The organism is Atopobium fossor DSM 15642, assembly GCF_000483125.1.
GTDB lineage: Bacteria > Actinomycetota > Coriobacteriia > Coriobacteriales > Atopobiaceae > Atopobium > Atopobium fossor.
The window spans coordinates 991,583-1,081,411 of sequence record NZ_KI519553.1; the positions used below are offsets into that span (position 1 = coordinate 991,583).

The 89,829-nt window shown below is 44.9% G+C and carries 73 protein-coding genes and 1 tRNA gene (2 of these 74 only partly in view); 23 read left to right on the forward strand and 51 right to left on the reverse strand.

Annotated elements, in window-relative coordinates:
- Positions 1-92 carry the 3' end of a glycosyltransferase family 4 protein gene (locus G469_RS0107380; protein ID WP_028264509.1) on the forward strand. The gene continues 1,129 nt to the left of window position 1, outside the view, so only the last 92 of its 1,221 coding nucleotides appear in the window; the start codon falls outside the window, past its left edge; its stop codon occupies positions 90-92.
- 124 nt (positions 93-216) lie between these two features.
- Here G469_RS0107380 and rplT read toward each other — a convergent pair whose 3' ends face one another.
- Genes rplT through infC form a run of 3 tightly spaced genes read right to left on the reverse strand, consistent with a single transcriptional unit; the run spans position 217 to position 1,401 of the window.
- Entirely contained in the window at positions 217-582 is a 366-nt protein-coding gene (rplT, locus tag G469_RS0107385; protein WP_028264510.1) for a 50S ribosomal protein L20, read from the reverse strand.
- Positions 583-632: 50 nt separating this feature from the next.
- Positions 633-827: a 50S ribosomal protein L35 gene (gene rpmI / locus G469_RS0107390; RefSeq protein WP_002563965.1), complete on the reverse strand. Its 195-nt coding sequence runs from the start codon at positions 825-827 to the stop codon at positions 633-635.
- Position 828: 1 nt separating this feature from the next.
- Positions 829-1,401: a translation initiation factor IF-3 gene (gene infC, locus G469_RS0107395; RefSeq protein ID WP_051353854.1), complete on the reverse strand. Its 573-nt coding sequence runs from the start codon at positions 1,399-1,401 to the stop codon at positions 829-831.
- Positions 1,402-1,749: 348 nt separating this feature from the next.
- On the opposite strand from infC, the gene G469_RS0107400 reads away from it, so the two are divergent.
- Positions 1,750-2,634 carry a DegV family protein gene (locus tag G469_RS0107400; RefSeq protein ID WP_028264512.1) on the forward strand — a complete coding sequence of 295 codons (885 nt, stop codon included), beginning with the start codon at positions 1,750-1,752 and terminating at the stop codon, positions 2,632-2,634.
- 82 nt (positions 2,635-2,716) lie between these two features.
- Positions 2,717-2,803: transfer RNA gene (locus G469_RS0107405), tRNA-Leu, on the forward strand.
- A gap of 115 nt (positions 2,804-2,918) precedes the next feature.
- Here G469_RS0107405 and G469_RS0107410 read toward each other — a convergent pair.
- The 7 genes from G469_RS0107410 to G469_RS0107440 all read right to left on the reverse strand — a co-directional run bounded on the left by G469_RS0107410 (position 2,919) and on the right by G469_RS0107440 (position 13,735).
- The gene (locus G469_RS0107410) at positions 2,919-3,569 is read right to left on the reverse strand and encodes an MBL fold metallo-hydrolase (RefSeq protein ID WP_028264513.1); all 651 of its coding nucleotides are present in this window, start codon (positions 3,567-3,569) and stop codon (positions 2,919-2,921) included.
- A gap of 35 nt (positions 3,570-3,604) precedes the next feature.
- Positions 3,605-5,971 carry a RelA/SpoT family protein gene (locus tag G469_RS0107415; RefSeq protein ID WP_035425450.1) on the reverse strand — a complete coding sequence of 789 codons (2,367 nt, stop codon included), beginning with the start codon at positions 5,969-5,971 and terminating at the stop codon, positions 3,605-3,607.
- Between the two features lie 15 nt (positions 5,972-5,986).
- On the reverse strand, positions 5,987-9,670 hold the full coding sequence (recJ, locus tag G469_RS0107420; RefSeq protein WP_028264515.1) for a single-stranded-DNA-specific exonuclease RecJ: 3,684 nt from the start codon (positions 9,668-9,670) through the stop codon (positions 5,987-5,989).
- Positions 9,671-10,624 carry a protein translocase subunit SecF gene (secF, locus tag G469_RS0107425; RefSeq protein ID WP_028264516.1) on the reverse strand — a complete coding sequence of 318 codons (954 nt, stop codon included), beginning with the start codon at positions 10,622-10,624 and terminating at the stop codon, positions 9,671-9,673. It abuts the gene before it with no gap.
- Positions 10,617-12,098, reverse strand: a complete 1,482-nt coding sequence (gene secD, locus G469_RS0107430) for a protein translocase subunit SecD (protein WP_028264517.1) — start codon at positions 12,096-12,098, stop codon at positions 10,617-10,619. The genes secF and secD overlap by 8 nt, the downstream gene beginning before the upstream one ends.
- A 117-nt stretch (positions 12,099-12,215) precedes the next feature.
- Positions 12,216-13,352: a tRNA guanosine(34) transglycosylase Tgt gene (gene tgt, locus G469_RS0107435; RefSeq protein WP_028264518.1), complete on the reverse strand. Its 1,137-nt coding sequence runs from the start codon at positions 13,350-13,352 to the stop codon at positions 12,216-12,218.
- 110 nt (positions 13,353-13,462) lie between these two features.
- The gene (locus G469_RS0107440) at positions 13,463-13,735 is read right to left on the reverse strand and encodes an HPr family phosphocarrier protein (RefSeq protein ID WP_028264519.1); all 273 of its coding nucleotides are present in this window, start codon (positions 13,733-13,735) and stop codon (positions 13,463-13,465) included.
- Positions 13,736-13,991: 256 nt separating this feature from the next.
- On the opposite strand from G469_RS0107440, the gene G469_RS0107445 reads away from it, so the two are divergent.
- A complete protein-coding gene (locus G469_RS0107445) occupies positions 13,992-15,440 on the forward strand; it encodes a coiled-coil domain-containing protein (RefSeq protein ID WP_028264520.1) in 1,449 nt (482 codons plus the stop codon).
- Positions 15,441-15,543: 103 nt separating this feature from the next.
- On the opposite strand, the gene G469_RS0107450 is transcribed toward G469_RS0107445, so the two are convergent.
- The 8 genes from G469_RS0107450 to pyrE all read right to left on the reverse strand — a co-directional run bounded on the left by G469_RS0107450 (position 15,544) and on the right by pyrE (position 23,960).
- Complete coding sequence (locus G469_RS0107450; protein ID WP_028264521.1) at positions 15,544-15,993, reverse strand: hypothetical protein; 450 nt, start codon at positions 15,991-15,993, stop codon at positions 15,544-15,546.
- Positions 15,994-16,018: 25 nt separating this feature from the next.
- Complete coding sequence (locus G469_RS0107455) at positions 16,019-16,519, reverse strand: hypothetical protein (RefSeq protein ID WP_028264522.1); 501 nt, start codon at positions 16,517-16,519, stop codon at positions 16,019-16,021.
- Between the two features lie 136 nt (positions 16,520-16,655).
- Positions 16,656-17,117 carry a hypothetical protein gene (locus tag G469_RS0107460; RefSeq protein ID WP_028264523.1) on the reverse strand — a complete coding sequence of 154 codons (462 nt, stop codon included), beginning with the start codon at positions 17,115-17,117 and terminating at the stop codon, positions 16,656-16,658.
- 119 nt (positions 17,118-17,236) lie between these two features.
- Positions 17,237-17,677: a hypothetical protein gene (locus G469_RS0107465; protein ID WP_028264524.1), complete on the reverse strand. Its 441-nt coding sequence runs from the start codon at positions 17,675-17,677 to the stop codon at positions 17,237-17,239.
- 5 nt (positions 17,678-17,682) lie between these two features.
- The gene (locus G469_RS0107470; RefSeq protein WP_028264525.1) at positions 17,683-21,300 is read right to left on the reverse strand and encodes a VWA domain-containing protein; all 3,618 of its coding nucleotides are present in this window, start codon (positions 21,298-21,300) and stop codon (positions 17,683-17,685) included.
- A 139-nt stretch (positions 21,301-21,439) separates the two neighbouring features.
- Positions 21,440-22,603, reverse strand: a complete 1,164-nt coding sequence (queA, locus tag G469_RS0107475; protein WP_028264526.1) for a tRNA preQ1(34) S-adenosylmethionine ribosyltransferase-isomerase QueA — start codon at positions 22,601-22,603, stop codon at positions 21,440-21,442.
- A 30-nt stretch (positions 22,604-22,633) separates the two neighbouring features.
- Entirely contained in the window at positions 22,634-23,275 is a 642-nt protein-coding gene (locus tag G469_RS0107480) for an epoxyqueuosine reductase QueH (protein WP_028264527.1), read from the reverse strand.
- A 46-nt stretch (positions 23,276-23,321) separates the two neighbouring features.
- The gene (pyrE, locus tag G469_RS0107485; protein ID WP_028264528.1) at positions 23,322-23,960 is read right to left on the reverse strand and encodes an orotate phosphoribosyltransferase; all 639 of its coding nucleotides are present in this window, start codon (positions 23,958-23,960) and stop codon (positions 23,322-23,324) included.
- Between the two features lie 206 nt (positions 23,961-24,166).
- Here pyrE and G469_RS0107490 point away from each other — a divergent pair, with 206 nt between their 5' ends.
- From G469_RS0107490 to G469_RS0107500, 3 genes are all read left to right on the forward strand, one after another.
- On the forward strand, positions 24,167-24,658 hold the full coding sequence (locus tag G469_RS0107490; RefSeq protein WP_028264529.1) for a hypothetical protein: 492 nt from the start codon (positions 24,167-24,169) through the stop codon (positions 24,656-24,658).
- A 10-nt stretch (positions 24,659-24,668) separates the two neighbouring features.
- Positions 24,669-25,403, forward strand: a complete 735-nt coding sequence (locus G469_RS0107495; protein WP_028264530.1) for an HAD family hydrolase — start codon at positions 24,669-24,671, stop codon at positions 25,401-25,403.
- An 84-nt stretch (positions 25,404-25,487) separates the two neighbouring features.
- Entirely contained in the window at positions 25,488-27,512 is a 2,025-nt protein-coding gene (locus G469_RS0107500) for a class I tRNA ligase family protein (RefSeq protein WP_028264531.1), read from the forward strand.
- 130 nt (positions 27,513-27,642) lie between these two features.
- Here the strand turns inward: G469_RS0107500 and G469_RS0107505 are convergent, their stop codons facing one another.
- Positions 27,643-28,488 (reverse strand): AraC family transcriptional regulator, encoded by an 846-nt coding sequence (locus tag G469_RS0107505; protein ID WP_028264532.1) that lies wholly within the window; start codon positions 28,486-28,488, stop codon positions 27,643-27,645.
- A gap of 169 nt (positions 28,489-28,657) precedes the next feature.
- Here G469_RS0107505 and G469_RS0107510 point away from each other — a divergent pair, with 169 nt between their 5' ends.
- The 4 genes from G469_RS0107510 (at position 28,658) to G469_RS0107525 (ending at position 34,149) form a co-directional block, all read left to right on the forward strand.
- On the forward strand, positions 28,658-29,113 hold the full coding sequence (locus G469_RS0107510; RefSeq protein ID WP_028264533.1) for a MarR family winged helix-turn-helix transcriptional regulator: 456 nt from the start codon (positions 28,658-28,660) through the stop codon (positions 29,111-29,113).
- Positions 29,113-30,951 (forward strand): ABC transporter ATP-binding protein, encoded by a 1,839-nt coding sequence (locus G469_RS0107515; RefSeq protein ID WP_211225411.1) that lies wholly within the window; start codon positions 29,113-29,115, stop codon positions 30,949-30,951. The genes G469_RS0107510 and G469_RS0107515 overlap by 1 nt, the downstream gene beginning before the upstream one ends.
- A 4-nt stretch (positions 30,952-30,955) precedes the next feature.
- Positions 30,956-32,878 (forward strand): ABC transporter ATP-binding protein, encoded by a 1,923-nt coding sequence (locus G469_RS0107520; protein WP_028264535.1) that lies wholly within the window; start codon positions 30,956-30,958, stop codon positions 32,876-32,878.
- A 251-nt stretch (positions 32,879-33,129) separates the two neighbouring features.
- On the forward strand, positions 33,130-34,149 hold the full coding sequence (locus G469_RS0107525) for an RlpA-like double-psi beta-barrel domain-containing protein (RefSeq protein WP_028264536.1): 1,020 nt from the start codon (positions 33,130-33,132) through the stop codon (positions 34,147-34,149).
- Here G469_RS0107525 and G469_RS08740 read toward each other — a convergent pair.
- Entirely contained in the window at positions 34,146-34,826 is a 681-nt protein-coding gene (locus G469_RS08740; protein ID WP_051353827.1) for an HAD family hydrolase, read from the reverse strand. The genes G469_RS0107525 and G469_RS08740 overlap by 4 nt on opposite strands.
- A gap of 87 nt (positions 34,827-34,913) precedes the next feature.
- Here G469_RS08740 and G469_RS0107535 point away from each other — a divergent pair, with 87 nt between their 5' ends.
- Positions 34,914-36,155 carry a DUF1015 domain-containing protein gene (locus G469_RS0107535; protein ID WP_028264537.1) on the forward strand — a complete coding sequence of 414 codons (1,242 nt, stop codon included), beginning with the start codon at positions 34,914-34,916 and terminating at the stop codon, positions 36,153-36,155.
- Here G469_RS0107535 and G469_RS08745 read toward each other — a convergent pair.
- The gene (locus G469_RS08745; RefSeq protein WP_035425452.1) at positions 36,139-36,510 is read right to left on the reverse strand and encodes an ArsR/SmtB family transcription factor; all 372 of its coding nucleotides are present in this window, start codon (positions 36,508-36,510) and stop codon (positions 36,139-36,141) included. The genes G469_RS0107535 and G469_RS08745 overlap by 17 nt on opposite strands.
- Before the next feature lie 123 nt (positions 36,511-36,633).
- Here G469_RS08745 and G469_RS0107545 point away from each other — a divergent pair, with 123 nt between their 5' ends.
- Positions 36,634-38,904 carry a tetratricopeptide repeat protein gene (locus G469_RS0107545; RefSeq protein WP_028264538.1) on the forward strand — a complete coding sequence of 757 codons (2,271 nt, stop codon included), beginning with the start codon at positions 36,634-36,636 and terminating at the stop codon, positions 38,902-38,904.
- 133 nt (positions 38,905-39,037) lie between these two features.
- On the opposite strand, the gene G469_RS0107550 is transcribed toward G469_RS0107545, so the two are convergent.
- From G469_RS0107550 to G469_RS0107560, 3 genes are all read right to left on the reverse strand, one after another.
- Positions 39,038-40,447 (reverse strand): Sapep family Mn(2+)-dependent dipeptidase, encoded by a 1,410-nt coding sequence (locus tag G469_RS0107550; RefSeq protein WP_028264539.1) that lies wholly within the window; start codon positions 40,445-40,447, stop codon positions 39,038-39,040.
- Positions 40,448-40,585: 138 nt separating this feature from the next.
- Positions 40,586-42,016: a Sapep family Mn(2+)-dependent dipeptidase gene (locus G469_RS0107555; protein WP_028264540.1), complete on the reverse strand. Its 1,431-nt coding sequence runs from the start codon at positions 42,014-42,016 to the stop codon at positions 40,586-40,588.
- Positions 42,017-42,050: 34 nt separating this feature from the next.
- Positions 42,051-42,485 carry an MmcQ/YjbR family DNA-binding protein gene (locus tag G469_RS0107560; protein ID WP_028264541.1) on the reverse strand — a complete coding sequence of 145 codons (435 nt, stop codon included), beginning with the start codon at positions 42,483-42,485 and terminating at the stop codon, positions 42,051-42,053.
- Between the two features lie 234 nt (positions 42,486-42,719).
- On the opposite strand from G469_RS0107560, the gene G469_RS08750 reads away from it, so the two are divergent.
- Positions 42,720-43,391: an HAD family hydrolase gene (locus tag G469_RS08750; RefSeq protein ID WP_051353828.1), complete on the forward strand. Its 672-nt coding sequence runs from the start codon at positions 42,720-42,722 to the stop codon at positions 43,389-43,391.
- A 135-nt stretch (positions 43,392-43,526) separates the two neighbouring features.
- On the opposite strand, the gene G469_RS0107570 is transcribed toward G469_RS08750, so the two are convergent.
- On the reverse strand, positions 43,527-44,042 hold the full coding sequence (locus G469_RS0107570) for a ferritin (protein WP_028264542.1): 516 nt from the start codon (positions 44,040-44,042) through the stop codon (positions 43,527-43,529).
- Between the two features lie 205 nt (positions 44,043-44,247).
- On the opposite strand from G469_RS0107570, the gene G469_RS0107575 reads away from it, so the two are divergent.
- Complete coding sequence (locus tag G469_RS0107575; protein WP_051353829.1) at positions 44,248-45,252, forward strand: glycerophosphodiester phosphodiesterase family protein; 1,005 nt, start codon at positions 44,248-44,250, stop codon at positions 45,250-45,252.
- Position 45,253: 1 nt separating this feature from the next.
- On the opposite strand, the gene G469_RS0107580 is transcribed toward G469_RS0107575, so the two are convergent.
- The 24 genes from G469_RS0107580 to gatC all read right to left on the reverse strand — a co-directional run bounded on the left by G469_RS0107580 (position 45,254) and on the right by gatC (position 78,202).
- The gene (locus G469_RS0107580) at positions 45,254-45,958 is read right to left on the reverse strand and encodes a hypothetical protein (protein WP_028264544.1); all 705 of its coding nucleotides are present in this window, start codon (positions 45,956-45,958) and stop codon (positions 45,254-45,256) included.
- 97 nt (positions 45,959-46,055) lie between these two features.
- Entirely contained in the window at positions 46,056-46,259 is a 204-nt protein-coding gene (locus tag G469_RS0107585) for a cold-shock protein (protein ID WP_002563995.1), read from the reverse strand.
- Positions 46,260-46,442: 183 nt separating this feature from the next.
- Complete coding sequence (locus G469_RS0107590; RefSeq protein ID WP_028264545.1) at positions 46,443-46,838, reverse strand: hypothetical protein; 396 nt, start codon at positions 46,836-46,838, stop codon at positions 46,443-46,445.
- Position 46,839: 1 nt separating this feature from the next.
- Entirely contained in the window at positions 46,840-47,901 is a 1,062-nt protein-coding gene (gene ruvB, locus G469_RS0107595; RefSeq protein WP_028264546.1) for a Holliday junction branch migration DNA helicase RuvB, read from the reverse strand.
- Entirely contained in the window at positions 47,902-48,534 is a 633-nt protein-coding gene (gene ruvA / locus G469_RS0107600; protein WP_028264547.1) for a Holliday junction branch migration protein RuvA, read from the reverse strand.
- Complete coding sequence (ruvC, locus tag G469_RS0107605; protein WP_028264548.1) at positions 48,531-49,043, reverse strand: crossover junction endodeoxyribonuclease RuvC; 513 nt, start codon at positions 49,041-49,043, stop codon at positions 48,531-48,533. The genes ruvA and ruvC overlap by 4 nt, the downstream gene beginning before the upstream one ends.
- Before the next feature lie 41 nt (positions 49,044-49,084).
- Complete coding sequence (locus tag G469_RS0107610) at positions 49,085-50,899, reverse strand: nitrilase-related carbon-nitrogen hydrolase (protein ID WP_028264549.1); 1,815 nt, start codon at positions 50,897-50,899, stop codon at positions 49,085-49,087.
- A 128-nt stretch (positions 50,900-51,027) separates the two neighbouring features.
- Positions 51,028-51,453 carry a desulfoferrodoxin family protein gene (locus G469_RS0107615; RefSeq protein ID WP_245579136.1) on the reverse strand — a complete coding sequence of 142 codons (426 nt, stop codon included), beginning with the start codon at positions 51,451-51,453 and terminating at the stop codon, positions 51,028-51,030.
- Positions 51,454-51,572: 119 nt separating this feature from the next.
- Positions 51,573-53,684, reverse strand: coding sequence for a sulfatase-like hydrolase/transferase (locus G469_RS0107620; protein ID WP_028264551.1), 2,112 nt, complete (start codon positions 53,682-53,684; stop codon positions 51,573-51,575).
- Between the two features lie 28 nt (positions 53,685-53,712).
- Positions 53,713-55,860 carry an alkaline phosphatase family protein gene (locus G469_RS0107625; protein WP_028264552.1) on the reverse strand — a complete coding sequence of 716 codons (2,148 nt, stop codon included), beginning with the start codon at positions 55,858-55,860 and terminating at the stop codon, positions 53,713-53,715.
- Positions 55,850-57,766, reverse strand: coding sequence for a YidC/Oxa1 family membrane protein insertase (locus G469_RS0107630; protein WP_028264553.1), 1,917 nt, complete (start codon positions 57,764-57,766; stop codon positions 55,850-55,852). Before G469_RS0107630 ends, G469_RS0107625 begins: the two co-directional genes overlap by 11 nt.
- Before the next feature lie 85 nt (positions 57,767-57,851).
- Positions 57,852-58,787 (reverse strand): DMT family transporter, encoded by a 936-nt coding sequence (locus tag G469_RS0107635; RefSeq protein WP_028264554.1) that lies wholly within the window; start codon positions 58,785-58,787, stop codon positions 57,852-57,854.
- A 17-nt stretch (positions 58,788-58,804) separates the two neighbouring features.
- On the reverse strand, positions 58,805-60,595 hold the full coding sequence (locus G469_RS0107640; RefSeq protein WP_028264555.1) for a phosphotransferase: 1,791 nt from the start codon (positions 60,593-60,595) through the stop codon (positions 58,805-58,807).
- A gap of 209 nt (positions 60,596-60,804) precedes the next feature.
- Positions 60,805-61,233, reverse strand: a complete 429-nt coding sequence (locus G469_RS0107645) for an FKBP-type peptidyl-prolyl cis-trans isomerase (RefSeq protein ID WP_028264556.1) — start codon at positions 61,231-61,233, stop codon at positions 60,805-60,807.
- 56 nt (positions 61,234-61,289) lie between these two features.
- Positions 61,290-65,183: a DNA polymerase III subunit alpha gene (gene dnaE, locus G469_RS0107650; protein ID WP_028264557.1), complete on the reverse strand. Its 3,894-nt coding sequence runs from the start codon at positions 65,181-65,183 to the stop codon at positions 61,290-61,292.
- 78 nt (positions 65,184-65,261) lie between these two features.
- Positions 65,262-68,861 (reverse strand): UvrD-helicase domain-containing protein, encoded by a 3,600-nt coding sequence (locus G469_RS0107655; protein ID WP_028264558.1) that lies wholly within the window; start codon positions 68,859-68,861, stop codon positions 65,262-65,264.
- Positions 68,861-71,926, reverse strand: a complete 3,066-nt coding sequence (locus G469_RS0107660; protein WP_028264559.1) for a PD-(D/E)XK nuclease family protein — start codon at positions 71,924-71,926, stop codon at positions 68,861-68,863. The genes G469_RS0107655 and G469_RS0107660 overlap by 1 nt, the downstream gene beginning before the upstream one ends.
- Positions 71,927-71,980: 54 nt before the next feature.
- Entirely contained in the window at positions 71,981-72,169 is a 189-nt protein-coding gene (locus G469_RS0107665; RefSeq protein WP_028264560.1) for a type II toxin-antitoxin system RelB/DinJ family antitoxin, read from the reverse strand.
- Between the two features lie 155 nt (positions 72,170-72,324).
- A complete protein-coding gene (gene asnS / locus G469_RS0107670) occupies positions 72,325-73,728 on the reverse strand; it encodes an asparagine--tRNA ligase (RefSeq protein ID WP_028264561.1) in 1,404 nt (467 codons plus the stop codon).
- Between the two features lie 70 nt (positions 73,729-73,798).
- Entirely contained in the window at positions 73,799-74,446 is a 648-nt protein-coding gene (locus G469_RS08755; RefSeq protein WP_084522344.1) for a histidine phosphatase family protein, read from the reverse strand.
- Positions 74,400-74,798, reverse strand: coding sequence for a GIY-YIG nuclease family protein (locus G469_RS0107680; protein ID WP_028264562.1), 399 nt, complete (start codon positions 74,796-74,798; stop codon positions 74,400-74,402). Before G469_RS0107680 ends, G469_RS08755 begins: the two co-directional genes overlap by 47 nt.
- A gap of 64 nt (positions 74,799-74,862) precedes the next feature.
- Positions 74,863-76,392 (reverse strand): Asp-tRNA(Asn)/Glu-tRNA(Gln) amidotransferase subunit GatB, encoded by a 1,530-nt coding sequence (gene gatB, locus G469_RS0107685; protein WP_028264563.1) that lies wholly within the window; start codon positions 76,390-76,392, stop codon positions 74,863-74,865.
- Positions 76,389-77,885, reverse strand: a complete 1,497-nt coding sequence (gene gatA, locus G469_RS0107690; protein ID WP_028264564.1) for an Asp-tRNA(Asn)/Glu-tRNA(Gln) amidotransferase subunit GatA — start codon at positions 77,883-77,885, stop codon at positions 76,389-76,391. The genes gatB and gatA overlap by 4 nt, the downstream gene beginning before the upstream one ends.
- A complete protein-coding gene (gene gatC, locus G469_RS0107695) occupies positions 77,885-78,202 on the reverse strand; it encodes an Asp-tRNA(Asn)/Glu-tRNA(Gln) amidotransferase subunit GatC (RefSeq protein ID WP_028264565.1) in 318 nt (105 codons plus the stop codon). Before gatC ends, gatA begins: the two co-directional genes overlap by 1 nt.
- Positions 78,203-78,517: 315 nt before the next feature.
- Between gatC and sufC the strand changes: the two genes are divergently transcribed.
- From sufC to G469_RS0107730, 7 genes are all read left to right on the forward strand, one after another.
- On the forward strand, positions 78,518-79,285 hold the full coding sequence (gene sufC / locus G469_RS0107700; RefSeq protein ID WP_028264566.1) for a Fe-S cluster assembly ATPase SufC: 768 nt from the start codon (positions 78,518-78,520) through the stop codon (positions 79,283-79,285).
- Complete coding sequence (gene sufB / locus G469_RS0107705) at positions 79,285-80,688, forward strand: Fe-S cluster assembly protein SufB (RefSeq protein WP_028264567.1); 1,404 nt, start codon at positions 79,285-79,287, stop codon at positions 80,686-80,688. The genes sufC and sufB overlap by 1 nt, the downstream gene beginning before the upstream one ends.
- Entirely contained in the window at positions 80,688-81,782 is a 1,095-nt protein-coding gene (locus G469_RS08760) for a SufB/SufD family protein (RefSeq protein ID WP_051353831.1), read from the forward strand. Before sufB ends, G469_RS08760 begins: the two co-directional genes overlap by 1 nt.
- 6 nt (positions 81,783-81,788) lie before the next feature.
- Positions 81,789-83,069, forward strand: a complete 1,281-nt coding sequence (locus G469_RS0107715; protein WP_245579138.1) for an aminotransferase class V-fold PLP-dependent enzyme — start codon at positions 81,789-81,791, stop codon at positions 83,067-83,069.
- A complete protein-coding gene (gene sufU, locus G469_RS0107720; protein WP_028264569.1) occupies positions 83,059-83,517 on the forward strand; it encodes a Fe-S cluster assembly sulfur transfer protein SufU in 459 nt (152 codons plus the stop codon). Before G469_RS0107715 ends, sufU begins: the two co-directional genes overlap by 11 nt.
- Positions 83,517-83,966 carry an RrF2 family transcriptional regulator gene (locus G469_RS08765; RefSeq protein ID WP_035425453.1) on the forward strand — a complete coding sequence of 150 codons (450 nt, stop codon included), beginning with the start codon at positions 83,517-83,519 and terminating at the stop codon, positions 83,964-83,966. Before sufU ends, G469_RS08765 begins: the two co-directional genes overlap by 1 nt.
- Before the next feature lie 83 nt (positions 83,967-84,049).
- Complete coding sequence (locus G469_RS0107730; protein WP_028264570.1) at positions 84,050-85,111, forward strand: hypothetical protein; 1,062 nt, start codon at positions 84,050-84,052, stop codon at positions 85,109-85,111.
- A 99-nt stretch (positions 85,112-85,210) separates the two neighbouring features.
- Here the strand turns inward: G469_RS0107730 and G469_RS09000 are convergent, their stop codons facing one another.
- Together G469_RS09000 and fba are read right to left on the reverse strand one after the other, a co-directional pair.
- Positions 85,211-86,308 carry a C40 family peptidase gene (locus G469_RS09000; RefSeq protein ID WP_028264571.1) on the reverse strand — a complete coding sequence of 366 codons (1,098 nt, stop codon included), beginning with the start codon at positions 86,306-86,308 and terminating at the stop codon, positions 85,211-85,213.
- Between the two features lie 330 nt (positions 86,309-86,638).
- On the reverse strand, positions 86,639-87,511 hold the full coding sequence (gene fba / locus G469_RS0107740) for a class II fructose-1,6-bisphosphate aldolase (protein ID WP_028264572.1): 873 nt from the start codon (positions 87,509-87,511) through the stop codon (positions 86,639-86,641).
- A 232-nt stretch (positions 87,512-87,743) separates the two neighbouring features.
- Between fba and G469_RS0107745 the strand changes: the two genes are divergently transcribed.
- Positions 87,744-89,829, forward strand: the 5' portion of a protein-coding gene (locus G469_RS0107745; protein ID WP_028264573.1) for a phosphoribosylformylglycinamidine synthase. 1,634 nt of this gene lie beyond the right edge of the window; only the first 2,086 of its 3,720 coding nucleotides appear in the window; its start codon is at positions 87,744-87,746; its stop codon lies beyond the right edge, outside the window.

Here is an 89,829-nt window from a genome sequence, read left to right on the forward strand (position 1 = left end):
CTTTCGAGCAAGAAGCAAAGGCTCAAAAACTTGAAAGTGGATCCTTACAAAAGCACTTTAAGAAACGTAAACACAAACAACCTAAACACTAGAGATTCCACGTTGGGTGCCAAGAAAAACAAAATTAACAACACCTTTAAGAGCAACAAAAAGCCTAGAAGCTCATTTGAACTTCTAGGCTTTATTTGCGTACGTTATGTTACCAACGAACAAAGACTACTGAGCAGCCTCTACTGCCTTCTTGGCAATAACAGCAAGATCTGCAAATGCAGCAGAATCCTCGTAAGCAATCTGAGCAAGAACCTTACGATCAAGCTCTACACCAACAAGTTTAAGACCATGCATGAACACAGAGTAGCTCATGTCGTTGATACGTGCTGCTGCATTAATGCGCTGAATCCAAAGACGACGAATATCACGCTTCTTGTTGCGACGATCACGGTACTGATACTGAAGGGAGTGCTGCATCTGCTCCTTCATACCACGAAGGGTACGAGAGGAGGTGCCGTAATAACCCTTAGTACGCTCTTGGAGGGTGTGACGCTTCTTCTTAGCGTTAACTGCGCGCTTTACACGTGCCATATCTAATCAACTCCTTGTGAGTGAAAATACTCTTAATGACGCTTAAGCGCCTACTTACCCATACGTACCGATACGTTCTTTGCATCGGCTGCGGAAACGACAGCTTCCTGGCGGAAACCACGAATACGCTTCTGAGACTTCTTGGTAAGGATGTGGCTCTTAAATGCCTTAGCGCGCATAATCTTGCCGGTACCAGTCTTACGGAAACGCTTAGCGGTTCCCTTGTGAGTCTTCATCTTTGGCATACTAGTTCTCCTTTGTGTTTGCAGAATCGTCGTCCACCATGGGCTTCTCATCAAAAGCACCCTTAATTGGAGCGACGAGCATGTGCATGTTGCGACCCTCCATCTTGGGTTGAGCTTCTACATTTGCAAAAGGTTTTAGGTCTTCTGCAAGACGCTCAAGAACATTGAGACCCTGTTCAGGATGTGCCATCTCGCGTCCGCGGAACATAATCGTGATTTTGACGCGTGCACCCTTCTTGAGAAAGCGAAGAACGTGACTCTTCTTGGTCTCATAGTCACCCACATCAATCTTGGGGCGGAACTTCATTTCCTTGACCTCAACCTTAGCCTGATTCTTACGTGCGGCCTTGGCCTTACGGTCCTGCTCATACTTGAACTTGCGATAGTCCATCACCTTGCATACAGGTGGCTCTGCATTGGGTGCAATCTCGACCAAGTCAAGACCACGCTCGTCGGCAAGACGCAATGCGTCAGAAACGCCGAACAAACCCAGCTGAGAACCATCTTCGCCAATAAGGCGGCAGGTACGAGCGGTGATTTCCTCGTTTACACGAGGACCCTGGGGTTTGGCTATCTTCCTACACCTTCCTCTCTGTGCGGCAAAGCCGCATAAAAATACCCAGACGACGCAAAAGCATCCATCTGGGACTACGGCTCGTACACATGGTAGCGAGAAGAATATCCGTTTGCCTACCAGACAGCTGCCAAGAGGGCGCCATTCAGGTGGGAATCCAAGTGCATGATTCCGCTTCTCCAACGCGCATACGCGCGAACTTGTTACATATTAGAGATGAGCGCACATAAATGCAAGAAAAACTATCTTTCGCATACTACAAGCGTGGCAAATACATATTCGGTGCATATTTTTAACCCTATTTGCGTTAGAGTAAAAAACATAATTGAATGATATTAAAGGAGCGTCATGTCAAACTTTATAATAAGTTGTTGTTCAACCGCGGACGTCTCTGAGGAGTTTTTGGCTTCTCACTCCATCCCCTACATTAATTTTAATTACATGCTAGATGGTACCTGGTATAAGGATGATTTTGGTAAATCACATACACCCCGCAGCATGTATGCAAAAATGCTTGCAGGAGCCGAAGCAACAACCTCTCAAATTAGTGTTGGTGATTACGTAGACTTTTTACGCCCCTTCCTTGCAGGTGGTAATGATGTTTTGCATATTACCTTGTCCTCTGGCATCTCTGGAACCTATCAATCCGCACTTAATGCAGCCAGCATGTTAAAAGAAGAGTTTCCCAATCAAAAGCTATATATCGTGGATTCTATCTGTGCAAGCGCTGGCTATGGCTTGTTGGTAAGCAAGCTTGCAAACTTACGTGATGAAGGCGTTTCTATTGATGAAGCGCGTACTTGGGCAGAAGCACATAAACGTGAGGTTCAAAGTTGGTTTTTCTCGACAGACTTGCGTTTCTTTGTTAAGGGAGGTCGCATTTCTAAAACCGCAGGTATGGTAGGAGGCATGCTACATATTTGTCCCATAATGCACATTGCTCCTGATGGTTCGCTTGCCGTTAAAGAGAAAGTCCGCACCAAAAAGCGTGCTATTAATCGCGTGGCATCCCTCATGGAAGAAACGTGTCAGAATGGCTTGAACTATGATGGAGAATTGTTTATTAGCCACGCTGATTGCCTAGAGGATGCTCGGGCTGTTGCAAAGCTGCTTGCGCAAACTTTTCCCAAGGCTCAACCAGCTCAAATCTTCAACATTGGTGCCACTATTGGAGTACATACAGGACCTGGTACCGTAGCAACATTTTGGTGGGGCATGCCCCGCGAGGACTAAAGCCGCTTCAAAAATTTTTTGTAACGTTTTGTACCGCTTGATAGCTTTTTCTGCTATAGTTTGTAACGCGCAATGCACTCATGCCTGAGTGGTGGAATTGGCAGACGCGACGGATTCAAAATCCGTTGTCCGCAAGGACGTGTGAGTTCGAGTCTCACCTCAGGCACCATACAAAAGCAAGAGCCCCGCTTGGGGCTCTTTTTATTGCCATCTATCTAACTATCTTTTGTAGGCTATCCTCTACAAACCATATTCTCTATTTTGCAAACCTTACAACTGTTTGATTATTGATAAAAGCGATTAGTTGCAAGTTCTTCGCGCATTGATGTTGCGCCGCCATGACCAGGAAGCACAACGCAATCCAAAGTAAGCTCCTTACGCAATCGAGCAAGCGATTGTATGAGCTGATCAAAATTTCCACCTGGCAAATCAGTACGACCAGCACTGCCTGCAAATAAGGTATCTCCTGTAAAACAGAGACCCTCGGCAGAACCTTGCCCCACCAAACACACGCCACCGGGTGTATGACCAGGGGTTTCTATAATACGAAAGCGCGCAGTACCAACACTTACGATGTTACCTTCAGACAAAAACCCTGTAGGGGTAGGTGGCAAAGATTCTCCAGGCCTATGACCAGCAGCATTGGGAGATTGTGCAAGCTCTAGGTCTTTCTCGTTGATAAGAAAAGCAGTAGAGGGACGCATGAGCTCGGCTACACCACCTACATGATCACCATGTCCATGCGTAGCAACAATTGTTGTAAGGTTTTGATGCTCCAGTTGTGAAGCTAGAGCTTTACCATCAAAACCAGGGTCGATAACCAAGCACGCTTCACCGGATACATACGCATAACAATTGGTAGAAATGGGACCAACTGCAAAACAATGAATAGTATCGTGACCATATGGCACAGTATTACTAAAGCTAATAGACATGGCTTGACCTTACTCTTGCATGGTAGACTTGTGCACTAAAAACGACGCTTAAGCTGCTTGTTTCCTTCTCCTGGCAAAATACGGCGAGCATCATATACTCCCGAAACACGACCTACTGCCGCCAACAATGAGTTAAGAATACTTGCGTCAGAAATTGCAATAAGAAAACGCAAGCGCGCCGCACCACTGCTGCTTGTTTGCGTAGCAGCAGATACAATGTTGGCACCTGCATCACCCAAGGCAATGGTGACATCCTTAAGCAAGCCCATACGATCGGTTGCAGCTACCACAATTTCTACCTGAAACTCAGTTGCCCCCGAAGTATCCCATTCGACATCAATCATACGCTCAGGATGACGCATAAGATCACTTACATTTGGACAGTTGGCACGATGTACCGAAACACCACGTCCACGTGTGATAAAACCAATAATCTGATCGCCTGCTACAGGGTTACAGCATTTTGATAGATGGACAAGAAGATCTGCATCGCCTTTAACTACAACGCCACAATTAGCACGCTTCTTGCGCTGAGCACGCGTCTGAGCCTTGGGAAGCTTAAGGGGCTTATCGCCATCCATAGCCTCTTTCTTGCGTGCCTCTTCCTCTGCTGCCTTAGCGGCTTCAGCCAACTGCTCGGGGCTTCCTTCCATAAGAATGGTTTCCACACGATTGGCTACCGATTTTGCCGTAAGTTTGTTGTTACCAACCGCAGCAAAAAGATCATCTGCTGTATGGAAATCGTACTGAGCAAATACGCGATTAATTGCCTTGGTAGTACGCGTATTAGAAATACCAAATCCACGTTTACGCAGTTCACGTGCTAATTCAGCACGACCTGCCTCCGCATCGTCAGACTTACTGGCAGTGGTAAAGTACTTGCGGATTTTAGCACGAGCAGAAGGTGTACGAACCAGTGAAATCCAGTCACGCGAAGGCTTGGAACTCTTGTTGGTAAGGATTTCTACACGATCACCAATTTCCAGAGAATAGGTAAGCGGTACTACAGAGCCGTTGACTTTAGCACCAACGCAGTGGTTACCAACCTCGGTATGGACCGCATAGGCAAAGTCCAACGGTGTAGCACCAGCGCGCAGACTCATGACCTCTCCCTTAGGAGTAAAGACAAAAATCTCATCCTCATAGAGGTCTACGCGCAAGCTATCCAGATACTCGTGAGCATCATCAATATCTGCCTCGGCAGCCCAGTCAAGACTACGACGGATCCAAGAGATTTGCGAGTCTACGCTCTTGTCGTCACGCGAGAACTCACCCAATGAGTTACCAGATCGCTTGTATAACCAGTGAGCAGCAATACCATATTCTGCCTGTTCATGCATCTCATACGTGCGAATTTGAATCTCAATGGGACGTGCATCGGGACCCACAACCGTAGTATGCAACGAGCTGTAACCATTGGGCTTAGGGGTTGCAATATAGTCCTTAAAACGACCAGGTAAAGGATGCCATAAAGAATGCACGGTACCTAAAATGGAATAACAATTGCTTACAGATTTAGCAATGACACGTAAGGCAATGAGGTCATAAATGTCCGAGAACTGCTTGTCCTTGCGCTTCATCTTTTGATAAATAGACCAAAGATGCTTGGGACGACCGGTAATTTGCAAACCCGTAATGCCGGTCTTAGTAATCTCATCCGAAAGCACTTTGATGGTAGCATTGGTCTCTCGCTCACGCGCTTCATGAGAATTCTGCACCATGCGCGCAATACGACTATATTCATCCGTATACAGATAGAAAAATGCCAAGTCCTCAAGCTCCCACTTAAAAGAGCTAATGCCTAAGCGATCCGCTAAAGGTGCATACACATCCATAGTTTCGCGTGCTTTGAATAAGCGACGGTTTGGAGGCAATGAAGCTAAAGTACGCATGTTATGCAAGCGGTCAGCCAGCTTAATAATCACCACGCGAATATCCTTAGACATAGCCAAAAACATCTTGCGTAAATTGAGTGCTTGCTTCTCATCCATGGAGTCTACCTCGATAGAAGTGAGCTTAGTAACTCCATCTACAAGCTCCGCGACCGTCTCGCCAAACAAAGAAACAAGCTCATTGAGGGTGGCGGTGGTATCTTCCACGGTATCGTGCAGCAACGCAGCACAAAGAACATCCTTATCCATATGAAGGTTATTTGCCAGAATAAAAGCAACTTCAACAGGATGATTAATATAGGGCTCACCACTACGACGACGCTGATTGCCATGGAAACGAGCAGCAAAGTCATACGCATTTTTGACGGTTTGGAGGTCCGCTTCATTTAAGTATTGTCCACAGGTGCGCAGTAGCAAATGGTAATTGTCTGCTTCTGGGACTTCGTCCGTTGCAGGGACAAACAAACCTTCTTCTGTTGTACCTCTACCAGCACTGGTTTCGAGCGTCATCTGCTTGGCCTCCTTTTAGACCTCATACCCAAAATCTGGAGTGATGGGTCTGTTGATACGAGCCAGAAGCTCGTTGGTCGAAGCAGTCAGAACCCAATTCTTAAACTGCTCAAATTCCTCACGCGCGTGCTGCCCCTCTAAATAGCGAGTAGACTTTTCCAACTCTACACGAACAGGTGATAAGTCCATAACGATCTTGCGTGTTGTTCCGTAGCCAGTTGTACTCAAAAGTCCCAATTCCCTAAAAATGGCAATACCACATGAAACCATGCGTTCGTCAAGCTCGGTGTGTGTATCACGCTCACGCGCTGCTTCTGCTAACTCCGAGTTAGATAGCGAGAAACCCTGTGTTTGCGCACCATGAACCTGCGATTTTGCTTGAGCAATAAGCGTGCGATACAACACCACCAAGGCATTGCGGTCCGGAGCTCCTGCTGCAAGTAAACGTTCATTGATACGTGCATCCTTATCTCCAAAGAGAAGGTAAATGTGGGCAGATTTTCCATCGCGTCCAGCGCGACCAGACATTTGATTAAACTCTACCGACCCAAAAGGCATATGGTACAGCACCACATCACGAACGTCTGGCAAGTTGACGCCTTCGCCAAACGCACTGGTGGAAACAATACAGCACAGCTCACCATTTCTAAAGGCGTCTTCTACCCTCTTACGTTCCTTGCGAGTAAGGCCAGCATTGTAGAAAGAAATCTTATGGCCAAGATCAGGTACTGCCTTGCGCAACATTCGTGCCAACATTACGGACTGTTCGCGAGAATTTACATACACAACTATTTTCTCGCCAGAAGCAACGAGGTGAATAAGCGTAGCATCACGATCACGAGAATCACGTTCATCTCGCACCACAAGATTGTCACGCATGGCGCGATCAACCACCACATTTTGTGCATCGATACCGGTAAGCGAGCAAATTTCCTGTGCAATATCATTTTGTGCCGTAGCACTTACTGCTAAGCATGTTGGATTGTTAAGCTCGCCTAGCACGCGTGGAAGCTCTGTATATGCGCTACGGTTACCACTCTTTGCTACACCCGCATGATGTGCTTCGTCCACTACCACAAAGCCCACTCGACCAATAGCTGCAAAACGTTGTGAGTGAATAGCTAGAAACTCTGGTGTAGTAAGAAGTACATCAATAGCTCCAGCATGTGCACCAAGATAGATGTCTTCGCGCTCACCTAGAGGTGTCTCACCCGTAAGAACACGAATACTTAAACCAATTTTTTCAAATGATTCGGTTAAATGATATGCCTGATCTGCTACAAGTGCCCGCAAGGGAAATACAAAGATGCTCACACGCTTATGTACAATGGCTTCACGAGCTGCATGGATATGGAAGATAAGAGATTTTCCTCGTCCGGTTGCCATAACACATAATGTAGATGCACCAGCAGCCAATTGCTGTAACGCCGCTGCTTGAGCAGGCAAAAAATCATGATCGCCAATGGTACGCTGGCGTAATGCTTGTGTAAGTTGCTCATATGTGAGCTGCTCAAGTGAGTTGCGCAGTTGTGCTATGCGCAATTTGGAATCATCCTCTGCTTGTGAGGTAGCTTCATCGTTGGTGGAATGATAGCGCACTACCATGATATTAAGGCCATATCCTTTGTGCTCACTGTGCGTTACTGCAACAACGGTAGCGCCATAACTTGCACCAGCAGCAACCAACGGCACAAGCGCAGCGTTGATTGCCGGACGTAGCTCACCTAATATCTCGCCTTGCTCGGTAGCTAAAACTAGAGTTTTTTGCTCGTTAGGAGCTGTAGGATCAAAAATGATATCGAGGGTTTGGCCAGCAAAAAGTTGCGCAATGGCAGATTGTCTTGCTGGCGTATGCACTTGCATGGCAATCGTTGGGAAGCTTACAGCCTCTGCAATGCCCTCATATTCTCCACGCGCCAAAATTGCATGCGAACGCGAAAAGAGCGTATTGGCAATAGAGGGCTGCTCAAAAACCTCTACTGGAGCTTCACGATATACGATATCACGCACCATGAGTTTGGGCTTTGTTCGACCCTGCCAAGTCTCATTTACTGCCTCAAAAACAAGATCTACCGCACCCTCACAATCAATAGCCTGTTCCACATTGGGTGCTCTAAACATAATTGCAGGCACGCAATGAATGCCATCTGTTGCATTAAAGCGCAAATGCTCGCCCGTACCTCCCACACGACAGCGACCGCGCATACACACGGCTGTACTAGCCAATAGAGGCTTTTTATTACCCTGACCAAAGGGTTGCAAAATTTCAAGCGAGTCTATGGACTGAACATCCAACTCGTTTAAACCAACAAGAGCAGTAACCTCACCCGTAGAAACAAAATCATCCTCAGGAAGCTTGGAGAGTTCTTCTTCCATACGCAGCCTAAAGACATCAATGTTAGCTGCATCCAGCGTAACACCCACGGCACCCGAGTGACCACCAAAGCGCACCAATAAATCGGAACACTTACTTACCGCACTAAACAAATCTACCGAACCAACACTACGGCCACTGCCACGCGCAATACCATCAGATACGGTAAAGAGTAGTGATGGTACGTGATAGCGGTTAACTATACGGCTTGCCACAATACCCTTAACGCCCTCATGCCAGCCTTCACCAGCAATAACAATCACACGGTTGCCGGGTTCATAGGTAGCCTCAACCATAGCCATAGCTTCTTGCGCCAAGCTAGACTCAATCTCACGACGTGTTTGATTAATGTTCTCAAGCTCACCAGCTAATAAAGCCGCCTGCTCAGGATCTTGCGTAAGCAACAATTCAAGCGCTACGTCTGTTTTGCCCATACGACCAGCTGCATTTAAGCGTGGAATAAGCGAGAAGGGCAACGAGTCCGAAGTAACATCATTCAAATCAACGCGACTGACCGCACTGAGCGCCACAATACCAGGACGACTCGTCTTACGTAAACGGCGAATACCATCTTGCACAAGTGAGCGGTTTTCTCCCACTAAAAGCATCATGTCAGAAATAGTGCCTAAGCATGCAATTTCTGTATATTCACGCCAGAGATGTGGCATACCCAACTTGTGGCCAAGTGCGCACACCATCTTGAGCGCAACACCCGCACCTGCCAGCTCACGCGAACAGTTGGAAGACTGCAGTTTAGGATCTACTACAGGCACGCCCTGAGGTACTAAATCTGCAGGCTCATGATGGTCTGTAATAACAACATCAATACCTTGCTCAAGTAGCCAGGCAACTTCTTTAGCAGCAGAAATACCATTATCTACCGTAATGATAAGATCAGGCTTGCCATCCTCCATCACGCGATCTAAGGCTGCAACCGAAAGACCATAACCCTCATCAAAACGATGTGGAATATACGCACGGACATGATTGGCACCCATGCGACGCAAAGCTAAGGTCAGCAGACATGTGGATGTCATGCCATCTACGTCAAAATCACCAAATACGGCAATGGTTTTATCGGCAGCAATAGCTTCTACAACTTTAGCGACACCCTGCTCCATATTGGGAATGATAAAAGGATCAATCCAATCCCGATCTAAATCGGGCTGCAAAAATCGCTGAGCTTGTTCGTTGGCATCAAAACCGCGTGCAGCCATTACTCGCGCAACTAAAGGAGAGACTTTTAGCTGCGATTGAAGACGCTGCTCGGCATCCGCATGAGGGGTAAGAACTTCCCAGCGCTTGCTTTTGTCGAGCCCAGCCATCTACTTTACCTCGGGAGTAGTTACAGCCTGAGCGACACCATATTTTGTTTCCAGCTTTTTCCACTTGGGCTCTTGGCTCTTCCACATACAGAGCAAAGGAGAAGCCACACCAAAGGAGGAATAAGCGCCTAGTACAAGGCCAATAGCCATGGCAAAGGCAAAGTCCTTGAGCGTTGCACCACCAAATGCGAGCATGGCACATACAGGTACCAAAGAAGTAATTGTGGTGTTAATAGTACGAACTAAAACTTCATTAATAGAGAAGTTGGCAATCTGGTTATAGGTGCGGTGAGTACCATCGCCTGCCAGCTTTGCGTTCTCATTTATGCGATGGAACTCAACAACAGTGTCATACAGCGAGTAACCCATAATAGTTAGTAATGCCGCTACAACATTAGGAGTAATGGCTGTTTGTGTCCACGCATAAATACCCACTGTAATAATCAAATCGTGTAGCAAAGAAGCCACAGCACACAGAGCCATCTTGTATTCATAGCGAACGGCAATGTAAGCAATAATGGCTAGGATGGCAATGCCAAAAGCTACTGCAGAAGAATGTGTTACATTAGCACCCCAGTCAGGTCCAATGGTAGTTACCTGATACGAGGTGTCAGGAAGCGATAATAACTGTGCAGCTTGCTGGGCATGCTCAGTTGCGGTATTTGGATTGGTGGTATCAGAACGCACCAGAAAACCAGCAGAACCATCCGTCAACGTAGTTTGAACGGTAGCACTGTCCTCCTGAGCATTACTTAAGGCTTCACGCATGTGCTCAATAGAAATGTTTCCCGTGTTATAAAAATCAATCTCGGTACCACCACTAAACTCAATTCCAAAAACCAAGCCGCGTGCCAATAGGCCAACCAAAGACAACGCAATCAACACAGCGGACAAGCCCAAAAAAATACGACGATGAGTAATGATGGGCAACTCACGAGAAAAATGACTACGCATGAGCGGCACCTCCCTTCGAAGCAACAGCAGGTTGTTTTTTGTGAGCCTCATCTATATCGGATGAGACACCCCAAAAACCAGGATGCTTTGCAATGGGACCGTGTGCTAAAAGACGCAGGGCAGGTGCCTTAAACATAAACATAGTAATAACATCGCAGACAATACCCAGACCAAGCGTAAGGCCAAAGCCTTTTACTGGTCCTACGGCAAAGAAGAACAAGGCTAGTGCAGAAACCATGGTAACCATATCTGCATCCAAAGATGTTCCAATGCCATGTTTAACGCCAGAAAGCGATGCATTGCGAACACTTTTACCCATTCTAATTTCTTCTCTAAAACGCTCCAAAACCAAAATGGATGAATCTGCTGCCATTCCAATGGTAAGAACAATGCCTGCCAAGCCCGGAAGCGATAAAGCAAACGCTCCAAAGTGGGATAACAGTGCCAAAAGACCAAGGTACATCAAGGCAAATGCAGCTAAAGAACCAAGCGTTAAAAGACCCAAGCCCTTATAGAAAATAAACAGGTACAAAATAACAATAGCCATGCCCAGTGCAATAGCAATAAGACCCTGGTGCAGCGAATCTTGTCCAAGTGTAGGACCAACCACACGACTCTCTGAATAATTGAGTGTGACCGGCAAAGAACCAGAATCCAATACCGTCTTAAGTGAACGCGCAGAATCTGCAGTAAAGTTGCCAGAAATGCTAACACTACCATCTGTAATCTCGTTTTGTACAGCAGGAGACGACTTAACCACGCCATCTAAAACAATGGCAATGCGACCATTGGTTGGTGCAAGCTCACGAGTTACCTCTGCAAACTTTTGGGCACCATCACCCGATAAGGTAAGGTTGACTACATAGGAACCCGTTGCAGAGTTGGACTGTTGAGCTACTTGTACGGACGCAATTGAAGATCCATCCATAAAGGCGGTATAGGTTCCCTTTTTAAGAGAAACATCTGCCTTATAGGCACCCAACTGTGCCAGTGCATCCGCATCACCAATACTGTCTAGACGGACAAACTCAAGATAGCCCGTCTTTCCAATGGTCTGAACAGCCTCTTGAGCATCTGTAGCACCGGGAATTTGAATTAAAATGGAGTTATTACCCTGCTGCTGAACCGTAGCTTCAGAAGCACCTAACGAATTAACACGGCTTTGTACAATGGATGTAGCGGTCTGCATGTCTTCCGTGCGAGGTGCAGACCCATCAGACTTACTTGCAGTCATGATGACAGAAACGCCACCCTGGATATCAAGACCCTGTGTAATGCGCTCGTTAAGCGGCATAAAACCAATAACAGATACTACACAGATAATAAGTAATGCAATGAGTGTTATAGCCCATCTACGCAACTCTGTTGATGGTACAGGCTTAGAGGAACTCCTACGATTTTTGGATGCCGAACCAGCGGTATTCCAACGACCTATTCCAGTCTTCGAGGAGTCCTGTGACTTATTTTTAGCCATAAGACAGTCTCTTTCGGGTTGTTAAGATATGCAACGGCAGTACCATCACATATCCAAAGCTATTTTCCAAACATTCATTATAGACGCATGGTCAAACACAAAAGAGACTCATATGCTTTAAAAATCGGCAGCTGCGGAGCTGTTCATCCAATTTTCTACAAAGTCACCGTATGTTCCTGCAATAATGGAGGCACGTGCCTTTCTCATTAGGTTGAGCAGGTAGTACAGGTTATGAGTAGACAGCAAAATAGAGCCCAACATCTCTTTTTGACGTACCAAGTGATTAAGATATGCACGTGTATAACCACCTGTACATACAGGACAATCACACTCATGATCAAGCGGTGTGTCATCTGCATTAAAGCGAGCATTCTTAAGGTTCAAACGACCTTCGGACGAGAAGGCCGTACCCATGCGAGCTGTACGTGTAGGCAATACACAGTCAAACATATCTACACCACAAGCAACACCGCGCACTAAGGTAGTTGGGTTGCCCACACCCATCAAATAGCGAGGCTTGTGCTTAGGCATATGCTCAGATACCAAAGGTTCCAGCGTCTGGAACATAGTCTCATGATCCTCACCTACCGAATAACCGCCAATGCCATAACCAGGAAAGTTAGCAACACTTTCCAAATGATTAAGGGAACGTAAACGCAAGTCTAAATCCATGCCACCCTGAACAATGCCGAACAATGCTTGATCGGAACACGTATGAGCCTTCCAGCAACGCTCTGCCCACATACTAGAGAGCTCTACTGCACGCTCCACAAATGAACGTGGAGAAGGATAGCCGGGACACTGATCAAGCTGCATACAAATATCCGAGCCCAAACGTTGAGCAATTGCCATGTTGTCCTCGGGAGTCCAGCTAACCCAACGACCGTCATAGTCCACTGCCCTAAAACGCACTCCTTCATCGGACAGCTTAAAAAACTCACCATGACTGAATACCTGAAATCCGCCAGAGTCAGTCAAAATAGGATGGTGCCACTGCATAAAATCATGCAGACCACCAAGCTTGTCAATCATCTCTGATCCAGGACGCATTTCACAGTGATATGTATTTGCTAAAACAACTTGCGCGCCAATTTGCTCGAGTGTCTGAGGCAAAATGCCCTTAACCGTCCCCTTGGTACCAACAGGCATAAACAGTGGAGTTTCTACGTCACCATGAGCGGTATGAAACACACCAGCGCGAGCGTGTGTTTTAGGATCTTCTGCAACAATTTCGTAGCTAAATAAATCTGCCATGTGACGTGCTCTTTCGTTTCTCGTTACGTATCGATGATTACCTATACAAGGCATAAAAAATGCCTGGCACACAAAGGTACCAGGCATCAGTATATATAAATTACGTTGGTTTACTCGCCAAAACCACTATCGATAAGAGCAATCAAAGCGTCGCAAGCTTCCTGCTCATCAGGACCGTCGCAAGCAATCTCTACGGTAACACCAGTGCCCAAACCAGCAGCAAGAATCATCATGATAGACTTTGCATTTGCAGGAGCAGTGCCCTTGTCTACATCAGCAATGGTGATGTTTGACTGGTACTTCTTTGCTTCCATAACAAAGGCAGAGGCAGGACGAGCATGAAGACCCGTTGCATTCTTAATAGTGGTCTGCTTAGAAACCATCTTTATCTCCTTTTATCCGTAAATACGAAAAAAGACTAACTTCGATTCACTATCGTAGCAGAATTATGCAACAAACACGTGTAAGGATTTACTAAGTATGCATAAAGTTTTTTATATTATTGTTATTTTGTAACCTATAGCTTATACACCCATCACTCACAATGGAACTCCTACCGAAGTTTATGTATTCTCCCCCGATAAAACTAAGCATATTCAATTATTCTATGGTTAAAAAGCTTTGTACAAAGGAACAACTATGACCGATGAGTTGACTAACATTTCCAATACTGCCGAGTCTGAAGACAATGTCTTAGAAGTGAGTCCCGAAACCACTTCTGAACCTACTTCTACAGTCATGGAACAATCCACAACGGATAACATCCCAACTTTGGATACCAAAGCCGAAGATACCATAGAAAGCAACTCTGAAACGCCAGACGATTCAAGCAAGAAGCTTACGGAGGATGTAGCCACAACTCTTAATAAAAAAATTTCTTCTGTAGCAAGTTCTCTTAGCAAAGAAGATTTATCCAAGCTTGCTGGTAAAGCGCGTGAAACACTTTCTGCTAGTGCAAGTCAAGGTGCCAACACCGTTATGGAGGGTTTTGAAGCAGTCCGTGATGTGCGTCGAGCAGCCAAGCAAACAGATGCTGCACGCAACAGGCTCAAACAAGTACATAATGAACTTGACGAGAGCAATGCTCTTCTCGCTCACCGTGAAGAAATTGCTCAAAACTATGAAAGCATAGTCGAAGATCAAACTGCTCTGCTTATCGAAGCACAAAATAGAATAAAAAAGCTGGCAAAGCAAATAAAAAGTGAGCAAACTAAAGAAGAGAAGCTCAAGGAACAACTCGCACAGCTGCGCGAAACCAACAAACACGACTTACGTCCCCATAAGATCAAGCTCGAGCAGGCACGTGACAAGGTAGATGAGGCTTCTAAGGCTGTAGCAGATGCTAAGCGTGCTATGAAACTGGCAGAATCTCAGCACAAGGAAGTTGTGGGGCGCCGTGATGAAGAAATTAATCATGTCAACCAAGCCATTGAGAAGTCAACTGCGCGCATAGAAGAACTCAACGTTGAACTTGCAACCCTTACTGCTGCGGATACCCCTGACGAGAACGCCCTTAAGCATATGCGTAAATCCATCTCTAAAGAAGAACGTGCGTTGGACTATTCACGCAGTGAAATTGACGAGATTAATGAACAGCATCGTCGTGCCATAGAAAATGCACTTACACATGTATACACACAACGCAATTCATTAGAGTTTGCACAAGAAACCTTGGATGAGGCCAAACGTGAAGTTGACGAACACAAAGCAACCTATGACAAGCTGTATAAAAACGCACATAATCGTGAATCTGAGATAGACAAGCAATTAGCCACACTTGCCAAAACCATTGCAGACATTCAAAACCAGCATGACGAAGCTATTGCAAGGCGCGATACCGCACAAAGTCTTATTGATGAGGCAGAAGATGTTCATGCAACGCCTGAAGTTACCGAGGAGTTACGTAACACCATTAGTGACACACAGGCAGCCATTGAGGTCCAGCAGCGCCAAGTACAAAATCTAGAAAGGCGAGAAGCAAAGTTGCGCGAGAAAACAAAACAGCAACGCACCGTTTTTATTGGCGTTACTATTGCCGCTGGTATTGTTGTCTTACTTGCACTGCTATTTATAACCAATATTTTGTAGCTATGGCATCAGCCATTGTATACAGAATCGATCAAAGCGATAACTCTGAAAAAGACGTTGCATCTAAGATGTAACGTCTTTTATTTATGAAAGACCAAAAAGATTAGCGTTCAGGCACATATTCTTGATACCCATATGGAAGTTCTCGCCCATCATAGTCAGGACTTTTAATCCATCTGATAAAAGCAATTTCCCATTCATCTTCATTTACAGTGTAGTAATACCATCCTGCTGGATGATATACGGGAAGCATTAGTTCAACCGACCATTCATCTTGCCATTCAAATTCTGCAGTTATAACCTTAGGAACATTTTCTCCACCAGTAGAGATGAAATGGTATTGTGTATTACCTTCTTCATCTTTGTCTTCGTATTCAAGTTTGTATATAAAGCCATAATGTGCGTCCGATTGCATTGTTGGAGATTCCATTGCAGCTTGAATACTTGGACCTCTCACATAATCTATGACTTTTAACAGATGAGGAAGACCAATAATACCTAGCACAGCTATTACAATAAGTATATTACTGAGTTTATGTATGGTTATTTTCATAGTCTGATTACTTTTTCTATATTAACTACTGTGTATGTGCATATTTTCGATATTTATACGGAAGTTCTCGTCCATCATAGGTAGGACTTTCAATCCATTTGATAAAAGCTTCTTCCCATTCATCTCGATCATCTGCACCATAGTAGTACCATCCTGCTGGATGATATACGGGAAGCATTAGTTCAACCGACCATTCATCTTGCCATTCAAATTCTGCAGTTATAACCTTAGGAACATTTTCTCCACCAGTAGAGATAAAGTGATATCTTACATTGCCCTCAGAATCTTTGTCTTCATATTCAAGTTTATATTCAAGACCATATTCACGCCTGTCATAATCAAAAGTACCTTGATTTGCTGCTGCCCAAGCATTGGGACCTAATTGATATTCGATGGGAATTAGTAGCGGGTGAGCTACAAAATAGATATATGGTCCAAAGGTATATAGAACCGATGCGATAAGTACTATCGTAAAGATAGGATGAGCTTTAATGGTACCAAAAAGCTTTTTTATACGAGCTTTCATTGTTGTCAGTCCCTAGGATTTTTGACCATTTGGCTTTCGTACTTAAGACGATATAAAAAGCTATCGGTTTCATGGACGGTCCAGAATAATTCATTAATACATCTTGTATTTTACTAAAAGTAAAATCCTATGATAATTACTGTATATGCGCATACTCTTGATACTCATACGGAAGTTCTCGCCCATCATAGTCAGGACTTTTAATCCATCTGATAAAAGCAATTTCCCATTCTTCATGGTTTACTGTGTAGTAATACCATCCTGCTGGATGATAGGTAGGAAATACTTCCCATGACCATCTATCTTGCCAGTAAAACTTTGCAACCACTACCTTAGGAACATTTTCCCCACCAGTAGAGATAAAGTGATATTGAGTATTACCTTCTTCATCTTTGTCTTCATACTCAAGTTTGTATATAAAGCCATAATGTGCGTCCGATTGCATTGTTGGAGATCCCATTGCAGCTGCTGCAGAAGAGCCTTTTGCATACTCTCCAATTCTTTGAGGCAGCCGGATAAAGAAAACACCACAGACAAGTATGAATAGTGCAGAAGCAACAAGATATGCTATAAAAAATGTACGTTTGGTAATTTTCATATCTGGACTACTCCTCCTTCTGTTTAGGTGTAGTGAAGTTATTTTTATCCCTCTACTTTTCAAAATGAATCTTCGTTATAAATTCAACATCCTACAAAATAGTATTGAAATAGACTTGTTTACCCATGGTAAACAGATTTATTTTCCCAAGCCTCAAGCGCATCCAACCACTCTTTTTCATTTGACACTACATAGTGCCATCCTGCCGGATAAAGTGTAGGAATCATCATTTGAACCGACCATTCATCTTGCCATTCAAATTCTGCAGTTAAAACCATTGGTATATTTTCCCCACGAGTAGAGATGAAATGGTATCTTACGTTGCCCTCAGAATCTTTGTCTTCATACTCAAACTTATATTCAATACCATATCCAGAAGGAATTGACCCTGCTGCCGCCCAGGCATTGGGACCTAATTGATATTCGATGGGAATTAGTAGCGGGTGAGCTACAAAATAGATATATGGTCCAAAGGTATATAGAACCGATGCGATAAGTACTATCGTAAAGATAGGATGAGCTTTAATGGTACCAAAAAGCTTTTTTATACGAGCTTTCATTGTTGTCAGTCCCTAGGATTTTTGACCATTTGGCTTTCGTACTTAAGACGATATAAAAAGCTATCGGTTTCATGGACGGTCCATGCATAGGCGTATAACTCCCCATCTGGATTAAACCCATACACAGGAATATAGATTAAAGACTCCGGACACAACAAAAGAGTTGGTAGAAGTTTTGACGGCAACAAATTTTTCCAATCAATCATCCCCTTGTGATGATGTATGCAATCTATAAATGCTCCATATTCTTTTGTTATTCCAGAATGAATACCTCTAGGTGAAACAAAATCTCCATTAATTCTATGTGATATCAACTTCTTATTTCTGCCTAAATGTAACTTAAGCATATCACGCGCAGCAAAGTGTGTATAAGAGCTATGCACACTTCCAAACTGTGCCCATAAGGCATAGTCTAGACCCATTCCATTAAAATACTCACAGGCTTTAAGCTGATCTTTATATCTTGTATTTAAAAATGAAGCAGCTCCTACTTGAGCCAAATACCCACCTAAGGAGTGTCCTGTTATGTAGACATTTTTGCCAGTAGCAGCATATTTTTTTGCAACAAGCCGAGCCATTTGGTTAGCGTAAGGTTCTTCAAAGTTTACATTAATAAGTGCGCCCTCAAAATCATTAATCCATTCAGGATTTTCATCAGTTCCTCTATAGGCAAGCACTACATCATTGCCTCGAACATAGACCGTTGCACTAAAGTTAGTGTCTCCGATTTTTTCATTGTTTAGGTAATGTGTACCGATATGTCTTTGTATATATTCTGCAATCTTCCAATCTTGAGATATATGTCCATCTTCACCAGGATCAAAGATATCTGCACCTCTCAAGAAATAATAACTTTGACCGATTTCCTTAGGATTCTTCCTTTCTTCCTTATTCTTATTCCCCACAATCTCATTTTGTTTATAAAACCTACCCTCACGCTTAGCCACACTTCCATCCTCATAACAAAGGGCTGCAAAAATAGCTAAGGTTCGTGAGTCAACTTTGTGGCTAGACTCTTTAATCAAGGGATTGCTTATTTGTTTGAGGTATACATACCTGTTGTTATCTGGTGAGTAGTACACACATACTTTAAGTTCTTGCCCATTTAAAAAACCATCATGGTCATAGTCTGGGTCAGTAAAATCTATACCTTTATAGGGAGTAGTTCCATTAGCAAGGGTAAGGCTTCCACTTTTTATGAGCTTAGCATAGTAGTCAGATATACCATCGCCATTAGAGTCAGTCTCATAGTCAATAGTCTCATCAAAGATGAGGCCTGTAAAAGAAGACATATCGCTATCTATACCTCGGTAACACTTACCACCGCTAGCTTTGCTGATATTATCAAGAGTGTTGTATTTATCTTCAGAAACAATATCTCCCAGAACAAAACAATAAATAGTAACACCGGTATCCTGCGCTTTTTTTGCAAGAGATTCATAGCTCAAACCACTGGTATAGTTATCATCTCCATCGGTTAAAAAGAAGATAACCTTGTTTGCTTCTTTTCTTGATTTATCAACACATATACTCATAGCTTTAGTAAGGGCACCTCGACCGTTTGTGCCAGAACCAAACCTTTGACGCTGCTTTTCAAGCGTCTCATGCAACAATGCTTTATCTGAAGTAAATGGCAAGATTTCTTTACCATTCGCGGCAAAACTGACAACACAAGCTCTATCATTAGCGCCAAACTTATCTACAAACCCATTGAGTGCATCAACACGCAAGCATTTGGGATCTGTATCTTGCATACTCCACGATTCATCCAACACAAAGCAAAAGTCATAGGGTTTTGCTGTTTGGTCTTGTTTGGTGGGATCTTTTATGTCTCGGTTCCACACATGGTCAAATGAGTGTTTGTCCAAAACTAAGTAGATAGAAAAGTGTGTTGGTTTGAAGCTTACCCTACAGCCATTCACACTTGTTTGTTGTTCTTCTAGCGCTTGGGTATTTGGATTGTAGTAATACACAGTTGGAGTAAAGTCTTTATTTTCAAATAGTTTTTCATCAAGCTCAAACTCAATAGTGGCTTCCTCAAAGTTTTGAGGAGCACAAAACTCATAGCCACAGACATAACCTGGTGTTTGAGTAAGGTCGATGTCTGTTCCTGTTATAGGAAGCATATAGAGTTGTTCTACATAGGCTCCAGCTGTTGTTGCACTTAGGGTAGTTGTATTGTTAGGACCTGTTTGAGTAGCACTTACTACAAAGCTTTTTTGGGCAGATAGGGGATCTGTGTTGTGAGTTACTTCCCACCCATCCCAAGCACCATCTGAATCGCTATCTTCTTTAAGAGGATTGGTACCAAGATTGACTTCTTGCCCATCATCAAGCTCATCTAGGTCTGTGTCATAAGAAGCTAGGTTGATGCCAAGACCTATCTCTGTAAGATTGCTCAGACCATCGTTATCAGAATCTTCATCGCCATCAAGTATGCCATTATTATCTGAATCTTTATTGGTTGGATCGGTATGTATAGCTGCTATCTCGATATAGTCATCTATACCATCTGCATCAGTATCTTTGTTGGTTAGATCTGTTGTGTAGTAGGTTTCAAGATAGTTGATAAGCCCATCTGAGTCAGTGTCATCTCTGTCTATAGATAACAAGTCAAGCCTATCTGTTTTGTCATAGCCAACCTCAACACTATCAGCTATATATGAGCCATCAGAAAATGTGCAGGTAACCGTAAGTGTGTTAGATCCTCGTAGAAGCCCAAATGAGTTTATAGACCAACTTTGTTTTGCTTGTATGTCATAACTACCAATCTCATTTGACTTGTCGTCATACACATGTAGTTTCAAAGAACTTGGTTGTTTGTCTTTAGTATCTAAGGTGCCCCACAAAGTTTTATCATCAGGCATGCCATACCCATCAAGGCCTTCTGTAGACACAAGCTTTTGTCTGTCTATTGCAACAGTGGGACTGTTGGTATCCCAGATATAGCTTGTATCAAGCACAATATCACATGGCCTATCCTCAACAGTTATGGTTTTGATGGTGTGAACAGTAAGCTTTTGAGAAGTACTTGGCTGAGCATATGCCACATTGCTTAAACAAAGCGATATGCCAATAGCCGCAATAAAAAGTACAAACACGCTGCTTTTGTGCTTGTTCCAAACAGCTATACCAATACATATAACATCTACAGCTATAAGTGCTGTGAGTATCCCTATAGAAAAATTATCCCCAAGTTTTGCTATGCCTTGAGGATGAGATGTTTTATGAGTTTTAGGGTGGGCAGCACCAGAAGTATCTGGGATGTCTTGTGTATGTGAAGTATGTACTACTTCACATACAACATCTTTTTCATAGCTTGTATGAGCTGCAATAGTATCTATATGAAAAGAGGTAAAGCTTGGATCTTGTACAACTAAACCATCTGGAAGTGTAGATACAAGCTCTATATCTTTAGCATCAGTGTTGGTAGGATTTTCAATGGTGATATGACACAAAACACTATCGCCAACTGCATAGCTATCTTTGTTGCAATCAATACGTACTACAAGGCTATCGTTTGGTTGAGCTGCTATTGCTGGTGTTGAGAGGGTAAAAACAAGAAATACTGTCAAAACAAAGAGGCAAACAGTCCAACCAAAAACAGATAGCTTTTTGCACATATAATCACTCTTCTTAAAATAAGATATACCCTTGTTATAGATAAATCTTAATCTTCAAGAAAAGTGACCTATTACAAGCATCGGCGAGTGGCTTATATTTTTGACTGAGTGTTAAATTACTTATGCAATACCTATCATCCTACTCAATAAACATCGCATCACCAAAGCTAAGCATGCGATAGTGTTCAGCAATGGCCTGTTCATATGCACTCATAATTTGATCTCGCGTAGCAAATGCCGAAACAAGCATCATCAAAGTTGAACGCGGTACATGAAAATTAGTAATCATTGCATCTACCACGTGAAAGGTAGATCCCGGCATCAAAAACAAATTAGTACTTGCATCCTCGCGCACCACAATATCGCCTTTGCCAGTATTTGCAGCAGATTCATCTGCCATCTCAAAATAACGAGCTACCATGGCAGGCTCACCCACAGCTGCTTGAGTATCCCAAGCGGACTCAAGCGAGCGCACCGCTGTAGTACCAACAGCAATAACCCTATGGCCTGCAGCTTTAGTAGCATGAACAGCATCTACAACATCTTGCGATACATGGTAACGCTCAGTATGTATAGCATGCTGCGTAGGATCGTCCTCGGTAACAAGCCTAAAGGTATCGATACCTACTTCAAGCTCTACCGTTACCCATCTACAACCTTTTGCTTTGATTTTCTCGATAAGCTCGGGCGTAAAGTGTAAGCCTGCTGTAGGAGCTGCAGCGGAATGCTCTTCCTTCATGGCATATACCGTCTGATATTTTTCTGGGTCTCCCTCGTAATCCGTAATATAAGGTGGTAGAGGCACATGCCCTGCACGATGAATTGCCTCATCCAAGCTCAGATTCTTTGCTGGGACAAACCTCACCAAACGTCCACCACGATTATCATCTACAAAGTCAACAATCTCACCGGTTAAAACCACGGGAGAAGACTCCGGAGCATGAAGGCCGCCTGCACGATATTCAATAACTGCACCAGGTTTAAGGCGCTTACCTGGATTAACTAAACACTCCCATACAGAACCCAGAGCATCCACGTCTTCACGACGACGAAGTAGTAAGGTTTCTGACACTCCACCGGTATTTTGCTTACGACCCACTAAACGAGCAGGCATGACGCGAGTTTTGTTGGCAACCAGCAAATCACCTGGCTCCAGCAAATCCAATACATCCCTAAAAATCTTATGTTCTACGCTGCCGTTCTTGCGATGCAGCACCAATAAACGGCATGAATCGCGCGGCTCGGCAGGCGCTTGAGCAATTAGTTCTTCGGGTAGGTTGTAATCAAAATCATCCGTACGCATTACATAACTCCTTGCAAGCTCAAGCTTTCCTTAGGAAACGTGAGCTTTAGATTGCATTTGTGCACGTGCAGCAGCCTTAGCCGCCTTGCGCTCATCTCTTATACTTTGCCTATCAAAGGCAGCTTCTGCAGCAGAAAACCTACAGCCACAGTAGTTTTGCCTGTACATATCCGCCTCGCGAGACAAACGTGTTGCCTCGGGATAATACGGGCGAAAATCGCGCCATACCATCGTAAGACCTTGTGCGTCACAAAGTTTCTTAAACACGTCATGGCACACATCAAAAAGCTGATACGGGGACACGACTAGCGTGGTGGATACGTGCGTAAATCCGCGCTCGCAAGCCACCTGACAAAGCTCCGTGAGACGTTGCGCATAACACGCGCGACACCTACGTTCACGATCAAAACCTGCACCTGCAACACGCCGCTCCCAACCATCACGGTCATCGGAAGCAACAATAAGTTGCAGTCCAAGCTCATTTGCATATGCACGCATGGTATCCAAACGCAAGTTATGCTCTTCTATAGGCTGAATATTGGGATTAGTCCAGCAGATAGTGGGTTCAAAACCTTCCTTGCGGAGATGCAAAATGGGCTCTATAGAACAAGGTGCGCAACATGCATGCAACAATAACGGCGTGCGTGCGCAAGTACGCTCATCCTGTTTCAAACAGCTTTTATTTTGTTGTATGTACTTGTCTTGCTGCTCGACCATCCTAGCGTGTCATCCAGCTTTCATCGGAGGGATTATCACGAAACGCCAGCAAGCGGGCTTTATCCTCAGGCTTGATATACCCCTCTTCAACAGCAACATCTACCAAAGTATCTAGGTCACACAAACTAGTGTTTTCTACCTTATTTTCCGCCAAGCGGTCCAAACCCTTTTGCATGCCATAGGTAAAAATGGACACGACGCCCAACACATTGGCACCAATCTCACGCAAAGGATGGACACAGTCCAAAACAGAACCACCAGTAGAGATAAGATCTTCAATCACTACGATTTTCTCGCCAGCATGTACACGACCTTCAATCTGATTTTTGCGACCGTGATCCTTAGCAGAGCCGCGCACGTAACCCATGGGAATACCCAAGCGGTCCGCCGCAATAGCAGCATGCGCAATACCAGCGGTAGAAGTTCCCATGAGCATTTCTACCTCGGGATACAACTCACGGCTCTTCTCTGCCAGCGCCTCATCAATAAGCGTACGAACCTCGGGGTAGCTTAGTGTAAGGCGATTGTCACAATAAATAGGGCTTTTAATGCCACTTGCCCAAGTAAAGGGGTCATCAGGCTTTAAAAACACTGCTTTAATGGACAAAAGAGCACGTGCAATATCGGCTTTGCTTGCCATGACCTACCTCTTCCGTAGATTTGCTTCCTAGCTGTACGGTAACTTGCATACCTGTGTTAGCATTTTTGTACAGTGACATTTTACAATCGCGTTTGATTGTAGTACGCATTGTTGGACCTTTAACCGAGAAGCTGCGCACACATATATAAGTGACGTTATCCTTAAAGAGCAAACACAACTTCTGTATACACGAGATAGGTTTTTACATGTCAGAAAACACCCCCGCCAAGCGCCGTGCTCATATTGCGCTGATTGTTTTTATTGTCTGTTTACTACTCAGCGTAGGCATTAATGCAGCTCGTAAAATTGTGGTGTTTGACTATCTTCCCTGTAGATCTAAAGTCATTTCCAAAGAAGTTGATCCTGCAACTTTTAATTACAAGGTAATTGTTGAGTACAACAATAAACAATTCCGTCTTGTGGATACCGAGCTTAATTTCAAGCCAGAAGTAGGAGACATTACCAACACCTACTTGCAACATGGCCACATGTTTTCCAACCAAGAAAATGTTTTGCGCACTTCTCCCCTTACCACAGCACGCTTATTTGCCATTGGCATAACTGCAGTTTCTGGCCTCGTACTACTATTCTGCTTCCGCAAAGTTCAAAAGGAAAACACCCTTTTGGCCAATCTTGACGATAAACCCAACCGTAAGAAGTCAGCTAAATCCACCAAACATATAAAGAATACTAAGTAGAAGGATTGCCATGTCCTACAACATTGCCTTGTTTGACATGGATGGTACTCTGCTTGATACCACCCAGGACCTTGCTGCCTCACTCACCTATGCCGTACATCAGCTAGATCAAGAAGCTTCATTTACCCCAACCGATGCTGCTCTCTTTTTTGGAAGCGGCTCTACAATTGCTCTTACGCGTGCGCTCGCTGCTCTTAAGGGTGCCTCCATACATACGCTGCTTGCTCTAGGAGATACATTACACGCACAAGATATAGGTATTAATCCTCAGGAAGTACAAGAGCTCGATAAAGTCTTTAGTGCTCACTATCAACAGCATAGCAACGATCATACTCGTCCATATCCTGGCGTGATTTCTATGCTTACAAGCTTACAGACTGCAGAGGTACGTTGTGCCGTTATTTCCAACAAAATGGATAGCGAAGTTAAACGACTTACCCAACTACACTTCAAAGACCTCATACTATCTGCCGCCGGCGTGCGCACAGGCGTTGCTCGTAAGCCCGCACCCGATGTAACGCTCACAGCTTTGCATGAACTACAAATCCAAATGGGTACTCGTAAGGCACACGCCGTTTATGTTGGGGATTCAGAAATTGACCTTCTTACTGCAAAAAATGCAGGTCTTGACTGTATTGCTGTGGATTGGGGTTTTAGAACTCGTAGCTATTTAAAACAATGCGGTGCAACGCGCATTGTGAGCAGTACATCAGAACTTGTCAGTGCAATTCTGGACAACAAGTAGGCAGCTAAGTTGTGCGATACTAAGTAAATTAGACCAAAACCAAGGCGCTTTGGCGCTTGAGCAACAAATATGAAAGGTCCCCTCATGGCAGTCGATATAAGCAATCGTCCCATATTCCCTGCACGTGCTGTTATTACTGGCGGCATGCCCTACGGAAACAAAAACTTGCACTTTGGCCATGTTGGCGGCGTTTTTGTTCCTGCAGATTTCTTTGCTCGCTTTTTGCGAGACCGTCTAGGCAAGCAAAACGTATTGTTTGTGTCGGGCACAGACTGCTATGGTTCCCCCATCATGGAGGGATATCGTAAACGTAAAGAAAATGAGGGTTATACCGGTACCATCGTAGATTACGTTAACGAAAATCACTTGGCACAAAAATCTGCGTTAGATGCTTATGGTATCTCTTTGGATTTGTTTGCTGGCTCTGGCTTGGAACCTGCAACCAAGTTCCACAACGAGCTCACCGCAACCATCATGCAGCGTCTATACGAGCGAGGCTATTTACACAAACGCAGCACCCGTCAATTCTATGATCCTCAGGCAGGCCAATTTCTTAATGGCCGTCAGGTTCGTGGTCGTTGTCCTGTTCGCGGCTGCAAATCCGAGAAAGCCTATGCAGACGAATGTGATTTAGGCCACCAGTTTGATCCCGAGGAGCTTATCGCCCCTGTATCCCAGCTAACTGGTGCTACACCCGAGCTGCGTCCAGTAGATAACTGGTATTTTGATCTGCCAGCTTTCCGCTGTGAACTCGAAAAACTTATGGATGAATGGGACGTAGACCCCCAAGTACGTGCCGTAGTAACCAAGACTGTACGCGAATCTTTGGTTGACCCCGTTATGTATATTCAAACCAAGTTTCGTGAACAGTTTGATACCGTAGCAAATCAGCTTCCCACCCACACCCTTACCGAGGCTACAAACAACCAGTCTTCCTTCTTCATAACCTTTAACAACTGGTCTGACCGTGATGATGCACGTGAGAAGCTCGAAGCTGCTGGCATTCGTTTCCGTACCGGCAAGACACTGCTTCCCTTCCGCATTACGGGCAACATTGAGTGGGGTGTTCCTGCACCTACCATAGAAGGTGTATCTGATCTCACCGTATGGTGCTGGCCCGAAAGCCTATGGGCTCCTATAAGCTTTACGCAAACCGCTCTTGCAACCGCAGCAGGAGGTCGCTATTCCACTAGTGATTGGCGCGATTGGTGGGCTTCTCAAGATGCCAAGGTTTATCAGTTTATTGGCCAAGACAACATCTATTTTTATTGCGTAGCACAACCCGCTATGTGGGAGGCTTTAGACTGGAACCTGACCCAGGACACGCCCATTGCTAACTACCATATCTTGTTTATGAATAAGAAAGCTTCCAGTTCTGGAGAAATTAAACCCCCTATGGCTGCCCAGCTTTTGGATAACTACACGCCTGAGCAGCTTCGTTGTCACTGGTTAAGCTTAGCTTTGGATCAGAAGGCTGTGAGCTTCTCACCCAAACCCTATGACACCAGCGTAAGCCATAAAGATAAAAAAACCGGCGAGGATGTCTTGGTTAAAGATGATCCTCGCGTTGCAGATCCTGCCCTTAAGGAGAGCGCATTTCTCACCAATATTTTTAATCGCTTGGCACGCAGCTGCTTCTATGGTGCACAAAACGCATTGGATGGAAAGCTTCCCGCAGTTCCTGCACACAAAGACGTTATGGATGAATGTGCCAATGCTATATTAGCGTTTGAGAAATTTGCACATGCTTTTGACGCGCACTCTGCACTGGCCGTAGTAGAGGACTTTACCCGCGCTGCAAACAAACGTTGGGGTGACGCTTCTAAGGCTGGTCAAGGGGATACTGCTGCTTATGAACAAGCCTTAGCAGACGCCTTTGCCGCTTTGCGCACCACCACCCTACTCATGCACGCAGCAGCCCCCTTTGGCTGCGAGACCATTTGTGACTACATGAACTTTGACCAAGAGTTCTTCTTTAGCTGGGAGTATGCTTTTGCAACACCCGCTCAACTTGCCGAGAAGCTTGGTAAAGCTGCAGGTACTCATGAACTTAAGCAACTACCTCCCCGCTTTGACTTCTTTAACAAGCATGAAAGTCAGGGAAAGTAACTGATAAAAACAACTCATATAAAGCGCCTCGATATACTATACCGAGACGCTCTTTCTTACTATATACATGTACGAAGCAGCCATTTACAATCTGCAAAAACATCTGTGGATGTTAGTGTTGCTGCGGGCGTTAGTCCTTCTTCACTACAGGAACCCATAACTCCATTTTGTAGTCGTTGCTCTGCATGTCACCCTCAAAATAGTACTCAAAATCAGGGGCTCCTGAATGAACATATCCTTGTTCTGGAAAGAATACTTCCATAACATACTTCCAGCCCTCATGAATACATTCAGGAACTTTGCCCGTCAACTCAACAACTGCATATTCTGCCGCTTGAACTTCTAAAATATCTAGCCCCATTGCTTGTGCAGCTATACTATCTTTGACCAGATACCCCGCCATATAATTAAGAGTATTTGGATCACTTATATCATGGCAAACGCCAACAGACTTACCATCTCCAAGCTTTGTTAATTCATCATGACTGTACTTCTTATAGAGCTTATTCCATACCTGAGGACATAATGTTGAATCGATATTGTGCTCATTAAGACCCGCAACTATAAAAGCTTCTTTCTTTTGCATGGTAATATTCATATCTCGACCTCCTTGGACACTTAGCACCAGTTGAATACGGGGAATTACTTTGAAGGACTTTCCAGCCCTCACCTCAGAAGGGGTAGCACCATGAAAACTTTTAAATGCGGCACCAAATGAATTGGGGGATTCATAACCAAATAAGGAAGCTATATCTATCACTTTTTTGTCTGTTTCCCTTAACAAAACCGCTGCTTCACTCAAACGTCTCTCCCTTAAATATTCTGAAAGAGATAGGTTTGTAAGAATAGAGAACAACCTGCTAAACATGGGATATGAATATCCTGATATATACAGCACATTCTTCTCGTCTATCTGGTTATCCAAAACCGATTCAAGATAGTTTATGGTGTCATTGAAGGCCTTCATAAAACTCATGTTCACCACCCCCTTATACGTACTATACGCAAATCCATACGCGCTTATCCCCATAGTTCACGTACAAAAAATATGGAGATTGCTAGGTTCCTTGTGAATATTTAGAAGGTCCCTAGCAAATTACCCTATTCAAGGCATATGCTTAGGTATCAAGAAAAGGAAGGTACCTATGCAAATGGATAAACCCGTTTGGGTTCCCCCTTCAGATTGGGGAACAACGCGCAAGGTTCTTGCGTGCATTAACTCACTTGGCTACTACATGTATTTTGCCCGCGGAGGTCGTGCTGGACAAGATCATGTACTTACTAAGTTGTATCGCCATGACATGCATATGGCACAGCGAGAATTACAAGAATCCATGAGCATTACCTCTGCTTCACTGTCAGAAGTACTCAGTAAGGTAGAGAGTGAAGGTTATATCACTCGCTCTAAATCTGAGGCAGATAAGCGCCAATTTGAGGTGTATCTCACCCCACAAGGACGGCAACGTGCAGCCCAACTCATGGAGGACAGAAGGCAATTTGAACAAGAGGCTTTATCGTTCTTATCAACAGAAGAACAAGAAAAGCTGCTCGACACCCTTATGACGATTATTACTAACTGGAATGGAAAGGAGGAAAACTAATGGCAGAGAGTACCCTTGGTAGTGCAGCCAAAAACCTCACGCTTCGCGACATTGTATCCATTATGAGCAAAAGCCTCCGCGAGTTTAAGAACATTTCTGTTGCAACACCGCTGTTGGTTTTATGCGAAGTTGTGGTTGAAATTTCTATCCCCTTTGTAACCGCTCAACTTATTAACACCATTTCTACTGGCGCAGATATGAGCATTATTGCACGTTATGCAGCCATCCTTATTGGCATGGCACTATTTTGTTTAGCGCTTGGTGCAGCAGCTGGCTACACCGGATCGGTAGCGTCGGCAGGCATTGCACGCAATTTGCGCCACGATGTCTTTGCTCAAATCCAAAAGTTTTCGTTTTCCAATATCGATCGCTTTTCCACTAACTCACTGGTAACTCGCCTTACTACAGACATCACTAATGTGCAGATGTCTTTTTTAATGCTCATTCGTTTAGCCGTACGCAGCCCGCTTATGTCCATTTTTGCCATTGTCATGGCATTTCTTACCGGCGGTCCCATGGCAGCGCTCTATATTGTTGTTGCCTTTGTCTTGGGCTTTGTAATCTTTCGTATTGCTTTATACGTCATGCCTATCTTCCGCCAGATTTTTAAGAAATACGATACGCTCAATGAGTCTGTAGAAGAAAACGTTTCCGGTATTCGTGTAGTTAAATCTTACGTGCGCGAGGATTTTGAGAAAAAGAAGTTTAATACTGCATCAGGCAATCTCTTTCATGACTTTATGCATGTAGAGCGCATTTTAGCTTGGACTTCCCCTCTCTTTAACTTCTCGATTGACGTTATTTACCTATTTGTTGTGTATTTTGGCTCTCAGATTGCCGTAAGTTCACAAGGCCAGAGCTTAGGCGTAGGTCAAATGAGTGCTCTTATCACCTACGGCTTTTCTATGCTTATGGCACTTATGATGCTTTCTATGGTATTCGTCATGATTACCATGTCTGAAGAAAGTGCTCGCCGTATTTGTGAGGTCCTTATTGAGAAGAGCGACCTTACTAACCCAGACAATCCCTTATATGAAATTCCCGATGGCTCTATTGACTTTAATCACGTAAGTTTTGAATACTCCAAAACTGCCGAACGCATGGCTTTAAAAGATATTGACCTCCACATTAAGTCTGGTGAAGTCATTGGTATTTTAGGAGGCACGGGATCTTCTAAGTCCACACTCATCCAGCTTATTAGTCGTTTATATGATGTAACTCAGGGATCTGTTTTTGTTGGTGGCCATGATGTGCGTGAGTATGATTTGGATACCCTGCGCAACCAAGTGGCAGTCGTACTGCAGCGCAATGTATTGTTCTCGGGCACCATTGCAGAAAACCTTCGCTGGGGCAATCCTAACGCCACGGATGAACAGCTGCTTGAAGCATGTAAGCTTGCTCAGGCCGATGAGTTTATTCAGCAATTCCCCGATACATACAACACCTATATTGAGCAAGGTGGTTCCAATGTTTCTGGTGGTCAAAAACAGCGTTTATGCATTGCACGTGCCCTACTTAAGAATCCTAAGATTTTAATTTTGGATGACTCCACTAGCGCAGTAGACACTAAGACCGATAAGCTCATTCGAGCGGGTTTCCGCAGTTTTATTCCCCAAACTACTAAGATAATTATTGCCCAACGTACCAGCTCTATTGAAGATGCTGACCGCATTATTGTTATGCGCGATGGCCAGATTAATGCTATTGGCACTCATGAAGAGCTTCTTAAAACCAACGATATTTACCGTGAAACCTATACCTCGCAAAATAAGGCATCACATGACCAAAAAATGGACACGATGCAAACCCAAAACAATGATTCAAGAAAGGAGGACTAGACACATGGCTCATACACAAACCACCGAGGGTTCTGCCAAACGTAAAGCCCCCCAAAAGGGCAACTTTGGGCGTATCATCAAAATGTTGTTTGAGTTTTACCCCACACAGTCTTGTATCGTCCTTCTTTGTATAATTATTTCCGCAGTAGCAAGTGCTATGCCATCTGTATTTATGCAGCAAGCAATTGCAGTTGTAACTAAGCATTTTACCAGCGGAAACTGGGAAGCCGCGCAACCAGAAATTGCAAAGATTGCGCTTACGCTCTTGAGCGTCTATGTTGTAGCTTTAATAGCCGTAAGCGTCCAGGCACAAACACTGGCCAAGCTTACACAGGGCATGCTTATGAGCATTCGTAACAAGATGTTTAACCATATGGAAGACTTGCCCATTCGCTTCTTTGACACCAACAAGCACGGCGATATTATGTCGTACTACACCAATGATGTAGATGCCTTACGCCAACTTATTAGTCAGTCTTTGCCCAGCATTATTACAACGGTTATTGGTATGAGTACCGTGCTCTTTATTATGCTGTGGTATTCCATACCTCTAACGCTCATTGTTCTTGCTGTTATTGCACTCATGGCATTAGTGGTTAAAACATTAGGTACTCGCTCCGCACAATTCTTCTTGGCACAGCAAAAGTCCGTTGCAAACGTAGAGGGTTTTGCTCAAGAAGCTATGTCTGGTCAGAAAGTCATTAAGGTCTTTACGCACGAACAAGCAACGCAAGCAGATTTTGATAAAGCAAACGAGGAACTCTTCCAAGCTTCTAAGTCTGCCAACATCTTTGCCAATATGCTCATGCCCATCCTATTTAATTTAGGCAATCTTGCCTATGCGTTGGTAGCTTTAGCAGGCGGATTCTTTATTATCAATAACCTACCATCCCCCTCCATTTCTGGAGCAGCGCTTACCATAGATATTGCCGTATCCTTCCTTACGCTCACCAAAAATTTCACTTCTTCTGTAGGACAAGTTTCTGGTCAGATTAACTCTATTGTTATGGGTTTGGCAGGTGCTGGCCGTATCTTTGATCTTCTTGATCAAAAGGTCGAGAAGGACGAAGGATACGTAACTCTGGTAAACGTAACCAAGAACGATAATGGTGAACTCGTCGAGTGCTCCGAACGTACCGATATGTGGGCATGGAAGCATCCTCACCATGATGGCACCCTTACCTATACCCCTCTTGCTGGCGATATTGTCTTAGATCATGTGGACTTTGGCTATAGCCCCAATCACACGGTGTTGCATGACGTTTCTTTGTATGCAAAACCTGGTCAAAAGGTTGCCTTTGTTGGCGCTACCGGAGCGGGTAAAACTACCATCACCAATCTAATTAACCGCTTTTATGATATTGCTGATGGTCGCATTCACTATGATGGCATCAACATTAACAAGATTAAAAAGGCGGATTTACGCAGGTCTTTGGGCATGGTTTTGCAGGACACAAACCTGTTTACCGGAACCGTTATGGAAAATATTCGTTACGGTCGTCTTGATGCAAGTGATGATGAGTGTATTGGTGCAGCTAAACTTGCCGGCGCAGATTCCTTCATTCGTCGCCTGCCTGATGGCTATAACACCATGCTCACTAATAATGCTGCTCAACTTTCCCAAGGTCAGCGTCAACTTTTGACCATTGCTCGTGCTGCTGTTGCAGATCCTCCTGCTATGATTTTGGATGAAGCAACAAGCTCCATTGATACACGTACCGAGTTTATTGTGCAGCGTGGCATGGATGCACTTATGGCTGGTCGCACCACGTTTGTTATTGCTCACCGCTTGTCTACCGTACGTAACTCAGATGTCATTATTGTCTTAGATCATGGACACATTATTGAGCGTGGTACTCACGATGATCTTATCGCAGCTCACGGTACGTATTATCAACTATATACCGGTGCATTTGAGCTCGAATAAGCTCTACGGTTACACGGCTGTACAACTAAAAGGCCGTCTATAAGTCTAAAGATGGCTATTGTCACCTACTTACACCTGTTTTTCACACCGACAGAGGTAAGTAGGTGCATTTTTATGGAGAAATACATAGATTGGAAACATATCGGCTAAAATACAAATCCTGTACCGCTTCTGCGTGCAGCTTTGGGTATAACACCCAAAGCGCACAAACCAGCGCGACATGGCATCTATCCCCGTTGTTTTGGAGGAGCATGAAGGGATATACGAGCAAAGGTATTGCACGCGGCATCCTAAGTGTGCTCTTGTGCACTACCCTCATCTGCAGTGCAACACCTCATGTAGTGTATGCAGAAGAGAGTCTCGAAGCCCTAGAAAATGCTGCCATTGAGGCTGGTGAGAAGTACGCTCAGGCTCAACAGGAGTTGGATGACCTTAATAAAAAGATAGAAGATAATCAATCTAAACTCAAAGATTTAGAGGCTAAATTGCCTGAGGCGCGCGAAGACTCAGCAGAAGCTATACGCCTCAACTATAAACTGCTACAAAGCCAACCCAATCTTATTGGTTTGATTTTGTCTTCACGCGATTTCAGTGATTTTCTAAGCACTCTTTCTTATATCAATGCTATCAATGATTCCAATTTTGAGAAAATCCAAAATCTAGTACAGATGGAATCACAACTCACTCAAACGCGTGATACGCTGCGTTCACAGCAAAGCAACATAGCTATCAAAACTAAGGAAGCTGCTACTGCACAGGCCAATGCCCAGGCTGCTATTGAAGCTGCAAGGAAACGTGCAACTGAGCGAGCCGCAGAAGCTAAGGCAAAGTGGGAAGCAGAACAAGCTGCAGCTGCTGCCAAACAAGCAAATACCTCTGATACCGCCACTGACACTACCTCTTCTTCAAGCAATACTTCTACCAGTACAACACCTGACTCCAATAGTCCTTCTAGCTCAAACACCTCTTCAAACACTAGTGGTGGTGAGTGGAAATATGTTGGTGCTTCGGTATACGGTAATGGCGATGGCTTTATGTGGGGCACCACTGCCTCTGGAGATACGGTAACTCCTACTTCCATGGGTGTTGCCATGAAGCGCCCCATGCCTTTAGGAACTACCATTGAGATTAGCTATAACGGTCGTACCGTTCGCGCAATAGTAAATGATCGTGGTCCCTTTATTGCTGGCCGTGAAATTGACTTACAGCCTGCTGTTGCAGATGCCCTTGGCTTTGATGGTATAGGTACGGTAAGTTATCGCGTGGTTTAATAAACGCCAGACGTTAATACCTCAGTTAACTCCTCATTAGAATGCACAATGGCATCCGCCTGAGCGTCTAGCAATTCTTGCTGTGATGCTGTACCAAACAATACGCATACACAGGGAATACCCATCTGATGTGCACCCGCTACATCATAGCTACGATCCCCAACCATTACGGTATGTTGAGCTGTAGCACCTAGCTCTTTAAGAGCGCGATTAATCACAAATTGCTTTGATCCCTGAGCATCATTTTGCTTACCCACAACAGCATCAAACAAGTGAATAATTCCTTGCTCACGTAACATGCGAATAACTTGTTCTTCTCGCTTGGAACTTGCAGTACTGAGTTTTTTACCAGATGCCTTAAGAGCTTCCAACATGGTTTTACCACCGGGAAACAGAGGAAAATCTTCTGGCCCTACGTTGTTGTACTGCGCACGAAAAGCTGCTGTTATTCGAGCGGCATCTGCTGCACTTAAACCATATACAACACAAAATGCCTCAGGAAAAGGCGGACCCACCAAACGCGATGCATCGCCAATTTCTGCTGGAGACATCCCAAAATCAGACAGTACTTTATGAGCCACACGAACCAAGCCAGGTTTGGTATCCGCTAAGGTGCCATCAAAATCGAATAAGACAAATTCACGCTGAGCAAAGCTACAAGAGGAATATACGGTCACAGGGGCTCCTTAGTCATAATTTGTAGTTTGACCCTAACACACATCATACGTGTATGCTTAAGAAATTACGTACTAAAGGAGACTTTCATGCAATTTAATCCTATAAGCTGTTTGCGCCCCAACCCTAGAGCAGCACAGAAATTTGCAACGCCTCCCTATGATGTATTTACTCATAAAACAGCACGTATATGGGCACAAAATCATCCACAATCATTTATTACCATCGACCGTCCCGAGGTAAACTTTCCCCAAAATTATCATGACTGTACTTCTAAGGTATATGCCAAAGCCAGTGATTTACTTGGCCAGCGTCTCCTCGATTCCACTTTACTGGCAGACCCCACTGATTGCTTCTATGCCTGGCGCTTAAGCACGCGCGAACATAGTCAGCTTGGCATTGTGGGTGCTGTAAGCGTAAGTGATTACCTCAATGGGACTATTAAACAACATGAAGCCATTCGTCCCAAGAAGTTATATGACCGCGTGGAGCACATGAAGGCAACTGCTGTGCAGGCAAGTCCTGTACTTATGATGCATCCTGCAAATCCTACGCTTTCCCTTATCGTAAATGCATCAATCGCTGCAAACCCACTGTACGATTTTATGGATACTGCAGGCATTCATCATCGTATTTGGCGCATTGCTCGCCCTGATGCCGTAGCAGCTTTATGTGCTCTGTACGAACGCATCCCTACGGCTTATATTGCAGATGGACATCATCGCGCGGCTGCTGCCGTTAAAGTAGCTCAAACAGCATCCATAGATTCCTCTCGCGCTGCAGCGTCCAACCAATTTTTAGCCGTACTCTTTAATGCCGAAGACCTTACTACCCTGCCCTATCATCGCCTTATACATGACACCAATACCATGTCCTCTACCACACTTATCAAGAAAATCATGGAGGCTGGTATTGCTGTGACTCCTGTAGTATCGGATGCTTCCGAAAGCGCCACACCGCCGCAGTACGCACAAGACCAGCACGTACGTATGTTTGTAGACAATACCTGGTATGACTTAAACTTGGGTACTCTTACCAATACACAAAAAGACACTGGTATCGCTGCGGATTTGCTACAGCGTTATATACTTGCACCCGTGCTGGGTATAGAAGATCCTACTAACAATGCACGCATTTCTTTTATCGGTGGTACTGCAAGTACTACAGAACTACAAGAAGCAGCGCAGACTGCCGCAGGTGTTATTTTCTCGCCAGCCGCAGTACGGACTCAACAAATTATGGAAATAGCAGATGCGAATAAACTTATGCCACCCAAATCTACTTGGTTTGAGCCTAAGTTGCTCAGTGGTCTATTTATACGTCAGATTTAATGTCCTCTGCAGCGTGCTCTAAACCAACACGCAATAGAGTAACTACATGATCATCTGCTATGGAATACATCATGCGTTGCCCATCGCGACGCGCCACTACCACACCTCGGTCGCGCAGCAGGCGCAACTGATGAGAGATGGCAGATTGTGTAACATGTGCAGCCTCTTGTAGTTCGGAAACCGAACGCTCTTGCGTGCCCAATGCTGACAAAATTTGAAAACGCGTAAAGTCAGATAATGCATCAAAAATTTGCGTAGCTGCATACACCACATCATCATTAGTACAGTAGGCAGATAACTCACTTGTAGAAGCGCCCATAGCATCACTGCTCTGAGCAGGAAATTGATTGGTCATAGTGCAAATCCTTACGTTGTTTCTCCCTTTGTATGTTCCCAAACTATGCGTCATCTGTCACCTGCTGCACAAAACCGTGAATTATGTCCGTCCGATAGGGTACTCTAAAAGGCAGGAGGTCATGTGGAACACAAGGAAAACGGCTCCAAGCCGCAACGTACAGAGCACACGTCTTTGCAAACGGATGCGCCCAGCAATGCCACCCTGAGCGTTGAGTTTAACGACGCTCAGATTGATACCAGCTTTAACATCTATGCCCTGTACCGGGGATTTAATGCTGCACCAAACTTTATTGATGCACTTAAACTCTATTATGCAGGCGTACAAAATCGTACCCACATGGCTTTATCAGACCCCACAAACAACCTCATGCCTTGCGCCGCAGAGCAACTGCTAGCCCGATGGCTGGAAGAAGCTGACTTACTACAAGAACTTCCTGTTGCTGATGCCAACTCTGACGAAGAGCCTCATTGGCCACAAATGCGCCTTATCATGCTGCATCATACAGGTATGGTTTACCTTCGTATAGAGGAGTTCCCCGTTCCCTATATCATAAAGCTGCGTATTATCCGTATTGAAGCTGCACTTAACCGCATGCTTATGGCTGCTACCAAAACAAACACGCATTTGGCAGCCATGAATGAACAAGAAATCTATACCTACACGCAAGCAATTAATGACACTATTTGTCAGCAACATGATGTACAAACAACTGTCGAGAAACCCCATAACTCGTATATCAATCAAGAACTGCCATCTGAGTGGGCTGTACGTAAAGCCATTGCCACTGGTTTTGAAACCTGGATTTTACCCTACCGCTTTGTAGGCTCTTTACGTTGCAACGTTGCACGTGGAGCAGTAGCTATAGAAATTGAGCTCATACCACCTTCTGCTATGCCCCAAAGCTGCTGGTCAAATGACCTCAATAAGGTACTTCGCGGCTCAAAGTATATGCGCAACGCTGCTGCCAGCGCTTATGCGCTGCGTTTAGGCATTCTTGCTGCTAGTACAGCCTTTGATGCACATGCATCTGTCCAGCACGTTTGGGTTGCTGGCATTATAAATACGTCCACTGCGCGAAGTTGCAGGTACAGTGTCTGTTTTACGCGTGATACCTTTACCACTGTCAACACACAGTCTCTTGACCAGCTACAAGAAAGTTATAACAGTTTTGGTGCAAACATTATTTTTGATGACGGTTGGTTAGCTCCCTGTGAGCAAACCTTTTTCCTAGAGGACGAACTCTTTTGTCCTCGTGAGCGCTATGACTCCATCGAGCTTTCTTCTCGTATTTTGGACGAGAAAACCGCTGAGCTTTTAGGTTCTTGTCGCGTTGCTGACTTTGGCATTAACGAATATGCACCCATGGAACAACTTGCCGAGCAGCTGGGTATGAAGCTGGGTAGCACAGTAACCGAGCAGGTACACGCATTAATGGATTTTGCGCATACAACAAACCATACCGTGCAACAGGCTGCCAAACGCACAGCATCTAAGCTTATTGAAGGCACGCTCGACGCAGAAGATTATCAAGCCATTTTGGATGAATTTACGTATGGTGACAATCTTTCTCGTACGCGCCAAGAGGCCTTAGGCCTCTTTATGCAAGGAAAAAATGAAGAAACTTGCAAACTGATTGCAGGCGTTCTGAAGCCCATAGAAGCTGCTCATAGCTATGAATCTACCAAAGAGCTGCTCTGGTGCCACTTTGAAACCTATACCGAGCGTTCTCTATTCAATCGTGCACATGCCGCAGATGCCCAAAACCCTACCGTATGTCTTGTGCCCATGGCGTATTACAGCTGTTTACTTATGTATGCCAGCGCCTTAGTGCGACTAGGACAACTTGAACAAGGTATTACCTATGCTCGCAGGTGCCTTGAGCTCAACCCCTATGACATCCGCGCACGCCTCTTACTTGCTGGTGCTCTTGAACAGGGCGGAGATCAGCCTGGGGCCCTTACGGAACTTATAGCCCTGCTACATTACGTCTACTCTGGCGACAGTATGGGCATTGGTTTGTATCGTCTGGGTTCTCTTATGTGGAAGCGCAACCAACCACGTGTAGCAGACGCATGCTATTCCAAAGCACTTCAATTTTCTTCCACCGCACATGACATGGCCGCCTTTGAACTCAAAGCACTTATGGAGGAACATAAAGATAGCTATGAGCCTGTACAAATTGATGACATTGATTCCATACTGCAAGAAAACAATATCCCTACGCAGGTTGACGAGAAAATACATGAATCACTGCGTGTTGTTGCGCGCACAGCCATGGATGCACAACTCTTTGAGCTTGCCAGTGACGTTATGAGCAATCTGACCAATCTAGATAGCGATGAAATTTTGTTTGATATAGACCGTTCAATTGAACATGCTCCGGACAAATAACTCCTCTTACCATAGCTTTTCTTGTCCAGTACGATGCGAACCATACACAGCAAAAGACCAAGCCTCATAACAATGGTGACTTGGTCTTTTGTGTAAATCAAATCTGACTAAAGAGTTTTGCTAAGCAACAATCTTAAGCATTGAGATTAAGCTTCATCAGGCGGGTAAGAGCTAAGATGTAGATGCCCAAAGACTGCTTCATGAGCTCCTCAGAAACACCTTCATCTGCACTATGCTCGCCGTGTACCCACTCGGGATACTCCCAATCAGGATCATTGGGACCAAAGCTTGCGGCACGAGCAAAGTGACGTGCATAGGTGCCTCCACCCATGGTAAAGGGCTCGGCGTTCTTGCCGGTTACCTCGTTGTAGGTGTTAATAAGAGTCTGGATTGCCTCAGACTCAGGATCGGTTACAAAAGGAACCATATCCAGATAGCACTCTACGGTTGCATGGTGCTGAGCTGCAAGCTCAGAAACCTTAGCGGTAATCTCTTCACCAGTAATGGAGGTTGGATAGCGAGAATCGATGGTCTGCTCAAAGCGGCCATCAATAGTACGCATGGTACCACCAATGCAGGTTAGAGGATCAAAGTACTTATCGGCAGTTGCAAAGCCCATGGAAGAACCGTCTGTAGAAGCCAAAACAATACGGTCCAGCTCCAAAAACTCGCGTTCACCCTCGTCACACAGGTTGTTATCCAGCATGTAGTTCACAAGCAGGCCAATAGCGTTAATGGTGCCAGCGGGCTTGGAAGCGTGACCACCAATACCGTGAGCAGTAAGTTTAGCAAGACCATCGCCAGCATCCTCTACGCTTACGCGGTCGGTTGGGGTAAGCTCGGCTGCGTTTGCACGGACAACAGCAGTTGCCAAGTTAGGAATTGCGTTATCTGCAATGCCACCATTAAAGTCAACAATCTTGCCACCAGCTACCTTGTCAGACACAATACGTGCAGAGTAGCCGCCCTTCTCGCCATAGCACAGGGGGAAGTCTGCATCAGGAGTAAAGAGGAATGCAGGCTGAGGGAAATTCTCTACATACCACTCAACGTCCTGCATAGAGGTTTCCTCGTTGCAGCCAATGATGACACGAAGGGTGTAGGGAAGCTTCTCGCCCTTCTCGATAAAATACTTAGCGGCATACATAGCTAAAACCAGAGGACCCTTATCGTCCAAAACGCCGCGACCCATCAGATAGCCATCTTTGCGAGTTACGTGCAAAGGATCAAAGGTCCAGCCCGTACCTAAAGGAACAATATCTGTGTGACCAATAAGACCAATGTAGTCCTCGCTTGTACCCTTAAGATCTGCGTAGCCAATGTAGCCTTCGCAGTCATGAGCCTCAAGACCAAGATCACCTGCAATCTCGCAGGCCTTTGCAAGGGCCTCATGAGGGGCGTGACCCCAAGGCTCGCCGGGCTTGGCCTCGTCCATGTTTTCTACACTCTCAATCTGGACGAGCTTGTCAATATCTACAATAACGTCTTCCCAAACACGATCTACGTATTCGGCAATTTCTTGCTTAAGCTGTTCGTCTGCCATAATGCCCCTTTCAAAAGACCTAGCTAACAAAATGCATACCGTACTGATTGTATTCAATACGGTATGCATGTGCTTGACGAGTCTATAAGCGGCATAATTTTCCACTATTGTGGATAAACCGCAGGTCAAGTTCTGAAGTTAGTCCAGATTAAGCTCCATAAGTCGCATAATTGCCACAATATAAATTTTTAGAGCCTGTTTAAACTCTTCCTCATGCACACCTTCATTGGGGCCATGCTCAGGGCCAACCCACTTAGGAAGCGTAGCACCATGCTCAAAGGGTCCAAAAGCTGCAGCCTTACCAAAGTGGCGCGCATATGTACCGCCACCAATAGTAAACGCACGACCATTTTTACCGGTGTACTCATTGTAAGTCGAAACAAGCGTCTGAATTTCTGGAGACTCTGGATCGGTCAAGAAAGGTGTCATATTGCCTTGAACCTCAAAACTTGCATTGTGTTGTACTGCTAAAGGTTCTAGGACAGCGCTCATCTTATCCACATCCGTACTGGTTGGATAGCGTACGTCAATAGTTTGAACAAAGCAGCCATTATTGGTACGCAGCGTTCCTCCAATACAGGTTAGAGGCTCAAAGAAACTATCTGTAGCATCAATGCCAATGGATGAACCATCGGTAGAGGCCATAATCTTTTGTAAAAGCTCCAAATAGCTAAGTTGAGAAGGACTATAGAGCTTATGAGCAAGTAGGTAATCTACCAAAATGCCAATGGCGTTGAGTGTACCTTCTGGCATAGAGGCATGGCCACCCTTGCCATGAGCCACAATGCGCACCTTTCCATTACCTGCATCTTCAAGCTCAATATGCTGAGCCGCAGGCAAATCTGCTAGGTTTGCATAAACCACAGCTTCTACCAGGCTGCATACTGCATTGGCTACCGTACCACCATCCAAACTCACCAGCACATTTCCGCTCTTCTCGCCAGCAATTTCTTGGCTGCGGAAGGCGCCTTGTACACGGCCTTTCTCGCCACAGATAAGAGGAAACTCGGCATCAGGTGTAAATAGGAAATCGGGCTCGCGGTAATTTTGTAAATACCACTCCACATCACCCATGGATGTTTCTTCGTTGGTGCCAACAAGCGCGCGTAAGGTATGTTTGGGTGCAATACCAGTGCGCAAAACCTCACGACGCACAAACCCTGCGGCATACAGAGACAAAACCAGCGGTCCCTTATCGTCCGCTACACCACGACCAATCAAATACCCATCCTTGCGTGTTACACGCAAGGGATCAAAATCCCAACCAGTACCCAAAGGAACAATGTCTGCGTGAGCAATAGTAGCAATCTGCTTGTCATCTTGGCCATCAATCTGACCATACCCTAAGTACCCATTGCAATTAACGGCATCCAAGCCCAAGCGCTCAGCAATGCGCAAAGCTGCATCCAACGCTGCGCGTGGAGCAGGGCCAAAGGGAGCATCATCACTGGCATGCTCCAAGTCCTCCACACTTTCAATCTGAACTAACGTATCAATGTCAGAAACTACACTATCCCAAACTTCATCCACATACGCATCAACACGTGCCTTGAGTAGATCATCTGCCATGTGATTACCTTTCTATTGTTACATCTGTTGCATCTTAATTTTGGCGTTTCCCTTTGGTTTTCCTACTTACTTTTGCAGGAGCTGTCAGACTAAAGCTTGTATCGATAAGTACTGCAAGCTGCTCATCAGAAACGGTTTTGAGATTTCGTATGGCTTGTGTGTCAAAAGACTCGGACTCCAACAATACAGAAATCCAATGCTCCTTGTTCATGTGGTATGCCGAGAAAATCCCTACCTGTTCACGTAAATGCGCAACAACCAGTGGCTCATTTTTTAGCAGTACAATCTCCACAGATTCCTGCACAGAAAGACCCAGTTTAGACGCCATAACGGGCATTGCTAACGCAAACCATTTGCCATTTGATGGATGCCTAAGCACTGCGTTTGCAGAACCCGCGCCAGTCCAGGGATAATCCGGAGTAATGCCATACTGATGTGCAACATAGGCAAAAAGCTGTTGCTTATTCATGCGGCTCCCCTGTTTGATATCCCCATAAACAAATTGTGTGAATCCGTTTTAACACACAGTTTCAAGTAAATTGTGGTGCTCGCATAATTGTTTATAGTTTAGACTCATTTATATTTGCATGGTTAGCTATGTGTACATAGTCCAGTCACGTGCGGTATGGCCGTTCTAGACCCACAACACAACAATTATGCAATCGCTTGTACGGTACCACCCATTTCTTTGCTTGGAGCGACAATGCTCGATGCTGCTCAATTTCTTGATAACCACCATTTTGAAGCCGCTATTTTTGACTTCGATGGTACTATTGCGCTATCTGGCAGAATTTGGAATGACATCGACACCATTTTTTGCGAGCGTCGAGGGATTCAATGGACACCTGCGCTTGCAGCCAATATTGCAGCACTTGGTTTTAGTAAGGGTGCCGTTTATATGGTTGAACACTTTAACCTTAACGAGAAACCCGAAGATATTGTAGCTGAGTGGACTAGCCTAGCCACTCAGCTGTATACCAAACAGGTTACATTACGTAAAGGAGTAGAGTCTTACCTCACTCAGTTGCGTAATGCAGGAATACGAATAGCGCTTGCAACCAGTAACAGCCCCGAGGTACTTGGATCTCTTGAGCCCCGCATACACGTAGATAGCCTCTTTGACGAGGTATTTTACGCTCAGCAGGTAGGGAAATCTAAGCACCATCCAGATATTTATTTACACACCGCCGCTGCCTTACACACACATCCTAGCAGCTGCGTCGTCTTTGAAGACATTGTGCCTGCAATTAACTCTGCAAAAAAGGCTGGCTGTACAGCCGTAGGTGTTTTTGCTGATGATCCCACTCAGGATGTCGAGAAGGTACAAGAAGTAAGCGATTGTTTCTTGTACGACTGGCAAGATTTGTTGGTATAGGACATCGTTCAACGTAACTACTACCAACTTAAAGACTGTGCAAGCGCGTTACATCAAAATATATAAAGAAACAGGCCTTTGGAGAACCGAAGACCTGTTTTTCATGCAAAAGTGAATATCGAGAAAAGAAAGGGTTTACATTGGCATGGTAGGAGCGGTAAACACACGAGTCTGATACTCACGATCAAGCTCAAACAAACCCTTGGGGTCCCCACCAAAAAGCTCCATGTTCTTAATCATGTCAGAAGCGTTAGTCTCTTCCTCACCCTGCTCCTTAACAAACCAGTCGAGTAGCTGCATCGTGCGGAAATCATGCTGCTCATTAGCAATTGCATAGCAATCGTTGATGGAAGCAGTAACATACTGCTCGTGCTCAAGCGCTGCCTGCAAAGGATCCATATCGTTGTTAAATGTTTTATCGGGCTGAGCAATAGCAAGCATCTTTACCTGGTAATCATTATCCAAAAGGTAGCGACGAAGAATCTTTGCGTGAGAAAGCTCTTCTTCTACCTGAATCATATACCAGTTTGCAAAACCTTTAAGGCCACGGTCCTCATAGTAGTCTGCAAAGGTTAAATACAAGTATGCTGAATAAATTTCTTTATTAATTTGCTCATTAAGTGCGTCACCAAGCGTTGTATTGATAGCCATATATACCTCTTCCTTTGTTTACTATAAAACACACTCTCCTTGTGCGTTCTATAGCTGTATACCCAGATATTAATCTGCCAGAGAGCTGCGCAGAATTTTCATTCGTTTTGGTATGTCTCGTGTATCATATATTTCAAATAAGTCGTGTGTATACACAGTTAAAAGCTTTGCTCATTTGAAATAATGACAGCTTAAGGAAACAAACATGCACAAAGGATTTTTTGGAAATAGCAAAAGCAGCAAAAAGAAATTAGTTCTTATCAGTATTTGCCTTCTTCTCCTCTTTATGTTTGTTAACAATACCAATGCGTTTACAACACCACCCAGCTCAAAGCGTTATAGCTTTTTAGCGCATAGGGGGCTTGCTCAAACCTTTGATGAGTCTCAGACAAACTGGAATAGCAATACAGCAACAATGATTGATGAGCCCGTACATGACTATATTGAAAACACTATTCCATCAATACAAGCTGCCTTTGATTTAGGTGCAACTGCAGTAGAGTTTGATGTAAAACTTTCAAAAGACGGGCAGCTAGCCCTGTTTCATGATGCAACATTGCAATATCGCTGCGGCGTAAAAGGTGAAGTGCAAGATTATACAATGTCCGAACTAAAACAAATGGACGTTGGATTTGGTTATACGGCAGACGGTGGGAAAACATACCCACTCAGAGGAAAAGGGGTTGGCCTAATGCCAACCATCAATGAAGTTTTTAATACATTTCCTGATAAAGAATTCGTAATTGAAGTAAAAGATGGAAAGATGGAAACATATGAAGTACTTTGGAAGTTTTTATCCAGCTTTCCCCCAGAGCGACTAAAACAATTAAGCATCTGTTGCGCCAATGATCAGGGCGCGGACTACCTAAGGCAACAAAACGCTGAGTTAAAGATTATGTCAAAAAACTCATTGATAACGGCTCTGATAACGTATGAACTTATTGGATGGACTGGATATGTTCCTTCGTCCATGCAAAATACTGAGCTTCGGATACCCTTGAGATATGCAAGATTTTTATGGGGTTGGCCTCATAAATTTATGGAGCGCATGGAAAAATCTAATACAAGAGTTGAGCTAACTGCTGGCAAGGAAAGTTTATCCGAGGGATTTGATACCGTCGAGAGTACCAAGGATATTCCAGATGAGTATTCTGGACTAGTTTGGACAAACAAAATTAATGAGGTAAATCCTGCAACAGTTAACAACTGATTTATACCTGAATCACAGGTGATACATTCTTTTTTAATGCTGTGTCGTGAAATAAAAATTTTCCGTGTAACTTATTTTGATGTGAAGTCATAAGCAACGGGAGTACAAACACCTTTATTGCATATAAAATTACCCAAGCAATAAAAAGACCAAGTTGCATAGTATCGAGTTTTTTACTATAGACCTCATAGAGAGGCCATGCATTCAGAGTTACATTAAAAGCGGTAGCTAAGGTTGCAGATACCATATTGGTAGTAAGGTGAGGATTACGAAGTTTTGCTATATAAAGAGCCAAGAGAGAAACATTATAAACACAAATTGGCTTGTTATCTTCCCTATAAATCACTAGGGTTTTACGATTGTAAAAATATGGTTTACCACCCAAATTGCATTCAGTAATCCAAACATGACTGACTGCAACAATCTCATTCCAAGGTACGAGTAAGTCAATTTTTCTTATATATATGCCTTTTTCGCAGTAATAAAATTTCCAATGTACAAAAGAAAACACTAGGATAACTGCAACAAAACCAATAAAAATAAGCAAGAGCCCATTTTTTGTCAGACTAAAATCTTTAAATCCATCTATCTGTAAGTTTATATTTTGCCCCATAGTATCTAATGCAGCATATAGAGCTGTAATACCAAGCAAGCAAATGAATGCCATATATCTGTAATATATGCTATGGAATTTTATCTTTTTCATATACGCCATCTGATTATTAATAGTACAGGTCTATTTCTATTCAAAAAAGCTCGCACCCAAACGGATGCGAGCTTAACAAGACTCTGTAAAAACTAATTTATGCCTTGCGAACGTTGGAAGCCTGCTGCTTGCCATTCTGACCAGTGGTGATGTCAAACTCGACAGCCTGGCCCTCATCAAGAGTTTTAAAACCATCCATCTGAATCTCGGAGAAGTGTACGAACAAGTCGTCGCCGTCCTCACGAGAGATGAAGCCGTAACCCTTGTCTGGATTGAACCACTTAACAGTACCCTGAGCCATGACGTGCCTTTCTTTCTTTGCTCTTCTATAGAGCATAAACTGTGCGCTTTCACGCGATACAAATGGCCTTTATGACCATGGGGTCTAGTGTACTCTATATTGAGAAATAAAATGATGTAAAAAGGCTAACGGCAAATTATACCGTTAGCCGAAAAAAATGCGATAAAGTTGTGTTTTATAAGGCTAATCCTTGAGGTCTGCATCGATAAGTTCCATACCTTCAGGCACGTCAGATAAGTGCCAACCAAAGGCAACGGCAACAGCACGAGCTTGTGCACGACGGATTTCTCCAATGTTTTTCTCACCCATACGTTCATAGGCATCTGCAAGTTTTCCCAGCGTATAGCTAACATAACTAGCAGTAGCATCACCAATACCAGACAAATGCATCATAGTGACCAAGGACTCTGGAGAAAGAGAAAGTGCTGTTTTTGCATCTAAATCCATAAGCTCAGCAAGAGCATGCTCTGTTTGTTTTGCTTCCTCGGGATTGTGACGAATAAATGCACCACGCAAACTAAAAGCCACAGTATCCACAAAGGTTTCTATAACTTCCAAGATATAATCTCGCTCCAGCATGCTATCCCCTTTCTGGAGGAATTTCCATAGATAGATGTTCAAAAGCCGCGTAGGTTGCCTTACGACCTTGAGGCGTGCGCACAAGTAAACCACGCTGCAACAAATATGGCTCGTACACGTCCTCTATAGTTGAGGCATCTTCACCCACTGCACTTGCGATGGTGGAAAGACCAACAGGACGACCGCGAAAGGTAGAGCAAAGAGCATTAAGAATCTTCACATCCATCCAATCCAAGCCCATCTCATCAATTTCAAAGAAGGTAAGTGCTTCTGCAGCCACATCCCAGGTAATAGTGCCATCTGCACGCACTTGCGCATAGTCACGTACACGCTTAAGTAAGCGATTTGCCAAACGCGGCGTACCACGACTACGACTCGCAATCTCTGCAGCACCCTGACCATCTATGACAACGCCTAAGATAGCAGCAGAACGGCTTACAATATCTGCAAGCTCATCTACGGTGTAGTAATCTAAACGAAAAGAAATGCCAAAGCGATCACGCAAAGGACCCGTAAGCAATCCCGTGCGCGTAGTGGCTCCTACTAAAGTAAATTTAGGAATATCTAATCTAATGGAACGAGCAGCTGGTCCCTTGCCAATAACAATATCCAGGAAAAAGTCTTCCATTGCTGGATATAAAACCTCTTCCACCATGTGATTAAGACGGTGAATCTCATCTATAAACAGGATGTCTCCCGCTTCAAGATTGGTAAGGATAGCCGCTAAATCTCCCGTACGTTCAATAGCAGGACCACTAGTTGTGTGCAGCTTTGAACCCATCTCATTAGCAAGCACATTTGCCAGAGTAGTTTTACCCAATCCCGGAGGGCCAGAAAACAATACGTGATCCAGTGGTTCTTCTCGTGTTTTAGCTGCTTCAATAAGTACGCGTAAGTTATCGCGTACACGTTCTTGACCTACATACTGATCAAGCGTTTTAGGACGAAGTGTGCGATCAACCTCTAAATCATCTTCGGTAAGCTGTGCGGTAACGGGACGGGTTTTGCCAAACTGCTGATCCTTATTACCAAACAAGTCCTGCATAGGATTTGCTTCCCACATTTATGCCTTACCTCCCAACCTACGCAATGCATAAGCCACTATCTGCTCTACCGTAGTCGCATCTGCTTGTTCATAGCCTTCCAAAGCAAGCTCCACTTCCTGAGGCGTAAAGCCCATAGAAAGCAATGCTGCTTGGACATCAGACTCAATAGATGACGCCGTAAGAGCTATTGCTGCACCATCACCAGAAGCAGCCGAAGAAGCAACTAGTCCACGCAGTTCTGCGTCAGAAGCAAAGACACTTTGGAGCTCCACCAACAAACGATTGGCCGTCTTTTTACCTACACCTGGTACAGTAGCCATACGCGTAGCATCGTTGGTAGCAACTATACCTGCAAAAACAGAAGGCGTAAATGTAGATAAAACAGACAGTGCCAAAGAAGGCCCCACGCCAGATACCGATACCAAACGGTCAAATAGCGTGCGCTCTTCTCGAGAGGCAAAACCAAACAACGTCATTGAATTTTCTCGTACGGCAAGGCGCGCAAGCAAGGTAACGCCGGAAGTACCAACTGCTGGAACAGAGGCAGCAGTCATGGCAGAGCAGCGCAACTCATACCCTACGCCATTTACATCAAGCACAATTACACTGGGAGTTACCTCTATAAGTGAGCCAGTTAGTTGAACTATCACAGCTTTACCTTTCGTAAAGTTTGTTGGGCAAGATGCATGGTACGCGTGGTATGGGCGTGACATACTGCTGCAGCTAAAGCGTCTGCACAATGATCTGGCTTAGGGTCATGATCAAGAGCAAGGACATTACGAACCATATAGGTAACCTGACTTTTATCTGCAGCACCAGTACCCACAACTGCCTGCTTAATTTGCATTGGTGTGTATTCTCCCACGTCAATACCTGCATATGCGCAAGCCGCAATAGCAGTACCACGAGCATGAGCTGTCCAAATTGCAGCACTTGTATTAGTGCCAAAATAAATAGACTCAATAGCCACCGCATCTGGGTTGTATTCACGAATAGCAAAACCAATGCGATTAAAGATAAGACCTAAACGATGATCCAAACTGTCCTTGACATCTGTATGCACGCAATCATAGGCACGGGCACGCATGAGCGAACCTTGTGTTTCTATAACACCCCACCCCGTATTTGCTAGGCCGGGATCAATTCCTAAAATAATCACGTGCACTCCTCAAACTAGAACATGCGTTCTATGATAGCACACTAATTGTTAGAAAATGGTCCAGTACCCCAACGATTCTCGTTGCCTTTATCGTTAACCGCAGAGGAGATTACATCACGGAGCATTTCAAATGCTTCGTTTATTTTTGCAGTATGATCCACACCACTTGCAAGTTCCACAAGCTTATCGTTTATTTTTTTATAAAACTCTTCTACTTGTTTAAACTCATCCTCTGTACGATAGGTATCTTCCCAGCCAGCATTGATAGGTCGCGAGTTTTCCGTAATAGTTTTGGCTGAGACTGAAGCAAAAGACGGCAACGCGCGGCGAGCAATCTCGCTTGCATTCATGCGATTAAGAACTGCTGTGACTAATTGGGCATCATTGCCTGAATCCACTATGTCATTAAAACTCATACCTTGTTCAATATAGGAAAGCAGCACAGAATCTACTAGGCTTAGCTGTGCCTCTGCACCCATAGATGAACAAAGATTCTCAAAATAATGAGCATGCAATGATGGCACGGTAAAGCGTTTGAGAACCGCCTGGGGCATAGCAGCAGATTGTGACTGACGGTAACGTACAAGACTGAGCAGCTGAGAGCGATACACATCACCAAACGGCATATAACTTGCTGCATGTACACGTGTGTTACCGCTCTCCTGCAGCTCAAGCGCTAAAGCAGTTTTATCTGCTGGCGATAAAATCAACGCAGAGTGTTCTGTCGCCAAGCTTTGCAAACGTGCAGCAACAAGCAGGTCAAGCATAGGTGCATCGGTTACATCAAGCTGTAATGCGCGACTGGCAATAACAGCATCCCGCACGGTGAGCTCATCGGTAGAAAGACGTAAATTACGCGCAAGTTGTTTAGCATCGCGATATGCAGCCTCATCGAGCGTGTGAACCAATAGGGCATGTACGCGTGTAGGTCCAATGGCATCTATGGCAAGAGCTGCTAATGCTGCAGATGCCATGGTGCCATCAAGAACTACCACTGCATCGTGCACGCGCTTATCAAATTGTAAAAAATCACGAAGAGAAAGGGTAAGGCCATCCCATAACAGCGCATTTTTATTGTAAGGAGCCACGGGTTCTGGATGCGCAAGAGGGCCTTCAAAAGCAGGATCCACTTCTACGAGACGAAAATCTTCCTCAAACGAAGGCATTTGCATAGATACATCTCCCCATGGAGCCATAACAAAGCTTCCGCCTGCAAAAACAACATCATCGTAGCCACCCACACTACCAACAGCCACCAACCAAGCGTTAAGCGCAGATACATCCTGTACAAACAGCCCTTGAGAGAGAGCAGGTGCCAATACCGTACTATCATCATCGGTCGTGAAGCAATTTCCCTGTAAGTAGAATAGAATATCAAGATCTGTTTGGCTCTCCACCAAAGCATGAAGCTGCTCTTGGTTAAAAACTACAGCACAGGTAATGTCTCCTAGCGCAAAACCCATAGTTTCTTGACCAGAAGAAGCCATCCATCCATGAGGACCTTCTTGTGCTGTAAGTGCATGCGAAGCATAGCGCAACGGCATAATGTTGCCTTCTTTGATGAACACTACTTCTTGAAAAGTACCAAACGGAGCAGGAATCAATAGGGGCACCAGAGCAGAAATTTGTATTTTTTCCAACTCATCTGCAAGTGCTACTTGAGCCAAGGCAATAGCTTGACCAAAAGAATCAAGCGTCCCCATGCCGCCAAAATCAGGCCCCGTAAGTGCTGGAAAAGGGAATACTATAAGATCTGCATCCTGACTTTTTGCCAAACGAGCCTGTGCAATCATCCGTCTAAGGGTGACATCAAAATCTGCTGAATGCGTGCTCATCTGAGAGATGGCTATCTTCATCTAAAGCTCCCGCTACCTTATCTATGTTCGTTATATCCGTGCATAGTATTACCTAAATATAATGCTATTAAACAAAACAGCTCGCACCCAAAGGCACGAGCTGTTGGCAAAACAAGTGTAAAAACTACTTACTTAACATCAGTAGCCCAAAGACCATGAAGGTTGCAATATGCATAAACTGTTGCGCCCTCTACGTCATGTCCACAGAACTTAACGCTGGGCTTATCGCCAGCCTTTAGGTACTTAATGTTAATATCTCCATTAGCCTTTACCAGAGCAATAAACTCAATAAAATGCGCTTCAATCATAGGATGCTCGACAGAGCCAATGGTTACAACAAGCTTGCCGTCCTCCTTTGTTACAACAGGAACGTGCTTCTCGTTAGCGGCATCGGTAGTATTGGGAACTAAAAGCTCCATAGGATTACCAGCAGTACAACACTTAAGAGTGCCGCCACCATTATGAAGAAGAGCTACAACATTGCCACATTGATTGCAACGATAAAAACTTGCCTCTGCCATATTCTTTCCTTCCAGTAAAGTGGACGCACGCATCTGCGCCTCTCCTTACTCAACTCTATTCCCCAAAGGCAAAATTCGTATCTATAAATCGCAAAATAAATTGTTACTTCACAACTAACATAAGCAAATGTTGAACCATAAGCGTATACGGCCTAGTCACCGCACGGCCAACTTTTGTCCGTCTTCTTCCAGTCGTTAAAATCAAGAGCATTTCCCCTGATCTCGTACTCATGCAATTCATAGTCTTTTTTCGCGCTGGCATTATGAATGGTTGCTAAATAGGTACGAACACGGGGTTCGGGACCCACCATCCAGGTTGGTATACCGTACTTTGCATAATCTCCATCCACGGCATCAATAACTGTTGCCGCATAGTCCTCATGACCAGTTGGCACGTTTGAAACCTGACATGGTAGAGCATCTTGCTCCGCAGACTGGGCAGGTTTGATAAGCCATAAAGGACACGTAGCTCTGCCAATATCCTTGCCACCATTTGCAAGACCAGCATTGCCAAGGTCGTGAGGATTAAAACCTGGTTTCCATGATGCGGTAAAGTCAAAACGACCATGATCGGCAGTTACGATGATGGTTGTGTCATCATACACACCAAGATCCTTAAGCTGCTGGATATAGTCTGCAACAATTTGAAGAGAACCTCGAGCCTGAGCATCAATATCGGACTTCTCAACCTGGAAACCTTGTTCGTTAAGCACATAAGGTGCATGTGTGCCCAGTAAGTGAATAAACCTAAAGGCACCTTTTTCACCCTCATCGCTTGCAGTGAGCTTCTTATCTACAAGCTTCTCGTGAAAAGCGCCGTCTTTCTCTACGTACACCACTCCTGCCGGATCTACGTTAGAGTGATCAATCACATTTTCGTTAAGCTGATCCTGATAGAACCAAAAATAAGGTTTTACCAGCCAAGGCGCACTCTTATAAATACCGCATCCAGCCAAAATATTGATGGTGCCCTGTGTATTAATGCTGGGATCTTTAACCTTATGAATGTTAATGGTCTTATCGGCAATCTCGTACGGGCGATGGACAGAGCCATCATCAGAATAAATACCTATGGAATATCCTGCATCCTTAATGTCCGACAAAAACGAACTACGAGAATACATGGTCCGGCACCAATTACCAAACGTCTCATCATGTTGGGGTTGCTCGCCAGAAAGCAAATACGGGATGGCATAGCGCGTGGGAATCATCTTACCGCTGGAATTGTTATAAAAGGTAAAACCATTAAAAGCAGCAAGGGTGTTTTTATCCTGACCTTCAAGGCGCAAAATATCCTCAGTATCAAAAGTATCCAAGACAAACACAACAGTATTCTTCTTGGGAGAAACTGTAAACAGACCTTCCTCGGTCATGCGGACAACATCCGCATCCTTATTGGCATTTTGAGCTGCCACAATACCCGTTATTAAACTGACGGTTTGCACTAATACCAATACAGCACAAATAGAAATCTGCAGCAGCTTAGACAAGCTCTGGAACTTGTGAGCAGCCACAAAATATGCTGCGATAATAAGTGCCCACACAAGCGCATCTATGAGCATCTGTTGTTTAAACGAACCCCAATTTACTGCAATACCCGTTGCTTCTGGCAAGCCACCGTTAAGCAAAAGTGATTGCAAAAACATCCCTAAAGTGCATGCAGCAACAAGAGTTAGTAATGCAGAAAAACCCTTACCCCAGAACACAGAAATCAAAAGCGCAAGTATAAGACCACACACCAGAGCAAATACAAACATAATGCCCCAGACATTAGTTGTCTTAAATGCTAACTGAGACTCTGCACCCACAATCATTTCTAGGGGCGAGAAGAACAACAAAGACAGTGAACATGCAAGCGCTGGCACCAATGCCAACAGCAGCCTTTTAACCCACGAGATGCGCTCGGGTTTTTGAGACTGCATGGTGGAAGTAGAACCAACTACCGCCTCTAATTGAGCAGCAGGCACCTTGCCATCTGCATAATAGTGAACATCTGGCTCTATCTCGCGTTTATCGTCAAGCTTAAGAAGCTTGATAAGATGACGCCTGAGGCGGCGCCATCCCACACCTATTACAGCAGACAGTGCTACCGCTACACCAGCCAATGCTTGGATGGTGTATGTCATAACCGATGGATCAACATAGGCCTGAGCTGGGGTGGGCATACAGAGTGCCCAAACAAGCGATAGACCCACACCAAACAAAAGATCGCACGCGAGTAAGGTTGCTCGCAGATACATTACACGCCTACTAGCAGCTTGCATGACAATTCCCTTGCCTATTTTTTTGCGATTACGGCTGAGAAATTGGTGCATTAGAATCCCACTCGCCTTCTGGATAGCGCAATACCCAACCAGTAAGCTCCCAATTGCTCATCTGTGACGCATCACCAGTAATCTTGTACTCAACAGTACCATGCTCAACGCCTTGGTTATCCTTGCTTAGAGCCATAAAATAGCGAATACGGTTTGAATCATTGAGTGTAAGGACATTCTCGCCAAGACCTTTGTACGTCACGGGAACCCCTTCAGCCGCAAGGGCCGTAGGGAATACATCTCCATTGCTTACGGGCAAGGTTGGAGAAACTGCCAATGGTGCCAAGGCCTCTTCATGCGATTGTGGTTGCTTTACTAACAAAATTGGACAAGCAGCCTCATCAAGCTTTGAAAGAGGAGGCGTACTCTTAAAATAACCATGGTCAGAGGTAATAATAATTGTCGCATTATCATAAATACCCAAGCGCTTCATCTCGCGAATGTAATCACGAACAATATTCATAGAGCCAACCGCTTGTTTTTCTCGGGTGGCATCCCCTGCAATAACCATGTCCTCATTCATTGTATAGGGATAATGGGGACCCATGAGATGAATGAAGCGCACAGAGCCTTTGTCGTATGTATCATCAACCGTTAGCCCATAAGTGTGCAGCTTGTTTGCAAAAACTGGATCGTTTGTTGCATATGCACCCATATCATTAAAGCCATTGGAATCCTCGTTCGACTTCAACATAGCTGCATTAATGTCGTCCGTATAGAACCAGAAAAACGGTTTAAACGCCCAAGGTAAATTACGAAATGCTGCACACTGATACAGAGCTTTAAGTATGCCCTTCTTATTAAGCATACTGTTAGCACTCTCATTAATATCAACAACATTAGAGACATTTTGATGAATATACGGTGACTCAGTTGAGAGAATATCAGTATAAACTCCAATATCATAACCAGCTTTTTTGAAGTCCGTAAGATAGGTGCCTTTCTCAAAACGAGCCATACCCATAGCAGAATAGTTTGTCTCATGATTGGGCGCGTAACCCGTAAGCATGGTGGGGATAGCATCACGTGTTGGCGTAATGACCGCAGCAGTATTTTGATACCACGTAAAGCCTGTCATCTCTGAAAGTAAACTAGGAGATTGTTTCATAAGGGGACGCAAGTCCATAGTCTCGTCATACATATCAAGAACAAAGATGACAACATTTTTCTTTGCCGAGACTTTGAGCATGCCCTTCTCGGAAATAACGTATTTTTGTTGACCAGAAACTGCCGCCTGTTGGATATCTTTGACAAACAAACTGCCAATACCAACACCTTGGATGAGAATAAGAAGTACCGAGACTACGGTCACGATTTTCTTTGCCAAACTACGATTAAGACGGCTCAACTCAAGCGGGGCAATGCAAATAATCGCCCATGCAATAAAGGAAAAGACTGCAACCTTTGTGTACGAATCCCAAACAACCGTAGAGCCATCCGAGCTTGGAAGAGTGCCGTTGAGGAATAAAACCTGCACATAAGAAGCAAGTGTAAAACCAAATAGAAGCATAAGAAAAACATTGTATACTCTACCAGGAATTACCGTAAGAATTGCTGTCAAAACGATTGTTGCAAGTAGTGCAGGCAAGATAAATACATGCCACGTTTGGCCAAGACCATAAATCAAACTTGCTTCATTTCCGGCAATAAGCTCATAGGGTGCCACCAGTAACCATGTCACCGAGAAGAACAGGGAAACAAGCAATGCACTTATGAAACGGGAAAGAAGCTGTGGCCTATAGCTCACAGAACTCTCATTGCTCATATTGCCCTGAGCAATAGCGCTTGCAGCAATGGATACCTTCGCTGCAGCGTCTACAGATGCCTTTTGTTCAGGTGCAATGGTAGAAACAAGAGGCTCTGTTACGCGCTTTTCTTCTATATGTAATGCTTTGAGAATAATTTTGCGTGAACGCCTAAACGCAATACCAGCTACAGCAGACAAAGCAACAGCCACGCCTGCAAGAGCTTGAATGGTATACGTCATAACTGACGGATCAACATAAGCTTGGGCTGGTGTTGGCAAACCCACTGTCCAAATCATAAACAGACTTGCAGCAAATACAATATCGCAAGCTACAAGGGCAGCTTTAAGACGCATTATGCGCTTGTTATTAGTTTGCATTAGCGTCCCCCTGCTTTGCCTTTTGGTGAGCAAGAACCTCATCCAAGATGAATTTACCTGCTACTTCTCCACCATGTCCAAGGTTACTAATCATGCTGCCACGAATTTCCTCAATCTGAGAGGCCCAGGTCTGAGGATTGTTAACCATATCATCAATGGTTTCACACAAGCCAGTTAGGTTCTTAGGATCAACCGAACGACCAATTTCATTACGAATACTAATGTCTGAGGGAGTCCACTCAGTAATTTGTTTCCAATCGGGATTGAGTTCCTTCATGGTGGTGTCTACAAACAAGCAGGGCTTGAGTGTAGTGAAGGAGAACTCAGCAGAAATAGAAGACCAGTCGGTAATCAAAATATCTGCTTCCAAAATAGAGCTATGACCAGAGAAATCACACTCAAACGTAAGCTCCTCAGCAGGAGTAGAAGCATATCGCTCCATTAATGCATCAAGCTTGGACTTGTAGCGCTTAATGTACTCGGGGTGAGGGCGCACTGTGATGTGATGGCCGTGACCCAACAACTTATCCAGCAAATCATTAATACAAGAATCTAGGATGTTGTCGTAATTCCAAGTTGGTGCAATCAAAATCTCAGGACGCTCATGGACGATCTTCTCCATAGCTGCATAGTCCGCGATCTCACGGTCGAGAAGATCATAGCCAATCAGAGGTAATTTCTTTTCACGCGTACCATAGAATTTCTCGACAGCACGGGCATCTTTTTGCTGATGAGGACCAACACACAACACACCATCATAGTTGGCATACTCGCCACGTGTAGAGGTTACCGTCATAGAGGTCATGTGGTGACACATATATAAATACTCAGTGTCTTTGTTGACATAAGAACGCTTGATATAGAAATTGTCTAGGTCACCTAGGGAAGTAACCACAACATCCGCATCCATCTTCATCATCAGAGTAATTAGACGACGCTGACCCAAGTAGTAAGGAAGAATGCGAGGCTCAGATTTTGCAAGGTCAAAAATCTGATCATTGGGATCGCTGGTTACATAGTGAATACGAATGTCGGAATGAGAAAGTAGCCACTCAATAGCACCGCGGAAATACTTGTAGAAGCCAGAACCCTCAGAGTAAAACACGAGGTGTTTATTATCAATTTTGAAGAAGCGTTTATAATCTGCACGCTCGCGACCAGCATGAGGATCACGCTGCCACCATTTATGCTCAGACTTGGTTGCATTAACCATAGCCTCATAAGAAGAGCGAGTTTCTTCCAAGCGCTCGTAATCAATATATTTTGCAGGAGGAATAATAATGTTACAGATTACCTGCACCACAATAGAAAGCAAGTTTGAGCATACCCAGTAAAAAGCCATACCGCAGGCAACATAAAAGGCTAAGAAAAGAGACAGGGCAATGGACATGCCATTGGTTGTGTTTTTCTCTACCGTAGACTGCTCACGCTGCAAGGGGTTAATTACGTTAGAAGCAAAACCCATTGCTATAGCAGAAAGCGTAGCAGCAACTACCATAATAAGAGACGCTCCACCATTGGTGGCGGGGACCAAGCCCAAAAATTCGGTGCCCGCAGCTCCACTGTCTGTAATAGAGTGGATGACATCTACCAGCGCAAACAAGATAAAAATTTGCACAGCCAGAGGAATTAGGCTCAGAAGTGGATGATAGTGATGCTTTTTATAGAGCTCACTTTGCATTTCGCCAATGGTCTCTTTGTCACCAAAGTACTTCTCCTTAAGATGGAAAAGATCTGGCATAACTTGAACCATTACGATTGAGTTCTTTTGGCACCACAACGAAAGTGGCATAAGTACAACCTTTGATACCAACGTGAATACAAAGATTGCTACCCAATAACTTCCGGTCAGACCATGTGCCCAATCCACAATAGCCAGGAAGAGGTTAGTAAGCGGTTGCAGCATGAAATAATCCTTACATAATTCGCCTCACAATACCGCCTAGCATTCTAACACCGGTTTATTATTATCCTAGCTGTCAGACCTATCTCTAGTCTTTTTTACGCGAATTGCCCAATAGTTCTCCCCAATTAGGTGATGCAGATAAGACAGTTCCCACAATAATCACTGCACAGCACACAATTTCTAATGCGCTGGGGATTACATGAAGAACAATCGCACTGATAAGAACAGCCCAGGCAGAATAAGAAATGTTGAGCGCCATCCCGCGTGAGGCACCTATACAATCGATAGCTTTGTAGTAGAAAAGATAGGACACAACACCTGCCAGTGCAGCAAGACCAACCACAGCATTCTCTGGAGTAAATGCCACCTCGCCAAAAAATTCTAGAGAGCCAGACAAGGGCATAGCTACCAACAAATACGCAAGTGCCGAGGTAGTTTCTCGAATTTGAAGGGCAGTCTCATTGTCTACCGCTTCCTCATTCATACCCCACGCAAGTATAACAGCCTCAGATCCCCAACCAAATACACACAGTAAAGCCCCTAAAATACCAGCCAAAGGATTATCCATGGTACTTCCTGTTGTGGAAGACCAGCCAATGCACACGATAGCAAGTAGTGCCAACAAAAGCATGCCAACCTGCTTGAGTTTCATGCGTTCTTTGAGGATAAGTACCGCAAGCAAGGTACCAACAGCAGGATAAAAAGCAGAAATTGCGGCAGTATACCCAGGACCAATGTTTTCAATTGCCGCAAGGTATCCACTCATGCCAATGGGCCCTCCTAGTAGAGCTGCCAGCATGATAACTTGACCATTACGTGTTTTGATGGCTGCAATGGTGTCGCCCAAACGACCACGAACACCCATCCAAACCAACAAAATAAGTGCTGCAAAAATGTCATGCATACAGGCAGATACAAATGAGGCGTTTGCAACCACTGCATACAATCCCATTGCCAATGCAATGCCCAAAACAACAGTATCAATGGCCCAGAGTATGCCGCTCAATAGTCCATACTTCATGGATCTTTTCTCCTGTCCTATTTCTGTCCGTTTTCGTACCAGTCAAGGACCTTATCGATATAGTCCACCGCATAGCGGTAGTAGATAAAGAGCCACTCGCCTACATTATCGCCCTCGGCCTCTTTGGCCAACGACCAGATGTACCAGCACCAACCAGCCAAAACCACATAAGACCAAAAATGACGACGCTCCTCAAATGTTGCGCTGCGACCAAAATAATAATCAAGCGCCTGATTTGCGCGCTGTTCTGTAAATTCACTACATACGGTAAAGGTGCCAAAGTCATTTGCCACATCAGACATGCCAGCATATTCCCAGTCAATAAGACTCATCTGACCATCGGCTTCTACTAAGAAATTCAGTGAGAAGAAATCATTGTGTGAAACACACTCAGGGTAGCCGTCTGCATTGGCAAAATCCTTAAGTCGAACAATCTTATCGCGCAACTCATAATAGCCAGGTACTTCGATGGGGCCATGTTCTAGCAAAAGTTGCTCATAGGATAATCCTTCTTCAAAGAAGTCAAAATGACGCTCAAGTTTTGCATCACAGTCATGCAGCTGGCGGCACATCTCCATAGCATGCTTAAGCTGTTTGTCATCATTGGTATCCAGAGACTGTGCGTTAGGGATGAAGCGTGAGAGTTTCCAGCCAGACTCTTCATCCTCATGAATAAATGTACTATCCAAACCAAGGTCACGCGCTAAACGAAGACCAGCAGCCTCACTCGCACGACTAATCATTTTTTCGGTACCAACACCAGGATGGCGATAAACATATTGCTTCTTTTGATTACCCTCACCTACCGAAAAGTGACAAGATAAATTAGTAAGCCCCTGCTTAAGCGGCCAAAATTCATAAATGTCCGTCTTCTTACAACCAAGAACCTCTACGATGTTGTCCAGAATTTCGGAGTCTACATTCTCAATAAAGTATTGGTCAAAACTGCGAAGCTCATCAAGCGAGTCAAACTCATTGATAACACCATCTTCATAGGGACGCGCAATCATATCGAGCTCATTGATATGATCGACATAGATTTCTTCCCAGAGCTTATCGGCAGTTTCTGGCTTATCATACACAGCTTCCAAAATTTGCCTGTAGCGCTCAGAAAATGCTTTATCAAAATACACATGGCCCAGCATAACCAAAGAGTCAGCACCGCCTACTGTTACCTGCGTAATACGATTATTGGCACCAGTGGTAATACACCATTCCTGAGTGGGACCTTCCGCCTTGACACAGGCATAGTAAGCTTCATATACATAGGCCTCAAAAGGATTTTGAGTAAAGTAGTCATCCGAAGAACAAATATAGGTATTGGAAAGCTTATTGCGCACAAGCCAGAGCGTACTATTATTATTCCTCACTGCATATTCAGAGTTAACTACAATGTTTACCTTGTACTTGCTGCGCAAATACAAGAAGTACTCCTTTTTGTAACCCACAACAATTGTAATATCGGAAATACCAGCTTCCTTCAGCTGCTTAATTTGGCGCTCGATAAGAACTTCTCCACGCACGCGAAGTAAGCCCTTAGGCCGCTCATATGAAATGGGAGCAAAGCGAGAAGATAGACCGGCTGCCATGATAATTGCATTGTTTACCTTGTAAGGCTCAAGAGCCTCAATACCTACTTGAGTAAGAAGACCGTCTGCTACATAACCAGCCGTTTCACAGCTTTTAAGTGCAGCATTAACAGATCCAAGTGAAAGGCCAGTTAATTGACTTAGCTTACGCTGACTTACTACCTCATGGGTGGATTTGAGCTCACGTAAAACCAAAAACTCATTTTTTGTCACTGCCATATCTGCTCCAAATATCAAGACTTTTACTAGCACTCGTAATATGCGGGTACATATACTGTTCAATCTCTAAAACAAATTTATTATAACTGAACGTTCAATATTTTATATTTAAAACATATTTTTGAACACAAAAGGGAGATACTACCATCTCCCTTTGCTCTAACATTTATATAATTGCATGAGTAGGCGTACTGCCTTTGATGGATTACTTACTCATCAATAGAAACAAGCTCGATCTCAAAAATGAGCGCTTTACCAGCAAGTTCATGATTAGCGTCTACATGAACCTCATCCTCAGTAATTTGAGCAATAACTGCAGGAATAGGCATACCTCCGGGTCCTGCTAAGGAAACATGATCTCCTACCTGCAAATCCTCTGTCTGAGGAACATTGCTCTTGGGAAAAGAAATTACCAAGTCCTCATTTCGCTCACCATATGCCTCAGAAGGCTGAAGCAATACCTTTTTCTTCTCGCCTACCTGCATATCCTCAACAGCCTTGTCAAAACCCGCAATCATTTGACCAGCACCGCAGGTAAACTGTAGAGTTTGACCTCGATCATAGGAGCTATCAAACTGAGTGCCATTTTCAAGCGTGCCACGATAGTGGACGGAAAGTTTCTTACCATTGTTAGACATGTGTTCTCCCATATTTATTGAAACAGACATATGTTTAGCATCTTTACTAAGTTACCTTAGCCCACTACAGTTTTCCCGATGTTACGCAATAAATCATCTAGTTCTGCACGAAGTACAAAGTTTCCAGCATCAACCCGACAAGGCAATTCCATACACATGGTCTGTCCCGTAGTCATTTCCATGCGTATTTCCACCCGATCCATACCAGCATATCTACAGATAATCGCATTGATTTTTTCCATGAACTGACGAGAAAAACTACTAGAGGGCATGAGAATTTCTAACACTTTAGGCTTGTTGGTTTTCTCGTCCAGCTGCAATGCCTCAATTTCCTGAGCAATAATCTGCACACCGCGATCACCACGTTCTAGCTTACCGTTAATACGAACAAATGCCTCTCCTGCAGATTCACCAGTTTGCTCATTAATTTCAGGAATCAAAGCATTTCCTGACTTTTTGTACAGTTTGGGGAAGATTACAACAGGAACCTCTCCTCCCATATCCTCTACCGTGACAATAGCCATGGGATCACCTTTTTTGGTGGACTTGCGCTGAAGACTAGAAACCATGCCAGCAATCCAAATATTCTTGCCATCAGGAATACGATAGCGTGTGGCAGTTCCGCCAGTTGCATAGTCTTCCACGTCTTCCGACTCTTCAATAGCATCAATGGTGTAGTCACGTGCTTTGGATAAGGCATACTCATAGGGAGCCAAAGGATGATCGGAAACATAGATGCCTAAAACATCCTTCTCGAGCGCAAGCTTCATTAAACGATCCCACTCAACACCATCAGGCTTAGGTACATCCGAAGTAAACCCATCTGCCTCCGCAAACATATCAAACATGGAAACTTGACCAGAAGCACGATCCTTTTGGTGACGTGTCGCGGCATCAATGATATTTTCCGGATTGTTTTTGTCGATAAAAGACATGCACTGCATACGCGTATAACCGGTAGAGTCAAAAGCACCTGCCTTTACCAGCGCTTCTACTACACGACGATTAGCCTGCCCTGCATCTACACGGTCCACAAAATCATGAATGTTCTTAAAGGGTCCACCAGCTTTACGCTCTGCAATAATGCAATCTGCAGCACCATCACCTACGCCGCGAATGCCTGCAAAACCAAAGCGTATACCATCTTCAACCGCCGTAAACTCACGTCCAGATTCATTAATATCTGGAGGCAAAATCTGAATACCCTCGCGACGACAAGAGTTTACATAATGCACAATCTTATCGGTTTTACCCATGTATGATGTGAGTACAGAAGCCATGTACTCACGAGGAAAATGCGACTTAATCCAAGCTGTTTGCATAACCAAAATGGCATAACCAGCAGAGTGGGACTTATTAAACGCATAGGATGCAAATTCCAAAACGTCATCCCATATTTTTTGAGCTGTTGAGCGCTCATAGCCATTCTCTACTGCACCATTCATCCAGTGGTCATAGGTAGTTTCATCTTTACCATTATCCCAATGGAATACGGTACTGGTAAGCAACTTGATTTTTTTCTTTGCTACAGGCTTACGAATACGAGAATCGGACTCACCGGCGCTGAAGTTGGACATCTTAACGGAAATTTGCATGACTTGTTCCTGGTACACAATGGTACCGTAGGTCTCGTTAAGAATCTCTCCCAAGCGATCGTCATAAAAGACAACGGGCTCTTTGCCGTTCATACGATTAATATAGCTGGTAACCATACCCGCGCCCAAAGGACCGGGGCGGTATAGTGCGATAAGTGCAACAATCTGACTATATTTTTTAGGCTGCATATTTTTAATGGTTGCCGTCATGCCGGCAGACTCAACCTGAAAAACACCAGCTGTATGACCAGAACCTAACAACTCATAAATTTTAGGATCAGAAAAATTAACTTTATCGACGTCAATATCTACACTGGTAGCGCCTGGTTTAATGGTGTCCTGTACCGTTTGTGGCATTTTTTGAATGTCTGATGCATTAGGATAGGCTGCTTTAATATTGCGCAATGCTTTATTAATAACCGTAAGGGTACGCAGTCCCAAGAAGTCCATCTTAAGCAAACCCATGTCTGCTACAGAATGTCCTTCATACTGGGTAATCATAACGTCACCCTTAGTATCCAACTTAGTGGGTACATGGTCCGTTACAGGCGTTGGCGCAATCAGAGTTGCACACGCATGTACACCTTCTCCACGCGTAAGACCTTCAATGGATAAGGCTGCATCAATAACAGCCCGAGCTTCCGCATCCTCGTTATAGGCTTGCTCAAAATCTGGCGAGAACTGCTCTGGATGTTTTTCACTTCGATGCAATGCATTGGAAAGTGCAAGTCTAGGATCACTGGAAAGCATTTTAGACAGACGCTGAGCTGCATATACAGGCTGTCCTAACACACGTGCTGCATCATTAATGGCCTGCTTAGCTTTAATTGTTGAGTAGGTAATTACCTTACAAACATGATCCTCACCATAGACTTCACGCACATGAGCTAATACATCTTGCAGATGCTCATCTTCAAAGTCCATATCAATATCGGGCATCTCGGAACGCTCGGGAGACAAAAATCTCTCAAACATCAAGCCATTTTCTAATGGATCAAAGGTGGTGATATTCATAGCATATGCAACAATAGCTCCTGCAGCAGAACCACGACCTGGTCCTACGCCAATACCTTGATCCTTAGCCCATTGCACGTAATCCTGAACAATAAGAAAGTAGTTTGCAAAGCCCTTTTCGCAAATAACCTTATATTCATATTCAAAACGTTCTTGCACGTTAATACCATTAATAACAACGTTGCGCCAATCCTTGCCATAGCGAATAGCAAGGCCTTTCTCGCACTCCTCACGAAAGCGCGCTTCCGCCGTCTCACCTTCGCGCAAACCAGGATACTGAGGTAGATACATGCTGGACCAATCCAGCTCGTACCGGCATTTCTGAGCGACTTCGACTGTAGTATCCAAAGCTTGGGGGCACCAATCAAAAATGGAACGCATTTCTGCTTCCGTTTTCATATAAAACTCGGTACCATCCATCTTTTTACGGTTGGCATCATCAACGCGCGAAGCGGTGCCAATACAGCTAACAATATCCTGCACTTCCGCATCTTCACGCGTAAGATAGTGCACATCATTAGTGGCAACAACCTTAATACCCAGGCGCTCTGCCATCTTTACTAAGTGTTCGGAAAGGGTGCGATCGCTCCAGCCATTCCACTCTGGAGGTTGCAGACCATGATCTTGGATTTCGATATAAAAGTCTTCACCAAAAATTTCTTTATAGGTTTGTGCCCAATACTCTGCTTCTTCAAAATTCCCATTACGTACATTCCACGGAATAATTCCCTGCACACATGCACTTAGGCAAACAAGACCTTCATGATATTCACGCAGCATATCTAGCGTTACACGCGGCTTGTAATACATCATCTCGTGACCAGCAGCTTTAGACATACACTTGATAAGATTTACATAGCCAGTCTCATTTTTTGCCAATAAAATAAGGTGGAAGCGCTGTTGTTTGGTACCGCGAGGAATGCACTCATCCTTAATAAAGTAGGCCTCACAACCAAAAATTGGTTGAATAAGCAATGAAGGTCTATTAGCTTTTACGGCTTCAAGGTCATGCGTTTGATTCCAAATAGCAACATCTGACTCCCATTGAGCATGGGCACAAGCATGAGGTAGGGCATCCGGTGCATCTGCCTTTGGTTCCTCAAGCTCAAAACCTTTTTGAAAACACTCAACATCATGGCGCCATTGCACCATATCTGCAGCATCATCGTTATATTTGCGACACTCAAGGTCAAAGTTGGGAATCCCAAACATATATCCATGATCCGTAAGCGCAAGCGCTGGCATCTGTTCGTCTACTGCCTTCTTTACCATTTTTGGAATACGCGTTGCAGCATCCAAGATAGAAAAGTCAGAGTGGTTATGTAGGTGGACAAATGCCATCCGAGTGACCCCCGTAAACCTAGAACATGTGTTTGCTATTGCTCAAGCATATCTCAAATGCACACCCTATGCTGAGCACTATTTTTTGCTTCCTGCGCCTTTAGAAAACGTATATCGAACCACCACAGGTTGTCCCTGGCCATCATCGCGTTCAACACATACAAATGCACATTCAACAGACTTAAAGCCTTGATTTAGTAGAACGTCTGCATAAACCTGTGCTTGCATTGTATGGCTGTTATACAGCTGTTCCGCTGTTTTATGTGCATCTCCCGTCTTGTAATCTACAACCAATGCATGCGTATCACCCGGATTGGTACACAACAAATCAATGGCACCTTCTATATAGTTTCCAAACTCAGATGCGCGTTTACAAAAAAAGGGAACTTCAGGCTGTACTTGTGAATACGACAATGCCTCTGCACGAATATCCGAGTGTGCCCAACGCTCCAATGCAACCTGCAAGCGTTGGGTTTGCAGACGACTACATTCCCAGCTCATTGCAAGGCGCTGAATCTGTTGTATCGAGACAGACGAACGAGTTTGCACCATTATCTGAGCAAGCTCATGAAAAGCAGAGCCCAGATTGGTGGCTTTTGGTTGATTGTCATCTGGATTATCAGTATGAGTAGAAAGTACACGCGAGCTTGGTTCATCTAAAACATCCTGATTTACCAGTACGTCCAATGCATTAACATTATGTTCACAGTCCATACTTGCTGCAAGGCCAAAGTTCATACGCACCTGCATATCTTGTGGTAAGTCAATATCGGCTACCACTCCTTTTTCAAGCTGAGCGGCCATAGAAGAATAGCTATATATACCGTGATGAGGACTCATGCTAATCTGCTCAATTGATTTTGTTGCAGCAGGTGTATACAGTTCAAAATCCTGCTGGCTCGCAAGCTGATTATCTAAAGCATTTACTATATCTGCATTACCTATATCCAACCTCATCTGCTCAAGCTTTTGTACAACACCACAATCAGATGGATCACTAGCTTCTATAACCTTATTACCAGTTTCATCTTTATGTGCCTTCAGACAGATCACACGAGCAATTCCCCGTGTACCTGCATCACATTTCAAGTCATATGCACCGGCTGTAAGCTCGTGAATATCACCAAACAATACTTCTGCAACTTTTGCACCCAGTGCAGGAGCAATGCTCTTTGAGCTCACCATAAGAGGTACATGCAAGATGACTGTCTCCTTAGCACGTGTAAGCGCCACATACAGTAGGCGGATTTTCTCAGCAGCTTCAGCAGCAGCATCGTGTGTCTCCAAAAACATACGAACATCTGCAGCAGAACTTGAAATACTCAGCTGATCAGGAGCTTCGTATGTATCTGCGGGCGAACAGCCAGATGGACGCAGGCCACATATAATTTTGTCATCCTGATAGGCTGCTAATAAACCACGTGCACTGGGCTTGAATGGAGCATCATCAAGTGCATCTACCACTGCTACCAATGGAAATTCAAGACCCTTAGACGAGTGAATAGTCATAACAGAAACGGCATTGAGCTCGCTTCCCACTAAAGCTGCAGGCGAAATCTTAGAGTGAGTCAACCATGCATCAAATCTGTTACAAATCTGACTTGCACCCAAACAATACGTTTCACAAAGTTGCTTAAGATAGCGCACACAGGCTAACACATTTGCAGCTATGGCATTATTGGTAGCATTCGTATGCTCCAAGCGTGCAAGCCAACCAGAGTCATGAAGCACCTGGCGCACTACCTCATACACCGGCTTAGAAGGAAGGATAGACCACGCTTGATTTAGTACGGTAATAGCATTCTTTAAACGTGCCGATGGCTCCCGTTCAAACGGTAACTCTTCTGCCCAAAGGCCATGTTCAAGAGGCTGCCTATAGGCTGTATGAGTCTGCTCATCCAAAGCCGTGCCCAGCAGTAAAATATCATCTGCATCAAGCGCAAACAAATCGCTGGTAAGCAGCTCAAACAATCGACCTGAGTTATAGGGATTTGACAGCACGCTCACCAAATTAGCAACCATTAAAACCTCTGGTGCGGACGAGAATCCTGATCCTCCCGTAACAACACTATCTATACCACGTGCGCGTAAAGCATCTACATACACCTGAGAGTTGGTTAGCTTACCCATAAGCAAGGCAATATCGCCAGGCTTGACGTGTTTCTCATTAACAAAATAGGCAATACGGTTTGCCACCTGTTCTGCCGCTGCAATAATGCCATAGTTTTTACTAACACCATAAACACGTTTAGTAACCTCAGTGTATATGCGTGGTACATCCGCCGCAGGATAGCCTACTTTTTCCTTACGCTTGGCGATAAGATCCATGAAGTTGGGTAGCATTCCTGGTGCTCCGCACACCGTTGCAACAAAACGCAGAATGTCATCATGGCTGCGAAAATTTTCGCTAAGCTGTGGCTTATTTTCCTCAGGCAACTCCTCTCCCCTGCGCAAAAAGACATCTACGTCCGCTCCGCGGAAACGATAAATAGACTGTTGAGCATCACCCACCGTGGTGAGGTGGCATGCATGAGGACCTGAAAGCAATTTAATCATGCGCACCTGCTGCTCGCTGGTATCCTGAAACTCGTCTACCATGACCAGCTTAAAACGATGAGCATATTGTGCAGCAATCTCTGGATGTTGCTGTAGTGCATCTGCTGCTAAGGTAAGAAGATCATCATTGTCTAGAGCGCTTTGCTTTTGTTTAAGCAAACGATAACGCTTCCATACACGGCGCGTCAGCGCCATGAGTAATGGACTAAGCTCCTGCTCATAAGCGATAGTTGCTTCAAACAAGGCTGTATCGTAAGCAAACTGCACTTCTTTATTGAGTGGACCAAAAATCTTACCGCGCCAAGAATTACCACTAGGTCGATGAAGTGTTTGCAACAAATCAAGTAATGCTAAGGGCGTTTGAAGCCCTGGAGCAATACAAGTAAACTCATCAAGCTTCTGGATGGAATCTATAAGCGGTGCAGTAAGCTCATCCGCCTTTTTAGCACTTTGAGCTGCAAAAAGTAACTCTTCATAACGGTTTTTAAGCTCAACTGCCTGACTCGATGCACAGTAGGTTGCTCCACAAAACGTCACCGCATCAAAACCAACAGGAGAATTGGTCACTTGCTGCATAAGGTCAAAAATCATACCAGCAACCGACTGACTCGATTCACCTTCTGTGATAGTTTTGGCACGAGCACGGTGTACCTTAAATAAAGGAGCGTATGTTGAATCACCCTCAATCAGTGTAAGCACATCTTCAATTGCTCTATTCATGAGCTGTGTTTGTCCCACCGAATCCAACATCTCAAACTCAGGATCAATACCTAAAGCAAGAGCATGGGCGCGTAAAATACGGCCACACATACCGTGAATGGTGGAAATCCAAGCGCCGTCTACTTCAAGAGAGGCCTGTGTCAGACCTTCTTTTTTAAGTACAGCGCGCACCCGCTCCTTTATTTCTTCTGCGGCGGCATGCGTAAATGTAATAACCAGCAACTGGTCGATAGAGTCCAAATATGGACTACCATCCTTGCCAGAACCAGGCATAAGAGCCCAAGCTACACGTTGCGTAAGGGTAAAAGTTTTACCTGAACCTGCACCAGCTGCAACAAACAAGGTTTTATCGAGGGTTGTAACGGTTTTCTTTTGCCCCTCCATAAAGGTTGAAAAGTCCATTAATTACGCCTCTTTTCGCAGTTGGTAACAGGACAATACTTGCAAGCATGTTCATCAATAGGATTTGCCTCGATATAACCTGCCTTCAGGCGTTCGACTTGATGAGTGATAAGTTCCTCGCAGGTATCTAGGTAGGTATAGAAGTCCTCAATGGTTTGTCCTGCACACACACTATGCAAGCGATCATTGCGCTGCTGGCCCCATACACGCTCGACCATAGAAGCAGGCATGGCACCAGACAGATCGTAGGGTCGTTTAATGCCCAGATATACTGCACCAACAGACGTAAGATTTTGCTCAGCCAAATACTTGCGAATCACCTGCGCATATATCAGTGACTGCACATGGCGCGGCAGAACGCTCGGATTAAACTCATCATCCTTATTAAACAACTTGTATTCGTTAAAAATATTGCCGCGATATTTATAATCGATGATAAGTGCGTGTCCTTGTTCATCTACATCAATACGGTCAATACTTCCAATAAAGCTGACACTAGCGTAAGTCACTGGTATGCCGCTTTTTCCGCCAAAACGTAACTCAAAATAACGTGGTTCAAAGCCAAGCAACTTGCCTTCTTGAAACGCCAAGGAATCCAGCAAGTCCTCTTTAAAATATGCAAGCTCCTCTTTTTGCGATGCCACATGAGGAACTAATGCCTGATCATGAAACTTCTCCGCACGCTGTAGTTGATGCACATAATGAGCGTCAAACTCACTTGTCAGGAGCTCTTGTGCACGGCTGAGCGTTTGCTTTGTAATGCGCGAGCCTTCGATGCGTTCACGCGGATTGACAAATGCATCTTCCAACAGTGCACCAAAAGGTTCTACTCCTGCAGCTTCACGCAACAACGCACGATGCGTCACTTCAAGCACCCTATGCGCAAAGGAGCCCTTTTCCAAATTAGAGAAGCCTGCGTCAATACCGCTTAAACCAAGACGTCGTAAGCTAAACCACTTGTAGGGGCACTCCAGATATGACTCTATTTGAGAAGCGGAAAGCACCAGCTCTTCCCCAGGCAATGCACCTTTACGACCAGCAATTACTAAGGGCGCAAGTTCATCACTTACCTTACCAGCAGGCAGAGGGTTACAAATTTGATTGAATGTATCGCTCATGCCTGCGGCAGACATATTTTTAGTAACATCATCTTCACCAGCAGAATGAATAACAAACGGCACAACATTCTCTTTGGATGGTCTGTCTGAATCACAACCGTATGACTGCATAAATTCGGAGAGCATAACTGCAGGAAATGTTGGCTTTGCATCATCATCTGTTAACGAGCGTTCGAGCATGAGGTACGAGCGAGGGGCTTCAAGTGCACGCAAAAATTGTCCACGAATGGACGTTATATCTCTGGTTGGACGATACACCTGTAGTTTATCTTCCAACTGCATAAGAGCGCCATCATCTACCACAATGCGCATTTCTGCAGTTGTCATACCTGTATATATGAGTGCATCTACACTGCGAGGTTCTAGCAGCGCAACCTCACGAGAAGATAAAATATGCACACATGGTATAGCAGGCTCATTTTTACCAAGCTTATTAGCATCTTGTTTAGTATCCTGCTGCACACAAGCCATGCTTGATGTAACAATACTTCCGCGCTCCATAAGCACCTTGAGCAAGGCAACAACCTTTTGCAAATATATGCCCAGCGATTGTGCACCCCGCGGATATAAAGCACCTATCTGCCGTGCAATTGCTGCAATACTCGCCATAATAAACGCCTGATTTTGTATATGCTCAGATGGCGTTTTTTTATTTTGCTCTTCCAGTGCCAAACGGATTTTATCGGCAGCCGCACCAATCTTTCCACGCTGTATATCACGCACTGCCTGACCCACACGCTTGGATGTATATGAAGTTTTGCTCAAATCTGCTAGAACCTTGGTAGGAGTAAGAATACGATTTCCACGCCATCTACGATCCAGCTGCCACACCTGCGCAATATCTGTACCTGCAATATCGGATAACAAAAAGTCTATAATCGGAGCTGGAGCCCACCAGTCCATAGAGCCAAGTACACGCTCTTCTCCCCACGGTCCCTGTATTGGCTTTGGCCATGTTTCTTCAAGCTCAATCAAATGAGCTACACAGGATACAAAGTTAAGAAAGCCAACTCCAGCCACCGTAGAAAAAAGAGGGGCAGGAACACTACTACAAACCAAAATCCCCTGCTGAGTCAGCTTGGGCATCAATTGATTCCACGCATCACGTATATTATTGCTGCACACAACAATGTCATGTGCACCGCCAGAAACCAGCCCCGCCACCTGTGAAGCAATAAGCTCCCACCTTGCCAAAGGACCAGCGGCATGAAGCAATTCTGTAGGAATATCACTACGTAAAGGCTCTGTACCCAGTTGCTTTACACAACGCACAACAGATACCTCATACAGACTGCTCAAACCTTCAGCCAGCTTTTCTTGAGCTGCCGAGAAGTGCAAAAAGCTTGCAAACACCACAGAAGGCATAGCCGTATGAGCTGGGAGCAGCTGCCCTAGACGCGTCATAACCTCACAGAGCTCTATAAAGTTATGCTCGTCCATAAGCTGCTTATACAGAGCAAGACATCGCAACATATCCAACTCGCCCGCACTATAGCCAGATTCCAGTGCGTCTTCAACGCAAACAGGCAGCTGCTCTACTATGAGTTGCCCATCTTTACTAGGTACTGCAAAGATGCCATCTTGAGCTACCTGTGCAAGCACGCGTAAGGTACCTTCACCAGTATGTAATGAGCTCTCTTTATGCTGGCGCGCATAGGAATCCAACGTAATACGGGCCAAAATCATGCGCGAAACTGAATCGATAATACGCTTACCCGTGCCATATAAGCGCCACTGCTCTTCCACCCAAGAAGACGGTGTACTTACTGTTACACCAAGCGCAAGCCCCTCATGCTGCGCAAGTGCCCGCTGTACTTCTAAAGCCTTTTCATAATTTGGCACCAGCAGTACTGCGCGACCACAGCGCGCAACAGAAGCATGCAAACGCTCCAATACAGGCTGCGACAGCAGCTTACTTGTCTCTACAGAAATGTAAGTAATAGACATGGCGGTCCTGTTTTCGAAATTTATACAACCCTATGGTAACGGGTTGCTCGGACACTATTTGTCGAGAACATCTCGAGTGGACACGCCAATTTCAAAAGGAAATGTCCCGGCCTTGTTAAAGGCCGAGATAAACATCCTAATTGCATTAGAGGGTGTGGTGCCAATTTGTTCAGTAGCAGCAAAAAATTTGTCCTTCTCAGACGGAAGAATCTTAGCTACCACAGGTGTCATTTTGTCTTGCATGTGCGTCTCTGCTTTAGTTTTGGTATGACTTAGTATAATTTAGTTATACCCTCTGCGCTATATAATAACACGACCAGTCGTTTAACTGATCGTGTTTTTTACAATTTCTTATATTTTTTAACGCTTACAAAACCGCTATAACGACAACAGGCAGTTTAGAAATCCGCATTGCCAACCGTGCGAGGATGAGGCAAGACATCGCGAATATTATCCACACCTGTCAGATACATAACCAAGCGCTCAAAACCTAATCCAAAGCCTGCATGACGACAGCTTCCGTACCTGCGTAAATCACAGTAATAGCGATACTCTTCGGGATCCATACCCAAATCACAAATACGCTGCTTAAGCAAATCGAGACGCTCTTCACGCTGCGAGCCACCAATAATCTCACCAATACCGGGAACCAGGCAATCTGCAGCGGCAACGGTCTTGCCATCATCATTCAAACGCATATAAAATGCCTTAATTGCTGCAGGATAATCGGTTACAAATGTAGGTTTACCAAAGTGCTCTTCAGTCAAGAAGCGCTCATGCTCGGTTTGTAAATCAACACCCCAAGAGACGGGATACTCAAAGGTATGACCACTCTGCACGGCCTTCTCTAAAATCTCAATAGCTTCGGTATAAGTTACGCGAGCAAACTCAGAAGAAGCAACATGCTTCAAGCGCTCCAGCAGACCCTTATCAACAAAACTATTAAGCATGGACAGCTCATCAGGGCAGGTGTCCATTACATAAGAAATAACATACTTGAGCATTTCCTCTGCACAAGCCATATCATCTTTAAGGTCTGCAAAGGCCATCTCGGGCTCTACCATCCAAAACTCTGCAGCATGACGACGTGTATTGGAATCCTCTGCACGGAAGGTCGGACCAAAAGTGTATACATCGCCAAAACTCATAGCAAAATTTTCTGCCTGTAGCTGACCAGAAACTGTAAGGTTAGTTGCTTTACCAAAGAAGTCCTTTGACCAATCTACACTGCCATTTTCAAGCCTTGGGGGATTATCTACATCCAAAGTGGTTACACGAAACATCTCGCCCGCGCCTTCCGCGTCGGAAGCAGTAATAATGGGCGTATTTACGTATACAAATCCACGCGTCTGGAAAAAATTGTGAATAGCAAAGGCAGCCACCGAGCGAACGCGAAATACTGCACGAAATAAGTTGGTACGACTACGTAAATGCTGCTGCGTACGCAAAAATTCCTTAGAAGCGCGTTTCTTTTGCATAGGATACTCTGGGCTTGACTCGCCTTCCACCTCAATCTTGGTTGCCTGTAGCTCAAAAGGCTGAGGACGATCAGGAGTAAGCTCAAGTATGCCTGTTACAATAAGAGCAGCGCCCACGCTCTGAGCCGCAATCTGGTCGTAGCAAGCAAGCTGATCGCGGTTCATTACAACCTGCAAATCTTTAAAGCAGCTACCATCGTTAAGCGTAACAAAACCAAAATTTTTCATGTCACGCACGGAACGAATCCAGCCTGCGCACACTACTTCAGCACCACCAAACTGCTTGGGCGCTGCATACAAAGAAGCAATTGTCGTGCGATCCAAAGTGGACCTCCTTAGAGCACCTATTACATACCGTGTTAACTATAGCGAAGATACAGCGTAACTGCAGCGCTTATATTTGCTCATACAACCAGCTGGGATGGACGGTCTTCTCGTTAAGAAAAAGCTCATCCAAGCCACTAAAATCGGGAAGCATAATTTCTTGAGCGCCAAACTGACCGTCTTCATAGTGATAATGAATAATAGATGCATTACCTGGTACATTAGAAGCATCCAATTTAACCTTACTATTGCCGATAAAAGCATCAAAAAATGCCAATGAGGATGCTCCGTGGCTAACCACCAGTACATTTTGATGATCTGGCTTGTTCATAATTTGTCTAATGGCATGTACCATTCGTCTTGTTACCTGATAGACAGACTCTCCTCCATACTGCACTAACGCAGCACCAAAAGGTGTGGGCGGAGCCAATCTCACGCTCTCTCCCTCAAGCAAGCCAAAACTAAATTCACGCAAATCATCTAGACGATCAAAAGATACCGTGTTACGAGTGGCCAACATCAATGTTTGAGCAGTTCTACCGGAAGTCGAACAATAGGCATGATCAAAGCTAATGCCACGTTCATCTAACATGTCTGCTGCACGCTTTGCCTGAGCTTCTCCATAGGAAGAAAGTGGAGAATCGCACCAGCCTTGAATCTTTTTTCGCTCATTAAACACCGTCACTGCATGGCGCATGAGATATAGATTTTTTACCATCTTTTTCCTTCCATAGGCGCTCACGCTCTTGCGCGGACACCACCTCAAATGTCCACTCCATTTTTTGTGCAGCTTGTGCCAGATCACAAACTTGTTGTGGGGCACACAAAAGCTTTTCTTTGTGCATACGAGAAAGCTTTTTTATGCGCCATTCCAACCATGAAGCCGCAGCTTTACCTTGTGTTTGCCACACAGCTTCAAGCGCTATGGGCCTATGCATACGCGTATACTTTGCTGCTTTGTGACCACCCGCAAGATGTTCTGCTATACGACGTAGCATGTCTACAGTAATACCTGTATATAAACTCCCATCCTGACAACGCAAGATATATATGTAGTACGTTTGGCTCATCTCATGCAGGAACTTTCATCCATACGCATAGTTAGCTTTGCTTGTGTATTACCTATTCAAAACTCTAAGAAAGGCTTTGTACAAGCAGTTGGTTAAACAACTTAGGGTTTCCTGTGCCCTTGCTTGCCTTCATGCACTGACCAACCAAAAAGCCAATAACCTTCGTGTTGCCTTCTTTATACTGCTGAACTTGGTCTGTACAACGAGCAAGTACTTCATCCACCACAGTCTGTAGTGCAACTATATCTGTGGTCTGGCGCATACCACGCGCATCAACCACCCTGACAGGATCTTCATCGGTACCGTTAATAGCGTCCAGTACTTCTCGCGCCTGAGCAAAACTAATGGCATCACTATTAAGAAGCTCGGCAAGACTCGCAATCTGCTGTGGTGCAAAAGTATCATAGCCAGGCAGCAAGTTCACCATAACGTTAGCAACGGTAGGAATGACCTGTACACCCACAAGCTTCACACAGCTCTCAAACAACTTGGCTGTAGTTGGATCTGCAGCAATCTGCGCAGCGTCTGTCAGCTTAAGCGCATAATCTGCAACATAGCGATTGCGCTTCTGGCGAGGGAGCTCTGGTACACGTTGAGCACACGCGTTGATAAAATCATCAGATAAATCAAACGGTGCTAAATCAGGGTCTGGGAACAGACGGTAGTCATCTGCAGTCTCTTTTACACGCATTACAACCGTACGTTTATGTGCGGGTTCCCAGTGGCGTGTTTCCTGATAGATAACACCCCCCTCTTCCAACACTTCTGCCTGACGACAAATCTCATATTCCAAAGCATCATGCAAACTCTTAAAGGAGTTGATATTTTTCATCTCTGTCTTGGTACCTAGCTTGGCAGAACCACGACGACGTAAGCTAATGTTGCCATCGCAGCGCATAGAACCCTTCTCCAAGGAGCAGTCAGAAATACCAAGCGTGCGGAAGGTTTGCTGTAGCGTTTCCATAAACAGGCGAGCTTCTTCAGGAGTACGCAAATCAGGTTCGGTCACCAACTCAATAAGCGGTGTACCACAGCGGTTATAGTCAATCAAAGACTCTGTAGCAGCGGTTATGCGACCTTCGGCACCGCCAACATGCACCATCTTCGCAGCATCCTCTTCCATGTGAATGCGCAAGATACGAATGGGTACTATGTAGGAACCATCAGCTTCACGATTGATTTTCTCGCCTGTAGCCGTAGTATCTGCAAAATCTGGACGCTCTGCCGCACCAACACCATGCACTTCTAAATCAAGATTACCGTGCATACAAAACGCCACAGGGCCTTGCGTGGTTTGGAAGTTCTTAGCCATGTCAGGGTAAAAATAGTGCTTACGATAAAACATGGAATGACGCATGATTTGACAGTTCGTAGCCAAACCAGCCATAACAATGGATTCAATAGCTTTTTTGTTGGGAACAGGCAATGCTCCTGGCAGGCCTAAACATACCGGACAAACATTGGCATTAGGCTCGTCATCATGACTCAAGCGACAATTACAAAACATTTTAGTTTTAAGCGTAGTGAGCTCGGTATGAACCTCTAAACCAATAACAGCTTCCCAGTCTTGCAAAACCTCAGCTAGCTTCTTCATACAAGCTCGCCTCCCTTGCCAGCATATGCTGGCGCCACACGCAATTCTGCCTGCACCTCGTGCTCCAAGGCAAAGGCAATCTGTAATAGCTTTTGGTCTGCAAATGCGGGACCTTGTAACTGTACCGATACGGGCATGCCAGTTTGGATTCCCAAACCCATAGGAACAGAAATGCCTCCGTTGCCCACTATATTGTTGGAAATAGTAAACAGATCCGACGCATACATCTGCGTTGGATCAGCCATTTGACCAAACGAGAAGGCCGTGGTAGGTGAGGTGGGCAGCAGCAAGGCATCACAACAGGCAAATGCTTGTGTATAGTCCTGCGTAATAAGCGTGCGAACCTGCTGTGCTGGATAGTAATACTTGTTGTACGCCTCACTAGAGAGTAGGTATGCACCTAACAACTGCCTACGACGGGCTTCTTGGCCAAAACCAAACGCTCGACTCTTAGAGGTTTGTTCGGCTAAAGAGACACATTTAGGTTCGGTATAGCCATAACGAACGCCATCAAAACGAGCTAGGTTAGAAAAAGCTTCGCAAGGTGCAATAACATAATAGGCTGCAATAGCTGCACCAATATGGGGAAGCTCTACATCAACCAACACAGCACCTGCGCGCTCAAAGCCATCCATTGCCTGCTGCATAGCAGCGCGAACCTCTGCAGAAATGCCATCCATCTCAAGCAACGAGCGCACAATGCCAATACGTTTTCCTTCAATGGGACTACGAAGTTCACGTAAAAAATCTACTGGATAGGGCTGACTCGTAGAATCCAAAGGATCTGAACCTGCACCAACCAGCGCATTCATTGCCAATGCTACGTCTTCTACACTACGACCAAAAGGTCCAACCTGATCCAAAGAAGAACCAAAGGCAACAACACCATACCGAGAAACCACGCCGTAGGTTGGCTTAAATCCCACAACACCACAAAATGATGCCGGCTGACGAATAGATCCACCAGTATCTGAGCCCAAGCTCAAAGTAACCTCTCCTGCAGCAACCGCAGCGGCAGACCCACCAGAAGAACCTCCAGGAACACAAGAGATGTCCCAAGGGTTTGCCGTAGGATGAAAATAACTGGACTCCGTAGAAGAGCCAAAGGCAAATTCATCCATATTAGTTTTACCTACTGGCGTAGCGCCAGCATCAAGCAGACGAGAAACACAGGTAGCAGTAAAGACGCTCTCATAGTTTTCCAGCATCTTAGATGCGCAGGTAGTACGCGTGCCCACCAAGTGCATGTTGTCCTTAAAGGCAACAGGCACACCAGCTAAAGCGCCCAAAGGCTTTCCAGCTGCACGGTTTTTATCGGTAGCTGCAGCAGCTTCAAGCGCAAGATCACTCGATACCTGCAAAAATGCTTGCACATCTCCGTCACGCTTCTCTATAGCATCAAGGGATGCCTGAGCAACCTCAACAGCAGAAAATTCTCCAGCAGATACCCCTGCAGCAATTTGCACTGCAGAAAGCTCATCAATATGTGACATTAGCAATCCCCCCCTTCGTCACCCAAAATGGAGGGAACACGGAAATAACGCTCGTGTACAACAGATGCGTTAGAGAGCGCCGTTTTTACCTCAAGTGCTCGGACATTGCAGTCCACCTCATCCGCACTCATAACATTGGACAAGTCACCAATGGGATGGTAGGTAGGCTCAACACCCTCAAGATTGTACTGGCAAATAGGCTCTAACAGCTCAATAGCCTCATTAAGATAGGTTGTCATATGCGCAAGCTCATCTGGGGACAAAGCTATACGTGCGTAGTCGGCAATGCCGGCCACATCCTGTTGGGAAAGTGCCATAGTGCTCCTGTGCAACGTCTATTTTTGAAACTTCTTATATTCAAATGTACATCTCGTAACACCTGTCTCGAAGTATTTTACGGCACTTTGCTGCATGAATGCTGCTGGCATTGTTGTATTGCTATGAATATAGCCTGTGATTCTCAAAATACCCCAAAAGTTGTAGGAATAAAGTGGCTCCGTTGAGGGATAATATCCTAGTGCTGAAGTAGGTTTTTATTTGCCATGGTTAACTTTTGCAAGTGCGCGCGTTTTTACACTGCGCAAGCCTACTTCATGTTAGGGAGGGCCCATATGGGCGTGAGGAGAAAAAACATGACGCAACCTCTGCTTCGCATAAGCGAGCTTAGTGCTGGTACGGAGGATAAGACTATCCTTCACGGTATCAATCTTGAAGTAAGCGCTGGTCAAACCCATGTTCTAATGGGTCATAATGGCGCTGGTAAATCTACGTTGGGGCATGTAATTATGGGTGACCCCGCTTATCAAATAACCGAGGGCTCCATTGTATTTGATGGTCAAGACATCACCGAATTGTCTTCGGATAAACGCTCTTTAGCAGGAATGTTTTTATCCTACCAAGCTCCTGTAGAAGTTCCCGGCGTGCCTCTCAACAGCTATCTTCGCACCATCGTAGACAAGCGCTCTGAGCTTAAAATGAAGTCCAAGCAATTTCGTGCTCGTGTGGCAGAACTAGCAGCACAGCTGGATATGGATCCCTCCTATCTAGATCGTGAGCTTAATGTTGGCTTTTCGGGTGGCGAGAAAAAAAAGGTGGAGATGTTACAGCTGTTGCTGCTTCAACCTAAGCTCGCCATTCTCGACGAAACAGACTCTGGCTTGGACGTAGATGCGCTGGGCGTTGTTTCGCGCGGCATCGAAGCCTATCGCGAGTCTTGTAACGGCGCCCTTATTGTTATCACACATAACACACGTATTCTTGAGCGTCTGAGCGTTGATAAGACCCATGTCATGATGCGTGGTCATATGGTTGCAGAAGGCGAAGCTTCTCTTATTGATGAGATCGATCGTGAAGGCTTTGAACAATTTGAGTCTTACTTTACTCAGAAAGACGGAGAGTAATGACAGAGCAGGTAAACGATATTGATCGCAGCCTGTACGACTTTACCAAGTCAGAAGAAGGCTACGAACGTTATGCAGATGGACTTACACCTCAAATTGTAGAGGCCATCTCAAAAAAGAAAGATGAACCAGCATGGATGCTCGATTTACGCATGAAGTCACTCGAGCTATACCAAAAGATGGATATGCCCGCTAACTGGGGTCCCGCCATTGATGGTTTAGATATGGACCACATTTCCACCTACGTTGCTCCTAAAACCAAGCAGGCAACCACGTGGGACGACGTTCCCGAAGAAGTGCGCGATACTTTTGAGCGATTAGGTATTCCCCAGGCAGAACGTTCCTATTTGGCTGGTGTTGGTGCTCAGTACGACTCTGAGCTGGTGTATCACAATATGCAAACCACTGCCGCTCAGATGGGTGTTGTGTACTCTGGCATCGAAGAAGCTTTACATGGAGAATATGCAGAGCTTATTAAAGAACACTTTATGAAGCTCATCCCTCCCCATGACCATAAATTTGCAGCCCTCCATGGTGCCGTATGGTCGGGTGGCTCGTTTGTCTATGTGCCCAAAGACGTAGAAGTTGAATTTCCTCTGCAAAGCTACTTTCGTCTTAATGCCGCAGGTGCTGGTCAATTTGAACACACGCTCATTATTATTGAACCCGGTGCTAAACTGCACTTTATTGAGGGTTGCTCGGCCCCTAAATACAATGTGGCCAACCTCCATGCTGGTGCAGTAGAGCTGTTTGTAGGCAAAAATGCGAGCTTACGCTACTCCACCATCGAAAACTGGTCCAAGAACATGTACAACCTCAACACCAAGCGTGCGCAGGTAGCCGAGGGTGGCAATATGGAATGGGTCTCTGGCAGCTTTGGCAGTCATGTAGGCTACCTCTACCCCTCAACTTTCCTTAAAGGTGCGGGTTCTACCTGTGAGTTTACTGGTATCACCTTTGCTGGAGCCACACAAAACTTAGACACTGGCTGCAAGGTCATTATGTCTGCACCCGATACCAAGGCTTCTATTTCTACCAAGTCTTTGTCCAAGGGTGGCGGAATTTCTACCTTCCGCAGCTCCATTGTAGTTACTCCTGCGGCAGACCGTGCAAAGGCCACGGTAAGTTGTGCTTCTCTTATGCTTGACGATATTAGCCGGTCAGACACCATTCCTGCCATGGACGTACGCAACGCTACAGCATCGGTGGGCCACGAGGCAACCATTGGACGCATCTCCGACGACACCATACTTTACCTTATGAGCCGTGGTATCCCCGAGGAAGAAGCACGCACCATGATTGTTAACGGCTTTGCAAATCCCATCTCGAAAGAACTCCCCTTAGAGTATGCCGTCGAGATGAACAACCTTATTAAACTCGAAATGGAAGGGGCGATTGGATAATGACAATGCAAACGCTTACAGGCGTCAACGTCCCTCCTGCTCAAACTTGGAATTATCTACGCATCAACGACATCACACTTACTGTTCCCGCAGCTAATAAATCATTAGATTCCGCAACTTTTTCCTCACGTGACACAAGTTTATCTGCTCTAGAGATGGGTGCTGGAACACAAGCTTCTGCCTGGATTGACCAAATTTCTAACGCGCATACAACAATAGTTGTCCCTGCAGGCACCACACAAGACGTGAGTATTCTTGTCTGTGATGCAAGCCCCTACCTCACGCATGACATTGTGGTAGAAGACAAGGCTACGGTAACCATCACTATTGTGGAAACTCGTAGTGCTCATAGTGATGTCACACATACCACAACTGCAACAAGCGCAGATGAGCCAAACGCTGCTGCGCAGGGCTTGCGCATTGTGGCACATCCCCATGCACATGTTATTCTCAACAGCTTTACCTGTGGAAATGAGCGTACCTATCTAGATAACATAGGGATTGAGCTACAAGATAGTGCTACGCTCGACGCAAAGCAGTTTGTTCTATCTGGTTTTACTACTGCCAGTGGCATGGCTATTAATTTGGTTGGTGCCAATGCTCGCGCTGAGCTTTATGTTCGCTATCTCGTGCGCAATAGGCAAACATTGGATATGAACTACGTTGCTCGTATGCGTGGCCGTAATACACGCTGCAATATTGCTATTTCTGGCGTGTTGGAAGACGGTAGCTCCAAGACTCTACGGGACACCATCGATCTTATCCACGGTGCTAAGGGCGCAGCTGGCTATGAGAACGAAACCGTCCTGTTAGCCGGCCAAAATGTGGTTAACAAGAGCCTCCCTGTCATTTTATGCGATGAGGATGACGTAGCCGGAGACCACGGCGCCACCATTGGTACCATCCTGCCCGAACAGCTTGAATATCTCAATGCCCGTGGTTTAAGCGAAGCAGAGGCTATTGCCCTTATATCGCATGCTGTTTGCGACGATGCTTATGCTCATGCAAACACGCCCGAAGCACGCGCTGCCGTTTTGGCAGCAACCGAGCGCATTTATGGCAGCGAAGATGCTCAGGAATTGGAACAGAGGTAGACACCCATGGATCAAACCATGAATCAAATAGCTCATCATACAGATCAGCAAATAGACCAGCGCACCAATATTACGTACAATCCCTTTAAGCAGGATTTTCCTCTATTAGCAAATAATCCACAGCTCTCGTTTTTGGACAGCGCAGCCACCGCTCAGCGTCCTGCCGTTGTACTTGAAGCGCAAAAATCCTTTTACGAGACCATGAATGCCAATCCTCTGCGTGGCTTGTATACCCTATCGGTCCAGGCTACTCAGGCTATCGAGAAGGCCCGGGAACACGTAGCACACCACATTGGAGCTGCTCGTGCAGAAGAAATTGTATTCACTCGTAACGCATCTGAGTCCCTTAACCTTATTGCACAAACCTTAGGCAAACAGCTTATCCACAAGGGTGATGAAGTGGTTATCTCCATCATGGAGCATCACTCTAACCTTATTCCCTGGCAACAATTGTGTGCTCAAACCGGGGCTACACTGGTATACTTGCGTCCTCTTAAAGACGGTATGATTACACAAGAACAAATTGATGCTGCTATTGGTCCCAAGACAAAGATTGTCTCGATAACACAAGTATCAAATGTCTTAGGCGTGGAAACTCCCACAAAGTGCATCATTGCGCGTGCACACCAAATGGGTGCCATTGCAGTAGTAGATGGTGCACAAAGCGTTCCGCATATGCAGGTAAATGTTCAGAATCTGGACTGCGACCTCATGGTTTTCTCGGCACACAAGGCACTCGGCCCCATGGGTATTGGCGTTTTGTACGGCAAACTGGATATTCTTAATGCTATGCCCCCCTTCCTCACGGGTGGCGAAATGATTGACTCCGTAACTGAAACAAGCGCCACCTGGGCCCCTGTTCCCATGAAATTTGAAGCGGGCACCCAAGACGCTGCAGGTATTTACGCCTTTGATGCTGCACTTTTGTACATCGAAAAAATTGGCATGGACGTTATTGAACAGCGCGAGCGTAATCTTGCTGCCTACCTCTGTGAGCAGCTAAACTCACTTGATTTTATTGACATCCATGGTCCCGCTGAGCCTACACGCCACATTGGCGCAGTGTCCTTTAGCATGCATGGCGTGCATCCTCATGACGTTGCATCCATTCTTGATATGTCCAACGTAGCCATTCGCGCCGGTCACCACTGTGCCCAGCCCTTACTCAGCTGGCTTGGTGTAGATAGCACCTGTCGCGCGTCCATTGCGTTGTATAACGATAAAAACGACATTGACCAGCTTATTGTTGGCTTGCAAAACGTAAGGAAGATTTTCCATGCCTCATGACAATATTTATACGCAAGCCCTGATGGATCACGTTGCCCATCCGGATTACAACTATGAACTTGAGGATGCTACCTGCTCACATGAAGGCATCAATCCCTCTTGTGGCGATGATCTTATCCTTCATGTTCGTCTTACTCCCGATGGCATTATTGACGAGACAAGCTGGACGGGTAGTGGCTGCGCCATCAGCCAGGCTTCCGCAGATATGATGAGCGAACTCGTAGAGGGTAAAACCATTGTAGAAGCACGCGATGCTTGCGCATTGTTTACGCGTATGATTCGTGGTGAAGAAACTAATCCTGAGGTACTTGCACAACTGGAAGATGCACATTGCTTTGAAAGTATTTCTCGCATGCCCGCACGCGTTAAGTGTGCAGAACTTGCTTGGCGCACTCTTGATGAGATGCTCGCTCAAGCTTCTGCCACACATATCGAGGTGACAAAATAATGGCCGGTATGTTTTCCACTAAAGGTCGCTATGCACTGCGCGTTATGTCTGACCTTGCCGTGCATGATGGTTGGGTTTCTCTTGGTGATATCTCTGAACGTCAAGGCATTTCTCGTAAGTATCTTGAACAGGTAACTTCCCTGCTCCTTAAGGGAGGTTTAGTAGAAAGCCAGCGTGGTAAAGGCGGCGGTTATAAGCTGTCTCGCGCTCCCAAGGAATACACCTTGGGTGAAATTTTGCGTGTGGCAGAAGGCGGCACGCTTGCACCGGTTACTTGTTTAGATTGCAGTTCCGGTGAGGTTTGCGAACATATTAAAACATGCACCACTCTACCCATTTGGCGTGATTTAGGCATTGTAACCAGTAAATTCTTAGATAGTAAGTATCTCACAGATCTCATTGCATCTGATAATCCCAAAGCCGATGTTGATAAACTAGCCTCACTATAGGTACACTTTAAGTCCCTTTACTTATTTGAGTTTTATCTCAAGTCCTAAGTACAGGGACTTATTTTGTATACGAGAGGTAATTAATGGGGTTTTTACTTTCTGCAGCAGTATTCCATCTGATTACCATAGGTATGTTTTTGGCAACAGCATATTTGCTGTTTGTATTTACAAGAGCTGTACTTGTACATCAACATATTCCTGTTTGGATGTACAAAATAAGCCATGTTCTTAAAGGGCGCGGGCTTGATTCATATGAAAACCTTACTGATGTACAGGCTCTTATAGAAGCCTATCTATTCATAGGTAGTTTTGCAGTCATCAATATTGTGTGTTTCCTTGAATTGTTAAGTAAAGAACACAATGTTTATGAAGCCGCTTTTTTATGCTTCAAGCAAGAATTTTTTCTCTGCGTAGTTACTATAGCTCTTCGTAACATTGTCAAAGCTTGCCTCATATTCATCTTTAAATTCATCAACCATGCCCATCGGTTTCATAACTACGCTTCCACCAATGCAATTATTGGCATGCTCTTTCTTTCCTGCTTTGCTCAAATGCTTACAACGTCTATGACGGGCGTTCCCGCTAAACCTTATATCGTCTCTGTTACACAAAGCCGTATAGTCATAGGAGCTACTCCTGCTTCTGAGCTTCTACAACAAGGTTTTAGTTTTGAAGATGCAGATGTTAGAGCAAATCCCGGAAGTGTAGATCCTGAAGCCATGGTTGTCAATCAACGTTATAGCAATAGCTTCCACTATGGACGGGCCTTCGAGCTTACCCGTAATGACGTTTCTTATGGTGTTGTATACCTCACTCCACAATGGACCACTACAGCTAAACTCAAGGACTGCATTGTTACCAGTTATATAGCCTCCAGTAAGGACGCTGGGTTTGATGAAGTATATCTAGAAGGACAACAGTTGTCCAAACTTACATGGCAATCTGTTCGAGACAGACGACTTGTTGATGTTTTTAATCTCACTCCAGCTGATTACCAAGAAATAAATGCAGAACGCTATATAAGCCTTCAGCTGCAAACATACCCTTACATGCTTTGGAAAAGTTATATGTTGAAGGGTTTTTATAACTCCGATGGTGAACCTGATTATTTTGAAATCCGCACTAGCTATACGCTATGGGAGTAACACATATCTACACGACAAACAAAATCCGACCGCTTTAAAAAGCAGCCGGACTTTTCATAACATAGGCTATTCTGAGTTATAGTCGTACAAACAACTCACTTATACGGGAGAACCAGAACGGCTAAAGCTTCCCAAGGAACCATAGGTAATTCCCTGGCTAGGGCTCATAGCCTCAATAGTGGTACCTCCACCAATGTAAATACCTACATGACCAGGGCGCCATACAATATCACCTGGTTGAGCCTGGGAAGCAGGCTTATTACAATAGGCAGCCTGAGACGCAGAGCTGTGTGGGATGTAAATGCCAATCGTGCGATAAGCATATTGGGTTAAACCGGAGCAGTCATAAATCGTAGGACCTTCTGCACCCAAACGATAGCCGCCACCAACCTTAGACGTTGCCGCAGCAATTACGGAATTGCGCCAATTTTCTCCCACATGAGAAGCGTTAGGAGCTTTCTTACCACTGTTACTCAGCAAAGAAGGATCGAAATAGTTGCCATTGTTAGCTTCTGCAGCACGACGAGCAGCCTCTGCACGAGCGCGAGCCTCAGCTTCTGCTGCCTTACGCTCTTCTTCCATCTTCTGTTTTACTTGCTGATCAAGGTTGTTTACATACTCTTCGGTCTTCTTAGATTGCTCTTCCAGCTGCGCCTGTTGAGCCTTCTGAGTAGACAACAAATCCTCTTGCTGCTGCTTCTGCTCGGTCAATTGAGACTGCTTTGCATCAAGCTCAGCCTGAACAGTCTTAACCTGATCAATAACCTTCTCGTCAGACTCATTTGCCTTCTGAGCATAGTACAGGTTATTTGCGAGTTCCTCAAAATTGGATGAGCTCAAGATAATCTCGAGCATTGAGGTGCCACCACTCTTGTAGTTGGCCGCTACACGACCAGAAAGCGTCTGCTGTGCCTCTGCAAGCTCTGCCTTTTTTGCCTCAATATCCTTATTAGTTTGCTCAATATCTTTGTTGGTGGCATCAAGTTGAACCTGGGTCTCATTCAGAGCCTCACCAACCTGCTCAGACTGCTCGTAGAGCTTATCTAACTGAGCTTTAGCGTCATCGAGCTTTGCCTTAAGCGTAGCAGAGGTCTCATCCGCTACGGCAACTTGAGGAAGCGCCAAGCCAACGCAGCATACTGACAAAGACGTTGTAAGCATAGCTGCAACAACCTTTTTATACATCTTTCGAGTCATAGGGCCCCTTCCTGATCGGGTACAAAATAAGCAGCGGGCCTGCTGCCGAAAGAATCTATTTAATTCTACCCAGCTTCAATAAGTCGTTCCACCCCTTTTTAATGGTGTACATATTACCAGGTAAACATAGGTATATTTATGAATTTATAAGCTAAATCTATCTCTAGGGTTACTTGAACTAGAAGGTTAGTTGAAGCCCTATCACAGATAAAAAAGAAGAGCCCCAAGAGGCTCTTCTTTGTACGCACAAATACATTTTAAGCTAACCTCTGCACGTACAACAGCACTGCCTTTATCGGCAGATATACTGTTTTTGGTGCACACAAAACCTTAGTTCCAGCTCTTACCATCAGAACCAAACTGAACCATAAGCTCCTTAGTACGCGTAACAATAGCATCGCGACCAGGCTTAAGAAGCTTACGGGGATCAAAGCCCTTGCCCTGCTCATCTGCACCAGATTCAATGTAAGCACGAGTTGCCTTTGCAAAAGCAACCTGAAGGTCGGTGTTTACATTAATCTTAGAGATACCAAGTTCAATAGCCTTCTTGATTTGATCTACAGGAATACCAGTGCCACCATGAAGAACCAAAGGCAGGTTACCCGTCAGAGCCTTAATCTCGCCCAGACGCTCAAAGGACAAACCAGCCCAATTATCAGGATACAGACCGTGAATATTACCAATGCCGCAGGCCAAGAAATCTACGCCCAAATCTGCAATCTGCTTGCACTGCTGAGGATCAGCAAGTTCACCATTGGAAGTTACACCATCCTCAGTACCGCCAATGCCACCAACCTCAGCTTCTACAGAGATACCCTTGCCATGAGCAAGTTTTACAATTTCCTCAGTGCGAGCAAGGTTAATATCAAAGGTCTCTTCATGAGAGCCATCGTACATAATGGATGTAAAACCAGCAGCAATACACTCTAAAGATTGCTCATAGGTACCATGATCAAGGTGCAAAGCAACAGGAACGGTAATATTTTTGTCTTCAACCAACTGATGGACCATCAAAGAAACCATCTTAAAGCTTGTTTGCCACTTAGCAGCGCCACCAGTGCACTGAATAATGAGCGGAGACTGAAGCTCCTCGGCAGCATCCAAAATGGAAGATGCCCACTCAAGGTTGTTGGTGTTAAATGCACCAATACCATAGTGACTGCGCTCTGCGTTGCGAAGCATTGCTGTTGCATTAACAAGCATGTAAGCCTCCATCTACATGGGATTAAAAACCGTACTATGTCAATAATACCCTTACCAATTCCCTATAAGCGTTACAAACTACAACAAGCAAAAACTTGCAGTCATAGATTTTTCTTTCCATCAAGTAAACGTTCCATTTATCAAGCAACTTTTTAAGAGAGGGACGTATGATGTAAAGGAGTAAACACAGACTCACCGTACGGCACTTTTAACCCACAGAAGGGCAGGACAGATGGTCTTACGTGTTTTTGTCGAGAAGCGCTCCGAGTTTGCCGGAGAAGCTCATACGCTCTGTAATGAGCTGCGCACAACGCTTGGTATTTCCACACTAACAGATGTGCGAATTATCAATCGTTACGACACTGAAGGCATTTCACAAGAACTTTTTGAGAAGTGTATTCCAACCGTATTTAGTGAGCCTCAGGTAGATACTGTATCTATGCAGATGCCAACTGCAGATGATGCGGTTATTTTTGCCGTTGAGTTTTTGCCTGGCCAGTTTGATCAGCGTGCAGATTCCGCCAGTGAGTGCATTCAACTCATTGGTCAAAAAGAACGCCCTGTCGTACGTTCCGCCAAGGTTTACCTACTATTTGGCAACCTTAGCAACGAAGATATAACTGCTATAAAACATTATGTTATTAACCCCGTTGAAGCCCGTGAAGCATCCCTTGATCTACCTGCTACCCTACAAATGCAGCTAGCAACTCCACAACCAGTAGAGGTTCTGTCTAATTTTCTTGAACTTTCTGATGACGAACTTGCAGATTTTATTGTCAATCGTGGCCTTGCAATGGATCTTGCAGATATCAAATTTTGTCAGCAGTACTTTGCTCAAGAAGGTCGCTGCCCCACTATTACAGAAATCAAAGTGATTGATACCTACTGGTCCGATCACTGCCGTCATACCACCTTTGGTACCGAACTGGATACCATTCAATTTGACGATGCGACAGTTCATAAAGCCTTTGAGAAATACCTGGACATGCGCCATGAACTCAAGCGTGACCACAAACCCATCTGTCTTATGGACATGGGCACTATTGGCGCTAAATACCTTAAGCATAAGGGCATCCTTACCAACCTAGATGAGTCTGATGAGATTAATGCTTGTACAGTCAAAATCAAGGTAGATGTCAACGGTGTTGACGAAGATTGGCTGTTCCTTTTTAAGAATGAGACCCACAACCACCCTACAGAAATCGAACCTTTTGGTGGCGCAGCAACCTGCATTGGCGGAGCTATCCGCGACCCACTTTCTGGTCGCAGCTATGTGTATCAAGCCATGCGCGTTACTGGTGCCGGTGATCCTACCGTTCCCATTTCCCAAACGCTTGAAGGTAAGTTGCCCCAGCGCAAGTTGGTAACCACCGCTGCTGCTGGCTACTCCTCCTATGGCAATCAAATTGGTTTGGCAACAGGTCAAGTACACGAGCTTTACCATCCAGGCTACATTGCCAAACGTATGGAGATTGGTGCCGTAGTAGGTGCTACACCCGCCAACCATGTTCGTCGAGAAGAACCTGCACCTAACGATGTCATTATCTTGCTGGGTGGTCGTACTGGCCGCGATGGCATTGGCGGTGCAACGGGTTCCTCCAAAGCTCATAACCTAGATTCTTTGGAAGATTGTGGTGCCGAGGTACAGAAGGGTAACGCACCTGTAGAACGTAAGCTCCAGCGTTTGTTTCGCCGCAAGGACGCCTGCCAACTCATTAAGCGATGCAATGACTTTGGCGCTGGTGGCGTCAGTGTAGCCATTGGTGAGCTTGCCGATGGCCTTCTCGTTAACCTCAACGCTGTTCCAAAAAAGTATGAAGGCTTGGACGGCACAGAGCTTGCCATCAGCGAGTCTCAAGAACGCATGGCTGTCGCTCTTGCTCCTGAAGATGTAGATAAGTTCCTAGAATACGCCCGTGAAGAAAACCTGGAGGCCACTCCTGTTGCTGTTGTTACCCAGGAAAAACGCCTAGTCATGCGCTGGAACGACAACAATATTGTAGACATCTCTCGCATATTCCTTGCATCAAATGGCGCCTCCAAACATCAAAATGCTCGGGTATGTGCAAGTGCATCTTATGCTCCTAGCTGGGAAGGCACAAGCTTTGCCCAACAGATGAATTCCTTAGTATCTGACATTAATATTGCATCCAACAAGGGTTTATCTGAACGTTTTGACTCCACCATTGGAGCTGCAACCGTCCTCATGCCCTTTGGCGGCACACGCCAACTCACACCCGCACTTTCTATGGTAGCCAAGCTTCCCGTAGATGGTACTACGACCACCTGCTCTGGTATGGCTTGGGGCTTTAACCCCT

Coding starts and splice junctions, on each gene's coding strand:
- G469_RS0107625 (WP_028264552.1), bottom strand. CDS start 55,860: ATGCAAACTAATAACAAGCGCATAATGCGTCTTAAAGCTGCCCTTGTA.
- G469_RS0107415 (WP_035425450.1), bottom strand. CDS start 5,971: ATGACGCTCGAAACCAGTGCTGGTAGAGGTACAACAGAAGAAGGTTTG.
- pyrE (WP_028264528.1), bottom strand. CDS start 23,960: ATGGCAAGCAAAGCCGATATTGCACGTGCTCTTTTGTCCATTAAAGCA.
- G469_RS0107560 (WP_028264541.1), bottom strand. CDS start 42,485: ATGAATAAGCAACAGCTTTTTGCCTATGTTGCACATCAGTATGGCATT.
- G469_RS0107490 (WP_028264529.1), top strand. CDS start 24,167: ATGTCAGAAAACACCCCCGCCAAGCGCCGTGCTCATATTGCGCTGATT.
- G469_RS0107655 (WP_028264558.1), bottom strand. CDS start 68,861: ATGGACTTTTCAACCTTTATGGAGGGGCAAAAGAAAACCGTTACAACC.
- sufB (WP_028264567.1), top strand. CDS start 79,285: ATGACAGAGCAGGTAAACGATATTGATCGCAGCCTGTACGACTTTACC.
- fba (WP_028264572.1), bottom strand. CDS start 87,511: ATGCTTGTTAATGCAACAGCAATGCTTCGCAACGCAGAGCGCAGTCAC.
- G469_RS0107570 (WP_028264542.1), bottom strand. CDS start 44,042: ATGGCTATCAATACAACGCTTGGTGACGCACTTAATGAGCAAATTAAT.
- G469_RS0107640 (WP_028264555.1), bottom strand. CDS start 60,595: ATGGCAGTGACAAAAAATGAGTTTTTGGTTTTACGTGAGCTCAAATCC.
- secD (WP_028264517.1), bottom strand. CDS start 12,098: ATGGCTAAAAATAAGTCACAGGACTCCTCGAAGACTGGAATAGGTCGT.
- G469_RS0107410 (WP_028264513.1), bottom strand. CDS start 3,569: ATGTCTATTAGCTTTAGTAATACTGTGCCATATGGTCACGATACTATT.
- G469_RS0107520 (WP_028264535.1), top strand. CDS start 30,956: ATGGCTCATACACAAACCACCGAGGGTTCTGCCAAACGTAAAGCCCCC.
- G469_RS0107555 (WP_028264540.1), bottom strand. CDS start 42,016: ATGGCAGATGATCTACTCAAGGCACGTGTTGATGCGTATGTGGATGAA.
- G469_RS0107445 (WP_028264520.1), top strand. CDS start 13,992: ATGACCGATGAGTTGACTAACATTTCCAATACTGCCGAGTCTGAAGAC.
- G469_RS0107455 (WP_028264522.1), bottom strand. CDS start 16,519: ATGAAAGCTCGTATAAAAAAGCTTTTTGGTACCATTAAAGCTCATCCT.
- G469_RS0107515 (WP_211225411.1), top strand. CDS start 29,113: ATGGCAGAGAGTACCCTTGGTAGTGCAGCCAAAAACCTCACGCTTCGC.
- G469_RS08760 (WP_051353831.1), top strand. CDS start 80,688: ATGACAATGCAAACGCTTACAGGCGTCAACGTCCCTCCTGCTCAAACT.
- rpmI (WP_002563965.1), bottom strand. CDS start 827: ATGCCAAAGATGAAGACTCACAAGGGAACCGCTAAGCGTTTCCGTAAG.
- G469_RS08755 (WP_084522344.1), bottom strand. CDS start 74,446: ATGGTAAAAAATCTATATCTCATGCGCCATGCAGTGACGGTGTTTAAT.
- G469_RS0107615 (WP_245579136.1), bottom strand. CDS start 51,453: ATGCGTGCGTCCACTTTACTGGAAGGAAAGAATATGGCAGAGGCAAGT.
- G469_RS0107590 (WP_028264545.1), bottom strand. CDS start 46,838: ATGCTGGAGCGAGATTATATCTTGGAAGTTATAGAAACCTTTGTGGAT.
- gatC (WP_028264565.1), bottom strand. CDS start 78,202: ATGGCACTTTCCCAACAGGATGTGGCCGGCATTGCCGACTACGCACGT.
- recJ (WP_028264515.1), bottom strand. CDS start 9,670: ATGGCTGGGCTCGACAAAAGCAAGCGCTGGGAAGTTCTTACCCCTCAT.
- G469_RS0107620 (WP_028264551.1), bottom strand. CDS start 53,684: ATGCAAGCTGCTAGTAGGCGTGTAATGTATCTGCGAGCAACCTTACTC.
- G469_RS09000 (WP_028264571.1), bottom strand. CDS start 86,308: ATGACTCGAAAGATGTATAAAAAGGTTGTTGCAGCTATGCTTACAACG.
- tgt (WP_028264518.1), bottom strand. CDS start 13,352: ATGGCAGATTTATTTAGCTACGAAATTGTTGCAGAAGATCCTAAAACA.
- G469_RS0107665 (WP_028264560.1), bottom strand. CDS start 72,169: ATGCAAGACAAAATGACACCTGTGGTAGCTAAGATTCTTCCGTCTGAG.
- G469_RS0107660 (WP_028264559.1), bottom strand. CDS start 71,926: ATGTCTATTACTTACATTTCTGTAGAGACAAGTAAGCTGCTGTCGCAG.
- G469_RS0107715 (WP_245579138.1), top strand. CDS start 81,789: ATGGATCAAACCATGAATCAAATAGCTCATCATACAGATCAGCAAATA.
- G469_RS0107460 (WP_028264523.1), bottom strand. CDS start 17,117: ATGAAAATTACCAAACGTACATTTTTTATAGCATATCTTGTTGCTTCT.
- G469_RS0107635 (WP_028264554.1), bottom strand. CDS start 58,787: ATGAAGTATGGACTATTGAGCGGCATACTCTGGGCCATTGATACTGTT.
- G469_RS08745 (WP_035425452.1), bottom strand. CDS start 36,510: ATGACCAATCAATTTCCTGCTCAGAGCAGTGATGCTATGGGCGCTTCT.
- G469_RS0107610 (WP_028264549.1), bottom strand. CDS start 50,899: ATGAAGATAGCCATCTCTCAGATGAGCACGCATTCAGCAGATTTTGAT.
- queA (WP_028264526.1), bottom strand. CDS start 22,603: ATGCGTACGGATGATTTTGATTACAACCTACCCGAAGAACTAATTGCT.
- G469_RS0107470 (WP_028264525.1), bottom strand. CDS start 21,300: ATGTGCAAAAAGCTATCTGTTTTTGGTTGGACTGTTTGCCTCTTTGTT.
- gatA (WP_028264564.1), bottom strand. CDS start 77,885: ATGTCACATATTGATGAGCTTTCTGCAGTGCAAATTGCTGCAGGGGTA.
- G469_RS0107500 (WP_028264531.1), top strand. CDS start 25,488: ATGGCAGTCGATATAAGCAATCGTCCCATATTCCCTGCACGTGCTGTT.
- G469_RS0107505 (WP_028264532.1), bottom strand. CDS start 28,488: ATGAGTTTTATGAAGGCCTTCAATGACACCATAAACTATCTTGAATCG.
- gatB (WP_028264563.1), bottom strand. CDS start 76,392: ATGAAGAAGCTAGCTGAGGTTTTGCAAGACTGGGAAGCTGTTATTGGT.
- sufU (WP_028264569.1), top strand. CDS start 83,059: ATGCCTCATGACAATATTTATACGCAAGCCCTGATGGATCACGTTGCC.
- G469_RS0107575 (WP_051353829.1), top strand. CDS start 44,248: ATGCACAAAGGATTTTTTGGAAATAGCAAAAGCAGCAAAAAGAAATTA.
- G469_RS0107585 (WP_002563995.1), bottom strand. CDS start 46,259: ATGGCTCAGGGTACTGTTAAGTGGTTCAATCCAGACAAGGGTTACGGC.
- G469_RS0107495 (WP_028264530.1), top strand. CDS start 24,669: ATGTCCTACAACATTGCCTTGTTTGACATGGATGGTACTCTGCTTGAT.
- secF (WP_028264516.1), bottom strand. CDS start 10,624: ATGCGTAGTCATTTTTCTCGTGAGTTGCCCATCATTACTCATCGTCGT.
- G469_RS0107510 (WP_028264533.1), top strand. CDS start 28,658: ATGCAAATGGATAAACCCGTTTGGGTTCCCCCTTCAGATTGGGGAACA.
- G469_RS0107450 (WP_028264521.1), bottom strand. CDS start 15,993: ATGAAAATAACCATACATAAACTCAGTAATATACTTATTGTAATAGCT.
- G469_RS0107525 (WP_028264536.1), top strand. CDS start 33,130: ATGAAGGGATATACGAGCAAAGGTATTGCACGCGGCATCCTAAGTGTG.
- G469_RS0107535 (WP_028264537.1), top strand. CDS start 34,914: ATGCAATTTAATCCTATAAGCTGTTTGCGCCCCAACCCTAGAGCAGCA.
- G469_RS08765 (WP_035425453.1), top strand. CDS start 83,517: ATGGCCGGTATGTTTTCCACTAAAGGTCGCTATGCACTGCGCGTTATG.
- G469_RS0107645 (WP_028264556.1), bottom strand. CDS start 61,233: ATGTCTAACAATGGTAAGAAACTTTCCGTCCACTATCGTGGCACGCTT.
- G469_RS0107400 (WP_028264512.1), top strand. CDS start 1,750: ATGTCAAACTTTATAATAAGTTGTTGTTCAACCGCGGACGTCTCTGAG.
- G469_RS0107550 (WP_028264539.1), bottom strand. CDS start 40,447: ATGGCAGACGAACAGCTTAAGCAAGAAATTGCCGAATACGTAGATCGT.
- G469_RS0107630 (WP_028264553.1), bottom strand. CDS start 57,766: ATGCTGCAACCGCTTACTAACCTCTTCCTGGCTATTGTGGATTGGGCA.
- G469_RS08750 (WP_051353828.1), top strand. CDS start 42,720: ATGCTCGATGCTGCTCAATTTCTTGATAACCACCATTTTGAAGCCGCT.
- G469_RS0107465 (WP_028264524.1), bottom strand. CDS start 17,677: ATGAAAGCTCGTATAAAAAAGCTTTTTGGTACCATTAAAGCTCATCCT.
- sufC (WP_028264566.1), top strand. CDS start 78,518: ATGACGCAACCTCTGCTTCGCATAAGCGAGCTTAGTGCTGGTACGGAG.
- dnaE (WP_028264557.1), bottom strand. CDS start 65,183: ATGGCATTTGTCCACCTACATAACCACTCTGACTTTTCTATCTTGGAT.
- G469_RS0107680 (WP_028264562.1), bottom strand. CDS start 74,798: ATGAGCCAAACGTACTACATATATATCTTGCGTTGTCAGGATGGGAGT.
- G469_RS0107580 (WP_028264544.1), bottom strand. CDS start 45,958: ATGAAAAAGATAAAATTCCATAGCATATATTACAGATATATGGCATTC.
- G469_RS0107730 (WP_028264570.1), top strand. CDS start 84,050: ATGGGGTTTTTACTTTCTGCAGCAGTATTCCATCTGATTACCATAGGT.
- ruvB (WP_028264546.1), bottom strand. CDS start 47,901: ATGTGGGAAGCAAATCCTATGCAGGACTTGTTTGGTAATAAGGATCAG.
- G469_RS0107440 (WP_028264519.1), bottom strand. CDS start 13,735: ATGGTTTCTAAGCAGACCACTATTAAGAATGCAACGGGTCTTCATGCT.
- rplT (WP_028264510.1), bottom strand. CDS start 582: ATGGCACGTGTAAAGCGCGCAGTTAACGCTAAGAAGAAGCGTCACACC.